Origin of the sequence: Nonomuraea sp. WAC 01424, assembly GCF_003947315.1 — a bacterium.
GTDB classification, from domain to species: domain Bacteria; phylum Actinomycetota; class Actinomycetes; order Streptosporangiales; family Streptosporangiaceae; genus Nonomuraea; species Nonomuraea spiralis.
The window spans coordinates 1-81,527 of record NZ_QHHZ01000030.1; the positions used below are offsets into that span (position 1 = coordinate 1).

The following is an 81,527-nucleotide window of genomic DNA, read 5'->3' on the forward strand; positions in this document are numbered from 1 at the left end:
CTGGGCACGCATCAGCCAACGCATCCTCGCGCTCAACGCCGCGATCTGGCACAACTGGAACACCGGCGCACCCGTGAAACGGTCCCTGGCTGCCTACGACCACTGACCCATATTCACATCAGCGATCTAGCCCGCTGCGGGTAAGTTGGGCCGGGTGCCGACCGCCGCGACCCCCGAGACGACCATGCCCGGCGCGCCCTCCAGGCTCGCCTGGCTCGACGCGCTGCGCGGCATCGGCGCGCTCGCGGTGGTGGCCGAGCACCTGCTGCCGTGGTTCCTGCCCGCGCTGCGGCCCTTCTGGTTCAGCCTCGGCGTCTACGGCATCCTGGTGTTCTTCCTGGTCAGCGGGTACATCATCCCGACCTCCCTGGAACGCCACGGCGACGTGCGGGCCTTTTGGACCAGCCGCTTCTTCCGCCTCTACCCGCTCTACCTGGCCGTGATCGCGCTGGTCCTGGCCGCGTCCTGGTGGGTGCCGGTGCGCGAGGGCGTGCCGCGCGACGGGAGCGCGGTCGCGGCGCACGCGACCATGCTGCTCGACGTCGTGAGCGTGGGCGGTGTGGCCGACACGATGTGGACGCTGTCGTACGAGATGGTGTTCTACCTCCTGGCCACCGCGCTGTTCATGATCAAGGCGCACGAGCGCAGCGGGCTGGTCTCCGTGTTGTTCGCCGGGGCGTCCGTCGTGGTCGGGCTGGTGGTGTCGGGCGCGGTGCTGCGCGGCGGATGGCTCGCGTACGTGTCGTGCGCGGTGTTCGCGGCCGGGCTGGCCTGCGTGGTCGGCGGCTGGTTCCGCAGGACCGCCGCGTGCGTGCTCGGCCTGATGGCGCTGGCGCTGCTGCTGCTCAGCAGCCGGGTGCCGTGGCTGGGCGCGGCCGTGGTCGCGGTGATGTTCGCGGGCACGGCGATCCACCGGTGGGAGCGCGGGCGCGGCGGGCTGTGGCCGGTCGCGGTGACCGCGGCGCTGGTGGCCGTGGCTCCCCTCTGGGCGATCGAGAGCGGCTGGTGGTGGGTCGAGCCCGACGTGTGGCTGACCACGATCGCGCTGGCGGCGGCGACGTTCGCGGGCGCGATGGCGTTGCGCGGGCGGCGGCTGCCCGCCGTGCTCACCTGGCTGGGGCTGATCAGTTACTCGCTCTACCTGGTGCACCATCCGCTGCTGAAGTACTTCGTGGAGGTCACGGGCGACCTGCGGTGGTCGCCGCTGCCGTACCAGCTCGTGATGGCCGCGCTGGCCCTGGTGCTGATCCTCGGGATCAGCGCCCTCGCCTACCACTACGTCGAACGCCCGATGCAGACGCTCGGCCGGCGCCTGTCCCGGCGCGGCGCGGGAGTGGGCGCCCAGGGCGCCGGACACGACGGGGTCCTCGATGGCGGCCTGGCCGGGGCGGTCTCCAGCACGGGCGACGGATCGGGGCACAGCGCGTAGGTCTGCACGATCTGGTCATCGGGCTCGTATCGCCAGCTCGTGAAGCGCAAGATGGTGTGCGGGTCATCGGCACGGACCCCGCTGAGCCGGGACCGCCGCGGTCGCCGGCGAGTGAGAGAAGGGCCGAGGTCATGCCGGGTGCGCTGGTGCTCATGGGGTCGGGGGAGACGAGCCCGACCATGGTCGAGGTCCACCGGGCGGTCGCGCGCGGACTGCGTCCCGGAGCCCACGCCGTGCTGCTCGACACCCCCTACGCCTTCCAGGAGAACGCCGCCGACATCTCCGCCCGTGCCCGCCGCTACTTCGCCCGCAGCGTCGGCCTGGAGGTCGAGGTGGCCACCGGCGTCACGGGAGCCGACTGGGTGTTCTCAGGGCCCGGCAGCCCCACGTACGCGCTGGACCGGTGGGCCGCCTCGGGCGTGGCCGGCGACCTGCGCGCCCGCGTACGTTCCCGGCAGGGGGTGACGGTGCTCGCCTCGGCCGCCGCCTGCACCGCGGGCCTGGCCACCGTGCCCGTGTACGAGATCTACAAGGTCGGCGCCGAACCCCACTGGCGCGAGGGCGTCGACCTGCTGGAGACGCTGGGCCTGCGGGCCGTGCTGATCCCGCACTACGACAACGCCGAGGGCGGCACCCACGACACCCGCTACTGCTACCTGGGCGAGCGGCGGTTGGCCCGGATGGAGCGGGAGCTGCCGCCGGACACCGCCGTCCTGGGGCTCGACGAGCACACCGCGCTGATCGTCGACCTGGAGTCCGAGGAGGTGCGCGTGGCGGGGCGCGGCGGCCTGACCGTACGGCGTCCGGGCTCGGTGACCGTCCTGCCCGCGGGCACCCGTACCTCCCTGGCCGCGGTCCGCGACCTGGCCGAGGGCGGGACGCCCGGAGCCGTCCCGCCGCCGCCGGACGTGGCCGGGCCCCCGGAGGACGCGGTCACGCTGGAGGAGACGATCCGGTCGTGCGAGGAGCTGTTCAAGGCCGCCGTGGCCGGGCCGGACCTGGTGGCGGCGGCGCAGCTCGTGCTCGGCCTGGAAGCCGAGATCGTCAAGTGGGCGGCCGACACCGAGGAGGACTCCGGCGGGGTCGACCAGGCCCGGGAGCTGATGCGGCTGCTGATCGCCCGGCTGGGCGAGGCCGCCGCCACCGCCCCCCTGCGCCCCCTGGTCGAACCGCTCCTCGACCTGCGCGCCGAACTGCGCGGATCTGGACGGTACGAGACGGCGGACGCGTTACGGGCGGCGATGGCGCGCGGCGGCGTCCTCGTGGAGGACACCCCGGACGGCCCCCGCTGGAGCCTGACTCCCTAGACGACCTGCTTGGCGGGGCGGCGCGGGTAAAGACACGGTAATGTGCTCTCGTCACTCGACGTGCTCGCCCGGCTACACTTGGCTCGCTGTGTCGTGCGTGCGAGACTCGGACCCATGGAAGGCGATGAGGCGATGACTGCGTTGCCCGATGACGGCTGGTTGGTCGAGCATCCGCCTCCCCAGCGTGCGAGGCTGGTGCCGTTGCCGTCCAACCTGGATGACTACACCGTCGAGGACTGGTTGAAGCTGCCTGTCACCGGGGAGCGGATCGAGTTGATCGACGGGAGTTTCGTGGTGAGTCCCATGCCCGGCTACGACCATGCGATCGCGGCCAAGCGCCTGGTCCGCATCCTTGACGACGCGTGTCCCGAAGACTGTGAAGTCGTCGAGACGGGCAACCTCCAGGTGGGTGAGGACGGCCTGATCCCTGACATCGTGGTCGGCCATGCCGAAGCGATGCTGGCCGGAGCCGTCAAACTGGAGGCGATCGACGTGTTCTGCGTCGTCGAGATCGTCAGCCCGGGCAGGGGCAGTCACCGGCGCGACTACGACATCAAGCCGCCCAAATACGCTGCCAGCGGCATTCCGGTCTTCATGCGGGTCGAGCTCCTGGGCGACGACACGCCGCGTGTCGAGGTCTTCAATCTCGGCAGGCAGGGCTACGAACTGGTGGCCGAGGCCAAGGCGGGAGACCTGCTGGAGATCGCCGAGCCCTTCCCTGTGGCCTTCGATCCGGCGGTCCTGGCTGGGCGCCGCCGAGTGTCCTAGAAGGTGCGGGCGACGCGGCGGGCGTCTTCGTCGGCCTGCTTGCGCTCGGTGTCGTACGAGCCGGTGAGCGTGGGGTGGTGGCGGATCTCCTGGACGTCGCCGATGCCCGTCCAGCGCAGCCAGTCGTTGAAGAAGGTCGACTGGAAGTCGCTGCCGAACTCCGGGCCGAGACCCGGCCCCCACACCGCGCTGGTGTAGACGACGGCGGCGCGCTTGCCGGTCAGCAGGGGCCGGTAGCCCGTCTCCGGGTGCACGTCGAAGATCATCGCCGGCTGGCTGACGACGTCGACGAACTGCTTGAGCTTGTACGGCACGCTCGCGTTCCACATGGGCACGCTGAACAGGTAGCGGTCGTAGGAGTCGAACCGCTCGAACGTCCTGATGGCCGCGGCCCACGCTTCGGCCTCCTCGCCCTCGGGCGTTCCGCCGCCGAACACCGTCATCTTGGCGCGGGCGGCGGCGGGGCCGAACTCGGGCAGGGTGCCGTCCCAGAGGTCGAACCTGTCGACGGTGTGGGTGGGGTGGGTGGCGACGTACTCCTCGACGAACGTCTCGGCGATGGCGGTCGAGATGGATTCCGTGCCGCGGGGAGAGGCGGAGATGTGCAGCAACCTGGACATGGCGCGAGCCTTTCTGGACTGTGGTCCGTTTGACGTTGCCAACGATACGGACTGCGGTCCACTTGGTCAAGGTCGCGCGAGGGTGCGGTGGGGCGCGGTGGGGCGTGCGGGACTCCGGGGCGATGGTGAGGTCGGCGACTGTGCCGCCGGGCGCGGATTGTGGCGCACGGCGGGGTTCAGTCAATACGTCAGCGGCGGGGCGGATCGATGCGGGTGCCGTCCAGGGTGAAGATCATGAGGCGGGAGAGGTCCACCGCGACCTTCGCGGCGTCGCCCGCGCGCCACATCGGCCGGCTCCCCAGCCGGACGATCAGGTCGGAGCGGCGGTGGAAGCCGCTGCCCACGTTCTGGCCGACCTGCTCCTGCTCCTCCCGCTCCTCGTTCCGCTGGGAGAAGAGGCGGCGCACCATCCCGGTCAGTCCGCCTGCGCCGTTGCGCTCGCCGTTCATGCGGGCGCGCGGGTCCGGCGGCTCGGGCACCGGTACGGCCGGCATGCCGCACTCCAGGTAGGCCAGCCACTCGTGCCCGTGGTACTCCAGCGCCCGTACCCGCCCGTAGAACGACGGCCCCTCGTACGACTCCGGCACCGGCGCCAGCCCGTCCGGACGCATGCCGACCAGCACCTGCCCGCCCGTGTGCTGAGAGATCGCGTACGCCCTGGGATCGCTCCAGGGCATCGTGAGCCGGTGCGGGCCGAAGTCGAGCATGACATACTGGTTCTGCGGCGTTCTGACACCGGCCGCCAACAGGTTCAACTGCTGAGAGTTGAGGAAGGCCGCCACGAACGCCGTCGCTGGATCGTTGTAAATCTGGGCCGGAGTGCCGACGTCCTGAAGGACGCCGCGATTCAAGATCGCGATCCGGTCGGCCAGGGTGAGCGCCTCGACCTGGTCGTGCGTGACGTAGATCGTGGTCACCCCGAGTGACCTGACCAGGGCGCTGATCTCCATGCGGAGTTCGGTGCGCATGCCGGCGTCGAGGTTCGACAGCGGCTCGTCCATGAGGAAGAGCTTCGGCTGCCGGACGATCGCCCGGCCCATCGCCACGCGCTGCCGCTGGCCGCCCGACAGTGTGCCGGGGCGGCGGTCGAGCGTCTCGTCGATGTGCAGCACCTTGGACAGCTCGGTGACGCGGTCGCGCACCATCGCCGGGTCCGACTTGGCGATCTCCAGGGGGAAGGCGATGTTCCCGCGTACGGTCCGGTGCGGGTAGAGCGCACCGTTCTGGAACACCATGGCCACGTCGCGGTCGCGCGGTGGCAGGTGGTTGGCGAGCTGGCCGTCCAGCCAGAGATCACCTTCGGTGATCTCCTCCAGGCCGGCGATCATCCGCAACAACGTGGACTTGCCGCAACCGGAAGGCCCGAGGAGGACGAGGAACTCGCCATCCTCGGCCTGAAGGCTCAGCCGGTCGACTGCCAGGTAGTCGCCCGGATACACCTTGGTCACTTTGTCGAGAACGACCGAGCTCATGGGCCCACACCTTGCACGCGTGTCACCTGTGACGAGGCTGATTGATGAGGTAGTACATCGCGCCTTAACGCCGCATGTCCACCCTTGACATAAAGAATCTCTCCCGCAGGTGTTTCGGCCGGGGGTTTTAGGCGGCCGAATACCCAGAAATCCGGATACGAGGTGCATGGAAGGGCTTGCGTAAACTTGCGGCAAGGGCTTTCATGGTGCGGGAACTCGGGGGGAAATCCATGAACAAGTGGTGGCGTGACGCCGTGATCTACCAGGTCTACGTGCGCAGCTTCGCCGACGGCAACGGCGACGGCGTAGGCGACCTGATCGGCGTCCGCGATCGCCTGCCGTACTTGGTGGAGCTCGGGGTGGACGCCGTCTGGCTGACGCCCTTCTACACCTCTCCGATGGCCGACTTCGGCTACGACGTGGCCGACTACCGGGACGTCGACCCGCTGTTCGGCTCCCTGGCCGACGCCAAGGCGCTCATCGACGAGGCGCACGGCCATGGCCTGCGCGTCATCGTGGACGTCGTACCGAACCACACCTCCTCGGCGCACGCGTGGTTCCAGGCCGCGCTGCGCGGCGAGCGACGCGATCGTTACATCTTCCGCGACCAGCCCAACGACTGGGAGTCCATCTTCGGCGGCCCCGCCTGGACCCAGGTCGAGGACGGGCAGTGGTACCTGCACCTGTTCGACCCCGCCCAGCCGGACCTCAACTGGGACGACCACGAGGTGCACGGCGAGTTCGAGTCGATCCTGCGGTTCTGGCTCGACCTGGGCGTGGACGGCTTCCGCGTCGACGTGGCGCACGGCATGGTCAAACCGCGCGACCTGCCCGACATCGGCCATCCGAACCAGACCAGGATGATCGGCCGGGAGCCGGTGCCGTACTTCGACAACGACGGCGTGCACGAGATCCACCGGGCGTGGCGGCGCGTGCTCGACTCCTACCCCGGCGAGCGCATCGGCGTGGCCGAGGCGTGGGCGCCCACCGCCGAACGCCTGGCCATGTACGTACGGCCCGACGAGCTCCACCAGGCCTTCAACTTCCACTACCTGTTCACTCCGTGGGACGCCGCCGCGCTGCGCGAGGTGATCGACTCCTCGCTCGCCACAGCCGGGTCGGTGGGCGCGCCCACCACCTGGGTGTTGTCGAACCACGACGTCAAGCGGCACGTCACCCGCTACGGCAGCCTGGCCAGAGCCCGCGCCGCCGCGCTGCTGACGCTCGCGCTCCCCGGCTCGGCCTACGTCTACCAGGGCGAGGAGCTGGGCCTTCCCGAGGTGCTCGACCTGCCGGATGAGGTGTGCCAGGACCCGCAGCGGCTGCGCGACCCCGACAGCGGGCGCGACGGCTGCCGCGTGCCGCTGCCCTGGACCCGCGAGCTCGGCTGGCGCGACCCGTGGTTGCCGATCCCGGCGAGCTGGGCCGACCTCAGCGTCCAGGCCCAGGACGGCGCCACGGGCTCGACCCTGGAGCTCTACCGCGCCGCGCTGCGCCTGCGCCGCACCCTGGAAGGCGACCTGGTCTGGCACGACTCGCCCGAGGGCACGCTGGTCTTCTCCCGCGGCGACGTGCTGTGCACCGTCAACCTGACCGGCGCGCCCGTCGACTTCGGCGTCGAGGGAGAGCCGCTGCTCGCCTCGGATGTCCCCGGAGCAGCCGATTCGGCCGCGTGGTGGAAAGTAAAGTGTGTTCCATGAACGGTCACGCTCGCCTAGCCGACATCGCCGCCCAGGCCGGGGTGAGTGAGGCCACGGTCAGCCGGGTGCTCAACGGCAAACCCGGGGTCTCGGCCGGCACCCGCCAGGCGGTGATGGCGGCCCTCGACCTCATGGGCTACGAGCGGCCGCCCCGGCTCCGGCAGCGCAGCAACGGGCTCATCGGGCTGGTGACGCCCGAGCTGGACAACCCGATCTTCCCCGCGTTCGCGCAGGCCATCGAGAAGGCGCTGACCCAGCACGGCTACACGCCCGTGTTGTGCACCCAGCTCCCCGGCGGCGCGCCCGAGGACGAGTTCACCGAGCTGCTGGTCGACCGTGGCGTGAGCGGTATCGTCTTCGTCTCCGGCCTGCACGCCGACACCACCGCCCGGATGGACCGCTACACCCGCCTGACCGACCGCGGCCTGCCGATCGTGCTGGTCGACGGCTACAGCGAGCACATCGACGCGCCCTTCATCTCGCCCGACGACCGCCTCGCGGCCCGGCTGGCCGTGCAGCACCTGGTCGACCTCGGCCATGAACGCGTCGGGCTCGCGCTCGGGCCGCGCAGGTTCGTCCCGGTGATCAGGAAGATCGAGGGTTACAAGCAGGCCATGGCCCACCTGCTCGGCGCCACCGACGTGGATGACCTGATCTCCCACTCGCTGTTCTCGGTCGAGGGCGGGCAGGCGGCCGCCGCGCAGCTCCTCGCCCGCGGGTGCACGGGCATCGTGTGCGCGAGCGACCTCATGGCGCTGGGCGCGATCCGGGCGTGCCGGCAGAAGGGGCTGGCGGTGCCGGGCGACGTGTCGGTGGTCGGGTTCGACGACTCGCCGCTGATCGCGTTCACCGACCCGCCGCTGACCACCGTGCGCAAGCCGATCGGGGCGATGGCGTCCGCCGCCGTGCAGACGCTGCTGGAGGAGATCAACGGCGCGCCGGCCAAGCACGTCGAGCTGATCTTCCAGCCGGAGCTCGTCGTCCGCGGCTCCACGGGCTCCGGGCCGCTGGTGAACCGCTGATCCGCCGGTTCGTCCTCGAAGGGTTGATCGAACGTTGATGCGCGACGTGCTGGTCCTCGGCGGCGCCGGGGTGGACACCACGGTGTACGTGCCGACGTTGCCGCTGCCGTACCGGGACACCTACCACGTGCCTCCCGTCGTCGACCGCATCGGCAACACGGGAGCCGGGGTCGCCCTCGGCTGCCGTGCGCTGGGCCTCGACGTGGCGTTCGCCGACCTCATCGGCGACGACCCGCAGGGCGCGCTGATCAGGCACGCGCTGCGCGATGTCGACTGCAGGTGGGGGACGGCCGAGGCGGGCACGCGGCGCAGCGTCCTGCTCGTCGGGCCCGACGGGCGCCGTACGTCCCTCCACGACCCCAAGGTCACCCCGGGGGAGCGCCTGCCCCGTGAGCTGTACGCCGGCCTGCGCGCCAGGCACGTCCACATCTCGATCATGGACTTCTGCCGCCACGTCTACCCGGACCTCGACGGCGTACCCATCTCCACCGACCTGCACGACTGGGACGGCGTCGCCGACTACCAGAAGGACTTCGCCTACCGCTCCGACCTGGTCTTCCTCTCGGCCACCGCCCTGCCGGACCCGGCTGCCACGATGCGCGGCATCCTGGACAGGGGGCGTGCCCACACGGTCGTCTGCACCCGGGGCGCGGACGGCTGCCTCGTCCTGACCCGCGACTCGCCGGCCGTACAGGCCTTTCCCGCCGTACCTCTGCCCGGGGCGGTGGCCGACAGCAACGGCGCGGGCGACGCCTTCGTCTCCGGCTTCCTGTACGGCACCTTGAACGGATACCCGCTGCCCGAACGCGTCAGACTGGGCGCCATCGCCGGTGCCCACGCCTGCACGGTCGAGGGCACCCACGAATCCCCCATCCCAGAAGACCTCCTCCTCACCCGGGCATCCGGGCAGCCTTGGTGAGCGTCTGGCCGTACGGGGTGGGCCGCGGTTCACCGAACGACACCGGCCATCTGCTCGCCACGGGAGAGGTGGGGGCCGGGGGCCGCCTCCGTCCCCGCGCTTTGGTGGGGCCAGAGGCCGAAGCCCGGACCTGCACGCCGAAGCTCGGGCCATATGCCACTGTCCGATCCTTGTGTCGCGCTTGGCCGTGCACCGTAGCTCGGGTCCTGCGCCGAACGCCCGGCCGGGCACCGGAGCTCGGGCCGAACCTTGAGCCGGGGCCTGTACCGAACACGGGCCCCAGCCTTGAACGTCGGGCCCAGCCTTGAACGTCGGGCCCAGCCTTGAACGTCGGGCCCAGCCTTGAACGTCGGGCGCGGCCTTGGACGTCGGCCCCGGCCTTGAACGTCAGGCCCTGTGGCGAAGGCGGGGCCGCGTGTTGAAACTCGGGCCGGATGGCGAACACCGACTCGCGGTCCGCCCACAACCTGGTTCGAGGTCCATAACCCGAGACGTGGCCCACATCCTGGGACGTGGTCGAACGGCCAGCCTGTGCGCCGGGCCCTAGGCGATGGGTGTTACGGCCTGTGCCTGGGGGCCGGCGGTCGTCAGCCGCAGGGGAACGTGGCCTCGTCCACCTGGCCGGTGCTCCACACTGCCCTGAAGGCGCTCGACGTGCTGCCATGGCAGGTGTAGATGGCCGTGACGATCCCGACGCCGTTGCCCCCGCTGAAGACCTGCGTGCCGTTACGGAAGATCTTGACGAACAGCTGGTGATCCTCGGTCTCGGGGACACACTCGCCCTGGGCGATCACCCGTGCGGGCGCCGCGGTCGTGAACGTCAGGTCATGAACGGCGAACCCGCACTTGACCCCCACCGCCGAGCCCGCGGCCTGAGCAGGTACCCCTTGACCGGCGACGACCAGCCCCATCGCCCCGGCAGCGGCCAGCACAAGAGCCGCCGCACGGCGCCGCCCAGCACCTGATCGACGTTCTGACATAAGCATTCCTTCCATCGTGCGAACCGGAACCGACACCTCGCCGGCGCCACCTGGAAGGCGTTCCAAATCGTTCCACCCCGCGCCGAGCCCCGCCCCACGCACGAACGCACACCACCCTGAGCCCAGAAGCCCCAGCCCAGCACCCACAGCCCAGAACCACAGCACTCAGCCACCCACCACCCGTGCAGCCCCGCCCCCTGGACACCGGCCCGTCATGAGCACTACTCCGCTTGGGCACTGGCCCGGCTCGGGCGCCGACACAGCTTGGGTACTCAGCTAGAGCACGGACCCGTAAAGCACGGACCCGGCTTGAGTGTCGGCTTAGCTTGCGGCACTGGCTGGGGTCGGCACCGGCAACGGCCTCCACGCCGGTCGAGGCACAGCTCCAGCACGGGCCCGCCTGCGGCCACGGCATGACACCGGTTCACGCCCAGGCCCGCGCCCCAGGCCCCCGTCCCTCAGCCCAAGCCCAAGCCCAAGCCGGGACCCAAGCTCATGCCCAGGCCGGGCATGGCCCTGTGCGGCTCGGCGCGGCCTCGGGTACGGCCCTGGGGCGACCGCTTGGCGTGACAGCGTCTCCGAACACCTGTACAGACTCGGGCAAAGGCCCCTTCTTTGCCTCAACCCATGCAGCGAGCGGTCAGCTCACCTCCTTGCGGATCACCCGGATGCTCCCCGCCACCAGAGGAGCGACGATCCACACCGTCGCCGACACCGCAAGCCGGGCGGCGTCACCTCCGGTGAGCTGCCCGTTCAGCAGCGGATCGGTGGTGTGGTTCAGGTCGAGCCATCCGGCCGCAGTCGCCCCCGTGTCCCCGAGTTGTGCGACGGCGCTCCACACCACCGAGTTCGACAGGCAGATCACGATCGCGGCCGGAGCGTTCAGCAGCAACATGCCCATGCCCAGCCCCTCCGCCGCGGTGAGCGCCGTCGTGACGGCCAGCCCCAGAACGGCTCCCGGCGAGACCTCCCAAACGGCAGGAACGTCGCGGACCGCACTCGCCACCGCCGTCACGGGAAGCGCCACCAGCAGCGCGACCAGCGGCGCTGCCAAGGCCACGACCAGCGGCGGAAGGCACTTGGCCACCAGTACGCGACCACGCCGAGGCTCCAGCGCGAACGTGGTCAACGCCGTACGCTGACTCCACTCGCCGGTCATCGTGAGGATCGCGAGCACGGGCAGCAAGGTTCCGTACCCGAGCCCGGCCGTGCCCGCCAGGAGGCTCAGGTGCGGCTCCGCAGCCGTGGCGCGCCCCGCGATCGCCACGACGGACAACGTGAGCATGATCGCGGCGATGGCCCGCCCACTCCGCGTGTCGACGAGCTTGCGCGACTCCACGATCAGCACCCTGCGAAAGGGAACGGCACTCATCCCCGCCCCCCATCCGCGGAGCCGGCCGTCGCCCGCCCACTCCGCGTGGCAGCGGCCGTCGCCTGCCCACTGCCTCCAGCACTGTCCGTGGCGAGACCTCGGCGTGCGGCGGTGCCCGTGGTGTGAGCTCGGTCCGCGGCGGTGGTCAGGGTCAGGAAGGTCTGTTCCAGGCTTCCGTGCCGGGCGAGCTCGGCGATCGTGCCCTGGGCCAGCACCTGGCCGTGGCCGATCACCACGATGTGGTCGGCGACCAGTTCCACCTCGTGCAGCAGGTGGGAGCTGAGCAGCACCGCGCACCCCGCCCCGGCCAGCTCACGCAGCAGGCCGCGCAGCCACTGGATGCCCTGGGGATCGAGCCCGTTGGCGGGCTCGTCGAGCACGAGCACCTCGGGACGTCCGAGCAGCGCATGGCCGATGCCGAGCCGCTGCCGCATCCCCAGCGAGTACCGGCCGACGACCCGCTTGCTCTCCTTGCCGGTCAGGCCGACCAGGTCGAGCACCTCGGCGACGCGCGACCTGGGCAGGCCGAGCATGATCGCGCCGAGTGTCAGGACCTCGCGCCCGGTGCGGCCGGGATGCTGGGCGGTGGCGTCGAGCAGCGTGCCGACGCGGAACGCCGGGCGGTCCAGCTCGGCGTAGGGCCGGCCCAGCACGGTGGCCGAACCCGACGTCGGCCGCGACAGCCCTGCCAGGACGCGCAGCGCCGTCGACTTGCCCGCCCCGTTGGGGCCGAGGAACCCGGTGACGCTCCCGGCAGCAACGGTGAAGGACACGTCATCGAGCGCCTTCACGTCTTTGTAGACCTTGGTGAGATGGCTGAATTCGATCACGGGTCAAGTCCATCGGTCACCTGGGCGGCCCGGCATCGGATCGGCGGCCACACCGATGGCGACCCAGGTCTACAAGGCTGTCGACCCTGGTCGATATGGTCGCCTTTGTGCGATTCCCTAAGGTGGGAGCCGTGCATGACCTCATCGAGCATCCACCGGACAGGGCGGGGCCCGCGCTGCGTTACCTGGTCGCCGCCGTGCCGGTGCTGCTCAGTGGCCTGCTGCTGATCGCGCGTACCGACCCGCCGCCGACGCCGCTGCTGATCGACCTGGGCATCGGGGTGCTCGCGCTGCCCCTCCTGCGGTTGCGGCACCGCCTGCCGTGGCAGCTCGCGCTGGTCACCGCTGGGCTGACCGCGGTCTCGCTCGCCGCCGTGGGGGTCGCCGCGGTCGCGTACGCGTCCCTGTGTGTACGCGGACGATGGCGGCAGGTGGCACCGGTCGCGGTCGTGTTCTGGCTGAGCCAGGTGGTGTACTCCCGCTGGCAGGGCACGGTGGCGTACATGGTCCTGTACGGCGCCGTCACCGCCCTCGCCATCGGCGCGCTGACCGCCTTCGCGCTGTACGTGCGCGGGCGCCGCGAGCTGGCCGCCGCCCGCCGGGCCGCCGAACTGGCCGAGCAGCGTCAGCGGGTACGGCAGGCCAGGCTGGGCGAACGCCTGAAGATCGCCCAGGAGATGCACGACGTGCTGGCCCATCGGATCTCGCTGCTGGCGATGCTCGCCGGCGGGCTGGCCCACCGCAGGGACCTGCCGGCCGAGGAGACGCGGGAGGTCGCGCTCGCGATCCAGGAGAACGCGCACCAGTCGCTCACCGAACTGCGCGCCGTGCTGGGCACGCTCCGCCATGACGGCGACGGCACCGAGCCGCCCCAGCCGACCCTCGCCCACCTGGACGCGCTGTTCGAGGAGGTACGCGCCGCCGGGCAGCGCGTAGAGGTGGACGACACCATCGACGGACGCGAACGACTGCCCGCACGGACGGGACGGCACGCGTACCGCATCGTGCAAGAGGCGCTGACCAACGCGCGCAAGCACGCGCCCGGCACGCGCGTGACGGCCGAACTCACCGGACGGCCGGGCGACGGGCTGCGCATCCGGGTGAGCAACCCCGCCCCCTACGGGACGTCGCCGGGCCCGGGCGGCCGGCTGGGCCTGGCCGGCCTGGCCGAACGCACCTGGATGGCCGGCGGCGCGATCAGTCACGGGCTTCATGACGGGCGCTTCGTGCTCGACGCCCGCCTGCCGTGGGAGGCCTGACATGATCCGCGTCGTGATCGTGGACGACGACCCGATGGTACGCACCGGCCTGCGGCTCATCCTCGGCGGCGAACCCGACCTGGACCTCGTCGGCGAGGCCGGGGACGGGCGTGAGGCCATGCGGGTGATTCGCGAGCTGCGCCCGGATGTGGTGCTGATGGACATCAGGATGCCCGTCCAGGACGGGCTGGTGACCACGGAGCTGCTGCTGTCCAGGCCGGACCCGCCACGGGTGCTGGTGCTCACCACCTTCGACGCCGACGACATGGTGCTGCGCGCGCTGCGGCTGGGCGCCGGCGGGTTCCTGCTCAAGGACACGCCCCCGGCGAAGATGATCGAGGCGGTGCGCGCCGTCGCGAACGGCGAGCCGGTGCTCTCGCCGAGCGTCACACACCAGGTAATCGCTGCGGCCACCGGCGGGCACGACCCGGACGCGCGACGGGACCTGGCCCGCCTCACCGAACGCGAGCGCGAGGTCGCGATCGAGCTGGCCCGCGGCAGCTCGAACGCCGAGATCGCCGAACGCCTCTACGTGAGCGTGGCCACCGTCAAGGCGAACATCACCCGCATCTTCGCCAAACTGGGCACGGACAACCGGGTTCTCGTCGCCATGAAGGTGCGCGATGCCGGATTGCTGTGAAGTCCCGCTAGATTTCAAGACAAAAGCCATTGATTGTGAGGGAAGAGTGTCGGACGAACGCGGCCCGCAGGCCACGAGTCGAAGAGCGCGGCCCTTTGGGCGCATGTTCGCGCTGGCCATAGTGGTCCTCCTCGTGGATCAGGCGTCGAAGTTCTGGGCGGTCTCGGCGCTCTCCGACGGCACGGAGATCACCGTGATCCCGCGGCTGCTCCAACTGCGGCTGCTGCTGAACCCCGGTGCCGCGTTCTCGATGGGCGAGGGTGTGACCTGGGTGTTCACCCTGGCGGCGGCCGCGGCGGTCGCCGGCATCCTCTACGCCGCGCGTCGGCTGCGCTCGGCGGTCTGGGCCGTCGTGCTGGGCGCGCTGCTCGGCGGGGCCACCTCCCATCTGCTCGACCGCCTCTTCCGTCCGCCCGCCTTCGCCCAGGGGCATGTGGTGGACTTCATCGACTACGGCGGGCTGTTCGTCGGCAACGTCGCCGACATCGCCCTCACCGGCGGGTGTGCCGTCCTGTTCCTGCTCAGCATCCGCGGCATCCCTCTCGGAGACACCCCCGACGAGGGACGCCCTGCCTCAGCGGAGAACCCTGCCTGACCGGTGTGGGGTGCCCGGCTTCCCTGAGCGGCGTCGTCATGGTCGAGGGGCGACGTGCCAGATCGTGTTCCCGGCGTCGTCGGCGACCAATAAACGGCCGTTCTTGCCCGTGATCACGCCTACCGGCCGGCCGTACGTGGTGCTCTCGTCCGGGGCGGGCTTGAAGCCGGTGAGGAAGTCCTGGGGCTTGCCGCTGGGCATGCCGTCCTTGAAGGGCACGTAGACCACCTTGTAGCCCACAGGATCGCCCCGGTTCCATGAGCCGTGTTCGGTGATGAAGGCTCCTCCGCGGTAGCGCTCGGGGAACGCGGGGCTCTCGGCGAAGGCCAGGCCGAGAGGAGCCGTGTGGGCGCCCAGGGCGTAGTCGGGCCGCAGGGCACGGGCCACCAGGTCGGGGCGCTGCGGCTGGACCCGGTCGTCGACGTGGCGCCCCCAATAACTCCAGGGCCAGCCGTAGAAGTCGCCGGGGCGTACGCGCGTGAGGTAGTCGGGGGAGGCGTCGTCGCCCAGGAGGTCGCGTTCGTTGACGACTGTCCAGAGCGTCTTGGAGTGGGGTTCGATGCCCAGACCGTTGGGGTTTCTGAGGCCGGAGGCCAGGGTGCGTTCTCCGCTGCCGTCGGGGTTGATCTCCAGGACGGCGGCTCGTCGTCGCTCTGCCTCCATTCCGTACTCGCCCACGTTGCTGGACGAGCCGACCGTGACGTAGAGCTTGGTGCCGTCCGCGGAGGCGAAGAGGTTGCGGGTCCAGTGGTTGTTGTAGCCGCCGGCCGGCAGGTCGAGGATCTTCTTCCCAGTGCCGGTGACGCGGGTTTCGCCCAGCTTGTACGGAAAACGCCAGACGCCGTCCGTGCCGGCGACGTAGAAGGCCGCCTCGGTGCCGTTCGCGGCCGACGGGCTCAGCGCGTACGGCGGTGACGCGGCCAGCAAGGCCATTCCGAACGGCTGGTTGAGGTTCTCCAGGAACACGCTGCGGAAGTCGGCCACGCCGTCACCGTCGGTGTCGCGCAGCAGCGTGATCCGGTTGGCGCTGCGTTCGGTGGTCGAGCCGTCGTTGCGGCGCAGCCAGTAGAACAACTGCATGATCGGGGACCCGGGATCCTTGGGCAGGGTGGCCGACTCGGCCACGAGCACGTCGCCGTTGGGCAGCTCGTAGAGCCAGCGCGGATGCTCCAGCTCGCCGGCGAACCGGGTGACCGCGAACCCGTCGGGCCCGGTCGGCGCCCTGCCGGAGGGCCAGCCGACGACGTCGGGGGCGTTGACCTTGGGAATGGGGAACGTCTCACGCTCCCCGAGCTGGGGTTCTGCGCCCAGCTGTGTGGCAGTCTGCGGAGCGCCGCCCCGGTTCACGGCGTAGACGGCGCCGGCCGCCGCGAGGGCCACCAGGAGCAGGAGCACGAGCAAAGCCCGGAGCAGGATCCGGGGGCCTGCGCGGCGCGGCGTGGTCGCGGGCGCGGTCAGATCGGAGGTCGTAGACACCGGCTGGTCTCCCCGTGAACGGTTGACGATTGTCGGATGAGTGGATGGCACGCGAGAAGGGCAGCCAAGAATCGCTCTCCTCTCGGATAAGCTGTCCCGAGTTAACGGCCGTTAGATTTCTAACATGTGTTAAGCGCGAGGTCAACGTTGGTGCTCACCCGTCACAAGATCCTGGAAGCCGGGCTGGAGGTCCTCGAGAAGGACGGCGCCCACGGAATCAGCATGCGTAAGCTGGCCAAACGTCTCGATGTGACGGCGACGGCGATCTACCACTACTTCGACGGACGCGAGTCCCTGCTCGAAGCCATCGTCGACGAGGTGTGCAGCAAGATCGTCTCGCAGGCTCCCCGTGAAGGTGGATGGAAGGAACAGCTCCGCGGGCTCATGATCTCCATGGTCAGTCAGTCGCTGGAGCACCCCCGGGCCTCGGTCTGGTCCATCACCACCTATGCGCGGCGCGCGCCGGTGATGAGCCTCCAGGAGGCCATCTTCGGAATCCTGCTGGAGGCGGGATTCCCCCCTGACCGGGCCGATCACGTGAAGGGGGCGGTGCTGCGCGTGTGCGTCGGGCACCTCGTCCTGCACGAGGCCGCGGCCAGGGACTGGACCGAGCTTCCCGCCGACAGGTATCCGCACTTCCACGCGGTCGAGGCCGCTCGGCTGCAGGCCGACCAGGTCGAACACTTCAAGTTCGCGCTGGACGCGGTGCTCGCCGGATTGCCAGAACCGAACCAGGGTGACGACCCTACTGCCTGACCGTCTGCGAAGCCCCGGCTCGTCGCGGAGCGTGACCGTCCCTGCGCTCTCGGATATCACTCCGGTGGCTCCGCGCGGGTTAACGGGTGTTAGAGTTCTGCTCGGCTCCGCGTCCAGCCGGGCGGAGTCAGGGGGCGGAAGGGGGCATGGCGATGGCCGGGGGGTTCCCGTCGGGGTGGGACACGCCAGGTGGTTCGGGGCGCGGGCGCGGGGTAAGGCACCCGTTGGCGCGGACGCCGCCCAGGAACGCCTTCGAGGTGCAGCGTGACCGAGAGCAGCAGCGGATTAACGACCGCCGAGCACAAGGCCCAGGTGCGCAAGGCGGCGACGGCCAGCGTGGTCGGCACCGCCATCGAGTGGTACGACTTCTTCCTCTACAACACCGCCGCCGCCGTGGTCTTCGCCGAGGTCTTCTTCCCGAAGTCCACGCCGTACGCGGGGACGCTGGCGGCCTTCGCGACCAACGCCGTGGGATTCGCGGCCCGGCCGGTGGGTGCGGCGATCTTCGGTCACTGGGGCGACCGCATCGGCAGGAAGGCGACGCTTATCGTCACCCTGCTGACGATGGGCGTGGCCAGCGCGCTCATCGGCGTGCTGCCGGGCACGGAGAGCATCGGCATCGCCGCGCCGATCATCCTGGTGGTCCTGCGCATCCTGCAGGGCATCGCGGTGGGCGGCGAGTGGAGCGGGTCGGTGTTGCTTTCGATGGAGTGGGGCGACCAGCGCCGGCGCGGGCTGATGGCGAGCTGGCCGCAGGTGGGCGTGCCCATCGGGCTGATCCTCGGCACCGGCGCGATGTCGCTGCTGGCCGCCACGACCGGCGACACGTTCAAGGACTGGGGCTGGCGGGTGCCGTTCCTGGCCAGTCTGGTGCTGGTGGCGGTCGGGCTGTGGGTGCGGCTGAAGGTGCTGGAGACCCCGATGTTCGCGCGGGTGCTGGAACGGCGGCAGGTGGCGCGGCTCCCGGTCGTCGAGGTGCTGCGCAAGCACCCGAAGGAAGTGGTGCTCAGCGCGTTGCTGCGGGTGTCGGAGCAGATGCCGTTCTATCTCTACACGACGTTCGCGATCACGTACGTCACCCAGCAGCTCGGCCTGCCCCGGACGGTCGCGCTGTCAGCCGTGACGTGCGCGGCGGCGGTGGAGCTCGTCGCGATCCCGTTCTTCGGGCACCTCAGCGACCGCGTCGGGCGCAGGCTCGTCTACGCGGTCGGCGCCGCGCTGCTGGCGGTGGTGGCGTTCCCGTACTTCGCCCTGCTCAACACCGGCATCGTGCTCGTGGTCTTCCTCACGATCATGATCACTCAGATCCAGCACGCCATGGAGTACGGCCCGCAGGCCTCGCTCATCGCCGAGAGCTTCCCGACCCCGCTCCGGTACGGCGGTGCGGGCCTCGGGTATCAGCTCGCCTCGATCATCGCCGGCGGTCCGGCGCCGTTGATCGCGACGTGGCTGCTGCACGACTACGGCTGGCAGGCCATCGCGATCTTCATGGTCGGCGCAGCGGTGGTCGGGTTCGTGGCCACGCTCGCCCTGCCGGACCGCTCCAAGATCGATATTTCGCTGCATTCCGCCTACAAGACGACCTGATCGCCATTTCTCGTGTCTTTCATGATTTGATAGCACCATTGAGCCGGTCTGAACGACAGGAGATGGGTAAGCCGTGAGCGTCGTGGTGTGCGGTGAGGCGATGCTGCTGATGCTGGCCGAACCCGGCATCCCGCTGGAGCGGGCCACCGTCTTTCGCCGCTCGATCGCCGGCGCGGAGTCGAACGTGGCCGCCGGCCTGGCCAGGCTCGGCCACGACGTGCGCTGGCTGGGCCGAGTGGGGGCCGACCCCGCGGGCAGGGCGGTCCTGTCCATGCTCCGGGCCGAAGGCGTCGACACCCGGCACGCCGTCGTCGACCCGGATGCGCCGACGGGGCTGCTGGTTCGTGACAGTCACCCCTTCCGGGCCATCGACGTGCAGTATCACCGTGCGGGATCGGCCGCCTCGAGACTGACCCCCGACGAGGTAGCGCCTGAGATGGTGAGCGGTGCGAAGATCGTCCACGTGACGGGGATCACCCCGATGTTGTCCGATTCCGCGCATCAAGCGACCTTGCGACTGCTGGAGCTGGCCGGACAGGCCGGGGCGCTGGTCTCCATCGACCCGAACGTCCGCCTCAAGCTGGGCACGCCCGGGGCGTGGCGCGAGCGGGTCGTGCCGCTGCTGGCCAGGGCGGATGTGGTGCTGGCCGGGGAGGACGAGCTTGACCTGCTCCAGGTGGACCCCGCTGCGCTTCCCGGGCTGACCGTGGTCAAGCACCGCGACAAGTCGGCCACATGCGCGGGATTGCGACAGGAGGCGTTCCCGGTGCCGGTGACCGATCCCGTGGGGGCGGGGGACGGGTTCGCCGCCGGGTTCCTGTCGGGGATGTTGCGGGGTGAGCCGTACGAGGTGTGCCTGCGTGAGGGGGCTGGCGTGGCGGCGCTCGTCGTCCAGTGCGCGGCCGACACCGACGGGCTGCCGGACCGGGCGGGCCTGGACCGCGCGCTGGCCGCCTTCACCGAGCCCACCGAGACAGTCCATCGATAGCGGGCCATCAGCCAGAGATGTCATGCCGCCATGAGCGAAACCGCCGCAGACGGTCGCCGGTAACCACGAATCTGTCGAAGTCGGTCCACGACGAAACGCGAGCCCGCTGGAGGCGGTTTGTCACGCGGAGTGAGTCTGCCCATGTCGGCTGCCTTTGCCTTGATGAGCGAGCGCGTCGAAGGCGGGCCGGCGAGGAGCGAAGAGCTCGGCGGAGGCCGTCGGATCGAAGAGTGCGCACGTGGAAGACGAGCCAACGATAAGCCTGCATACCCGATGAAAGCGGCCCGTTGGAAGTGGATGCATGGGGAAGATGGTTCGTCGGCGAGTCGGCCGGCCCGGTTGAGGAGGTCCGTTCGGAGAGGCATGCGGAGACGGTTCGCCGCCGCTGGCGGGCCCGTTCGCGGGTGAATCCGAGGCGAAGCCGTTCGGTGATGAGACAAGACCGCAGAAAGGAAGTCATGTACCGCTGGGAGATCGTCCAGGCCGTCACGCAGCAGCGTGTGTTCGGCATCGTCAGGGCAGCCGCGCCCCCGGCGGCGCTGGCGGCGGCCGAGGTCGTGCTGGACGCCGGGCTGCACGCCGTCGAGGTCGCGCTCACCACGCCCCGCGCCCTCAGCGCCGTGGCCAGGCTCACCGAGCAGCGGCCCGACGCCCTGGTCGGCGCCGGGACGGTGCTCGACGCGGCCGCCGCCAGGGCCGCCGTGGAGGCTGGCGCCCGCTTCCTGGTCTCGCCCAGCCTGCACCCCGAGGTGATCCGCGCCGGACACCGTTACGGCGTGCCGGTCTTCCCCGGCGTGGCCACTCCGACCGAGATCGTACGAGCCCTGGAGGAGGGTGCGGACGCGGTCAAGATCTTCCCGGCCTCGGCCGTGTCACCGTCCTGGCTGCGGGACGTGCGGGCGGCGCTGCCGCAGGCGCCGGCGATCCCCACCGGCGGCGTGAGCGTCGAGGACGCGCCCGAGTGGATCGCGGCCGGTGCCGTGGCCTGCGGCATGGGCTCCGCGCTGACCTCGGGCGGGCCACGTGCCGCGGGTGAACGGGTGGCCGCGTTGTTGGCCGGGCTGGCGCGGGCCCGATGAGCGTGGAGGCGCTGCGGGGCCTGCACGGGCAGGTCGTCGACGCGGTCGGCAGGTCGCTCGCGGCGGGGGAGATCCGGGCCGGCCAGGTGCTGCGCCTGGAGGACGTCCAGGAGCGGTACGGGGTGTCCAGGACCGTCGCGCGCGAGGCCGTCCGCGTGCTGGAGTCGAAGCGGGTGGTCACCAGCCGCCCTCGTGTCGGCGTCACCGTACGGCCGATGAGCGCCTGGAATCTTTATGATCCCCAGGTGATCCGCTGGCGGCTGGCCTCGCCCGGACGTGAGGCCCAGCTGCGTGAGCTGGCCGAGCTGCGCGCCGCCGTCGAGCCCGCCGCCGCCGCGCTGGCCGCGGCCAGGCAGGATCCCCGTGTCCGGGACGAGCTGGCCGCCCACGCCCGTGCCATGGACACCGCGGCGCGGGCAGGTGACCACCGGGCCTACGTCACGGCCGACGCCGCCTTCCACCGGGTGTTGCTGACCGCGTCGGGCAACGGCATGTTCGCGCAGCTCGCCGAGGTGACCGAGGTGCTGCTCGAAGCCAGGCGGGAGCTGCTGCTCCTGCCCGAACGCCTGGAGACCACTGCCATCGGACGCCATCACGAGATCGCCGAGGCGGTCGCCGCAGGGCGCCCGGACGAAGCCGCGCAGGCCGCCGCGGACATCGTCGGACGCGCCCGTGCCGAGGTCGAGCAGATCCTGGAAGACAGCCGGGTCCGCGTCACGGAGGTTCCCCGATGAGCGTCGCCGTCCACGTCGGGCCCGAACCGGTGCCCGTGCTGATCGACGCCGTACGGCGATCGGGCGGCAGCGTCGTGCCCCTGGAGGAGGCCGAGGCGATCGTCTACTACGGGCGCGGCGGCCCCGAGGAGCTGCGATCCATGATCCACGACGGCATCCGCTGGGTGCAGTTGCCCGCGGCGGGCGTCGAGCGGTACGCCGAGGCCGGGGTGATCACCGACGAGCCGGTCTTCACCGCCGCAACCGGCTCCTACGGCGTACCCGTCGCCGAGCACGCGCTGGCGCTCATGCTGGCTGCGGCCCGCAACCTGCCGCAGCTGGCGAGGGCCAGGGAGTGGGGGCGGAACGCGTCGAGGGAGTTCGCCGGCTCGACGGTCGCGATCATCGGCAGCGGGGGCATCGGCCGGGCGCTCATCAGGATGCTGGAGCCGTTCGGCTGTCAGGTGGTCGCGGTCACCGACAGCGGCCGGGCGCCCGGTGCGCAGCGCATCCTTCCGCGTGCCCGGTATCGGGAGGCGCTGCCGGAGGCCGCGTACGTCGTCCTCGCGGCGGCCACCACGCCGAGTACCAGGGGCATGATGGGCGCCCACGAGTTCGACCTGATGCGTACGGACGCCTGGCTGGTCAACATCGCCCGAGGTGCGCTTGTCGTCACCGACGACCTGGTGGCTGCCTTGCGTACGGGCCGGATCGGTGGTGCGGCGCTGGACGTCACCGATCCTGAGCCGCTGCCGCCGGGGCATCCGCTGTGGCACATGGACAACGTCCTGATCACCCCGCACACCGCGAACCCGCCGTCGTCCTACTGGCGTGGCCTGGCCGAACGGGTGGCCGCGAACGTACGCCACTTCGGCGATGGCGCCCCGTTGGAAGGTGTGGTCTCACCGGAGCAGGGGTTCTGATCGGTGGGGCGGGCGATGGCGGTGACGTTCGCCCCGGCGATGGGGGTGGCCGTGGAGCACGTGGCGGTGGTGGACGGGTGGTGAGGTTCGGCCTCGGCGGTGTAGTACGGGTGGCGGTGTAGCACGGGTGGTGACATTCGGCCCCGGCGGTGGAGCACGGGGGCGATGCTGCATAGGTGGTGACGTTCGACCCCGGGCGGTGGTGCACGGATGGGGGTGGTGCATGGGTGAGGGGGGAGTCTCGGGTGGTGGGAGGTGTTAGCCCAGGGCCAGGCGGGCGCCGGGGCTCAGGTCTGAGTCGTGTACTTCGAGTCCGGCCGGTTCGATGCTTCTCGGCAGGTCGAACACCAGTGTGCCCGTGAAGGACTGGCTGGGGGCGATGCGGGTCGAGGTGATCTCCGCGCCGCCCTTGTCCAGGAGCTTGTTCCCGCCGTGCAGTGCCTCGTCCTTGTCGATCAGCTTCTGCTGGCCAGGGTAGAGGACGCGGGCCTCCTGGCCGACGTTGTTCACCTTGACCATGACCTGGCAACTGCGGTGGGTGGCTGACTTTGCGGCTTTGGGGCACTTTGTGTTGGTTACCGCGAACGTCAGCGTCCCGTCCTTCACCGGGCCTTCCTCGCCGATCGCGGATGAGCGGAAGATCCAGGCCAGCGTGGCCAGCACCACCACGAGGAGCACGATCGCGATCACCAGCGCGGTCACGCAGCCGGTGAAGGTGCTGCGCCTGCGGCGCGGTGGGACGTACCCGGGCAGGGGGCCCTGGCCCGTCGTGTGCGGGGGCAGCGGGCCCTGACCGGTGGTCTGGTGATGGGAGAGCGGGCTCTGACCGGTTGCCTGGTGGTGGGGGAGCGGGATGTTCCCGGTCCTGTCCACGGGGGGCGGCATCAGCGGCGGGCGCGGCCCGGGGTGCTCGGCCGGGGCGGGCATCTGCGGCGCGCGCGGCCCTGGGCGCTCGGCGGGTGCGGGCATGGGCGGGCGCGGGCCGGTGCTCTCGGCCGCGGAGGGCGCCTGCGGCGGGCGTGCTCCCGTGTGCTCGGGCGCGGACGGCATCGGCGGCATCTGCGCCTGGTGCGGCCGTTCGGCGGAGGGGGGCATGGGGGTGCGTGAGCCCGCGTGGTCGGCTGCCGATGGTGGCGGTGCCTGGTGTGGCCGTTCGGCCGACGGGGGCATCGGGGGGCGGGGGCCCGTGCGTTCGGCGGGTGGGGGCATCGGCGGGCGCTGGGCCGTGTGGTCCACCGGGGAGGGCATGGGCGGGCGGGGGCCGGTGCGTTCGGCCGGGGGCGTCATGTGGTGCAGCGGCGGGAACTCCGACGGGTTCCACGCGTTGGTCAGGTGCTTGCTGGCGGCGAGTTGCGCCGCGGGCTCGTCGGCCGCCCCCACCAGCTCCAGCAGGAGCTGCTTGGCCGCCGGGCGGCGTGCCGGGTCGGGGTGGATGGCCGCGGCGACCAGCCGGTCCAGCGGCGCGGGCAGCCCGCGCAGGTCCGGCGGCGCGGTACGGGCCCGCGCCGCCATCACGTACGCGTCCCCCTCACCGAACGGGTGCCCGCCGAGCCCCGCGTATGCGATCAGCGACCCCCAGGCGAACACGTCGCCGGCCGGGCTCGTGTGCCCCTCGAAGACCTGCTCGGGAGCGATCCACCCGGGCGTGCCCATCACCATGCCGGCGTTCGTGTGCCGGGACGCGACGTGCGTGGAACGCGCCAGGCCGAAGTCGATCACCCGCGGCCCGGCCAGCGTCAGCATGACGTTGGCCGGCTTGAGGTCGCGGTGGACCAGCCCCGCGGCGTGGATGGCGGTCAGCGCCGCCGCCACGCCCACGGCCGCCGAGTGCAGCACGGACGGCGGCAGCGCGCCGTGCTCGATCAGCTGGTTCTCCAGCGAGATGCCGTCGATGTACTCGGTGACCAGGTAGAGAACCCCGCGGTCCTCGCCGTGGTCGAGCACCCGCGCGGTGCAGAACGAGGCCACCTTGCGCGCGTTGGACACCTCTTCGTGGAAGCGCGCCCGGTAGACCGGGTCGGCCGTGAAGTCGCGCCTGATGGCCTTGAGCGCGACCTTGACCCTGTCTGCGCCCCTGGCGAGGTAGACGGTGCCCATGCCCCCCGAGCCGAGCCTGCTGACCAACTCGTAGGGGCCGATTTCCGGCGGATCCTCAGGCTTCAGCGGAGTGCCTGCCGAGCGCCCCACGGTCGCCGTCCTCTCGCCGTCGTCATCCCGTCGCAAACCGAACCGTTTCCTCCGCCGGTACGCAATTTTCCACCCCAGACTCTAACGGAGAAGCCGCGGCCCGGTGGCGACGAAGACCGTTCAGCTCTGGGCCGGACGCCGCTTCAGCGGCCGCATCGTCACCCGCAGACGGGCGGCGTTGAGTGTCTGGGGCAGCGGGCGGTGCGGCGACAGCGGCCGGCCGGACGCCTTCGGGCGGGCCGAGGCCAGGATGCCGCCCAGGAAGGCGGTGCCGACGGCGAGCATGAGGTGCACGCCGTCGCAGCGTGGCAGGGCCCACCATTCGTCGGCGGCGGTGCCGTCGAGCCAGATCTCGGGGGCGAAGGAGTCGGCGTAGGGCAGGCGCGCGCTGCGCTGGTGCGGGGCGAACGGGAGGAGCACGTGGGTGCCGGCGGGCACCGGGACGCCGTACCAGTAGGTCTCCTCGGTGCTGATCCGGGACAGGGCCGGGACCGGCGGCCACAGGCGCAGGCCCTCGCGCAGGCAGGCGCGCAGGTAGTCGGAGTCGGCGCGGGCGCACTTGCGCTGGGCGGGGTAGGTGGCCAGCAGCGCGAGGGTGCGCATGAGGCTCGCGGCGGTCACGCTGAAGCCCATGAGCCAGAAAGCGGCCTGCCGCAGGCCGCGTGCCTGCGGGCCGCTGGTCCGGGCGAGCAGTCCGGCGAGGGTGCCGGGCTCGGCGCGGCGCAGGTGGTCGAGGATGCGGGCGTCGTAGCGGCCGGACAGGATCTCCTGGCGGCGTCTGGCGCGGCCCCTGCCCGCCCGCCTGACCTGGGCGAGCAGTGTGCTCAGCTCCTCGTCGCCGGCCGCGCCGGCGCCGTAGACGCATCGCCGCGCCACCCGCTGCCAGCACGCCTCCAGCCGGGCGTAGTCGACGACGCCGTCGGTCAGCGCCGCCGCCTCCTCCCGCGCCACCTCGGTGAACGCCGGTCGCAGTACGTCGCAGGGCAGCCCGGCGGCCCGCTCGCGCACGGCGGGGACGAAGGCGGGCTCGGACAACACGCGTTCGGCGTCCCGCTGGGACAACACCACCAGGGCCGTGCGGCGCGGGCCGCGGACCAGCACGGGACGGCCGCCGTACCGGATCTGCAGGCCGGTCAGCAGGGAGCGGGAGCGCAGCAGGTCGAGTCCGGGCGTCGCGTGCGGCGTGCCCGGGGGCAGCAGGGCGGCGGTCAGGCGCAGGCTCTCCAGCACGGTGGCCCTGGGCAGGCCTCTAGGCACGCGTGCCCTCTCCGGGGCCGGTCGGCGCCCGCGTGCCCGGGGTCGTCCGAGCCTGACCTCGGCGGGCCGCAGGCGCCGCCTCGGTGGCCGGGACGGCGGCCGGAGCGGGAAGGAAGTCCATGGGCTCATGCGATCGCCCGTCCGCCGGTCGCGCAAGCGGGGGTCTCGGTGGGCGGAACGTTTTCGGGCCGCGCCTTATGGAGCGTTCCAAGGGCCGGAACGCCTCAGGCCGCCACGAGCGCGGCCGTGATCGCCTGGGCGGCGCCGCGTACCGTGAGGCCGAGCCGGGCCAGCGGCGCCGATGTGGCCGGGGCCGCCACCCCCACCGACATGCACACGCCGCCGCCGGGGCCGAAGACCGGGGCGGCCACGCACGACACGCCCTCGGTGTACTCCTCCTGCGCGTACGCCACGCCGAACCGGCGGACCTGGGCCAGTTCCCGCTCCAGCGCGGCCTGGCCGGTGATCGTACGGCGGGTCAGGCGTTCGAAGCCGCCGCGGCCGAGCAGTTCCTCGCGCAGCCCGGGGTCGAAGGCCAGCAGCGCCTTGCCGGTCGCCGTGCAGTGCAGCGGCGCGAGGTCCGTGCCGTCGGAGCGGGAGCGTACGCGGTCGTGGTCGTACAGGCGCTCGACGTAGCGGGCCTCCAGTCCGGCGGGCACGGCGAGGTTGACCGTCTGCCGGGTGGTCTCCTGAAGGCACAGCAGGTACGGCAGCACCACCCGCCGCGAGCCCGGGATGCGGCCGCGGGCGATGCCAGCCATCGTCTCCAGCTGCCTGCCCGGCAGGTAGCCGGTGCCCACGCGGCGGACCAGTTCGCGCGCGCACAGTACGCCGAGGATCCGGTGGGCGGTCGACTTGGGCAGGCCCGTGCTCCGGCAGAGCTGGGCCAGGCTGACCGGCCGGGGCGCCGCGCTCAGCGCGAGAAGGATGTCGATGCCCCGCTCCAGGCTCCCCGGCGTCGTCACCGGACGCGCGAGGTCTTCCTTACGGGCCGTTTCCAGCGGCATGGTGGTCCCTTTCGCTCTCCGAGGAGCGGATGGGGCTTCCCGGGGCTGCGGCTTGACAACCCTTGCCCTACCCCGCCGCCGCGCGTCCGAATACCCGGTTCGGCGCGGGCTGATGATCTCCGCGTACACGGAAACGGCCACTTCAGCGGGGTTTTTGCGCATATATCCGGAATTGTGGGCGCAAGTGCCCGCTCGCCACCGTCCACCCCCGCCGGCACGGGTGGAGCGTCACCACCGAGGGAACGTGTGCCTGGGTGCGACACCCGTCCACGAGGACCGCCGCACGCGGTCGCCGACCGCCGAGGACGGGAAGGCCAGGGGCGCGAACGCGAAGGCCAGGGACGAAGGCGCGAAGCCCGTCGTCCCCGGCCGGTCTTCGGGGTTATCGGCGCAGGGCGGCCGCGTCGGCGGCGAGCTTCTCCACGCGGGCCCAGTCGCCCGTGGCCAGGGCGTCGGCGGGGGTGAGCCAGCTTCCGCCCACGCAGCCCACATTGGGCAGCGCCAGGTAGTCGGCGGCACTCTCGGCCCGGATGCCGCCGGTCGGGCAGAAACGTACGTCCGGCAGCGGCCCGGCCAGCGACTTCAGGTACGGCACGCCGCCCGCCGCCTCGGCCGGGAAGAACTTCAGCTCCTTGATCCCCCGCTCGGCCAGCGCCATCACCTCCGAAACGGTGGCGGCCCCCGGCAGGTACGGCACCCCGCTCGCCTCCAGCGCCTCGACCAGCGACAACGTCGTGCCCGGCGACACCAGGAACCGGGACCCGGCCGCCACGGCCGCCGAGATGTCAGCCGTGGTACGGATCGTGCCCGCGCCGACGGTGGCCCCCGGCACCTCCGAGGCGATCCGCTCGATCGCGCCGAGCGCGGCCGGCGTGCGCAGCGTCACCTCGATGACGGGCAGCCCGCCCGCGACCAGCGCCTCGGCCATCGGCACGGCGGTCGCCACGTCGTCGATCACCACGACGGGGATCACGGGGGCCAGGTCGAGCAAGCTCATAAGAGTCTTCTCCTCATCGGCCGGGGTTCACGGCCGATCTAGTGATGATCAGGTTGTGCGTCAGCCCACGAGCTCGGTGGTGGCCCGCTGGCGCAGCCAGGCGGCCGCGCCGGTGAGCGCCGGCTGGGGCGCGACGATCAGGGTGGTGGCGATGGCCTCCAGGTAGCGGGGCATGTCGGGGTTGCCGACGAACCGGGCACGGAAGCCGCTGGCCCGTACGCGTTCCACGATACGGGGCAGCACGCCGCCGCCCAGATAGACCCCGCCCCTGGCGCCCAGGGTGAGCGCGACGTTCCCGGCGAAGCCGCCCAGCATCTCGCAGAACACCTCGACGGTCTCCGCGCAGAGCGAGTCGTCCAGCCGGGCCACGATGTCGGAGGCGGTCAGGTCGGGCGCGGCCACGCCGTTGACCTGGGCCAGCGCCCGGTGCAGGCGTACGAGGCCGGGGCCGGACAGCAGGTGCTCGGCCACCACGTGCGTCAGGCCCCCGGCCTGCAGCACCCGTACGATCTCCTGCTCGCGCCGGTCGATCACCGGCACCGTGACGTGCCCGCCCTCGCCCGGGATCGGCGTCCAGCCCCGGTCGGTGGGCACGAGCCCGCCCACACCGAGCCCGGTCCCCGGCCCCAGCACCGCCTTGACGCCGTGGGAGGGTTCGGGCCCGCCCAGGGAGACCAGGTCGCCGCCCTCCAGGTGGGGCAGCGACACGGCCAGCGCCTCGAAGTCGTTGAGCAGCACCGCGTACGGGATGCCCAGGTCGCGTACGGACCCGGCCCACGCCGAGTTCGTCAGCCGGTAGCGGTCGCCGTCGATCGGCCCGGCCAGCGCGAGGCAGGCCGCGCCCGGTCGCGCCCCGCCCGCGTGCTCGGCGAGGTAGGCGTCCACGGCGTCGGGCAGGGTGGCGTAGGCGGAGCCGGCCAGCACCGCGACGTTCGAGGGCCGGGCCTGCGGCGAGGTGACCAGCCCGAACCGGGCGTTGGTCCCCCCGATGTCGGCGACCAGCCAGGGAAGGTCAAAGGCACTCATCGCACACCTCCGGTGCTCCGGGCGAGGCCAAGATCGCACGCCGTCACCGGAAGAATGCCACGAACCCTCACCGGGGCAGTCCGGTGGCCCGGCTGCCCACCGGCGTGCCAGTCTCCAGGTGGGAGGCGCCCGCCTCGGTGGGGAAGCCCAGCCCGGGACCGTGGTGGGGCGACTCGGCGCCGCTCACCCCGAAGATCCCGGCGCCCTGCTCGGCGTGCCCGGCCATGCGGCGGAACGCGGCGAACAGCTCACGTCCCGTGCCGACCCACTCCGCGTCGCTCAGCGGCCGGCCCTCGGGCGTGCGGCGGCCCAGCTCCTCGGCGGGCACCAGCAGCTCCAGCGTCCCGGCGGCCGAGTCGAGCCTGATCACGTCGCCGTCGCGGACGAGCGCGATCGGCCCGCCGTCGGCGGCCTCGGGGGACAGGTGGATGGCCGCGGGCACCTTGCCCGAGGCGCCCGACATGCGGCCGTCGGTGACGATCGCCACCCGCTGCCCGCGGTCGAGCAGCACGGACAGCGGCGGCGTGAGCTTGTGCAGCTCGGGCATGCCGTTGGCGCTGGGGCCCTGGTAGCGGATGACGGCCACGAAGTCCTGGCCGTCGAGTTCACCGGCCTCGAAGGCGCGCAGCAGGTCGAGCTGGTCGTCGAAGACCTTGGCCGGGGCCTCGATCACCAGGTGCTCGGCCTTGACCGCCGACACCTTGCTCACGGCCCGGCCGAGGTTGCCCTCGAGCATGTGGATGCCGCCGTCGGCCGAGAACTGCTCGGCGACCGGGCGCAGCACGCCGAGGTCGGAGCTGCCGCCCGTGACCGGCGCCCAGGTCAGCGTGCCGTCCGTCAGCGTCGGCGCCTCGCGGTAGCGGTCCAGGCCGGGCCCGGCGACGGTCAGCACGTCGCCGTGCAGCAGGCCCTCGTCCAGCAGGTCGCCGATGAGCACCTGCATGCCGCCGGCGTCGCGGAAGTGGTTCACGTCCGCCTGGCCGTTGGGGTAGATCTTGGTCAGCGACGGCACGACGCGCGACAGGCAGGCCAGGTCGTCCCAGGTCAGCACGAGGCCCGCGGCGGCGGCCATGGCGACCAGGTGCAGCGTGTGGTTGGTGGAGCCGCCGGTGGCCAGCAGCGCGACGCACGCGTTCACGATCGACTTCTCGTCGACCAGCTCGCCGATCGGCGTGTACTCCGGACCGTGCGCGGTGATCTCCACGGCGCGGCGGCCGGTCGCCTCGGTGAGGGCGTGGCGCAGCTCGGTGTGCGGGTTGACGAAGGTCGAGCCGGGCAGGTGCAGGCCCATGACCTCCATCAGCGCCTGGTTGGAGTTGGCGGTGCCGTAGAAGGTGCAGGTGCCGGGGGAGTGGTAGGACTCGGCCTCGGCGTCCAGCAGCTCGGCCCGTCCGACCTTGCCCTCGGCGAAGAGCTGCCGGGTACGCGCCTTGACCTTGTTCGGCAGTCCGGACGTCATCGGCCCGGCCGGGACGAAGATCGCCGGCAGGTGCCCGAAGTGCAGCGCGCCGATGAACAGGCCCGGCACGATCTTGTCGCAGACGCCCAGCAGCAGCGTCGCGTCGAACATGTCGTGTGACAGCGCGACGGCGGTCGCCATGGCGATCACGTCGCGGCTGTAGAGGGACAGCTCCATGCCGGCGCGGCCCTGCGTGATGCCGTCGCACATCGCGGGCACACCGCCGGCGACCTGCGCCACGCCGCCCGCCCTGCGCACCGCCGCCTTCAGCTCCGGCGGGTAGGTCTCGTACGGCTGGTGGGCGGAGAGCATGTCGTTGTAGCTGGTCACGATGGCCACGCCGGGCTTGGCCGAGCCGCGCAGCGACGGCTTGTCCTCCTCGGGCGCGGCCGCGAAGCCGTGCGCCAGGTTCGCGCAGCCCAGGTGGGCCCGCGCCGGTCCCTTGGCCCGCGCCGCCTCGCCGTCGCGCCGGATCCGCGCCAGATAGGCGGTACGGCTGGCCGCGCTGCGCTCGGCGATCCGATCGGTGATCTCCTGGATGACGGAATTCACAGGTCTTCCTCCTCGTGCCAGGCGCGACCGCTGCGGCCGAGCAGTTCGTGTGCCCCGGCGGGGCCGGTGGTGCCCGCGGGGTAGGGCTCGGGCAGGTCGGCGGAGGACTCCCATGCCGCCAGGATCGGATCGATCCAGCGCCAGGCCGCCTCCACCTCGTCACGCCGCATGAACAGCGTCGGGTTGCCCGCCAGTACGTCGGTCAGCAGCCGCTCGTACGCCTCCGGCACCCGCGCCGTGAACGTCTTGCCGAAGCTCAGCGACAGCGGCACCGGCTTCAGCGTCACCTCGCCCGCGCCCGGCTCCTTGGCCATGATGTGCAGTTCGATGCCCTCCTCGGGCTGCAGCCGCAGCACCAGGCGGTTCGGCGTGCCGCCGGGGAAGATGGAGTGCGGCACGTCCTTGAACTGCACCACGATCTCCGACCGCCGGTACGGCATGCGCTTGCCGGTCCGCAGGTAGAACGGCACTCCCGCCCATCGCCAGTTCTTGATCTCCGCGCGGATCGCGGTGAACGTCTCCACCCGCCGCGAAGCCTCGGTCGTCGGCGTGGAGGCGGGCTCGTCCAGGTAGGACGGCATGCCGTCGGCCTCAATGTACTGGCCGCGCACGGTGAAACGGTCCACTTCGGTCCCGACGATCGGCCGCAGCGACTGCAGCACCTTGACCTTCTCGTCGCGGATGGACTCGCGGTCGTTGCGGGCCGGCGGCTCCATCGCGGTCAGCGTGAGGAGCTGGAGCAGGTGGTTCTGCACCATGTCGCGCAGCGCGCCCGCGTGGTCGTAGTAGCCGCGCCGGCCCGGCGTGCCGACGGTCTCGGCGGCGGTGATCTGGACGTGGTCGATCCACAACGAGTTCCAGATCGGTTCGAGGAAGGCGTTGGCGAAGCGCAGCACCAGCAGGTTCTGCACCGTCTCCTTGCCCAGGTAGTGGTCGATGCGGAAGATCTGGCGCTCGTCGAAGATGGCGCCGACCTCGTCGTTGATCCGCTGCGCGCTGGGCAGGTCGCGGCCGAGCGGCTTCTCCAGCACCACCCGCGAGAGCGGCGTGACCAGGCCGGCCTCCTCCAGCTCGCGGCAGAAGGGGCCGAACGTCATCGGCGGGCTGGCCAGGTAGAACACCCGGTCGCGCTGCTCGTGACCGGCCAGCAGCCTGGTCAGCGCGCCCCAGCCGGACTTGTCCTCGCCGCCGACGTCCACCGACACGTGGTGCAGGCGGCCGAGGAAGCGCTGCCACATGGCGGGGTCGTCAACGGGGACCTGGTCGCGTACCTCGGCGTCCACCTTGCCGCGGAAGTCGGCGTCGGTCAGCCCGCCCCGGGACATGGCGATGACGCGCGTCTCCGGGGACAGCCGGCCGTCCCTGTCGCTGTGGTAGAGCGCCGGGATCAGCTTGCGCATGGACAGGTCGCCGGTGCCGCCGAAGACGACGAGATCTGCGGTATGGGCGGGGCCGGCAGTCGAGAGGGGGGACAAAACGAAGCTCCGTTGATCTACCAAGAAGGACAGAACGGACACTAACGAGAGTTCGGGTCGTACACAAGCGGAGTTTTGGCATACGAGATAAAAAAGTCTTCACTTTCCATTACCGAAGCCCATGTGGTTCACTTGGCCGATGCCTCGACGTACCGCCGCGACCCTCGCCACGAGTGGCGAGGTGCTCCGCCTCATCCGCACGGGCGAGGCCGTCACGCGCGCCGACCTCGGCCGGGTGACCGGCCTGTCGCGCCCGGCGGTGCAGTTGCGCGTCGGCGAGCTGCTCGAACGCGGCCTGGTCGTCGAGCGCACCGACGCCCCCTCCACCGGCGGCCGCCCGCCGGTCCGGCTGGAGTTCAACTCCGGCGGCGGCGTCGTCCTGGTGGCCGCGCTCGGCGCGAGCCGCACCAGGGTCGCGGTCTGCGACCTGGCCGGGCGCGAGCTGGCCGGCCAGGACTTCTTCATCGACGTCGAGCTGGCCCCCGACGCCGTGCTCCCGCTGCTCATGGACACCTGGGACGACCTGCTCGGCGACCGCCCCCGCTCCCTGATCAGGGGTGTGGGCATGGGCGTGCCCGCCACGGTCGAGTTCGCCCAGGGCCGTACGGAGAGCGCCAGGGTGATGGCCTCCTGGACCGGCGTGGTCATCCCGCCCGTCATCCGCGAGCGTTTCCCCGTACCGGTGCTCGTGGACAACGACGTCAACGTGCTGGCCATCGGCGAGCACCGCGGCGCCTACCCCGACCTCGACGACCTGATGTTCGTGAAGGTCTCCACCCGGATCGGCGCGGGCGTGATCGCCGGCGGCGAGATCCTGCGCGGCGCGATGGGCGCGGCCGGCGAGATCGGCCACATCCCGGTGCTCGACGGCGGCGGCGTGTTGTGCCGCTGCGGCAACACCGACTGCGTCGACTCCGTCGCCAGCGGCACCGCGCTGCTGCGCGACCTGCGCGAGGCGGGTAAGGACGTCAGGACCATCGCCGACGTGACCGCGCTGGTACGCGCCGGCGACGCCGAGACGATGGCCACGGTCCGCACGGCCGGCCGCAGGATCGGCGAGGTGCTGGCCGGGGCGGTCAACATCCTCAACCCGTCGGTCGTGGTGCTCGGCGGCGACGTGGCCGAGGCGTTCGGCCCGCTGGTGTCGAGCATCCGCGAGGTCGTCTACCGCCGCTCGACCGCCCTGGCGACCCGGCGGCTGCGCATCGAGCCGAGCCGGCTCGGCGCGGGGGCGGGCATCAACGGCTGCGCGGTCATGGTGCTCGACCACGTGCTCTCGCCCGAGGCGGTGGATGAGACGATGACGGTCTCGACGCTGCGCCGCGAGCGCGGCCTGGCCGCCTCCAGCTAGAGGTCCCAGCGGGGCTCGGCGCTCTCCCGCACCACCCCGTCCGCGCCGAAGACCAGGTGACGGTCCAGGTCGTCGGCGAACCAGCGGTCGTGCGTGACCGCCAGCACCGTCCCCTCGAAGCCGTCCAGGCCCTCCTGGAGTGCCTGCGCGCTGGCCAGGTCGAGGTTGTCGGTCGGCTCGTCGAGCAGCAGCAGCGTCGCCCCGGACAACTCCAGCAGCAGGATCTGCAGCCGGGCCTGCTGGCCGCCGGACAACGTCTCGAACCTCTGGCCGCCGGCCGGCGCCAGCTCGTAGCGGGCCAGCGCCGCCATGGCCTCGTTCCTGGTCAGTGCGTACGTCTGCGTCACCAGTTCGGCGATCGGCCGTCCGTGCAGGTCGGGCCGCAGGTGGGTCTGGGCGAAGTGGCCGGGGACGACGCGGGCGCCCAGCCGCGCCACGCCGGTGTGCGCGACCGGCTCACCGGCCAGCAGGCGCAGGAAGTGGCTCTTGCCGGTGCCGTTCAGGCCGAGCACGCCGACCCGCTCGCCGTAGGCGAGCTGCGCGGAGAAGGGTCGTACCAGCCCGGTCAGTTCCAGGTCCTCGCACGTCACGGCCCGTTTCCCGGTACGCCCCCCGCGCAGCCGCATCCGGACGTTCTGCTCCTTCGGCGCGCGGCTCGGCGGCCCCTCGCGCTCGAACCGCTCCAGCCTGGAGACCGCCGACCGGTACGCGCCCGCCAGCGCGTCGTTGTTGGCCGAGCGCTGCCGCAGCACGTGCACGAGCCGGCGCAGCCTGGCCCGCTCGTCCTCCCAGCGCCGCCGCCGTTCCTCCAGCCGCTCGCCGCGCCGCCTGCGGGCCTCGGCGTAACCGGCGAAGCCGCCGCCGTGCACCCACACCTCGCGCCCCTCCACGGTGACCACGCGGTCGGCCGCCTCGGCCAGCAGCCGCCGGTCGTGCGAGACCAGCAGCACGGTCTTGGCCGACCCCCTGACCGCCCGTTCCAACCATTGCTTGGCCGGCACGTCCAGGTAGTTGTCCGGCTCGTCGAGCAGCAGGATCTCGTCCGGGCCGCGCAGCAGCGCCGCCAGCATCAGCCGCTTCTGCTCCCCGCCGGACAACGTCGCCAGGCTGCGGGCCGCGACCCGCTCGTACGGCAGCCCGAGCGCCTCGGTCGCGCACGCGTCCCACACGACCTCCAGCTCGTAGCCGCCCGCGTCGGCGAAGTCGGAGACGGCCTGGGCGTAGGCGAGCTGCCGCGGCTCGTCGTCGCACGCCCTGATCTCCGACTCGGCGCGGTCCAGCTCGGCGGCGGCCTCCCGCACCCGTGCGGGCGCGACGCCCAGCAGCAGGTCACGCACCCTCCCCGTGCCCAGGAACTGCCGCATCACCCCGACGCCGCCGCCGGTGGAGATCCGCCCGTCGTCGGGCCGCAGATCGCCCGCGATCAGCCGCAACAGCGTCGTCTTGCCCGCGCCGTTGGGGCCGACGAGCGCCGCCTTGGCGCCCTCGCCCACCTTGAACGACGCCTCCAGCAACAACGGCCGCCCGTCGGGCAGCAGGTACGTCACGCCGCTCACCTCGATATGACCCATGTTCCATTACTAGACCATCGATCCGGTTCGCGTACAACGTATTATCCGTGTCGTGGACAACGTATGGGTGCGCCCCCGCAAGGACGCCAAGCCCAGGCTGACGCTCGACCGGATCGTCGCCGAGGCGCTCGCGCTGCTCGGCGAGGAGGGCGTGGGCAAGCTGACCATGCGCCACCTGGCCGAACGCCTCGACACCGGCTCGACCACCCTCTACTGGCACGTCCGTACCAAGGAGGACGTCCTGGACCTGGCGCTCGACGCCGTCTTCGGCGAGGTCCCGCTCCCCGCGGACCGCGACGACTGGCGGACGGCCGCGCGCGACCTGATGCGCGGCTGGCGCGCCGCCCTGCTGCGCCACCCCTGGTCGGCCACCATCCTCGACCGCCCGCTCATGGGCCCCAACGCCCTGGACCGTACCGAGTTCCTCTATCGGACGTTGTCCGGGGCGGGCCTCGACGGCCCTCGGGCCGCCTACAGCCTGTCCAACTACGTCATGGGCTCGGTCATCATGCAGGTCACCTGGCAGCGCCGCGACGGGCTCGCCGCCGGGGCGTTCCTGCGCGAGCGGGCCGCCCGCTACCCGGCGCTGGCCGAGCACGGCCTCGGCCACGACTGGGACGCCACCTTCGACACCGGCCTCGCCTACCTCCTGCACGGAATGGCCCACGAGACCGGCCACCCCTGACCAGCCGAAAGACCGGCCCCGGTTGCCGGGGCCGGTCTTTTCGGGGCCGGTCTTTCGGGGGCGGTCAGAAGTCGGCGCGCGCCTGGCGGGGCAGCAGCAGCCCGGCCGCGAACGTCAGGGCGATCATCCCGGCCGCCACCCACAGTGCCGCCTCCGCGCCGCCGGACCCGAAGGAGACCGACCCCAGCAGGGCGACTCCCAGCGCCGCGCCGACCTGCTGCAACGCGGTGAGCGCACCCGAGGCCGACCCGGTCTCGCCCGGCTTGACGGCGGCCATCACGATCCCGAAGTAGGGGCTCATGATCAGTCCGCTGCCCAGTCCGGTGACCGCCAGCGCGGGCGCGAGCTGCCACGGCGTGACGCCGGGCCCGGCGATCGCGATGACGAGCAGCACGCCGGTCGCCATGACGACCGCGCCCGACAGCAGCACGCGCCGGCCGTACCGGGCCGTGGCCTGTGCGATGCCCATGCCCGCGATCATGCCGAGCGACGAGGGCACCCCGGTCAGGGCCGACTTGAGCGGGGAGAAGCCGAGCTCGAGCTGGGTGTAGAGCCCGACCACGAACAGGATCCCCGCGAAGGCCGCGAAGTAGACCGTACCGGTCGCCATCCCGGCCACGAACGCCCGCTTGGCGAACAGGCTCGGCGCCACCAGCGGGTCGCCGCCGCGCGCGGCCTTCCTGCGCTCGTAGGCGCCGAAGATCACGAATACCGCGCCGGAGGCGGCCAGCATCGCGTACGTCCAGGCGGGCCAGCCGTACTCGCCGCCCTGCACGAGCGGGAAGACGGCCAGCACGGTGCCGAGGGAGGCCAGCGCCGCGCCGGGCAGGTCGAGTCGTACGCCGCCGGCCGGACGGTTCCGCGGCAGGAGGCGCAGGGCGGCGAGCGCGGTCCCGACGCCGATCGGCAGGTTGATCAGGAAGATCAGCCGCCAGTCGAAACTGGTCAGCACGCCCGCCAGGATCGGCCCGCCCACCGCCGACAACCCCATGACCGGCCCGAACAGCCCGAACGCCGTCTGCAACTCCTTGGGCGGGAACATCTCCTTCATCAGCCCCATGCCCTGCGGGATCATCGCCGCCCCGAACAACCCCTGCACGACCCGGGCCGCGATCACGGTCTCCGGCGAGAACGCGACCGCGCACAACAACGAGCCGATCGTGAACCCGGTGATCCCGATGAGGAACATGCGCCTGCGCCCGACGATGTCGCCGAGCCGCCCGCCGGTCAGCAGCCCCGCCGTCATGGCCAGCGTGTACGCCGCCCCGAGCCACTGGATGAGCGACGTGCCGCCGCCGAGGTCGGACCGCATGGTGGGCCCGGCGACGGTGGTGACGGTGGCGTCGAGGAGTTCCATGACGGACCCGGCGAGGACGACCGCGAGCGCGGCCCAGCGGCGACGGTACGGCTGCTCGGCGGGCGACGTGTCCGCGGGACGGATGTCGAGGGCGGTCATCTCTGGCCTCCAGAATCGGAACGGTTTGCTCTGTTCCACAATAACAGAACGGAACGCTTCATTCCACACTGAGGTCCGGGAGATGCCCAGCCGGTGAAAGGGTGCGCGCCCTCGGGGGGCGGAGGGATGTGGCGACGTCGAGAGGGCGGCTCGAAAGCTGCGCTACAGGGGCACTTCGGCAGGCGTGGCCCGGGGGGCTTGTCGCGGGGAGAGGCGAGGTGCGGTCGCGCGCATGGGAGCTGCCGCCCGGTCGGGTGCGTAGGGCGTGGTCGGGCGGGAGTGGCGGGTCAGCGGCGGGGGGCGTGGGTTTTGGAGGGGTGGCGGCCTGGGGGCGTGCCGTGCGGGTGGGTGGGGGTGTTCGTCGGTGCGGAGGTGTTCGGCGGAGCCGTCGTGGGACGCGGGGTGGAGCCGCGCGAAGGAGAGGGCGACGGCGGGTTGGCGGGGGAGGTGGCGGCGGTGCCGGGGGTGGACGAGCCCGGTCGGCGCGTCTCCCGTTCGGCGCCCGGCCGGACCGCGGCGGGCTTGGAATCGGACGCGGAGGGCCCTGTGCCGGCCACGGTACGGCTCGTGCCGGTCGCCGTGGGTCTCGTGCCGGTCGCGGTCCGGCCCGTACGGGTCCTGGCGGGGTCAGGGACGCCGGAGGAGGTGACGGCGGCCGGCTCCGACGACTTCGCCACGACGGGACCGGAGTCGACGGCCGCCGGATTCGGCTCGCTGGACGTCCACCGCCCCCCGTGCGGCCAGTCCACGGGATCGAGGCCGGGCGAGTTGAACGCGTCGCCCATCAACGCCCCCGCCGTGGCCAGCATGAGCGTGCCCGCCAGCACCCCGGCGGTCATCAGCGCACGCCCGCGCCGCGCGTTCGCCCCGGGCTTGGGGGAGGCGGGCGTGGCCGTTGCTCGATGGGATCCGCTCACGCCCTCCGATGGTAGTGACCTGTGGGCGTGGGTCGGCCAACAGTAAACGCCTGACCGGAAAACACGCAGTCAATCGTGATCAACACCCGCACAGCAGGCCGCGCAACGCCGTCTCCAGGCACAGGCCCGAGCGGGCGGGGACCGGCCACGGGAAGCGCACCAGCGAGTCGTCCACGCGCACGGTCGCGCCGTACCGGTCGAGCTCCCACAACCACACCTCGCCGGGGTCCTCGCCGAGTTGCCTGGCCACGCCCGCGGTGAGCTGCGGCCGGTGGGACTCGTTGACGTGCGCGACAACCCGTTCGGCCGTCTCGGTCAGCGGGTCGGGGGTCGCGCCGAGGTAGTCGTCGGCGTCGAGCATGCCCGACTCCTGGCCGGTCAGGTAGACGACCTGGGCCACGTCCAGGCGCAGCAGGCGGGGGGCGTCCGGCCGGCCGTACCGCTCCAAAGCCTCGAACAGGCCCTCGTCGGCGCACTGCGCCGCCACCGCCACCGCCGCCGAGCGGGCCTGCGACTCCGGTACGGCCTCCGCCCAGCCCTGCACCTCGATCATCGCCCGCGGGTGCGTCACCGTGCCGAGCCGGCGCATGGCGGTCAGGTTCACCGCGACCACCGCGTCCTCGCGCAGTCCGTGCAGCGGCTCGCCGGGGTGCACCAGCAACACTGGACGGCCGCCCTCGTCCACGCCACCACGGGCGGGGGAGTGGCCGCCGTCCACCGTGAGCTTGGCCAGCGTCGAGGTCGAGGCGAGAGTACGGATCCGCTCGGCGAGGGGCAACATTGAGATCACATCCACTGGTAGGTTAGCCTTACCTAAGTAAGGATTACCTAACCACACCGAGGTGAACGTGCGCTACACCGGCCCGAAGGTGCGACTGTCGCGTCGCGCGGGCGTCCCGCTGACCAGGAAAGCCGTCCGCTACTTCGAGCAGCGCCCCTACCCGCCGGGCGAGCACGGGCGCAAGACCAACAGCCGCACCACCGGCGACTACGGGCTGCGGCTGCTGGAGAAGCAGAAGCTGCGCTGGTACTACGACGTGTCGGAGCGGCAGCTGCGCCGCTACTGGGACCTGGCGGTGCGCAAGCCGGGCGCCTCGGGCGCCGAGCTGGTCACGATCCTGGAGACCCGCCTCGCCTCCCTGGTGCTGCGGGCCGGCTTCGCCCCGTCGATCTACGCGGCCCGGCAGTACATCAGCCACGGCCACATCGCCGTGGACGGCCGCAAGGTGGACATCCCCAGCTACCTGGTCAAGCCTGGCCAGATCATCACCGTACGGGAGCGTTCGCGGCGTATGCAGCCCTTCGTGGCCGCCGCCGAGGGTGTGCACGCCGACGAACGCCTCGCGCCCTACCTGTCGGCCGACCTCGCCGACCTGCGTTTCACCCTCGTCTCCAGGCCCGAGCGCGAGCAGATCGCCGTCCCCGTGGACGAGCAGCTCGTGGTGGAGTTCTACTCGCGCTAGCCGCGACCGGACCTCGCACTTCGCCATGACCGCCGGTCACGGCCCCGGCGGCCGTGACCGGCGAGTGGCGCGAGGTCAGCCGGAGACGCCCTGCCGGCGTAGCTCGGCGACCTCGCGGCGCAGGGCGCTCAGCTCGTCCAGGATGCGCTGGGTGTGTACGGTGTTGTCCTGCTCCAGCGCGGCCCGTTCCTCGGCCGACTCCTCGTCCATGGCGCTCACCACGACCGCCATGAACAGGTTCAGCACGACGAACGTACACACCAGGATGAAGATGGTGAAGAAGATCCAGGCGGTGGGGTGGGCGGTCATGACCTCGCGGGCGATGTTGCCCCAGTCGTCGCCCGTCATCGTCTGGTAGAGGGTGAACAGCGAGGTCGGCAGGCTGCCGAAGCGTTCGGGGGAGGCGCCGCCGTACAGCTTGGTGGCCATGACGGCGGCGACGTACAACACCAGGGAGAGCAGCAGCACGATCGAGCTCATCCCGGGCAGCGCGCGCAGCAGCGCCGAGACCACCCGCCGCAGGCTCGGCACCACCGACAGCAGGCGCAGGGCCCGCAGGATGCGCAGCGAGCGCAGCACCGACAGTCCGCCCGTCGCCGGGACCAGGGCGATGCCCACGATCGCGGTGTCGAACAGGTTCCACGGGTCGCGGACGAACGCCGAGCGCTCGACGTAGATCTTGGCCGCCAGTTCGGCCACGAAGATGTAGAGGGCGATGTGGTCGATCGCGACGAGCACGTGGCCGAACTCGCCGACGACGGCGGGGACGGTCTCCAGGCCGAGGGTGGCCGCGTTGACCAGGATGACGCCGACGATGAAGCGCTGGAAACGCCGGTCGGCGAGGAGGGCATGGACGCGTTCACGCACGGGGGCAGGCTCCTAATGATCGGTCATGTGCCGTTCCATGATGCAGCAACATGATCAAGGAGTTGCCTGTGGTATAAATCCCACCTGATAGTCACAGGGGCGAGGGGGCGCAAGGGGCATGTCGTATCCGAACTACGGTCCGTCCTATTACGGACCGCCGCCCCAGACCCACCCCAACGGCACCACCATCCTCGTGCTCGGCATCCTGAGCCTGGTCGTCTGCGGCATCCTCGGTCCCTTCGCCTGGTCGATGGGCAACAAGGCGCTCAAGGAGATCGACGGCAGCGGCTACCCCTACGACAACCGCAGCGCGGTGCAGGCCGGCCGGATCTGCGGCATGATCGCCACGATCATGCTAATCATCGGAGCCGGGTTCATGGTCCTCGGCCTCGGGGCCGGCATCCTGTCGGCCATCTTCTCCAGCAACTAGCGGCCGTACGCAGTAGCCGCCGATGCCCGACTCCAGCAGGTCGAAGGCCGCCGCGGCCTGAGCCTCCAGGTCGGGCGCGATCGTCTCCCAGCCCTCGCCGGCCAGCATCCGGGTCACCGCGTGGCCGGTGAGCACCCTGGTCGTGTTGAGGATCTGCGTGGCCACGACCTGCGGCGTCAGGTCGTCGGGGTCGGCGTCGAGCTCGTCGGCCAGCACCTCGGCCAGCGCCCGCTCCCGCGCGACGTGGAGCTCGCGCAGCTTGGCGACCAGTGACGGGCTCTCGTTCACGATGCGGGCGAAGATGTCGCCGCCCGCGTTGAGCCCGTAGCGCCAGTGGCGTGACTCCACGGCCTCCATGAAGTCGCGGCGGAAGGCCCGCACGACGCTCTCGCCGGGCCGCCGCCCCCGCACCACCTGCTGCGGCAGGTCGGTCACCAGCTCCTGCCGGTCGGCGAACAGGTCTTCCTTCGTCGGGAAGTAGTTGAAGACCGTGTTGACCGACACGTCGGCGGCCCGCGCGATCTCCGCCACGGTCACGTTGTCGAACCCGCGCGTCATGAACAGCCCCATCGCCATGTCCGCGATGCGCTGCCTGGTCTCGCGCTTCTTGCGCTCCCGCAGCCCCTCTTCCATGCGGCCCATGATACCCAACTTGCAGTGACACCAAAATTGTGTTTACCCTAATTTTGGAGGCGATCACATGATGAGAACCGCAGGTCTGACCAAGACCTTCGAAGGCGGCGTGGAGGCCGTCAAAGGCGTGGACATCTCCGTGGAGGCCGGCGAGATCGTCGGCTTCCTCGGGCCCAACGGCGCCGGCAAGAGCACGACCATGCGCATGCTGACGACCCTGCTGCGCCCCACGTCGGGCACCGCCACCGTGGCGGGCCACGACCTGCTGGGCGACCCGCGGGAGGTGCGCCGCCGCATCGGCTACGTCTCGCAGGGCGGCGGCGTCAACCTGATGGCGCCGCTCGCCGACGACCTGGAGCTTCAGGGCATGCTGTACGGGCTGAGCCGCCCCGCGGCCAGATCCCGCTACCACGAGGTCCTGGCCCGGCTCGACCTGGCTGGGCTGGAGGAACGCGTGGGCGGCGCGCTGTCGGGCGGCCAGCGCCGCCGCTTCGACATCGCCTTCGCCCTGCTGCACGACCCGCGCCTGCTCTTCCTGGACGAGCCGACCACCGGCCTCGACCCGCAGAGCCGGGCCAACCTGTGGGAGCACATCCGCTCCCTGCGCGACGAGCACGGCGTGACGATCTTCCTGACCACCCACTACCTGGACGAGGCCGACGCCCTGTGCGACCGGCTGCTGATCATCGACGACGGCCGGATCGTGGCCGAGGGCACGCCCGCGCAGCTCAAAGCCGGCCGCACGCTCGACGAGGCGTTCCTCGACATCACCGGCAGGTCGCTGCGCGAGGAGGCGGGCGTCTGATGCTGCGCGACACCTGGGTGCTGGCCCGCCATTCGCTGCGCGCCACCCTGCGGCAGAAGTTCGGCATCGTCTTCGGCGCCGTCCAGCCGCTGCTGTTCCTGGTGCTGTTCGGGCCGATCTTCACCACGTTCGGCACGTGGGAGGTGCTGGTGCCGGGCCTGATCATCCAGCTCGGCCTGATGAGCATGGGACTGGCCGGGTTCGGGGTGGTCTTCGACAGGCGCTTCGGCGTGCTGGAGCGGCTGCGTGTCACCCCGGCCAGCCGCCTGGCGCTGCTGCTCGGGCGGGTGCTCGACGACGCCGTGACGATGGCCGTCCAGACGCTGATGCTGCTCGCCGCCGGGTTCGCGTTCGGGCTGCGGGTGCCGGCCGCCGGGCTCGCGGCCGGGTTCGTGCTGGTCGTGGTGCTGGGGGCGAGCCTGGCCGCGCTGTCGTACGCCGTCGCGCTGACCATGAACGAGCAGCTCTTCGCCCCCGTGATGTCGACGGTGGTGATCCCGCTGGTGTTGTTGTCGGGTTCGTTCCTGCCGATGTCGATGGCGCCCGGCTGGCTGGACGCCCTGTCCCGCCTCAGCCCCTTCAGGTACGTGCTGGAGGCGCTGCGCGACCTGTTCGCCGGCCACTACGCCACGGGCACGGTCGGGCTCGGCGTGGCCGTGACGGTCGTCTTCGCCGCGTTCTCCCTGGCCGTCGGGACCCGCGTGTTCAACCGGGCGACCGCGTGAGCGGGCCGCGCCGCGGCGGCCCGCCCGCCCGCGGCTAGGACGCGTTCCTGGCCCGCCGGTGCAGCGCGGCCAGGATGCCGGCCGGGTCCACCGTCCCGTAGCCGTAGTCGTAGTCGAAGCCCACCTCGCTGCGGTCCTCGGCGGTGCGCCGCAGCAGCGCGCGCAACTGCGCCGGCGACAACTTGGCGGCCGGCCACCGGGTACGCACCGCGGCCACCAGCCCGGCCGCCACCGGCGTGGCCGCCGAGGTGCCCGTGTCCGGCTCGCCCTCCCCGAACGCCCGCGACCCCGAGAAATGCGTGTACGCGCAGACGTCGGGTTTGCGCGCGGTCAGCCGGCCGGGCCCCTGCGAGGAGTAGCCCACCCGCTCGCCGTTGACGTCGACCGCGCCGATCGACAGAGCCTTGGGATGGGAGTTGGCGCCCCCGATGGGCCGGTTGGGGAAGGCGCACCGGCCGTCGGGGCACTCCTTGCCGCAGTTGCCCGCCGCGAACAACACGTCCGCGCCCGCCCGGTCGAGACTGGCCACCACCAGGTTGAACGGGTGGGCCGCGTTGTCGGAGTAGTTGCCGGGATGCCCCACGGGGAAGTCCCACTCCGGGGAGAACGACCCCCACGAGTTGCTCACCACCAGCGCCCTGGAGGCGGCCGGCTGGGCCTCCAGCACCGTGCGCAGGTGGGTGAAGGCGGCCACGGCGTCCGACAGCAGCCCGTCCAGCGCCGAGCCGACCAGCCGGGCCGACAGCAGCACGGGGATGTCGATCAGGGACGCCTGCGGCGCGGCGATGAGCGCGTCGAAGGCGCACATCGTCCCGTGGTCGACCTCGAACTGGCCGGCCCGGCCCGTCACGCCGGAGGGGTTCCAGCTGCGCTCGGCGTCCATCGTGACGCCGCGGCCGAGCTGCCTGGCCACGTGGGCGGCGTTGACGCCGGTGTCGAGCACGGCCAGCGCCACCCCGGAGCCGTCGAGCCCTTCCGCGTGCAGCCCGGCGATGTTGAGCAGGCGTTCGACGTCGTGCCAGTCGCCCACCGGCCGATCGCCGCCGCAGGTCAGGCTCGACTCGATCACCGGGTCGGCGAACACGCCGACGACGTCGGGCCGCAGCGTGAGCAGCAGCGTGACCCGCGAGGTCAGGTCGTCGTCGGAGATCGTGCCGCGGACGAGCACGGAGGCGTCCTCGGCGGCGAGTGAGAAGTCGAGGGGCTGATGGAGGGAGAGCGGATCGCCGCCGGCCACGGGGACCGGCCTCGGCACGGCGACCGGTGTGAAGGCCGTGTCGAGTTCGACGCCGGGCAGACCGTCGGCGACGTCGGCCGTGGTGGCGACCTGGCCGGGGTCGGCGACGGCCGCGACCAGATCGGGGGAGGGGCGAAGCTGGATCAGGACCCGCATATGTCACCACCGAAGGTGTGGGGAGAAAAACGAACCTTCCAACATTCCTGCATCCGTCAGGGCTCGTCCAGTGCATTGCGGGGGTTGTGACCTGCGATAACACCTCAAAACTGGCGAAGCGGACCAATATTGTTTCCGGGGCGTCAGACTTCCTTGTCTTCGGTCTGTTCACTACGGTGATGCACCATGACGCTCCAGGCGCAGACGCCGGTTTCCGACGGGGAAAGACAACACTGGCTGGCGGTCCGGCCGAGGCTCGTCCTCGCCAGTGCCTTCATGCTCTTCCTCGAACTGGCGCTCATCCGGTGGACAGGCTCGAACATCGTTCATCTGAGCTATTTCACGAATTTTGTTCTGCTGGGTTCTTTCCTCGGAATCGGGCTCGGATTCCTGCGCGTGGGACGCTCGCGCCGCCAGCCCTATTACTCGCCGGTCGTGCTGCTCGTCCTGGTGGCCGTCGTCCTGGCCTTCCCGGTGACCGTCGACCGCAACACCGAGGGCGTCCTGTACTGGACGAGCCTGTCCACCGTCGGGCCGCCCGCCTGGCTCATCCTGCCGGTGATCTTCATCGCCGCGGCGGCGGTGCTCATGGGGCCCGCCGAGCTGGTCGGACGCTGCTTCCCCGAGCTGCCGCGCCTGGAGGCCTACCGCTACGACCTGATCGGCAGCCTCAGCGGCATCGCCGCGTTCACGGCGCTGTCGTTCCTGTCGGCGCCGCCGGTGTTCTGGGGCCTGGTCGCGGCCCTGTGCTACGGCCTGCTGCTGGTGCCCCGGCCCCGCACGCTCTACGTGGGCCTGGTGACCGTGCCCTCGCTCCTGGTCGTCGGCCTGCTGCTGTCCGAGACGCTGACGGCGGGCGCCCTCTGGTCGCCCTACTACAAGGTGACCTACAAGGCGATGCAGATGCTCGGCGTGCCGGTCACCGACATCGCCGTCAACGGCATCCCGCACCAGCAGGCCGTGCCCGCCTACGCCCGGCTGCAGTGGGAACGCCAGTACGGGCTGCCGTACGAGCGCACCACCAGGCCGCCCAAGGACGTGCTGATCGTGGGCGCGGGCAGCGGCACCGACGTGGCCATCGCGCTGTCCAAGGGCGCCCAGCACGTCGACGCCGTCGAGATCGACCCCAAGCTGCGCGAGCTGGGCGGCTCGGTGCACCCCGACAAGCCCTACTCCGACCCGCGCGTCACCACCCACATCACCGACGGCCGCGCCTTCCTGGAACGCAGCGGCGACCGCTACGACCTGATCCTGTTCGCCCTGCCCGACTCGCTCACCCTCGTGTCGGGGGCCAGCTCGCTGCGCCTGGAGAGCTACCTGTTCACCGAGGAGGCCATGAAGGCCGCCCGTGACCACCTGCGGCCCGGCGGCACGTTCTCGATGTACAACTACTACCGGGAGAGCTGGCTGGTCGACCGCCTGGCCTCGACCATGCAGGCGGCCTTCGGCCACAAGCCCTGCGTCGACGTGGTCAGCACCGCGGGCCAGCAGGCCGTCATCACCGCGGGTCTGAGCGCCTCGGCCCAGCGCTGCGCGAGCGAGTGGCCCGGCGCCGCCGCCGGCACCCCGGCCCCCGCCGACGACGACCGTCCCTTCCTCTACCTGAAGGACCGGACGATCCCGCCGATCTACATCATCACCCTCGGCCTGATCCTCATCGTCAGCCTGCTGGCCGTGCGCGTCGTCGCGGGCCCGTACGCGCGCATGCGCCCCTACACCGACCTGTTCCTGCTCGGAGTGGCGTTCCTGCTGCTGGAGACCAAGAGCGTGACGGGGTTCGCGCTGCTGTTCGGCACCACGTGGGTGGTCAACGCGATCGTCTTCGCCGGGGTGCTGGTCGCCGTGCCGGGGGCGGTCGAGGTGACCCGCCGGTTCCGTACGCCGCCGCTGCCCGTCATGTACGGCGTGCTGCTGGCCGGCCTGCTGCTGGCCTGGCTCGTGCCGAACGCGTGGCTGCTGTCGCTGCCGGTGCCCCTGCGTGCGGTGGCGGCGGTGACGGTGGCGTTCCTGCCGATCTTCGCCGCGAACGTGGTCTTCGCCAAACGTTTCTCCGACACCGCCGACGCCACCACGTCCTTCGGCGCCAACCTGCTCGGCGCGATGGTCGGCGGCTGCCTGGAATACCTGGCGCTGGTGATCGGCTACAAGGGCCTGCTCATCGTCGCCGCGCTGCTCTACCTGGGCGCGCTCGCGTTCATGCCGCGGAAATCCGCGCTCGTGTGACAAATGGAAATGACTTTCGGCGGACTTCTGTAATGCCTTGACCGATGGTCAGGATGAATTGTCGGCGACGCGGGTTGATTTGTCGTCGCGGGCGAGGTGAGCTAGAGGCGTCGTCGAATCCGGAAAATGATCGAACGTTATTCAGAAAGGAGGGTGCCGCGATCGGGGGTCACATCCGGTAACCCACGAGAAAAGGTGACAGTCATGGCGACAGCAGGGGCAGCCAGGATCGACGTCGAGCGCGTACTGGAGCAGGAGCGCGAGCCCGTGCCCCCCGGCCGGGCGGAGCAGGTCGCCGGAGCGCTCCCGGCCGGAGTGTTCTTCACGCAGGCCGAGCCCGTCGGCGGCGGGCCGGGCCGCGAGCCCGACGCGCGGTGGGAGCTCACCTCCGCCTGGCGCCACAAGGGACGGTTCGCCTCGGGAACGGCCGCCGTCCACCTCGCCGCGGGACACCGCGCCCTCGTCCAGCCCATGATCTTCGCGGACGGCTTCGGCCACGGGCCGAGCGACCTGGCCGGGTTGTGGAACCGGCTCGACGCGCCCTACCCGCCGCACGGCGACCGCCTGCTCAGCAGGCTCCTCGCCCAGGGGATCGACGTCGTGCTGCTCGGCTTCGCCGCCCGCCACACCCACATCCAGGCCAACGCCGGGGTCGCGGCGAGATGCGTGCACCGCGCGATCTCCGAGCGGCTCGGCGCCGCGCCGCTGATCGTCGGCGGCCTCGGCGCGGGCGGGCTGGTGACCCGCTACGCGCTGGCGGAGATGGAACGCCGCCGCGAGGACCACCAGACCATGACCTACCTGTCCTACGACTGCCCGCACAACGGCGCCTGGATCCCGCTGATCCTGCAACAACTGGCCTACTTCGCCGAACAGCTCGCGCCGGCCGCCCCCGGCCGCCCGGGACAGGCGGACCTGATCAGGAGCCCGGCCGCCCAGCAACTGCTGTGGGGCTGGGTCGGCGACGGGCGCTACTCAGGGCCGGTCGCCACCGCCAGCCCGCTGCGCCTGGAGTTCATCGGGGACCTGCGCGCCGCCGGCTGGTTCCCCGCCCGGCCGCGCAAGCTCGGGGTGTCGAACGGCGCCGCCGACGGCACCGGAAGGAACGTTCCGCCCGACGCCCTGGCCTTCGAGTGGAGCGCCCTGGACGGGCTGGCCGGCGCCACCGTGCGCACCCAGCCCGATCTCGGGACCAACCGGCGCCTGGGCGGCATGAGAGCCGTGCCCATGTGGGCGAGCACCAGCTACACCAGCGACGTCGCGCCCTTCGACGGGGCGCCCGGCGGCACGCTGGCCTCCTACGGCATGGTCGCCGACGCGTTCGGCGCGCAGATCGCGGGCCGGTTCCGGTCGGCGTGCTTCGTCCCCTCCGTGAGCGCCGTCGCGCTCCAGTACGACCCCGTGGACTGGACCGTGGACCTCTACACCGACATCACCGCCCTGTCGCCGGAGCAGAGCGAGCTGGACGACTACCAGTGCGACTCCGACAACTCCGAGCACGGCACCGTCACCGGCACGCTCGCCGACTGGATCCTCACCCACCTGTCGAAGTGACCCGGCCCGGCGGACCGCCGGTCGGGACCACTCAGCGGGACCGTCAGAGGCCGCACAGCTCCGACAGGGACTTGGCGCCGCCCTTCTGGGTGTTGCGGGTCGGGGTCTCCGTCGGCGTACCGGCAGCCTGCGTCTGGCTGCGCGTGGCGGACGGCGAGGCCGTCGGGGAGCTCGAGGTGCCAGGGGAGGCGGTCACGTTGGCGGTCTGGGCCTGGCGCGAGGAACGGTCGGAGTCGGCGATGGCCTTCCTCGTGGCTACCCGGATCTTGGCCCAGTCGGGCCGGCCCGAGTAGAACTCCGGCGGCACGAACTGCAAGCTGGTGATCTTGGCGTCCTTGACCTTGAGCGCCAGGTCCGCCAGCGGCTTGACCAGCGGACGCGGGATGTTCGTCTGGGCCAGCCGCTTGGCCGCACCCGCGATCTTGTTGAAGTTCGTCAGGATCACGCCGGGCGTGGCCTGCTGGGCGAAGGCGCCGATGACGCAGCGCTGGCGGCCCATGCGGGAGAAGTCGTCGCTGTCGACGCGGGAGCGGCCGTACCACAGGGCCTGCTCGCCCGACAGCTTGCGGTAGCCCGCCTTGATCGTGCCGGCGGTGCCGAAGTGGCCGCCCCACTTGACGTCCTGCTCGACCCGGATCTTCAGGCCGCCGATGGCGTCGACGAGGGCCGCGAAGCCGTACATGTTGATCAGGGCGTAGTAGTCGATCTTGAGGTTCAGGGTGTAGCCGATGGCGTCCATCAGGGCCCGCGGGCCGCGGTTCTTGCCGCCCATGAGCTGCGGGTTGTCGTTGGCGTACTGCCAGACCTCGTTGAGCAGGCCGCCGTTGGGCAGCTCGGCCATGTAGCCGTTGGGGAAGTGCTTGTGCAGCGGCGAGGACGGCGGGAAGCGTACGTGCTGCAGGTTGCGCGGGAGGCTGAACAGGACCGTGTTGCCGGTCCTGGTGTCCACGCTGGCCACCGTCATGCTGTCGGTGCGCACGCCGACGCGGTTGCCCGCCGCGTCGCCGCCGACCAGCAGGAAGTTCACCCGGGTCTTGCCGTCCCAGGGGTCTTCGGGGTTCTTGACCTGGACGGGGTTCTCCGGGTCCGGCTGCGACGGGAAGATCGCGTTGACCGCCTCCCGGCCGGCCAGGACGTTGTTGGCCGCCAGCGCGAACGGCGACATGACGGCCACGCACAACACGCCCACGGCGATCCCGGTGACCACCTGGCCCTGCTGGTTCAGCCTGTTGGGACCCAGCGTCACGTACGAGGTGACGATCACGGCGAACCAGGCCAGCGCGCACGAGGCCGTGATGATGATGACCGTCAGCAGCGCGCCGTCCTCGGTGAGCGCCGTCACGTTCTCCGCGCTCCGCGTCAGGCCGAAGGCCAGGGCCGCGAGCAGCAGCACCGCGTACACGCCGATCATGATCAGCCCGGTACGGCGGCGCCCGGCCCGCAGATGCGCGGCGCCGGGCACGAGGGCGGACAGGGCCGTCCAGCCGAGGATCGAGGCGGTCGTCAGTGGTCTGGCGAAGCGCGGCGCGGCGGACGAGCCCTTGCGCGGACGTGGAGAACGCCGTTTGGCCCCTCCGGGCACGGGGTCCGCCCCATCGCGCTTGCTCACACCGGCTCCTTCACATGCCTACCAGGCAAAAAATGACGTTAGCCCCATGTCGGGCACAAGATTGCCAGGATTCTAGCCCCCATACCTGGACATCCGAGACAACTCTTCAACATGAGATGAACGCCACGTGTCCCTCAGGAGGTCGTTGAGGAGGGCGCCATCCACGTATTGCACTGGTATGTCTTGTCTCTCTCCCAGCCCTGGCGGAACCAGCGATTGTTGTTGGCCGGAGTTCCGTGGTCGCGCGGATAGCCGGGATAGTCGCCCACCTGCGCGTAGAACCAGAACAGTCGCGAGCGCATCGACGACGAGACCGGGTAGGTGGAGGCGACCGAGCGCATCCACATGCCGCCGAGGCAGGTGGCCTGAAGCTCCAGCTTGCGGCTCAGCCCCAGCTTGCCGCTCTGGCTGGAGGAGGCCAGCGTGCCCTGCCACCAGGAGTCCATCACGCCGCTGATGTTCTGGACGTGGTGGCCGTACTCGTGGGCCATCATGCTGATGATGCCGCCGTGCCAGGAGATGATCTGGCCGTAGCCGCGCGCGTTCCCGTTGCCCTTGGCCATGGCCGAGGTGGAGCCGTAGATCGTGTTGTTGCGCGGGCAGTAGTACGGCACCATGCTCCCGGCCGACGGGTAGTCGCCGCACGCGCCCCGGCCGCGCCCGGCCGCGATGGCGTAGCCCGGCGGGCTGAACGCGATGCCCTGCCGTTGCAGGATCGGCCCCCACGCCTTGTCCATGCACCGGCCGGTCTTCAGGATCAGCGCCTTGAGCTGGCTGTGGCTGAAGACGTTGGCGTTCCCGGCCCGGCAGTTCAGCCGGGGGAGCGTGCCCGCCCTGTAGAGGGTGTTGTTCTTCAGGCTGGTGTTGAGCGTGACCTGCTTGGGCGGCGTGACCGTCTCCTGCGTGGGCCGCTGCGTGGGCCGCTCACTGGGCTGCCGCGTCGGCTGCTCGGTGGGCTGCTCAGTGGGTTGCTCGGTGGTGGGTTCATCGGACGGCTCCCGCGTGGGAACGTCCCGCGTCGGCTCGTGCGTGGGGAACGGGTCCTCGGTCCGCGACTCGTACGACGGGATCGCCATCGGCGTGGTCGTGTCCGTCCGCGAGGCCGACTTGAGCATCGCGGCCCCGATGACGATCAGCACGAACAGCGCGGCCAGCGAGCCGAACACGGTCCCGAGGACGCCGGCGACCCCCATGCCGGACTTCTTCCTCGGCTGCTGCGGCCACTGCCGCGTCGGCATGGGCGGCTGCGGCGGCGGCTGCGGCGGGGGAGGCGGCGGCTGGTAGTGCTGCCCGTACGGGGGCTGCGGATACTGGGGGCCGGGCGGCGGGTAACCCTGCTGCGGGGCCGGGTAGCCCTGCGGGGGCGCCGCGGGCGGCGGCGCGTAGGGCTGGGAGCCGTGCGGCGGGTAAGGCTGAGAGCCGGGCGGCGGGTAAGGCTGAGAGCCGGGCGGCGGGTAAGGCTGAGAGCCGGGCGGCGGCCCCTGAGGCGGCCCCTGGGGTGGACGCTGCGGCGGCGGCGGAGCCTGCGGGTAGGGGTGACCACCCTGTGGTTGCGGCTGCCGGTGGCCCGGCGGCGGCCAGGGCAACGAGGGAGGCCGTTGTGGCTGCCCTGGCCCTTGTGGTGGGGGTGGATATTGCCCGTTTGCTGTCACCGTGTCTCCCCGTTACCCCGTTTGTCTGCAATGCACGGCTTTGCGGCAGACCCCAAAGGATCTTTGCCAAATTTGGGGCAAAAGCATACTGATTTATCACCCGTCACGGATGTAGCGGTACTCGGTCACGCTCTGAAATCAATCGAGGTGATCTCCGCTATCTCCCGGTCCCGGAGCGGGGCGGTGTCCTAGCTTCTTTGGCATGAACCTCCAGCAGCTCCGCTATGTGGTCGCGACTGCGGAGCACCGCACCATGACCGACGCGGCCAGGTCGCTCTACATCGCGCAGCCTGCGCTGTCCCGCGCGATCCGCGATCTCGAGCGGGAGCTCGGCATGACGCTCTTCGCCCGCTCGGGCCGCGGCGTGGTGGTCACCGCGCAGGGCCGCCGCGTGGTCAAGCTGGCGAGGGAGGCACTCGACGCCGTGCACGAGATCGAGGGCCTGGCCAACCACGCCGGCGTCACGGAGGCCGAGCTGCGCATCGCCTCCACCCCGAGTCTCGAACCCGGACTCGCGGGGCGGCTGCTCCCTGCCTACGCGGCCGAGCACCCAGGTGTACGCGTGCACATCGTCCGCTGCGACGGCCGTGACGGCGTCGTCAGCGCCATCCGGGATCAGCGGGCCGACCTCGGGCTCACCGATCTGCCCGTGCCCACCGACCTCATCACCCACCCGCTCGAACGCCAGGAGATCGTGCTGATCTCCCCGCCCGGGCTGACCCTGCCCAACCCCGTCCCCATGGGCAAGCTGCACGGCATGCGCCTGGCCCTGCCCGCCCGCGGCAGCGCGCGGCGCAGGGAGCTCGACGCCATGTTCGGCAAGTACGCCGTCACCCCGGTCGTCGTCCTGGAGACCGACGAGCGCAACGGCTGGCTCAGCGCCGTCCGCGCCGGACAGGCCTCACTGCTGTGGTACCGCGGCATGGCCGACCAGGCCGCCAGGGCCGGCCTGGTGGTGCGCTCGCTCGAACCCGCCGTGCGGCGCGTCATCGCCGTCGTGCACGCCCGGCGCCGCCTGCCCCTCATCGCCCAGGACTTCCTGTCCACCGCGGAGAAGGGCACGGCCGCCTGACCAGGAACGTTCCATGATCCCCCGTCGTCCCCGTCCCCACCGCAGCCCGCCCGGCGCCCCCAATGCGTCGCGCGGGCCGAGCACCCCGGAGGCGCCCGCCTAGCGGGACACCGGAAGGCGGACCACGGCGCGCAGGCCCGGCGCCGCGTCCGCGAGCACCACCGTCCCCCCGTGGGCGCGCACGGTCTCCCGTACGATCGCCAGCCCCAGCCCGGCCCCGCCCTCGTCCCTGCTGCGGCCGGAGTCCAGCCGGGTGAACCGGTTGAACACCCGCTCCCGATCCTGCTCGGGGATGCCGGGCCCGTCGTCGGTCACCGTCAGCACCCCGTCGGCGGTCAGCGCCACCTCGACCTTCGAGGAGGTGTGCCGGACGGCGTTGTCCATCAGGTTCGTCAGCACCCGGCTCAGGTCGAGGGCGTCCCCGCGCACGACCACGGGGTCGCACGCGGTCAGCCGGGCCTCGCCGTAGCGTTCGGTGACCTGGCGTACCACCTCGTCCAGGTTGACCGGCTCGTCGCGGGCTGGCACGCCGCCGCGCTCGTCCAGGCGGGCCAGCGCGAGCAGGTCCTCGGCCAGCCTGGACAGCCGCAGGGCGTCCTCCAGCACGCCCTCGGCGGTCTCCGTCCAGTCCTGGCCCTCCGGATGGCCGAGCGCCACCTCCAGCTGGAGCCGGATGCTGGCCAGCGGGCTGCGCAGCTCGTGGGCGGCGTCGGAGACCAGCGCGCGCTGGCGCTGCTCGGCCTCCTCCAGCCTGGCCAGCATGCCGTTGAGCGTGGTGGCCAGGGCGTGGACCTCGTCGCGCGACTGCGGCACCGGCAGCCGCCGGGACCTGGCCGTGTGCGTGATGTCGGCCGCGACCCGGCGCAGCGAGGAGATCGGCCGCAGCGTCCTGCCGATCATGAGCCAGCTCGCCACCGCCAGCAGCACGACCAGCGCGGGCGTGCCGACCAGCAGGACCCGGCCGGCGACGCCCAGACTGGTCTGGATCTCCCCGATCGGCCTGGCCGCCAGCACCGTCTGCCCGTGGTCGGCGCTGAGCACGACCACACGCAGCGGCCCCGGGATCGCGTACGGCCGCCCGTCCAGGAACGCCGCCCGCCCGTCCCGCAGCACCCTGGCCCTGGCCGCCGCGTCCAGCAGCGGTACGAGCCTGTCGGTGCCGTACGTGACGTGCGTGATCCGCCCGCTGCGGTCGAGCACCTGGACGATCGTGCCGTCGTGCGTGGTGATCGGGCTGGACAGCGTCCCGGCGTCGGCCGCCACGCGTACGTTCTGGGCCTGCTGCCTCGTGGACTCGTCGACGGTGTCGATCAGCGCCCGGTCGAGGACCGACAACAACACCGAGGCCGACAGCGCCAGGGCCAGCGCCAGCACGGCCGCGGCCGCCGCCGTCAGCCGGAACCGCAGCCCCTGCCGCCGCCACCACGCCAGCGGGGTGTCAGCCACCGTCGCCCGCCAGCCGGTAGCCCGCGCCGCGCACGGTCTGCAGCGCGTTCCTGCCGAACGGGGCGTCGACCTTGCGCCGCAGGTAGCCGACGTAGACCTCGACCACGTTCGGGTCGGTGTCGAAGGTGTCCCACACGTGTTCCAGGATCTCCGACTTCGACACCACCTCGTCCCGGCGGCGCATCAGGAACTCCAGCAGCGCGAACTCCCTCGGCGTCAGCTCCACCGGCCGCTCGCCCCGCTGCACCTTGCGCCGGGCCGGGTCGAGGGTCAGGTCGCCGGCCGCCAGCACCGACGGCCGCCGCCCGGCGTCGCGCCGCAGCAGGGCCCGGAGCCTGGCCACCAGCACCACGTACGAGAAGGGCTTGGTCAGGTAGTCGTCGGCGCCGAGGTCGAGGCCGTCGGCCATGTCGTACTCACCGTCCTTGGCCGACAGCATGAGGATCGGCACCCAGTTCTCCTCCGCGCGCAACTGCTTGCACACGTTGTAGCCCGACAACCTCGGCAACATGATGTCCAGCACGACGACGTCGTAGTCGCCCTGCCGGGCCGCGTGCAGCCCCTCCTCGCCGTCGTGGGCGAGGTCCACGGCGAAGCCCTCGGCCTGCAGCCCGCGCTGGAGCGCCGCCGCCATCCGCCGCTCGTCCTCGACGACCAGTACTCTCATGTGCTGATTCTCCCGTCCCTGACCTGAGACGCCGCTGAGAAGGCTGAGAGGCGTCTCAGACAGTCTCAGGCCCGCCACAGGATGCATGACGCAGGCTCTGGTCATCGACATACCGTTAAGGAGTGAGATGCGCAGAGGCACGTTCGTGAGGTGGGGAGTGCCGATCGCGGCGGCGGCCATGATCGGCGGCGCGATCGGAGCCGGCCCGGTCATCGCCGCGGTGAGCGGCGAGCCCGTCCTGCCCGAGCGTTCGGCCCAGCAGTTGCTGGCCGACGCCGTGGCGGCGACGAGCGACAAGGGCGGCCTGCCGCCCATGTCCGGCACGGTGCAGCAGACGGCTTCGCTCGGCCTGCCGGCACTGCCCCAGACCGGGGGTGAGTCGCCGCTCAGCCTGCTGTCCGGCTCGCACGAGATCAAGGTCTGGTACGGCGGCGCCGACAGGTTCAGGGTGGCCATGCCGAGCCAGTTGAGCGAGACCAACCTGATCGTCAACGGCGACCACGGCTGGTACTGGCAGAGTGCCACCAACACCGCGACGAAGCTGACGGTCAAGCCCGGCACGAGCCTGGAGCACCAGCGGCCCACCCCGCCGCCGGTCCAGCTCACGCCGGCGCAGGCGGCCCAGCGGCTGCTGGCCACGGCCGGCAAGGACACCGCGGTCCGTGTGATCAACACCGCCGAGGTGGCCGGACGCCCGGTCTACCAGCTCGTCCTGGCGCCCAAGGACGAGGGCTCGCTGGTGCAGGAGGTGCGCCTGGCCCTCGACGGCGAGACGTACGTCCCGCTCCAGGTCCAGGTCTACGCCAAGGGCTCGGCCGAGCCGGCGTTCCAGGTCGGTTTCACCCAGGTGACGTTCACGCCCCCGGCGCCTGAGAACTTCGACTTCACCCCGCCCGCGGGCGCCAAGGTGGAGGAGAAGGACCTCAGCGAGCTGGGCGGCGCCGAGCAGGCCGAGAAGCACGCCGAGCAGGCCGAGAAGGTCGCGGCGCGGGCCAGGGTCGTCGGCGACGGCTGGACGACCGTGGCGGTCGTGCCGTTCAAGCCGGAGGACCTCAAGGCCGGCGGCGGCTCGCCGTCCACCGGCGGCGGCTCGCCGTCCACCGGCGGCGGCTCGCCGTCCACCGGCGGCGGCTCGCAGGCCGGCGTGGGCGCGCTGGCCGACACCGTGCTCAAGGCGGCCACCCCGGTGAGCGGCACGTGGGGCTCGGGCCGGCTGATCAGGACCAAGCTCGTCACCGTCCTGCTGACCGACGACGGCCGTCTGCTGGTCGGCGCGGTCACCCCGGAGGAGATCACCCAGGCGGCGGGCGTCAAGTGACCGCAGTCGCGCAGGAAGCGGGGGCGCCCTTCGGGGCGGCCCCGCCCTCCGGGGAGCACGCCATCGTCACGCGCGGCCTGACCAAGCGCTTCCGCGGCGGCCAGGTGGCCGTGGACGCGCTCGACCTGACCGTGCCGCGCGGCTCGGTCTACGGCTTCCTCGGGCCCAACGGCTCGGGCAAGACCACGACCATCCGCATGATGCTGGGCCTGATCGCGCCGACCGAGGGCGAGTACTCCCTGCTCGGGCTGCCGTTGCCGCGGGCGCTGCCGCGGGTGGGGGCGGTGGTGGAGGGACCGGCGTTCTACCCGTACCTGTCGGGGGAGGCGAACCTGATGCGCTTCGACGCCGCCGACCCCACCTCCGTACGCGCCACCGCCCGTACGCGGATCGCCGACGCGCTCGACCGGGTGGGCCTGTCGGCCGCGGCCGGCAAGCGCTACCGCAACTACTCGCTCGGCATGCGCCAGCGTCTGGCCATCGCCGGCGCCCTGCTCGGCCCGCGCGAACTGCTCATCCTGGACGAGCCGACCAACGGGCTCGACCCGCAGGGCACCCGCGAGGTACGCGCGCTGGTCAAGGACATCGCCGCCGGCGGCACCACCGTCTTCGTCTCCTCGCACCTGCTGGCCGAGGTCGAGCAGATGTGCACACATGCCGCGATCATGCGTACCGGCCGGCTGGTCGCCGAGGGCACGATCGCCTCGCTGAACGGCGGCCTGGCCACGCGGGTCAGGGTCGAGACGCCCGACGTGGCCGACGCCGCCCGGGTGCTCGGCACGCTGGGCCTGGCCGACGTGCGGCCCGGCGGCGCCGACGTGACCGCCGAGCTCGGTGGCCACGCGCCGGAGCGGATCAACGCCGCGCTGGTCGGCGCGGGGGTCGCCGTACGCGGGCTGGCCGTGCTGCGGCCCAGCCTGGAGGACGTGTTCGTCGGACTGACGGGGGAGGGCTTCGATGTCGACGGCTGAAACCTCGACGCCGCACACCGGAACACGCGACACCGGAAAACGCGACACCGGCACAAGCGACAGCGGGGGGCGTACGCCCGGGCTGGTGCCCGTGACCGAGACGCTGCGCACCGCCGAACGCCGCCCGCCGGACCCGGACCGTGGCGGGCCGCAGCCGGACGCGGCCGGGACCGGGCACGCGAGCGGGGACGCGCGTGGGGCCGGGCGGGCGAGGTGGGCGTTCTGGCGGTTGCTGGGCTCTGAGCTGGGCCTGACGTTCCGCCGCCCGCGCAACCTGATCATGCTGGCCGTCCTCGCCTGCGTGCCGGCCGTCATCGGCATCGCCCTGCGCGCGTTCGGGGGCGGCGATGACGACGGGATGAGCGGGTTCGTGCAGCGGATGGCGGGCAACAGCCTCATGCTGACGTTCGTCTCGTTCTCGGTGCTCGTGCTGCTGCTGATGCCGGTCGCCGTCAGCGTCGTCGCGGGCGACTCGGTGGCCGGGGAGGCGGGCGGCGGCACGCTGCGCTACCTGCTGGCCGCCCCCGCGGGACGCACCCGCCTGCTGGCCGTCAAATACCTCAACGCGGTCGTCTACGCCTACGCCGTCACGGCCGTGGTGGCGCTGTCGGCGCTGGTGACCGGGCTGATCCTGTTCCCGGCCGGCCCGGTGACGCTGCTGTCGGGCACGACGATCTCGATGGGCGAGGGCCTGCTGCGCATCCTCATCGCCGTTGGCTACGTCGGGGCGGGCATGGCGGCGCTGGACCGCGTCGCGCTGGCGTTGTCGACGTTCACGGAGGTGTCCATCGGGGCCGTGGCCGCCACGCTCGTGCTGGTGATCGTCAGCCAGGTGTTGCGGGCCTTCCCCGAGCTGAGCGCGGTGACGCCGTACCTGCTGCCGACCAGGTTCACGAACTTCGACGCGGTGCTGCGCAGCCCGATCGACCTGTCGGCACTGTGGGACGGGCTGCTGGCCTTCGGCGCCTACATCGTGTTGTTCTGCTCGATCGCGTGGGCGCGCTTCTCCGGCAAGGACATCACGTCCTGACGGGAGGCGCACCCCCGGCCGGGCGAGTGGCCCGGCCGGGGATGCCGCGTCGCCGGGGTCAGGCCGTACGGCGGCGCAGGCCCAGGGCCCCGACCACGACGCCGATGATCCCGACGACCAGTCCGGCGCCGCCCAGCAGGCGGGCCGTGCCGTCGGAGACGGACTCGGCCGCCGCGACCGGCGCGACCGACGGGCCCGTGGCGGCGACCGGCGCGGCCGACGCACCGGCCGCGCCGTGCTCGTCGGTGCCGGAGGCGGGGACGAGCTTCAACGTGGGTACGGGGTGCTCGGCCTCGGTGCCATCCGACTTGGGCGCGTCGGCCCACTCGACCACCTCACCGCCCGAGTACGTCTGCTTCGTCGGGAACGTCAGCGAGTCCACGTCCTTGGGCAACTGGCCCATGGACACCTCGAACTCCTGGAACTCGCCCGGGTTGATCTTGCCGCCCGACCACACGACCGTGGTGACGGCCTCCTCCAGGTCGCCGTACTCGGTCTTGACCGGCTTGGGCAGCTTGCCCTCGGTGACCTTGACGTCCCAGCCGGGCACGGGCTTCACCGACACGAACGCCAGCGGATGGTCGGTGGGGAAGCTGACCTGGACCTTGGTGGTCGAGGCGTTGTCGCGCTCGTTGGGCACCCGGAACGCGACCTTGGTGAACCCGCCCTGCTCGGCGGTGCCGGGGGTGATGCTGACGTGGGCCAGCGCGGGCAGGGCCAGGCCGGCGGTGAGAGCGGTGGCGGCGGCGAGCACGGTCGCCGCACGGCGGATGAAGGACATGACGGATCTCCACTTCAGGATGACGGGGGTCTTACGGGTGTCAGCAGGTCAGGCGGGAAGTGGAGGACCACGCCTGGCCACCCGGTGCCGGAACCCCGGCGCGAGGGGGACCACCCTGGTGTGCACGACCGGCACGCCCGGCCGTACGGCGGGAACGACCCCGAGCAGCGGCGGCATGAGCCGCAGGCCCAGCCGGCGCAGCAGCGACCACAGCGCGACCTCGCCGCGCGACAGCCACCAGCCGGTCATCAGGGTCGCCACGAGGTGGGCGAGCAGCATGCCCGCGTTGACGGCCAGGCCCTGGCCGTGGCCGTGCTCGAAGACGTAGGAGGAGGCGCTGCCGCCCGCGAACAACTCGTGCAGGCCGAACTGCGCCGCCCCGAGCACGATGTTGATCGTCGCGGCCGAACGTTCCCTGCCGGACAGCGCCAGCCCCAGACCGGAGACCGCCACGAGGCCCAGCGCCGCCGCCAGCGGCTCCGGCCGCCCGCCGCCGCCCACCACGTGGGCGAGCGCAGCGAGGGTCACGCAGACGGCGGAGAAGGCGGCCGTCCGCGCGAGCCGGAGGGGAAGTCGCGCACGCATGTGTGCCACATGGTCTCACGGGGCACCGTCGCACGAGACCCCTAGTTCCAAGCGAGCCAATGCCTGGTCCAAAAATGGCATTTGTCGCTAGGGTCGTGCCGAGCACGTTGACATTTGAGGTGAGAAACGTTGCGGCACTTAGCGGGATTGCTCATCGGCGTCGTGGTCACGGCGGCCGTCCTAGGGGGTGGCGGATGGGCTGTGCAGCAGGCCCTCACCGCCGCGGCGACGACCCCGCCGCCCGACCCTCAGAAGTTGTGGATCGCCCTCGGTTCCATGGCCGCCGTCGGCCTGGTCGTCGGCCTCGTGGTGGCGGGCCGGATCTCGCCGCTGGCCACGTTCGTGCCCTCGATGGTGTTGCTGGCCTGGACGGTCGTCTACGCGCTCGACACGGCCAGGGCGCTGTCCCTGATCCCGGCCGAGGCGTCGGTGAACCAGATCGTCAGGGATGCCGGCGCGGGCGACAAGTTCCTGCTCACGACGGGTGTGCTGGCGCTGCCCGGCGTGGTCCTGTTCATCCCCGTGCTGATGCCCTCGCGCTGGTCGCGCCCGCACGACGACGATGACGACGACTACGAGAGCACGCCGGAGGGCAGCTACTACTGACTGCCGGTGTAGAGCCGGGTCACGACGTCCTCGATGGTGGCCTGGTCCGGCGCCGTGGCCATGAGCTCGGTCAGCGTCCCGTCGAAGGTGAGCCGGCCGTGGTCGATCAGCATGATCCGGCGGCACAGGCGCTCGATGTCGCCGAGATCGTGCGTGGTCAGCAGCACGGTCGTGCCGCGTTCGGCGTTCTGCCGCTGGAGGAAGCCGCGGATGCTGGCCTTGCTGACCACGTCGAGGCCGATCGTCGGCTCGTCGAGCACCAGCACGTCGGGCGCGTGCAGCAGCGCCGCCACCAGGTCGCCGCGCATGCGCTGGCCCAGGCTGAGCTGGCGCACCGGCGTGCCCAGGAAGGCGCCCAGGTCGAGGGTCTCGGTCAGCTCGGCCAGCCGGACCCGGAAGGTTCCACGATCTACTTTGTAAAGGTGCCGGATCAGTTCGAAGCTGTCCTTGAGCGGCAGGTCCCACCACAGGGTCGTCCGCTGCCCGAACACCACGCCGATCCGCCGGGCCAGCGTGGTGCGCCGGCGCGAGGGGTCGAGCCCGGCCACCCGTACCGAGCCGGAGGTGGGGGTGAGGATGCCGCACAACATCTTGATCGTGGTGGACTTGCCCGCGCCGTTGGGCCCGAGGTAGCCGACGAACTCGCCCTCCGGCACGCTGAACGACAGGTCGCGCACGGCGTGCACGACGGTTCGCCTGACCTTGAACGAGCGTCCCGCCCGCAGCAGCTCGATCATCCCTAACTCCCCGTGGATCGGTAGTGCCTGATTCCCTGACGCCAGGCCAGCCCGGCCGCCAGGGCGAGGACCAGCGCGGCGGCCGGTCCGAGGAAGCGCATGAAGCCGGGCGTGCCGAACGGGTCGTCCCGGCCCAGGACGTACAGGCCGGGCTGCCAGTTGACGAAGGCCAGGGGCAGCGCGTACGTGACGCCGCGGACCAGGTCGCGGGCGTAGATGCTGAGGGGGTACTGGCTGAGCTGGTGGGTGCCGTAGGTGAAGGCGTTGACCACCTCCGGCGCGTCGGTCAGTGCGAACTGCACGGCGCCGGCGAGTGTCCACAGGGCCGTGAAGATGACGATGCCGGTGGCGACCATGACCGGGATCATCCAGGCCCGCCGCCAGTCGACGCCGAGCACGGCCACGGCGTAGGCGAGGACGGCGACGGCCTGCGCGATGCGGCCGAGCCTGGTGGGGACGAAGCGGTCGGTGGCGATCTGGATCCAGGCGGCCGCCGGGCGGACGAGGAAGGTGTCGAGCGTACCGGCCTTGATGTGCTGGCTGACGCGGTCGAGGTTGCCGACGAAGGTGTCGCAGACGGAGAAGGAGACGCTGGCCGCGCCGTACAGGAACAGGACCTCCTCGCGGGTGAAGCCGGCCAGGGTGGTGGTGTTGGCGAAGACGACGAGGATGGCCGCGAGGTCCATCGCGCCGGTGACCACGCCGAACACGACCATCAGGGCGAAGGAGGCGCGGTAGGCGGCGGCGGCGCGGGTCCAGGTCCAGGCCAGCAGGAAGTACGTCCTAACCACCCTGGATCACCACCTTGTGGCGGACGGCGCGGGTGGCGAGCAGGCCGAGCGCGAACAACGTCGCCGCCCAGAACGCCTGGAGGGCGAGCGTCTGCCCGATGGGGGCCTTGCCGAGGTAGAGGTCGGTGGGCGCCTGGACCATGGCGGCCCAGGGCAGGGCCCTGACCACCTCGCCCAACTGGCCGGGGAACAGGTGGAGGGGGAGCATCATCCCGCTGAGGAAGGTCGTCAGGACCAGGGACACGACGGCCACACCGCGGTCGTCGGCGAGCCAGCAGACCGACAGGGCGACGAGGTAGCGCCAGCCGAAGCTGATCAGCACGCCGATGAGGAAGCCGGCCAGGACCGCCGCCCACTGCGCGGGGGAGGCGGGCGTGGTGACGCCGAACAGGGCCGCGCCGAGCAGCAGCGGCGGGATGCCGCGCACCAGGAACAGGTACGCGGCCCGGCCCAGGTCCTCGGCGAGCGACCAGAGCTGGAGCGAGGCGGGGCGGACGAGGTCGAGCGCGATGTCGCCGCTGCGGATGCGTTCGGGGATGGCCAGGCCGCCGCCGAACAACATCATCGGGCCGATGAAGGCCTGGGTGACGAAGCAGAAGGTGACGGCGTCGGTGACGTCGTAGCCGGCCAGGCCGGGGCGGGCCTGCCACAGGGCGATGAGGACGTAGGCGCGCAGGATGCCGAACACGCTGTTGGTGAACGCGCCGGCGAGCGCGGCCCAGACGTAGACGGCGTGTTTGCGGAAGCCGTACCGGACGAGCCGGGCGTAGAGGGGAATGGTGGGGCACCTCCGTTCAGTGAGGACACGGTGACCGGCCGTGTCCGGACCCGTGCGCGGGTCTGCCGACGGAGTCTGGAATTATCCGCTGCGGGGTCAGCGGTCCGCAACGCGATAAACGAAGCGCAGGCCCGACCAGGTGGCGTCGATCGCGGCGACCTTGTTGTCGACCAGTCCGGCGCCCAGGCCGTAGGCGCGTACGACGCCGTCCGACAGGTCGGTGGGGATCCTGGCGGCGCGTTTGGGCCAGCAGACCCACAGGCCGCCGTTCCGGACGAGTGTGGCCTTGGCCTGGGGGAACGTACTGTGGAGGGTGGCCGTGTCGGGGCAGAAGAGCAGGATCACGTCGTACGGGCCGCCGCCCGGCTCGCGGTGCACGTCCGCGCCGGGTTCGCCGAGGTCGAGGGTGGCGGGGGCGCCGAGGGCCAGAACCTGGTGTCCCGGCTTGACGCCGAGTTTGCGGGGGAGCGGCGTCCCCGAATATCCCGCCATATTCCCTACCGTCCCACATAGCCGAAATATCCGCGTAAGGGATGAGATCCTTACTGGCCGGTAGAACGAGGTCGTTACGGGAAGAATGGGGGTGGAGGACCGTGATGCACATCGACATGGACGTGTCGCCCGACTACCCCTTGAGCTGGCAGGCCAGGGCCCTGACCTCGGTCATGCGCGGCACGTTGAAACCGGCCTCCACAGTGTTGATGCGCCACCCGCTGGCCCTGGTCGGCGCCGCCCGCCTGGGCGAGCTGGCCCGCCTGATGCCGCTGCGCCTCCCCGACCACGCCGTCGTCGTACCGGCCGGTCTGACGGGCTGCGGCGGCGAGTGGATCCGTGCCGGTGAAGGGCTGGACGAGCACAAGGCGCTGCTGTACTTCCATGGCGGCGGCTACTTCTCGTGCTCGCCGCGTACCCACCGGCCCATCACCTGGCGGCTGTCGGTCGTGGCCCGCCGGCCGGTCCTCGCGCTGGACTACCGGCAGGGGCCGGTGAACCCGCTGGCCGACTCCCTGGCCGACGCGCTGGACGCGTACGAATGCCTGATGCGGCGCGGGCACGCGCCCGAGGACATCATCATCGCCGGGGACTCGGCGGGCGGCCATCTGACGCTGGCCACGCTGCTGGCGCTGCGCGACCGCGGCCTGCGGCCGCCGGCCGCGGCGATCTGCCTGTGGCCGTGGGCGGACCTGACCGACATCCCGCGCCGGGCCAACCGCTGGCAGGACCCGATGTTGCCGGCGAGCCGGGTGCGCTGGCTGGCCCGCCACTGGACCTGCGGGCTCGACCCGCGGGACCCGCTCGTCTCGCCCGTGCTCGGCGACTTCACCGGCCTGCCGCCGCTGATGATCGTCACCGGCTCCACGGAGGTGCTGCGGGACGAGGCCCGTCAGGTGGCCGAGCGGGCGCGCCTCGCGGGGGTGCCGGTCCGGTACGAGGAGTGGCGGCGGATGCCGCACGCCTTCCCGATCCTGGCCGACGTCCTGCCGGAGGCGCGGCTGGCCTTCCGGCACATGGCGGCGTTCCTTGAGGCGGTGGAGGCCCGTGCAGCGGCTCGCGGGGATACGGCGGCGGCCTGACTGGGGCGGGTATGTCGGGGTAGTTTGTGCTGATATATCGCGGCTTGGGGTTGCGCGCTCAGGGGAACGTCCAGGCGTTGCGGTGGCCCCGCCCGTCAATCCCGCTGTAAGGTTAGGTATACCTAACTAACATATGGGGGCTGAAGTGATGGCTGACAAGCCCAGGGATCATCATCGAGGCGTCGTCCTGCGGACCGAGCGGCTCTCCCCGCACATGATCCGCATCGTGGTCGGCGGCGACGGCCTGCGCGACTTCGCCTGTCGCGGCCTCACCGACCATTACGTGAAGCTCGTCTTCCCGCACGAGGGCGTGGACTACCCCGAGCCGTTCAGCGTCAAGCACGTACGCGAGACCATGCCGCGCGAGTTCTGGCCGCGCCTGCGCACCTACACCGTACGCGCCTGGGACCCCGACGCCCTTGAGCTGACCCTCGACTTCGTCCACCACGGCGACAAGGGCCTGGCCGGGCCCTGGGCCGCGGCGGCCAGGCCGGGCGACGTCGTGCTCATGCTGGGCCCCGGCGGCGGCTACGCGCCCGACCCTGAGGCGGGCTGGCACCTGATGGTGGGCGACGAGAGCGCCCTGCCGGCGATCGCCGCCTCCCTGGAGGCACTGCCCGACAACGCCCTGGCCCACGTCCTGATGGAGGTGGACGGCCCCGAGGACGAGCAGAAGCTCGGCACCGCGGCCGACGCGCGGATCACGTGGGTGTACCGGGGCGCCCGTCCCGTCGGCCAGGCGCTGGTCGAGGCGGTGCGCGCGCTGGAGTTCCCGGAGGGGGACGTGCAGGCGTTCGTGCACGGCGAGGCCGGCTTCGTCAAGGAACTGCGCCGCCACCTGCGGCTGGAGCGGGGCATCCCGATGGACCGGCTGTCCATCTCCGGCTACTGGCGGATCGGCGCGGACGACGAGGCCTGGCGGGCGGTCAAGAACGACTGGAACCGCGAGGTCGACGTCGCCGAGGCCCGCGCGCTGGCCTCCTGACCCTCCAACCACAAAAAGCCGCTTCAGAACGTTCCATCACAGCTCTTACTAACCCTCCGGGCACGAACTCCTCACCTTCGATACCCCTTACGCAAGACGTGCGGAAAGGGCCCCCGGATGCCGCCACAGTGTGCTTTGCCGTGTCCCGGACAGGAGAGGCGAGGCCCGGATGGCGCGTGGTGCGAGCGGCATGCCGCCTGGCGTGCGACCGCTGACGGTGGGCGACCCGGTCGTCATCGGCCGGCACCTCCTCCTCGGCCGCCTCGGGTCGGGCGGGATGGGAGTGGTGTACCTGGCCGAACACCCACGAGGGGGCCTGGTCGCGCTCAAGACGCCGCAGGCGGTGCATCTCAACGATGCCACGTTGCGGGCGCGTTTCGCCGAGGAAGTGGCTTTCTCCCGCAGATTGGTGCCCTTCTGCACGGCTGCCGTGGTCGAGGACGGCACCGACGAGGATCGCCCGTACCTGGTCACCGAGTACCTCCCGGGCCCCGCGCTCTCGCAGGTGGTCATGGCCGGCGGGCCGCTCACGCCCGACCTCGCCTACGGCGTCGCACTCGGGGTGGCCGCCGCGCTCGTCGCGGTGCACGAGGCCGGTCTGGTGCACCGCGACCTCAAGCCCGGCAACGTGTTGCTGTCGGCCAAGGGGCCCCGCGTCATCGACTTCGGCATCGCCCGCGCCGTGGACACCCTGGCCGCCCACACCCAGGCCGGGCAGGTCATGGGCAGCCCCGGCTGGGTCGCGCCAGAACGGCTGACCGGCGGCCCGGACCTGCCGGCCTCGGACGTGTTCGCCTGGGGCTGCCTGGTGGCCTTCGCCGCGAGCGGGCACCACCCGTTCGGCGGCGGCGAGGCCGACGTGCTGACCCGGCGCATCCTGTTCGACCCGCCGCGCCTCGACGGCGTGCCCGCCCTGCTGCGCCCGGCCGTGGAGGCCGCGCTGGCCAAGGACCCCGCCTCCCGTCCCCGGGCGGCCGACCTGCTGCGGGCGCTGCTGGCCGCGGGCGGCGTGGGCGATCCGTGGGACCTGCGCCAGGCGGTCGCCGACGTGCTGGACGGGAGCTGGACGGAGGTGCCGTACCCGGCGGGCGGCGGCCGACCCGCCACCCCGGCCGGGGAGCCGTCCGGGCCCAGGCACGGGAGCAGGCGCGGGAGCAGGGCCAAGGCCGGTGCGCACCTGGCGCACGCCGGTTTCGCCGCCCTGGCCACGGTCTCCATCGCGGCCGTCACCGTGATCGCGGCCTTGGGCGGGGACGCCCTCAGCCAGGGTGGCGGTTCGCTGCCGCCCGCAGAGCCCGCGATCGTACGTCCGCACGTCAGCGGCCATTCCACCGCGCGTCCCACGGTGACCCCGGCCGGCGACCGGCCGCCCGCGCACGTGGCGCACCCGGCGAGCGCGCCCACGGCGACGGCGTCCGTCACGCGCGCCCGTACGCCGGCCGGCCGCTTCACCTTCCTCGACCCGGGCCCCGACCGGCGGCGTGACGACCCCCGCCCCTCCAGCACCTCCGGGCCCGGCAACCCGGGTGGCGAGGAGCCCGGCCCGTGCGCGCGCCCTGCCGGTCGGCGCCGCGGCGGCGACCGGCAGGGCGGCCGCGACTGCCCCCGGCCCACGGGATCGATCAGTACGATCCCCCAGGACGGCCCCGGCGAGTCGCCCGAGCCCACCGTCCCGTCCCCTTCCATGCCCACGGTCACCGGAACGTCGTGACCGGGCATGCCTCATGATCGAGGTGAGCGGGGGACGCGCGTCGCCTCCCCCGCACCCGAGAGCGAGGCCGTTCATGAGCTACTACGACATAGAGGGCAATCCCATCAGCCCTGCGCGGGCGCAGGAGCTGCTGGCCGACCGCGCGGGGCGTACGATCGGCGACGACCGAGTCGGCACCGCCGCCGGAACGTTCCGCGTCCGCACCCTGCACCTGGTGCTCGACCAGGCCGACGGCGGGACGGTGCCGCTGCTGTTCGAGTCGACCGTGCGCCTGGCGCCGCCGGGCGCGGGTCCCCGGGCCGGGGGCCAGGAGGTGCTGAGCCTCCACTGGTCCACCAGGCAGCAGGCCGAGGACGCGCACGCCCAGCTCGTCCGCGACATCACCGAGCAGCAGGACCTGCCGTCGTGGGCCCGCGAGGGCGCCTGACGCGCGACCGACGTGAAAAGGGGCCGCGCCGGGCTGGGGGAGCCGGCGCGGCCCTTCGCCGGGGGAACCATCCCATGCCCTGGAGGTGGCCGGCGAGATCGGGGGATCAGTGGTGGAACTGCTCCTCTTCGGTGGAGCCCTTGAGCGCGGTCGTCGAGGAGTCGGGCGCGACGGCCGTGCTGACCAGGTCGAAGTAGCCGGTGCCGACCTCGCGCTGGTGCCGGGTCGCGGTGTAGCCGCGGGACTCGGCGGCGAACTCGGCCTCCTGGAGCTCGACGTACGCCGTCATGCCGTCGGCGGCGTACCCCTGGGCGAGGTCGAACATCGAGTAGTTCAGCGAGTGGAACCCGGCCAGCGTGATGAACTGGAACTTGTACCCCATGTGGCCCAGTTCGCGCTGGAACTTGGCGATCGTGGAGTCGTCCAGGTGCTTCTTCCAGTTGAACGACGGTGAGCAGTTGTAGGCCAGCATCTGGTCCGGGTAGCGGGACTTGATCGCCTCGGCGAACTCGCGGGCGACGTCCAGGTCGGGCGTGCCGGTCTCCATCCACAGCAGGTCGGAGTACGGGGCGTAGGCCAGGCCGCGGGCGATGCAGGAGTCCACGCCGTTGCGTACCCGGTAGAAGCCCTCGGCGGTGCGGTCGCCGGTGGTGAAGGCCTGGTCGCGCGGGTCCACGTCACTGGTCAGGAGCGTCGCGGCCTGTGCGTCGGTCCGCGCGACGATCAGTGAGGGGACGCCGCACACGTCGGCGGCCAGCCGCGCGGCGTTGAGCGTCTTGATGTGCTGGCCGGTCGGGATCAGCACCTTGCCGCCCAGGTGGCCGCACTTCTTCTCGGAGGCGAGCTGGTCCTCCCAGTGCACGCCCGCGGCGCCGGCCGCGATCATGCCCTTCATCAGCTCGAACGCGTTCAGCACGCCGCCGAACCCGGCCTCGGCGTCGGCCACGATCGGCGCGAGCCAGTGCGGCGCGTCCGCCACGCCCTCCGACCAGGTGATCTGGTCGGCGCGCAGCAGCGCGTTGTTGATGCGGCGCACGACGGCGGGCACGGAGTTGGCCGGGTAGAGGCTCTGGTCCGGGTACGTCTGGCCGCCGAGGTTGGCGTCCGCGGCCACCTGCCAGCCGGACAGGTAGATCGCCTTCAGTCCGGCCTTCACCTGCTGGACCGCCTGGTTACCGGTCAGCGCGCCGAGGGCGTGGACGTAGTCCTCGGTCCGTAGCAGGTCCCACAGGCGCTGCGCGCCGAGGCGGGCCAGCGTGTGCTCCTCCTGGACGCTGCCCCGCAACCGGATCACGTCCTCGGCGCCGTAGGTGCGCTCGACGCCCTCCCAGCGAGGGTCGTTGTCCCATTCGTCCTGCAGCTGCTCAGCAGCTCCCTTGAGGCGATCGTTCATCGTTCGCTCCTTTGTCGTCCCCTGGGGCTCACGCCGATCATCTGCCCTGAGACCCGGCGTCAATAGAGGCTCCAGGAGAGAAGAACGCTCGAAGTTTCCGTCACGTGTATTACCGACGGGTATTCAGATGAGAAGAAATCCCGAGTTTTCCCGTTGGACTAGACCAATCCCAGCAGTGAACGGAAGGCGGCAGCCGTGCCCCCGCCCGGTAGGCCCTGAACGTCCAAAGACTAGAAAATAGGCCGAATTTCTGTCTAAGATGCCTGCATGGCGTCCCTGCTAGGCGAAGAACCGCTGTCTTTGACGCAGGAGCTCGATCTGATCGCGTTCGGCCAGCGCCTTCGCCACCTGCGTAAACAGCGCGGCCTCACCCTGTCGGACCTGGGCTCGCGTGTCAGCAGGGCGCCCAGTCAGCTGTCGCTGCTGGAGAACGGCAAGCGCGAGCCCAAACTCTCGCTGCTCAAGTCCCTGGCGACCGCGCTGGGCGTCCCCGTCGAGGAGCTGCTGCGCCGCCAACCGCCCAACCGGCGGGCCCAGCTTGAGATCGCGCTCGAAGAGGCACAGCGAGACCCCATCTACGCCGGGCTCGGCCTGCCCCGGCTCAAGGTCTCCGCGCGCGTGCCCAACGACGTGCTCGAACACCTGCTCGGCCTCTACGGCGAGCTGCGCGCCCGGCAGGCGCGCGGCACCGCCACGCCCGAGGAGGCCAGGGCCGCCAACGCCGAGCTGCGGCGCAGGCAGCGCGAGGTGGGCAACTACTTCCCCGACATCGAGAAGGCCGCCGCCGAGGCCCTCGACACCGTCGGCTACCGCACCGGGGCCCTGTCCCAGAGCATGATCCAGGGCCTGGTCACACACTTCGGCTACACCGTCCACACCGCCCAGGACCTGCCGCGTTCGGTGCGTTCCATCACCGACCTGCGCAACCGGCGCATCTACGTCAAGCACGAGCAGCTCGGCATGCACACCCCGCGCACGATCCTGCTCCAGACGCTCGGGCACCTCGCGCTCGGCCACGGCAAGCCGCGCGACTTCGCCGACTTCCTGCGCCAGCGCACCGAGGCCAACTACTTCGCCGCCGCCGTGCTCGTGCCCGAGCGGGCCGACGCGCTCTACCTCCAGGAGGCCAAGGCCGCGCGGGCGTTGTCGGTGGAGGACCTGCGCGACGTGTTCGCGGTCTCGTACGAGATGGCCGCCCACCGCTTCACCAACCTCGCCACCCATCACCTGGGCCTCGTCTGCCACTTCGTGCGCAACGACGCCGGGGGCACCATCTACAAGGCGTACGAGAACGACGGCATCGTCTTCCCCGCCGACGAGCAGGGGGCCATCGAGGGGCAGCGGATGTGCCTGCAGTGGTCGGGGCGGCAGGTGTTCGCCTCGCCCGACCGTTTCTCGGTGTTCTACCAGTATTCCGACTCGCCCACCGGCACCTATTTCTGCGTGGCCCACGTCGATCCGTCGCGGGAACGGGACTTCGCGATCACGCTGGGGGTGCCGTACCGGGAGTCGCGCTGGTTTCGGGGGCGGGAGACCACCAACCGCACCAAATCCGGCTGCCCCAGCGGCGACTGCTGCCGCCGTCCGCCCGCTGAGCTGGCCGAACGCTGGGAGGGGTACGCCTGGCCCTCCGCGCGCGCCAACTCGCACATCCTGGCCGCCCTGCCGCCCGGGTCGTTCCCGGGTGTGGACGAGGCCGACGTCTATACCTTCCTGGAGCGCCACGCGACCACCGCATAAGCTGATATGTGGGGGGAACGGGGGAGGTGTCGCACATGCTGCCTGATGTGCGGAAATGGTGGCATCGCCGAACCTCGTGCGCCGCGGACTGGCCGCTGTCCGACCTGCTGGCGGCCAAGGGGGACACCACGGTGAGTGTGGTGCTCCCGGCCCGCGACGAGCGCGAGACCGTGGGCGAGATCGTCCAGGTGATCCGGCGCGAGCTCGACGGCGTCGTGGACGAGATCGTGGTCATCGATTCATGCTCGGAGGACGACACCGCGCGCGTCGCGGCACAAGCCGGCGCCGCCGTGCACGCACAGACAGACATCCTGCCCGAACTCGCGCCGATGGAGGGCAAGGGCGAGGCACTGTGGAAGTCGCTGGCGGTCACCTCCGGCGACGTGGTGGCCTTCGCCGACGCCGACATCAGGCACTTCCGTGCCTCACTCGTCGCCGGGCTGCTCGACCCGATGCTCACCGACCCCACGGTCGTCTACGCCAAGGGCTGCTACGACCGTCCGCTGAACGGCGCCCCGACCGGCGGGGGCCGCGTCACCGAACTGGTCGCCCGCCCACTGATCAACCTGCACTGGCCCGAACTGGCCGGTTTCATGCAACCGCTCGCCGGCGAGTACGCCGGCCGCCGCTCGGCCCTGGAACGCGTGCCGTTCCTCACCGGGTACGGGGTGGAGCTCGGGCTGCTCATCGACCTGCTGGACCTGGCCGGGCTCGACGCCCTGGCCCAGGTGGACCTGGGGTCGCGCGAGCACGCTCCGCAGTCGACGGAGGCGCTCGGCGGGATGGCGGCCCAGATCATGCTGGCCGCCTGGTCCCGGCTGCAACGCCAGGGCAAGATCGAGTCCCGGCATGTGCCTTCGATGGAGCTGGCCCAGTTCCGCCGCTGCGAGGGCGGTCACGACATACTGACCCGCCAGGTGGGCATCGACGAACGCCCACCCATGCTCACCCTGACCACACCCACCTGACCGGCTCGAGGGAGCACCTCGGGGCCTCGACCCGCCTGGCCGGCTCGTGCGAGCCGTCCCAGGGTGGAGCGGCGCCCGAGTCCGTTCGTGGATTCCTACTTGAGGGCGGCCGCCACGAAGCTGCTGAGCTGGTCGCGGATGGCGTCGTGGTCGTCGGCGTCGTCGCCGAGGATGATCCGTCCGAGCTGCGGCATCATCGACGGGAACAGGGCCAGCCCGGTCAGCATGAACAGCGTGCGCGCCGTCGCCTTGGACGGCTCCTCGCCACTCCCCTCCGCCAGCGAGGCCGCCTTGCGCGCACAACGCTCCACCCGGGCCTCCTGGCCGGGCAGCAGCTCCTGGCCCCGGTAGTTGAGCGCCTCCCACATCAGCAGCCGCACCAGGTCGGGGTGCCGCCGGTAGTAGTCGGTCAGCCGGGCCACGTAGTCGACGGGATCGGCGCCGGGCAGGGCGATCTGCGACGTCAGGTCGTCGAGCGCCTCGTTGATGACGGCGTCGAACAACTTCTCCTTGTTGCCGAAATGCCCGTAGATGCGCTCTTTGTTGACGCCCGCGCGCTCGGCGATGCGATCCACGCGCGCACCCGCCACGCCGTACGCGGCGAACTCCTCGCGGGCGGCCTCCAGCAGTGCGGCCCGGGTGGCGGCGGTCGAGACCTTGGTTGACATGCCTCCATCATGCCACGAACAACTGGTTGGTTGTAATCCAACTAAATAGTTGACGCCCAACTGGTTGGTTGGCTACCGTCCTCTGCCATGGCACTCACGCTTCCTCGTACGGCAGCCGCCCCCGCGGCCCGTACCGACTACGCCCGCTTCGGCCGCACCCTGTTGGCGTTCACCCTCACCGCGGTCCTGTGCAGCGGTCAGCTGTACATCGTGATCCCCCTGCTGCACGACATGGCCACCGGCTGGCACGCCTCGCCCGGCGACCTGACCTGGCTCGTCACCGCGTTCGGCGTCGGCTACGGCCTGGGCTTCCTGGTGTTCGGCCCGCTGTCGGACCGCTACGGACGCCGTCGCCTGCTGATGATCGGCCTGCCTCTTGCCGCCTTGACCAGCGCGTTGGTGGCGTTGAGCCCGAACCCCGAGGTGGCCCTCGCGTTGCGCGCCCTGCAGGGGGTGGCCGTGGCGATGTTCCCGCCCGCCGGCATGGCCTACCTCGTCGAACGGCTTGAGCCGCGGCGCCGGGTGGTCGCCATCGCCGCGGTGACCGGGGCGTTCCTCGCCTCGGCCGTGTTGTTGCAAGTCGCTGCTCAGGTGCTGGTCGAGTCGATCGGCTGGCGGGGGTTGTTCCTGCTGTCGGCCGCCGGTTTCGCCCTGGCCTGGCTCGGCCTGCGCGCCGTCATGCTGCCCGACCTGCCGCGCCAGGCGAGCGGATCGTTGTTGTCGGCCTACCGCGCGGTGCCCGGCCTGCTGTTCGACCAGGTGCTCGTGCTGCGCTATCTCGCCACGGTCGTGCTGATGGCCGGGTTTGTCGCCGTCTACACCGGTTTGCAGATCTACGGCGGCACGTCCCCCGCCGACCTGCTCACGCTGCGCGCCTCCGGGTTGCCCTCGATCGTGCTGATGCCCGTGCTCATGCCGTGGCTGGCCCGGATCCCCACCACGGCCAGGGCCGCCTCGTTCCTGGCCGTGGGCGCGCTCGCCCTCGCCGCTGTCGCCCTCACCGGAGCCGCCTCCCTCGGCCTGGTGCTCCTGCTGGCCGTCTACGTCGCCGCCATCACCGGCGGCCTCCCCAGCATGAACGAGGCCATCTCCGCCCAGGCCGGACCCGCCCGCGGTACGGCCCTGGCCCTGTTCTCCTTCGCCCTCGCCGTCGGCGGCAGCGTCGGCCCGCAACTGGCGGCCGTGTTCGGCGGGTTCACCCCGCTGGTGTACGCCCTGGCGATCGGCATGGGCCTGGCGTCCCTGGCCGTCCTCGCCTCGACCCGCCGCGCCACCACGCCCACTCCCTGATGCCCCACCCGGGGCGGTCAGCGGAGTGTGACCAGGCCGCCGAGGGACAGGTCGGGACGCTCGACCCGTACGTCGGGCAACAACCAGGACGTGTCCAGAGCCACCGTGTCGTTGAGGGCCCTGCCCAGCGGGTTGAGCGCGTTGAGCAGGGGGTCGCAGCCGGTGTTCATGGAGTGGGCGAGCGAGCACAACCACATCGCGACGTCGTCGGTCTGGCCGTTGAGGTTGAACCTGGCCCTGAAGGTCGCGCTCGCGGGGTCGTAGGCGTTGTTCGCGTTGTTCAGGGCGAGCGGCGCCGCGTCGAGGAACGTACCGATGGATTCGCGCTGGCGTACCAGCAGGTCGGTGATGTGGGCCAGATCGCGGGTGTTGGCGGTGATCTCGCCTCGGTTGTCCTCGACGAAGTCCGCCACCTGCGTGAGCGTGGAGGACAACTCCTTCAGCACCGCCCGCAGCTCCTCGCGTTCGCCGTTGAGCTGGGCCGACACGCCCGCCAGGTCCTTCATGAACGCCCGGACGCGGGCGTCGTCACGGGCCATCGCACCCGTGACGGTCGCGAGGTCGCGGACCGTCCGGGCCAGGTCGTCGCCGTCGCCCGCCAGCGCGGAGGCCGCGTCGGACAGGCCGCGGACGGTGGCGCCCACGGTCTCGCCCTGCCCGCCGAACGTGCTCGCCGACACCCGCAGCAGCCGCGCCAGCGCACCACGCTCGGCGGCGGGCGCGTCCGCACCGTCGGATGCGGACCGCCGGGGAGGGGCGAGGGCGGTGGCGAGCTGGTCGTAGCCGCGTAACGCCTCGTCGATCTCGACCGCCGAGCGGGTACGGCGCAGCGTCCCGCCGTCCGGGAGCGCCGGGCCTCCCCGGTACGGCGGCGTGAGCTGCAGGAACCGGTCGGCGATCAACGACCGGGCGACGACGACCGCCTGGGCGTCGGCCGGGATCTTCCGCCCGGCGTCGACGGCCAGCTCCACCAGGACTTCGCCGCCCTCCGGCCGGACCGAGGTCACCCGGCCGACCCGCACCCCGAGCACCCGTACGTCCGAGCCTGGGTACAACCCCACGGCGGCGTCGAAGGAGGCGTGGAGACGGGTGGTGGCGACCGGCCTGAACAGCAGATACGCGCCCGCCAGCACGAGGACGGCGAGGAGTGCGGCGAGCCGGCGGTTCATCGGCCTTCCCGAGGAGAAGGTGGGCGTACGGTGACCGAAACCTTACCGTGAGTTGCCGAACTCCCGCACCTTCCGGCCGCGTTCTACCAACCGGTAACGTGTTACCAACGGTAACGCTTGACGAATGGCCAGGGAGTGGACGCGATGACCGGCTTCTGTCCGGAGCTCAGTGACGACGTGATCGAGGTGCGCGACTGGGTGCACGCGTTCGCCCGCGACGTGATCCGCCCGGCGGGCGCGGAATGGGACGAACGCGAGGAAACGCCCTGGCCCATCCTCCAGGAGGCCGCCAAGGTCGGCCTGTACTCGCTGGACTTCTTCGCCACCCAATGGTTCGAACAGAGCGGCCTGGCCCTGCCGGTGGCGTTCGAGGAGATCTTCTGGGGGGACGCCGGCATCGGCCTGTCCATCGTCGGCACCGGCCTGGCCGCCGCCGCGCTGTCCGCGAACGGCACGCCCGAGCAGATGGGGGAGTGGCTGCCCCAGATGTTCGGCACGGAGAACGACGTCAAGCTCGGCGCCTTCTGTGCCTCCGAGCCCGACGCCGGCTCCGACATCGGCGCGATCCGCACGCGCGCCGTCCACGACAACGGCGACTGGGTGCTGAACGGCGTCAAGACCTGGGCCACGAACGGCGGCATCGCCGACGTCCACGTGGTCGTGGCCTCCGTGGACCCGTCTCTGGGCACGCGCGGCCAGGCGTCGTTCGTCATCCCGCCCGGCACGCCCGGCCTGTCCATGGGGCAGAAGTTCCGCAAGCACGGCATCCGCGCCTCGCACACCGCCGAGGTGGTCCTGGAGGACGTACGCGTGCCGGGCTCGTGCCTGCTGGGCGGCAAGGAGAAGCTGGAGGCCCGCCTGGCCAGGGTCCGCAACGGCGAACGCGCCGGCGAGCAGGCCGCGATGCGCACGTTCGAGACCACCCGCCCGTCGGTCGCCGCCATGGCGGTGGGCATCGCCCGCGCGGGCTTCGAGTACGCCAGGGACTACGCGCGCGAACGCGAGCAGTTCGGCCGCAAGATCGGCGACAACCAGGCCATCGCGTTCCTGCTCGCCGACATGGCCACCCGCGTCGACGTCGCCCGCCTGCTGACCTGGCGGGCCGCCTGGATGGCCCGGAACGGCCGGCCGTTCGAGCAGGCCGAGGGCTCGATGTCGAAGCTGGTGGCGGGCGAGACGGCGGTGTGGGTGACCGAACAGGCGATCCAGATCCTCGGCGGAGCCGGATACACCAGGGAGCACCCCGTCGAACGTTTCCACCGGGACGCCAAGATTTATACGATTTTCGAGGGCACGAGCGAGATCCAGCGACTGATCATCGGCCGCGCCGTCACCGGCCTCCCGGTCCGCTGACGTCCTGAAGGGACCGGTTCGCCGGAGCCGCAGAGCCGGCGGGCCCGCGCGATCGTCAGCGCGGGCACGCCGCTCCGATGCCGTTGTCGCGAACCGGGAACGGTTTCCCGGGCCGCGGGCGGGCGGTTATCTGACGAGCTGAAAGATGAACGGCGCGACCAGGCCGATCAGGGCGAGGGCCTCGGTGAGGACGAAGCCGAGGAAGATGTTCTGGCGGATCAGGGGATACGCCTCCGGCTGGCGGGCGATGGCCTGCACGCCCTGACCGAAGATGATGCCGACGCCGATGCCGGGACCGATTGCAGCGAGACCGTAACCAATGGCGGTGATGTTGCCGGATACTTCAGCGAGTACTTGCATTGCGCCGCCTTTCTGGAAACCGATGAAGCTGGGAAACCGCGGTTACTCGTATTCCAGCCGGTGAATGCGGCGAAAGAAATACTTGATTGCTCCAATTTGTACGTCAATTGCTCGTTGATCAACGCACTGGACAAATCGATCAAGATGCTCTCCTCTTCCCGGGGCGGGGAACTCCCGTATCGACGCCTGTGGCGATTTCCGGGACGCGGGCGGCCGACGCCAGGGGTGAAGAACGTCCACTGCCGGTGTCGTTCGGCGCGGATGGTGGCCTGCTGGGCTTCGAGGTGACGCCGGCGTTCGTCCATCAGGGTGGCGGCTTCCGTGAAGGAATGATTGACGGCCTGGATGCGGCGGCGAAGTGTCGCGGCGGAGTCTTCCCGGGCGGCCTTTACCCGGTCCTTTTCCATGAGGGCCGCAAAGGTGACGCGTGCCACCGATATCGCGGAAATCGGTATGGTGACCCAGCTCAGGGCGGTGGTGGTGCCGATTGTCGCGTAATTCACCGCGACCAGCGCGCCGATGCCGCCGGCGCCGCTGACCGCGATGCCTGCGAAGATCACCCAGAGGGTTCGGCCGTTCATGTGTCCATTGCGGCGCCGTTACAGGCGGGGTATGGACAAGACTGTTACGGCAGCTGTAGATCGTTACTTGAGGCGGCTGATGTCGGCGGTCACGTGACCGATGCCGCTGTGATCTCGTTCCATCGCCGATGGCAGGCTGCGGCCACCGCGTCAGGATTCGTCGTCACAAACGATCATGATGCTGGTGGCCGTTCTCATGCTCGCAGGCACCCCAGCGATCAGCGCCTAGCAGATCCCGATCTACAGCTGCCGCAACAGCCATCAGCGCCGACGAAGCACCCGACAGATCTGTCTTGGGAAAGCCTCGACTGTCTGATCATGATTGGCGACATAATGATCTTATGGACCTCGACGCGGCAGTGAGCGAGCTCGGCGACCTGTGCGTGAAGCATTTGGGCGATCACGTCGGGAGGCAGCTGGCGGCGTTGGCCAAACCCGCAGCCGCTCTTCTTCCTGTTATGGGCGGAGGTTGGCCTGGGCGGTCCCAACTCGGCGGCTCGGCGGTGCTCGACCCCGGCACCTCCTGGCCCCACTACGAGAACTATCCGCTCAGCCTGCTCGCCGTGATCGACACGGAACAGCTCGGCCCCTGGGTCGGTGCACAACTTCCGGTTCGCCCCGGGCTGCTCAACTTCTTCTTCCTGCAGATCGACGATCCGGACTACCAGGACATGCAGCCATTTCGGGAGGCCCTTCCGGGATTGGGCAACCCGCTGACCTGCCGGATCGTTCCTGCAGACCCCGCTCGCGCCAGCGAAGTGCAGGCGCCACCACTCGCCACGACCTTCTCTTCGATCGCCTTGAGCCCGGTGACCAGGATCACGCTCCCGGACTTCACGGACGACCCTGTGCTCTTCGGCCTGGATCTGGGGCCCCACGCCGCCGAGGGCATCTACGGGGCGTTCCAGGGTTTGTTCATCGACCAAAGGTTCGGTCAGGCCTGGGCCGACTACACAGCCCGACAGCCACTGTCCGGCCATCAAGCCTTCGGCTGGCCCAAACTGGGGGCTGGCTCATGCTTGCAGACCAGCCTGCGTCCCAAGGAGGAATTCACCCACATACTCGAGCTTGCGGGCACTCATGAATTCGAGTGGGGCGACGGCGGATCGCTGCACTTCGTAAGCCCCTCACGCGCGCTTCAACACGGTGATTTTTCCCACGTAGTGGCTGACGCCTCCGGCTGGTAAAGATCAGATTCAGTTACGGCAGCTGTAGATCGGGATCTGCTAGGCGCTGATCGCTGGGGTGCCTGCGAGCATGAGAACGGCCACCAGCATCATGATCGTTTGTGACGACGAATCCTGACGCGGTGGCCGCAGAGCTCACCGTAGCGCACGAGCGCTGGCCCGCCTTCTTCACGGAGCTGATGGACCGGGTAGCGGACTGTTTCCCGCGCAGAGAAACCCGGCTGACCTGCCGCGACACGATCGAGGCGCTGCTCACGGTCGAGGGGACGGCCAACTGCTGGACCCTGAGCGAGGCGATCGGGCATCGCGGCCCGCACCGGCTGCAGCACTTCCTGTCCCGGGCCAGGTGGGACGAGCACGCCGTCCGAGCCAAGGCCGCGGCCTGGGCCATCGAGCGTCTCGGCACCGAGGACGTGGTGCTGGTGGCCGACGAGACCGGCGATGAGAAGTCCTCCACCGATGCCGTGGGCGCCGCCCGCCAGTACTCCGGTGCGCTGGGCGGGGTCGGGTTGTGCCAGGTGGCGGTGCATCTGACCTACGCCACCCGGGCCGGGCACACCCTGATCGACCACCGGCTCTTCCTGCCCAGCGCCTGGGCCGCGGATGAGGAGCGACGCGAGCTGACCGGGGTCCCCGAGGAGCTGTCATTCGCCACCAAACCGCAGCTCGCGGTCGAGATGCTCGCCCAGCTACACGCGGACGGCGTCACTCGCGCCTGGGTGGCCACCGATGAGGTGTACGGCGGACGCGAGACACGTACCGCGATCCGCGCCCTGGGCTACAGCTATGTGATCGCCGTCAAGTCTGACCATCGGATACGGACCGCGGCAGCCACTTCGACCGTGACCGACCTGGTCAAACGCGTGCCGACCAGGTCCTGGCAGCGGCTGCGTACCGGCAGCGGAACCAAGGGCGAACGCCACTACGACTGGGCGATGATCAAGGTGCTCTGCGACGACACCTCCGACGACCACGAGACCGGACACGGCACGCTGCTGGTTCGCCGGCACCGCTACACCGGCACGGTGTCGTTCTATCGGTGCTGGTCAGCCGCCCGAGTGCCGCTGCATGTGCTGGTCGATGTGGTGTGCCGCCGGTGGCGGATCGAGGAAGACTTCCAGGCTGCCAAGGGCCTGACCGGGCTGGATCAGGGCCAGGTCACCACCTGGAGGTCCTGGCATCGCTGGTGCCTGATCAGCATGATCTCCTACGTGCTGCTGGCCGTCATCGCCAGCAGCGAACGCCACCACAACACCACGCCCATCCCTGCCGATCTGGTCCCGGTGAGCTGTCGTGAACTGCTGAAACTCCTACGCATCCTCATCTTGGCCCGTCCCAGACAGGACCTCGATCCCGAACACGCCCTGCACTGGTCGCTCTGGCGACGACGCCATCAACACCGGGCCGCAGCCTGCCATCGGCGATGGAACGAGATCACAGCGGCATCGGTCACGTGACCGCCGACATCAGCCGCCTCAAGTAACGATCTACAGCTGCCGTAACTGTGCGCCCGCCGTTCGTGACGACGGGCGCACAAGTCATTGGGGGTAGCGGGTCAGCCGGTTGTTCTGCCGTCGATGGTGGCCTTGGTGGTGGTCGTGGGGGCGGTGCGGGTCTTGGCGGCAGCCGGGCGGGCGGTGTCGGGGCCCGGGAGGTCGCGGCTGTAGGCGTACACGACGGCCGCCGTGGCGATCGCGCCGGTGTTCAGCGCGAGTGCCTTGTCGTTGATGTTGGCGACGGTGTCGCACGCCTGGTGGTAGCAGGGGTCGTACGGCTGTCCGGCGGTGCCGCCGAAGATCGCGGCCTCCTCGGGCGTCTTGATGCCCTCCGCGCCGGTGAACACCCCGCCCGAGGGGATCCCGGCCTCGATGAACGGGCCGTAGTCGGAGCGGCCGTCGAAGTCGGTGCCGTTGTGTCCCTGGTGGAGGAGGTCGAAGTACTTCTCGTAGAGCTTCTCGATCTCGTCGGATCCGGGCGGGCCGCCGCGGGCGCCGACGCCGTCGGAGTCGTCGCCGTCGTAGATCTTGAAGGCGTAGTTGGTGGAGCCGAGCATGTCGTAGTCGAGGAAGAGCTTGATCTTGGAGAGCTCGGCGGCGGGCAGGGTGTCCACGTAGTGGATGGAGCCGAGCAGGCCCAGTTCCTCGGCGCTCCACCAGGCGAAGCGCAGCCGGTTGCGGGTCGGGATCTTGCCCAAGGCCTCGGCGACGGCGAGCGTGGCGGCGGTGCCGGAGCCGTCGTCGTTGATGCCCGGCCCGGCCGGTACGGAGTCGAGGTGGGCGCCGGACATGACCACCTTGTTCGGGTCGCCCCACTTGGAGTCGGCGATGACGTTGTACGTCGTGCGGATGTCGCTGATCGTGTCGGTCTTCAGGTGCACCACGCCGCCGGTCGCGGCCAGTTCCTGGCCGACGGCGAAGCTGGTGCCCACCACGGGGATGGTGACCGGGGTGCCGAGGTTGCCGAGCAGCGTCGCGGTACGTCCCGGCTGCCCCTCGTTGAAGATGACGGCAGCCACGGCCCCGGCCGCCTTGGCGTTCTGCGCCTTGACCACGAAGTCGCAGGTGCCGCGCTGCAGCAGCGCGATGTTGCCCGGCGTGAACCCGGCGAAGTCGGCGGCCTCGCACCCGGAGTTGGACGTACTGGGTGTCGGCCCGGGAGGAAGGACGAGGTCGACGCTCTGCAGCGTCGCGGTGACCTCGCCGGGCCCGGAGTACGTCATGGTGTCGAACTCGCCCACGGAGGAGCCGTCGGGCGGGGTCGGGGTGAAGACCCGCGGGTTGGGCGAGACGCGCTCCATCAGCGCGGTCGACTTCTCCTCGAAGTAGGCGATGTCGAACGGCTGGAGGGTGACGTTGTAGCCGGCCTTCTTGAGCTTGCCGACGACGTAGTCGCGCGAGGCCAGGTGGCCGCTGGTGCCGGCGGCGCGGTTGCCGTGGTTGGCGTCGGCGATGTTCTGCAACGCCTGTAGGTGTTTCTTCACCGCCGGTGCGGTGACGGAGTCGATCAGCTTCCTCTCGGCCGGGCCAGGCGCGGGTTCCGCCTGGGCCGCGGCCGGTAGGAGAGCCAGGGGCAGGGACAGTGCCGCGGCCGTCGCGAGGACGCGGAAGGTGCCTCTGCGCAGGGTGATGCGCATACGAGCTCCTCGAACTGAGATGAACAGATGTTTTCCCCGATTCAGCGGCCCAGGAGAATACATAAGCCGACAAATCCACCCAGGGGAAGAATGAGGGTCGTCCGATACCGGACAAAAGCGCGCCGGGTACGGGCCCGTTACCAGCCCAGTTCGTCGCAGCCCTGATGGTCGACCGGCTCGACCTGCAGCGTGGCGTGGGAGATGTGGTGGCGCTGCCGCAGCAGTTCCCTGGCCCGGTCCAGGACGGCGTGGTTGTCGCCGGGCTCTTCGGTGACCAGGTGCGCGGTGGCCACGTTCATGCCGGAGGTGAGGGTCCACAGGTGCAGGTCGTGCACGTTCCGTACGCCCTCGATGGCGGCCAGGTCGGCGGCCACGGCGGCGGCGTCGACGCCCTCGGGCACGTGCTGGCCCAGGACGGCGAACACCTGGCGGCCGAGGGAGATCGCGCGGACGGCGACGAAGATCCCGATGGCCAGG

74 protein-coding genes and 1 pseudogene are annotated in these 81,527 nt (G+C 71.2%); 38 read left to right on the forward strand and 37 right to left on the reverse strand.

The window, feature by feature from the left end; translation table 11 throughout:
• Positions 1 to 154: 154 nt before the first annotated feature.
• From DMB42_RS50185 to DMB42_RS50195, 3 genes are all read left to right on the forward strand, one after another.
• Complete coding sequence (locus DMB42_RS50185) at positions 155 to 1,429, forward strand: acyltransferase (protein ID WP_260478405.1); 1,275 nt, start codon at positions 155 to 157, stop codon at positions 1,427 to 1,429.
• Between the two features lie 131 nt (positions 1,430 to 1,560).
• Positions 1,561 to 2,736 carry a hypothetical protein gene (locus tag DMB42_RS50190; protein WP_125648591.1) on the forward strand — a complete coding sequence of 392 codons (1,176 nt, stop codon included), beginning with the start codon at positions 1,561 to 1,563 and terminating at the stop codon, positions 2,734 to 2,736.
• Positions 2,737 to 2,850: 114 nt separating this feature from the next.
• Positions 2,851 to 3,504 carry a Uma2 family endonuclease gene (locus tag DMB42_RS50195; RefSeq protein ID WP_125648594.1) on the forward strand — a complete coding sequence of 218 codons (654 nt, stop codon included), beginning with the start codon at positions 2,851 to 2,853 and terminating at the stop codon, positions 3,502 to 3,504.
• Here DMB42_RS50195 and DMB42_RS50200 read toward each other — a convergent pair.
• Entirely contained in the window at positions 3,501 to 4,124 is a 624-nt protein-coding gene (locus tag DMB42_RS50200; protein WP_125648597.1) for an FMN-dependent NADH-azoreductase, read from the reverse strand. The two genes, DMB42_RS50195 and DMB42_RS50200, sit on opposite strands and share 4 nt — an antisense overlap.
• Positions 4,125 to 4,312: 188 nt before the next feature.
• Positions 4,313 to 5,596: an ABC transporter ATP-binding protein gene (locus DMB42_RS50205; protein WP_125648600.1), complete on the reverse strand. Its 1,284-nt coding sequence runs from the start codon at positions 5,594 to 5,596 to the stop codon at positions 4,313 to 4,315.
• A 230-nt stretch (positions 5,597 to 5,826) separates the two neighbouring features.
• Between DMB42_RS50205 and DMB42_RS50210 the strand changes: the two genes are divergently transcribed.
• From DMB42_RS50210 to DMB42_RS50220, 3 genes are read left to right on the forward strand one after another with little or no spacing between them, the layout of a single operon-like run.
• Complete coding sequence (locus DMB42_RS50210; RefSeq protein ID WP_260478406.1) at positions 5,827 to 7,296, forward strand: glycoside hydrolase family 13 protein; 1,470 nt, start codon at positions 5,827 to 5,829, stop codon at positions 7,294 to 7,296.
• Entirely contained in the window at positions 7,293 to 8,318 is a 1,026-nt protein-coding gene (locus DMB42_RS50215) for a LacI family DNA-binding transcriptional regulator (RefSeq protein ID WP_125648606.1), read from the forward strand. Before DMB42_RS50210 ends, DMB42_RS50215 begins: the two co-directional genes overlap by 4 nt.
• Before the next feature lie 37 nt (positions 8,319 to 8,355).
• The gene (locus tag DMB42_RS50220) at positions 8,356 to 9,237 is read left to right on the forward strand and encodes a carbohydrate kinase family protein (protein WP_125648609.1); all 882 of its coding nucleotides are present in this window, start codon (positions 8,356 to 8,358) and stop codon (positions 9,235 to 9,237) included.
• A gap of 587 nt (positions 9,238 to 9,824) precedes the next feature.
• On the opposite strand, the gene DMB42_RS50225 is transcribed toward DMB42_RS50220, so the two are convergent.
• The 3 genes from DMB42_RS50225 to DMB42_RS50235 all read right to left on the reverse strand — a co-directional run bounded on the left by DMB42_RS50225 (position 9,825) and on the right by DMB42_RS50235 (position 12,419).
• A complete protein-coding gene (locus DMB42_RS50225) occupies positions 9,825 to 10,217 on the reverse strand; it encodes a hypothetical protein (RefSeq protein WP_125648612.1) in 393 nt (130 codons plus the stop codon).
• Positions 10,218 to 10,857: 640 nt separating this feature from the next.
• Entirely contained in the window at positions 10,858 to 11,589 is a 732-nt protein-coding gene (locus DMB42_RS50230) for an ABC transporter permease (RefSeq protein WP_125648615.1), read from the reverse strand.
• On the reverse strand, positions 11,586 to 12,419 hold the full coding sequence (locus tag DMB42_RS50235; RefSeq protein WP_125648618.1) for an ABC transporter ATP-binding protein: 834 nt from the start codon (positions 12,417 to 12,419) through the stop codon (positions 11,586 to 11,588). Before DMB42_RS50235 ends, DMB42_RS50230 begins: the two co-directional genes overlap by 4 nt.
• Before the next feature lie 131 nt (positions 12,420 to 12,550).
• Between DMB42_RS50235 and DMB42_RS50240 the strand changes: the two genes are divergently transcribed.
• From DMB42_RS50240 to DMB42_RS50250, 3 genes are all read left to right on the forward strand, one after another.
• The gene (locus DMB42_RS50240; protein WP_185845294.1) at positions 12,551 to 13,678 is read left to right on the forward strand and encodes a sensor histidine kinase; all 1,128 of its coding nucleotides are present in this window, start codon (positions 12,551 to 12,553) and stop codon (positions 13,676 to 13,678) included.
• A gap of 1 nt (position 13,679) precedes the next feature.
• Positions 13,680 to 14,318 carry a response regulator transcription factor gene (locus DMB42_RS50245; protein WP_125648624.1) on the forward strand — a complete coding sequence of 213 codons (639 nt, stop codon included), beginning with the start codon at positions 13,680 to 13,682 and terminating at the stop codon, positions 14,316 to 14,318.
• A gap of 103 nt (positions 14,319 to 14,421) precedes the next feature.
• Positions 14,422 to 14,913 carry a signal peptidase II gene (locus DMB42_RS50250; RefSeq protein WP_125648627.1) on the forward strand — a complete coding sequence of 164 codons (492 nt, stop codon included), beginning with the start codon at positions 14,422 to 14,424 and terminating at the stop codon, positions 14,911 to 14,913.
• Positions 14,914 to 14,949: 36 nt separating this feature from the next.
• On the opposite strand, the gene DMB42_RS50255 is transcribed toward DMB42_RS50250, so the two are convergent.
• The gene (locus DMB42_RS50255) at positions 14,950 to 16,389 is read right to left on the reverse strand and encodes a sorbosone dehydrogenase family protein (protein WP_221762728.1); all 1,440 of its coding nucleotides are present in this window, start codon (positions 16,387 to 16,389) and stop codon (positions 14,950 to 14,952) included.
• 150 nt (positions 16,390 to 16,539) lie between these two features.
• Between DMB42_RS50255 and DMB42_RS50260 the strand changes: the two genes are divergently transcribed.
• The 6 genes from DMB42_RS50260 to DMB42_RS50285 all read left to right on the forward strand — a co-directional run bounded on the left by DMB42_RS50260 (position 16,540) and on the right by DMB42_RS50285 (position 22,435).
• Entirely contained in the window at positions 16,540 to 17,145 is a 606-nt protein-coding gene (locus DMB42_RS50260) for a TetR/AcrR family transcriptional regulator (RefSeq protein WP_260478411.1), read from the forward strand.
• 264 nt (positions 17,146 to 17,409) lie between these two features.
• Positions 17,410 to 18,732, forward strand: a complete 1,323-nt coding sequence (locus tag DMB42_RS50265; RefSeq protein ID WP_125648633.1) for an MFS transporter — start codon at positions 17,410 to 17,412, stop codon at positions 18,730 to 18,732.
• Positions 18,733 to 18,805: 73 nt separating this feature from the next.
• The gene (locus DMB42_RS50270) at positions 18,806 to 19,720 is read left to right on the forward strand and encodes a sugar kinase (RefSeq protein ID WP_125648635.1); all 915 of its coding nucleotides are present in this window, start codon (positions 18,806 to 18,808) and stop codon (positions 19,718 to 19,720) included.
• A 458-nt stretch (positions 19,721 to 20,178) separates the two neighbouring features.
• Positions 20,179 to 20,799: a bifunctional 4-hydroxy-2-oxoglutarate aldolase/2-dehydro-3-deoxy-phosphogluconate aldolase gene (locus DMB42_RS50275; protein WP_125648638.1), complete on the forward strand. Its 621-nt coding sequence runs from the start codon at positions 20,179 to 20,181 to the stop codon at positions 20,797 to 20,799.
• Positions 20,796 to 21,533: a FadR/GntR family transcriptional regulator gene (locus DMB42_RS50280; protein ID WP_125648641.1), complete on the forward strand. Its 738-nt coding sequence runs from the start codon at positions 20,796 to 20,798 to the stop codon at positions 21,531 to 21,533. Before DMB42_RS50275 ends, DMB42_RS50280 begins: the two co-directional genes overlap by 4 nt.
• Positions 21,530 to 22,435, forward strand: a complete 906-nt coding sequence (locus DMB42_RS50285; RefSeq protein ID WP_125648644.1) for a D-isomer specific 2-hydroxyacid dehydrogenase family protein — start codon at positions 21,530 to 21,532, stop codon at positions 22,433 to 22,435. The genes DMB42_RS50280 and DMB42_RS50285 overlap by 4 nt, the downstream gene beginning before the upstream one ends.
• Before the next feature lie 258 nt (positions 22,436 to 22,693).
• On the opposite strand, the gene DMB42_RS50290 is transcribed toward DMB42_RS50285, so the two are convergent.
• From DMB42_RS50290 to zwf, 7 genes are all read right to left on the reverse strand, one after another.
• Positions 22,694 to 24,622, reverse strand: a complete 1,929-nt coding sequence (locus DMB42_RS50290) for a serine/threonine-protein kinase (RefSeq protein WP_125648647.1) — start codon at positions 24,620 to 24,622, stop codon at positions 22,694 to 22,696.
• A gap of 120 nt (positions 24,623 to 24,742) precedes the next feature.
• Complete coding sequence (locus DMB42_RS50295; protein WP_125648650.1) at positions 24,743 to 25,879, reverse strand: cytochrome P450; 1,137 nt, start codon at positions 25,877 to 25,879, stop codon at positions 24,743 to 24,745.
• A gap of 224 nt (positions 25,880 to 26,103) precedes the next feature.
• The gene (locus tag DMB42_RS50300) at positions 26,104 to 26,886 is read right to left on the reverse strand and encodes an IclR family transcriptional regulator (protein ID WP_185845296.1); all 783 of its coding nucleotides are present in this window, start codon (positions 26,884 to 26,886) and stop codon (positions 26,104 to 26,106) included.
• 382 nt (positions 26,887 to 27,268) lie between these two features.
• Complete coding sequence (gene eda / locus DMB42_RS50305) at positions 27,269 to 27,883, reverse strand: bifunctional 4-hydroxy-2-oxoglutarate aldolase/2-dehydro-3-deoxy-phosphogluconate aldolase (protein ID WP_125648656.1); 615 nt, start codon at positions 27,881 to 27,883, stop codon at positions 27,269 to 27,271.
• A 60-nt stretch (positions 27,884 to 27,943) separates the two neighbouring features.
• The gene (locus DMB42_RS50310; RefSeq protein ID WP_125648659.1) at positions 27,944 to 28,909 is read right to left on the reverse strand and encodes a glucokinase; all 966 of its coding nucleotides are present in this window, start codon (positions 28,907 to 28,909) and stop codon (positions 27,944 to 27,946) included.
• 67 nt (positions 28,910 to 28,976) lie between these two features.
• Positions 28,977 to 30,920: a phosphogluconate dehydratase gene (gene edd / locus DMB42_RS50315; RefSeq protein ID WP_125648662.1), complete on the reverse strand. Its 1,944-nt coding sequence runs from the start codon at positions 30,918 to 30,920 to the stop codon at positions 28,977 to 28,979.
• A complete protein-coding gene (gene zwf, locus DMB42_RS50320; RefSeq protein ID WP_125648665.1) occupies positions 30,917 to 32,395 on the reverse strand; it encodes a glucose-6-phosphate dehydrogenase in 1,479 nt (492 codons plus the stop codon). Before zwf ends, edd begins: the two co-directional genes overlap by 4 nt.
• Positions 32,396 to 32,534: 139 nt before the next feature.
• On the opposite strand from zwf, the gene DMB42_RS50325 reads away from it, so the two are divergent.
• On the forward strand, positions 32,535 to 33,746 hold the full coding sequence (locus tag DMB42_RS50325) for an ROK family transcriptional regulator (protein ID WP_125648668.1): 1,212 nt from the start codon (positions 32,535 to 32,537) through the stop codon (positions 33,744 to 33,746).
• Here the strand turns inward: DMB42_RS50325 and DMB42_RS50330 are convergent.
• Positions 33,743 to 35,317 (reverse strand): ABC-F family ATP-binding cassette domain-containing protein, encoded by a 1,575-nt coding sequence (locus DMB42_RS50330; protein WP_125648671.1) that lies wholly within the window; start codon positions 35,315 to 35,317, stop codon positions 33,743 to 33,745. The two genes, DMB42_RS50325 and DMB42_RS50330, sit on opposite strands and share 4 nt — an antisense overlap.
• Positions 35,318 to 35,369: 52 nt before the next feature.
• Between DMB42_RS50330 and DMB42_RS50335 the strand changes: the two genes are divergently transcribed.
• Positions 35,370 to 36,002, forward strand: a complete 633-nt coding sequence (locus DMB42_RS50335) for a TetR/AcrR family transcriptional regulator (RefSeq protein WP_125648674.1) — start codon at positions 35,370 to 35,372, stop codon at positions 36,000 to 36,002.
• Between the two features lie 64 nt (positions 36,003 to 36,066).
• Here DMB42_RS50335 and DMB42_RS50340 read toward each other — a convergent pair whose 3' ends face one another.
• The 3 genes from DMB42_RS50340 to DMB42_RS50350 form a co-directional block, all read right to left on the reverse strand.
• Positions 36,067 to 37,458 (reverse strand): MFS transporter, encoded by a 1,392-nt coding sequence (locus tag DMB42_RS50340; protein ID WP_125648677.1) that lies wholly within the window; start codon positions 37,456 to 37,458, stop codon positions 36,067 to 36,069.
• A gap of 287 nt (positions 37,459 to 37,745) precedes the next feature.
• Positions 37,746 to 38,375: a hypothetical protein gene (locus DMB42_RS50345; protein ID WP_125648680.1), complete on the reverse strand. Its 630-nt coding sequence runs from the start codon at positions 38,373 to 38,375 to the stop codon at positions 37,746 to 37,748.
• A 79-nt stretch (positions 38,376 to 38,454) separates the two neighbouring features.
• Positions 38,455 to 39,156 (reverse strand): DUF2470 domain-containing protein, encoded by a 702-nt coding sequence (locus DMB42_RS50350; protein WP_125648683.1) that lies wholly within the window; start codon positions 39,154 to 39,156, stop codon positions 38,455 to 38,457.
• 67 nt (positions 39,157 to 39,223) lie between these two features.
• On the opposite strand from DMB42_RS50350, the gene rpsD reads away from it, so the two are divergent.
• Positions 39,224 to 39,838 (forward strand): 30S ribosomal protein S4, encoded by a 615-nt coding sequence (gene rpsD, locus DMB42_RS50355; protein WP_125648796.1) that lies wholly within the window; start codon positions 39,224 to 39,226, stop codon positions 39,836 to 39,838.
• Between the two features lie 75 nt (positions 39,839 to 39,913).
• Here the strand turns inward: rpsD and DMB42_RS50360 are convergent, their stop codons facing one another.
• Positions 39,914 to 40,705, reverse strand: coding sequence for an ion transporter (locus tag DMB42_RS50360; protein WP_125648686.1), 792 nt, complete (start codon positions 40,703 to 40,705; stop codon positions 39,914 to 39,916).
• Between the two features lie 118 nt (positions 40,706 to 40,823).
• On the opposite strand from DMB42_RS50360, the gene DMB42_RS50365 reads away from it, so the two are divergent.
• The gene (locus DMB42_RS50365) at positions 40,824 to 41,135 is read left to right on the forward strand and encodes a DUF4190 domain-containing protein (RefSeq protein WP_125648689.1); all 312 of its coding nucleotides are present in this window, start codon (positions 40,824 to 40,826) and stop codon (positions 41,133 to 41,135) included.
• On the opposite strand, the gene DMB42_RS50370 is transcribed toward DMB42_RS50365, so the two are convergent.
• The gene (locus DMB42_RS50370; RefSeq protein WP_125648692.1) at positions 41,061 to 41,768 is read right to left on the reverse strand and encodes a TetR/AcrR family transcriptional regulator; all 708 of its coding nucleotides are present in this window, start codon (positions 41,766 to 41,768) and stop codon (positions 41,061 to 41,063) included. The genes DMB42_RS50365 and DMB42_RS50370 overlap by 75 nt on opposite strands.
• Before the next feature lie 67 nt (positions 41,769 to 41,835).
• Between DMB42_RS50370 and DMB42_RS50375 the strand changes: the two genes are divergently transcribed.
• Together DMB42_RS50375 and DMB42_RS50380 are read left to right on the forward strand one after the other, a co-directional pair.
• The gene (locus tag DMB42_RS50375) at positions 41,836 to 42,573 is read left to right on the forward strand and encodes an ABC transporter ATP-binding protein (RefSeq protein ID WP_125648695.1); all 738 of its coding nucleotides are present in this window, start codon (positions 41,836 to 41,838) and stop codon (positions 42,571 to 42,573) included.
• Positions 42,573 to 43,298: an ABC transporter permease gene (locus DMB42_RS50380; RefSeq protein WP_125648698.1), complete on the forward strand. Its 726-nt coding sequence runs from the start codon at positions 42,573 to 42,575 to the stop codon at positions 43,296 to 43,298. Before DMB42_RS50375 ends, DMB42_RS50380 begins: the two co-directional genes overlap by 1 nt.
• A gap of 34 nt (positions 43,299 to 43,332) precedes the next feature.
• Here the strand turns inward: DMB42_RS50380 and DMB42_RS50385 are convergent, their stop codons facing one another.
• Positions 43,333 to 44,691: a S8 family serine peptidase gene (locus DMB42_RS50385; RefSeq protein ID WP_125648701.1), complete on the reverse strand. Its 1,359-nt coding sequence runs from the start codon at positions 44,689 to 44,691 to the stop codon at positions 43,333 to 43,335.
• Positions 44,692 to 44,877: 186 nt separating this feature from the next.
• On the opposite strand from DMB42_RS50385, the gene DMB42_RS50390 reads away from it, so the two are divergent.
• Both DMB42_RS50390 and DMB42_RS50395 read left to right on the forward strand, forming a co-directional pair.
• Positions 44,878 to 46,914, forward strand: a complete 2,037-nt coding sequence (locus DMB42_RS50390; protein WP_125648704.1) for a spermidine synthase — start codon at positions 44,878 to 44,880, stop codon at positions 46,912 to 46,914.
• 204 nt (positions 46,915 to 47,118) lie between these two features.
• Positions 47,119 to 48,468 (forward strand): hypothetical protein, encoded by a 1,350-nt coding sequence (locus DMB42_RS50395; protein ID WP_125648706.1) that lies wholly within the window; start codon positions 47,119 to 47,121, stop codon positions 48,466 to 48,468.
• A 43-nt stretch (positions 48,469 to 48,511) separates the two neighbouring features.
• Here DMB42_RS50395 and DMB42_RS50400 read toward each other — a convergent pair whose 3' ends face one another.
• Together DMB42_RS50400 and DMB42_RS50405 are read right to left on the reverse strand one after the other, a co-directional pair.
• Positions 48,512 to 50,077: an LCP family protein gene (locus DMB42_RS50400; RefSeq protein WP_260478408.1), complete on the reverse strand. Its 1,566-nt coding sequence runs from the start codon at positions 50,075 to 50,077 to the stop codon at positions 48,512 to 48,514.
• 134 nt (positions 50,078 to 50,211) lie between these two features.
• On the reverse strand, positions 50,212 to 51,270 hold the full coding sequence (locus tag DMB42_RS50405) for a neutral zinc metallopeptidase (protein ID WP_260478409.1): 1,059 nt from the start codon (positions 51,268 to 51,270) through the stop codon (positions 50,212 to 50,214).
• 661 nt (positions 51,271 to 51,931) lie between these two features.
• On the opposite strand from DMB42_RS50405, the gene DMB42_RS50410 reads away from it, so the two are divergent.
• On the forward strand, positions 51,932 to 52,801 hold the full coding sequence (locus tag DMB42_RS50410) for a LysR family transcriptional regulator (RefSeq protein ID WP_125648713.1): 870 nt from the start codon (positions 51,932 to 51,934) through the stop codon (positions 52,799 to 52,801).
• Between the two features lie 99 nt (positions 52,802 to 52,900).
• On the opposite strand, the gene DMB42_RS50415 is transcribed toward DMB42_RS50410, so the two are convergent.
• Positions 52,901 to 54,247 carry a cell wall metabolism sensor histidine kinase WalK gene (locus tag DMB42_RS50415; RefSeq protein WP_125648716.1) on the reverse strand — a complete coding sequence of 449 codons (1,347 nt, stop codon included), beginning with the start codon at positions 54,245 to 54,247 and terminating at the stop codon, positions 52,901 to 52,903.
• Entirely contained in the window at positions 54,240 to 54,914 is a 675-nt protein-coding gene (locus DMB42_RS50420) for a response regulator transcription factor (protein ID WP_125648719.1), read from the reverse strand. Before DMB42_RS50420 ends, DMB42_RS50415 begins: the two co-directional genes overlap by 8 nt.
• Positions 54,915 to 55,041: 127 nt before the next feature.
• Here DMB42_RS50420 and DMB42_RS50425 point away from each other — a divergent pair, with 127 nt between their 5' ends.
• From DMB42_RS50425 to DMB42_RS50435, 3 genes are read left to right on the forward strand one after another with little or no spacing between them, the layout of a single operon-like run.
• A complete protein-coding gene (locus DMB42_RS50425; protein WP_125648722.1) occupies positions 55,042 to 56,232 on the forward strand; it encodes a DUF2092 domain-containing protein in 1,191 nt (396 codons plus the stop codon).
• The gene (locus DMB42_RS50430; protein WP_125648725.1) at positions 56,229 to 57,203 is read left to right on the forward strand and encodes an ABC transporter ATP-binding protein; all 975 of its coding nucleotides are present in this window, start codon (positions 56,229 to 56,231) and stop codon (positions 57,201 to 57,203) included. The genes DMB42_RS50425 and DMB42_RS50430 overlap by 4 nt, the downstream gene beginning before the upstream one ends.
• The gene (locus DMB42_RS50435; protein WP_125648728.1) at positions 57,190 to 58,233 is read left to right on the forward strand and encodes an ABC transporter permease; all 1,044 of its coding nucleotides are present in this window, start codon (positions 57,190 to 57,192) and stop codon (positions 58,231 to 58,233) included. Before DMB42_RS50430 ends, DMB42_RS50435 begins: the two co-directional genes overlap by 14 nt.
• A 58-nt stretch (positions 58,234 to 58,291) precedes the next feature.
• Here DMB42_RS50435 and DMB42_RS50440 read toward each other — a convergent pair whose 3' ends face one another.
• Complete coding sequence (locus tag DMB42_RS50440) at positions 58,292 to 59,014, reverse strand: YcnI family protein (protein WP_125648731.1); 723 nt, start codon at positions 59,012 to 59,014, stop codon at positions 58,292 to 58,294.
• A gap of 48 nt (positions 59,015 to 59,062) precedes the next feature.
• Complete coding sequence (locus DMB42_RS50445) at positions 59,063 to 59,599, reverse strand: MFS transporter (RefSeq protein WP_125648734.1); 537 nt, start codon at positions 59,597 to 59,599, stop codon at positions 59,063 to 59,065.
• Positions 59,600 to 59,728: 129 nt separating this feature from the next.
• Here DMB42_RS50445 and DMB42_RS50450 point away from each other — a divergent pair, with 129 nt between their 5' ends.
• Positions 59,729 to 60,205, forward strand: a complete 477-nt coding sequence (locus DMB42_RS50450) for a hypothetical protein (RefSeq protein WP_125648737.1) — start codon at positions 59,729 to 59,731, stop codon at positions 60,203 to 60,205.
• Here the strand turns inward: DMB42_RS50450 and DMB42_RS50455 are convergent.
• The 4 genes from DMB42_RS50455 to DMB42_RS50470 form a co-directional block, all read right to left on the reverse strand.
• Entirely contained in the window at positions 60,199 to 60,942 is a 744-nt protein-coding gene (locus tag DMB42_RS50455; protein ID WP_125648739.1) for an ATP-binding cassette domain-containing protein, read from the reverse strand. The genes DMB42_RS50450 and DMB42_RS50455 overlap by 7 nt on opposite strands.
• Positions 60,943 to 60,944: 2 nt before the next feature.
• Positions 60,945 to 61,733 (reverse strand): ABC transporter permease, encoded by a 789-nt coding sequence (locus tag DMB42_RS50460; protein WP_125648742.1) that lies wholly within the window; start codon positions 61,731 to 61,733, stop codon positions 60,945 to 60,947.
• On the reverse strand, positions 61,726 to 62,421 hold the full coding sequence (locus DMB42_RS50465) for an ABC-2 family transporter protein (protein ID WP_260478410.1): 696 nt from the start codon (positions 62,419 to 62,421) through the stop codon (positions 61,726 to 61,728). Before DMB42_RS50465 ends, DMB42_RS50460 begins: the two co-directional genes overlap by 8 nt.
• Positions 62,422 to 62,607: 186 nt before the next feature.
• Entirely contained in the window at positions 62,608 to 63,003 is a 396-nt protein-coding gene (locus tag DMB42_RS50470; protein WP_125648748.1) for a DUF3052 domain-containing protein, read from the reverse strand.
• A gap of 104 nt (positions 63,004 to 63,107) precedes the next feature.
• On the opposite strand from DMB42_RS50470, the gene DMB42_RS50475 reads away from it, so the two are divergent.
• The 4 genes from DMB42_RS50475 (at position 63,108) to DMB42_RS50490 (ending at position 67,208) form a co-directional block, all read left to right on the forward strand.
• Positions 63,108 to 64,085 (forward strand): alpha/beta hydrolase, encoded by a 978-nt coding sequence (locus DMB42_RS50475; protein WP_185845297.1) that lies wholly within the window; start codon positions 63,108 to 63,110, stop codon positions 64,083 to 64,085.
• A 148-nt stretch (positions 64,086 to 64,233) separates the two neighbouring features.
• The gene (locus DMB42_RS50480; RefSeq protein WP_125648751.1) at positions 64,234 to 65,070 is read left to right on the forward strand and encodes a siderophore-interacting protein; all 837 of its coding nucleotides are present in this window, start codon (positions 64,234 to 64,236) and stop codon (positions 65,068 to 65,070) included.
• A gap of 202 nt (positions 65,071 to 65,272) precedes the next feature.
• Complete coding sequence (locus DMB42_RS50485; RefSeq protein WP_185845298.1) at positions 65,273 to 66,781, forward strand: serine/threonine-protein kinase; 1,509 nt, start codon at positions 65,273 to 65,275, stop codon at positions 66,779 to 66,781.
• Between the two features lie 73 nt (positions 66,782 to 66,854).
• A complete protein-coding gene (locus DMB42_RS50490; protein WP_125648756.1) occupies positions 66,855 to 67,208 on the forward strand; it encodes a hypothetical protein in 354 nt (117 codons plus the stop codon).
• A gap of 106 nt (positions 67,209 to 67,314) precedes the next feature.
• Here the strand turns inward: DMB42_RS50490 and aceA are convergent, their stop codons facing one another.
• Positions 67,315 to 68,601, reverse strand: coding sequence for an isocitrate lyase (gene aceA / locus DMB42_RS50495; protein WP_125648759.1), 1,287 nt, complete (start codon positions 68,599 to 68,601; stop codon positions 67,315 to 67,317).
• A gap of 267 nt (positions 68,602 to 68,868) precedes the next feature.
• On the opposite strand from aceA, the gene DMB42_RS50500 reads away from it, so the two are divergent.
• Together DMB42_RS50500 and DMB42_RS50505 are read left to right on the forward strand one after the other, a co-directional pair.
• Complete coding sequence (locus tag DMB42_RS50500; protein WP_396986369.1) at positions 68,869 to 70,341, forward strand: helix-turn-helix domain-containing protein; 1,473 nt, start codon at positions 68,869 to 68,871, stop codon at positions 70,339 to 70,341.
• A 35-nt stretch (positions 70,342 to 70,376) separates the two neighbouring features.
• Positions 70,377 to 71,309, forward strand: a complete 933-nt coding sequence (locus tag DMB42_RS50505; RefSeq protein ID WP_125648763.1) for a glucosyl-3-phosphoglycerate synthase — start codon at positions 70,377 to 70,379, stop codon at positions 71,307 to 71,309.
• Between the two features lie 95 nt (positions 71,310 to 71,404).
• Here the strand turns inward: DMB42_RS50505 and DMB42_RS50510 are convergent, their stop codons facing one another.
• Positions 71,405 to 71,977: a TetR/AcrR family transcriptional regulator gene (locus tag DMB42_RS50510; protein ID WP_125648766.1), complete on the reverse strand. Its 573-nt coding sequence runs from the start codon at positions 71,975 to 71,977 to the stop codon at positions 71,405 to 71,407.
• Between the two features lie 87 nt (positions 71,978 to 72,064).
• Here DMB42_RS50510 and DMB42_RS50515 point away from each other — a divergent pair, with 87 nt between their 5' ends.
• Entirely contained in the window at positions 72,065 to 73,267 is a 1,203-nt protein-coding gene (locus DMB42_RS50515) for an MFS transporter (RefSeq protein WP_125648769.1), read from the forward strand.
• 17 nt (positions 73,268 to 73,284) lie between these two features.
• Here the strand turns inward: DMB42_RS50515 and DMB42_RS50520 are convergent, their stop codons facing one another.
• On the reverse strand, positions 73,285 to 74,436 hold the full coding sequence (locus DMB42_RS50520; RefSeq protein ID WP_125648772.1) for an MCE family protein: 1,152 nt from the start codon (positions 74,434 to 74,436) through the stop codon (positions 73,285 to 73,287).
• Between the two features lie 144 nt (positions 74,437 to 74,580).
• Here DMB42_RS50520 and DMB42_RS50525 point away from each other — a divergent pair, with 144 nt between their 5' ends.
• Positions 74,581 to 75,789: an acyl-CoA dehydrogenase family protein gene (locus DMB42_RS50525; protein WP_125648775.1), complete on the forward strand. Its 1,209-nt coding sequence runs from the start codon at positions 74,581 to 74,583 to the stop codon at positions 75,787 to 75,789.
• A gap of 126 nt (positions 75,790 to 75,915) precedes the next feature.
• Here DMB42_RS50525 and atpE read toward each other — a convergent pair whose 3' ends face one another.
• Positions 75,916 to 76,089, reverse strand: a complete 174-nt coding sequence (gene atpE / locus DMB42_RS50530; protein WP_260478412.1) for an ATP synthase F0 subunit C — start codon at positions 76,087 to 76,089, stop codon at positions 75,916 to 75,918.
• The gene (locus DMB42_RS55815) at positions 76,008 to 76,730 is read right to left on the reverse strand and encodes a hypothetical protein (protein WP_260478413.1); all 723 of its coding nucleotides are present in this window, start codon (positions 76,728 to 76,730) and stop codon (positions 76,008 to 76,010) included. The genes atpE and DMB42_RS55815 overlap by 82 nt, the downstream gene beginning before the upstream one ends.
• Before the next feature lie 341 nt (positions 76,731 to 77,071).
• Between DMB42_RS55815 and DMB42_RS50535 the strand changes: the two genes are divergently transcribed.
• Positions 77,072 to 77,917, forward strand: coding sequence for a DUF1963 domain-containing protein (locus DMB42_RS50535; protein ID WP_125648781.1), 846 nt, complete (start codon positions 77,072 to 77,074; stop codon positions 77,915 to 77,917).
• 101 nt (positions 77,918 to 78,018) lie between these two features.
• Positions 78,019 to 79,374: an IS701 family transposase gene (locus DMB42_RS50540; protein ID WP_125648784.1), complete on the forward strand. Its 1,356-nt coding sequence runs from the start codon at positions 78,019 to 78,021 to the stop codon at positions 79,372 to 79,374.
• A gap of 98 nt (positions 79,375 to 79,472) precedes the next feature.
• Here DMB42_RS50540 and DMB42_RS50545 read toward each other — a convergent pair whose 3' ends face one another.
• Together DMB42_RS50545 and DMB42_RS50550 are read right to left on the reverse strand one after the other, a co-directional pair.
• On the reverse strand, positions 79,473 to 81,050 hold the full coding sequence (locus tag DMB42_RS50545) for a M28 family metallopeptidase (RefSeq protein WP_125648787.1): 1,578 nt from the start codon (positions 81,048 to 81,050) through the stop codon (positions 79,473 to 79,475).
• Positions 81,051 to 81,187: 137 nt separating this feature from the next.
• Positions 81,188 to 81,527 (reverse strand): annotated as a pseudogene (locus tag DMB42_RS50550) (cation diffusion facilitator family transporter); the annotation flags it as partial.

Bases quoted from the DNA above. Each gene is read 5' to 3' on its own strand.
- DMB42_RS50190 (WP_125648591.1), top strand. From the start codon at position 1,561: ATGCCGGGTGCGCTGGTGCTCATGGGGTCGGGGGAGACGAGCCCGACC.
- DMB42_RS50195 (WP_125648594.1), top strand. From the start codon at position 2,851: ATGGAAGGCGATGAGGCGATGACTGCGTTGCCCGATGACGGCTGGTTG.
- DMB42_RS50200 (WP_125648597.1), bottom strand. From the start codon at position 4,124: ATGTCCAGGTTGCTGCACATCTCCGCCTCTCCCCGCGGCACGGAATCC.
- DMB42_RS50205 (WP_125648600.1), bottom strand. From the start codon at position 5,596: ATGAGCTCGGTCGTTCTCGACAAAGTGACCAAGGTGTATCCGGGCGAC.
- DMB42_RS50210 (WP_260478406.1), top strand. From the start codon at position 5,827: ATGAACAAGTGGTGGCGTGACGCCGTGATCTACCAGGTCTACGTGCGC.
- DMB42_RS50215 (WP_125648606.1), top strand. From the start codon at position 7,293: ATGAACGGTCACGCTCGCCTAGCCGACATCGCCGCCCAGGCCGGGGTG.
- DMB42_RS50220 (WP_125648609.1), top strand. From the start codon at position 8,356: ATGCGCGACGTGCTGGTCCTCGGCGGCGCCGGGGTGGACACCACGGTG.
- DMB42_RS50225 (WP_125648612.1), bottom strand. From the start codon at position 10,217: ATGTCAGAACGTCGATCAGGTGCTGGGCGGCGCCGTGCGGCGGCTCTT.
- DMB42_RS50230 (WP_125648615.1), bottom strand. From the start codon at position 11,589: ATGAGTGCCGTTCCCTTTCGCAGGGTGCTGATCGTGGAGTCGCGCAAG.
- DMB42_RS50245 (WP_125648624.1), top strand. From the start codon at position 13,680: ATGATCCGCGTCGTGATCGTGGACGACGACCCGATGGTACGCACCGGC.
- DMB42_RS50250 (WP_125648627.1), top strand. From the start codon at position 14,422: ATGTTCGCGCTGGCCATAGTGGTCCTCCTCGTGGATCAGGCGTCGAAG.
- DMB42_RS50275 (WP_125648638.1), top strand. From the start codon at position 20,179: ATGTACCGCTGGGAGATCGTCCAGGCCGTCACGCAGCAGCGTGTGTTC.
- DMB42_RS50280 (WP_125648641.1), top strand. From the start codon at position 20,796: ATGAGCGTGGAGGCGCTGCGGGGCCTGCACGGGCAGGTCGTCGACGCG.
- DMB42_RS50285 (WP_125648644.1), top strand. From the start codon at position 21,530: ATGAGCGTCGCCGTCCACGTCGGGCCCGAACCGGTGCCCGTGCTGATC.
- DMB42_RS50300 (WP_185845296.1), bottom strand. From the start codon at position 26,886: ATGCCGCTGGAAACGGCCCGTAAGGAAGACCTCGCGCGTCCGGTGACG.
- eda (WP_125648656.1), bottom strand. From the start codon at position 27,883: ATGAGCTTGCTCGACCTGGCCCCCGTGATCCCCGTCGTGGTGATCGAC.
- DMB42_RS50310 (WP_125648659.1), bottom strand. From the start codon at position 28,909: ATGAGTGCCTTTGACCTTCCCTGGCTGGTCGCCGACATCGGGGGGACC.
- DMB42_RS50325 (WP_125648668.1), top strand. From the start codon at position 32,535: ATGCCTCGACGTACCGCCGCGACCCTCGCCACGAGTGGCGAGGTGCTC.
- DMB42_RS50330 (WP_125648671.1), bottom strand. From the start codon at position 35,317: ATGGGTCATATCGAGGTGAGCGGCGTGACGTACCTGCTGCCCGACGGG.
- DMB42_RS50340 (WP_125648677.1), bottom strand. From the start codon at position 37,458: ATGACCGCCCTCGACATCCGTCCCGCGGACACGTCGCCCGCCGAGCAG.
- DMB42_RS50350 (WP_125648683.1), bottom strand. From the start codon at position 39,156: ATGTTGCCCCTCGCCGAGCGGATCCGTACTCTCGCCTCGACCTCGACG.
- DMB42_RS50365 (WP_125648689.1), top strand. From the start codon at position 40,824: ATGTCGTATCCGAACTACGGTCCGTCCTATTACGGACCGCCGCCCCAG.
- DMB42_RS50370 (WP_125648692.1), bottom strand. From the start codon at position 41,768: ATGGAAGAGGGGCTGCGGGAGCGCAAGAAGCGCGAGACCAGGCAGCGC.
- DMB42_RS50375 (WP_125648695.1), top strand. From the start codon at position 41,836: ATGATGAGAACCGCAGGTCTGACCAAGACCTTCGAAGGCGGCGTGGAG.
- DMB42_RS50380 (WP_125648698.1), top strand. From the start codon at position 42,573: ATGCTGCGCGACACCTGGGTGCTGGCCCGCCATTCGCTGCGCGCCACC.
- DMB42_RS50385 (WP_125648701.1), bottom strand. From the start codon at position 44,691: ATGCGGGTCCTGATCCAGCTTCGCCCCTCCCCCGATCTGGTCGCGGCC.
- DMB42_RS50390 (WP_125648704.1), top strand. From the start codon at position 44,878: ATGACGCTCCAGGCGCAGACGCCGGTTTCCGACGGGGAAAGACAACAC.
- DMB42_RS50395 (WP_125648706.1), top strand. From the start codon at position 47,119: ATGGCGACAGCAGGGGCAGCCAGGATCGACGTCGAGCGCGTACTGGAG.
- DMB42_RS50405 (WP_260478409.1), bottom strand. From the start codon at position 51,270: ATGGGGGTCGCCGGCGTCCTCGGGACCGTGTTCGGCTCGCTGGCCGCG.
- DMB42_RS50410 (WP_125648713.1), top strand. From the start codon at position 51,932: ATGAACCTCCAGCAGCTCCGCTATGTGGTCGCGACTGCGGAGCACCGC.
- DMB42_RS50420 (WP_125648719.1), bottom strand. From the start codon at position 54,914: ATGAGAGTACTGGTCGTCGAGGACGAGCGGCGGATGGCGGCGGCGCTC.
- DMB42_RS50425 (WP_125648722.1), top strand. From the start codon at position 55,042: ATGCGCAGAGGCACGTTCGTGAGGTGGGGAGTGCCGATCGCGGCGGCG.
- DMB42_RS50435 (WP_125648728.1), top strand. From the start codon at position 57,190: ATGTCGACGGCTGAAACCTCGACGCCGCACACCGGAACACGCGACACC.
- DMB42_RS50440 (WP_125648731.1), bottom strand. From the start codon at position 59,014: ATGTCCTTCATCCGCCGTGCGGCGACCGTGCTCGCCGCCGCCACCGCT.
- DMB42_RS50445 (WP_125648734.1), bottom strand. From the start codon at position 59,599: ATGCGTGCGCGACTTCCCCTCCGGCTCGCGCGGACGGCCGCCTTCTCC.
- DMB42_RS50455 (WP_125648739.1), bottom strand. From the start codon at position 60,942: ATGATCGAGCTGCTGCGGGCGGGACGCTCGTTCAAGGTCAGGCGAACC.
- DMB42_RS50470 (WP_125648748.1), bottom strand. From the start codon at position 63,003: ATGGCGGGATATTCGGGGACGCCGCTCCCCCGCAAACTCGGCGTCAAG.
- DMB42_RS50475 (WP_185845297.1), top strand. From the start codon at position 63,108: ATGCACATCGACATGGACGTGTCGCCCGACTACCCCTTGAGCTGGCAG.
- DMB42_RS50480 (WP_125648751.1), top strand. From the start codon at position 64,234: ATGGCTGACAAGCCCAGGGATCATCATCGAGGCGTCGTCCTGCGGACC.
- DMB42_RS50490 (WP_125648756.1), top strand. From the start codon at position 66,855: ATGAGCTACTACGACATAGAGGGCAATCCCATCAGCCCTGCGCGGGCG.
- aceA (WP_125648759.1), bottom strand. From the start codon at position 68,601: ATGAACGATCGCCTCAAGGGAGCTGCTGAGCAGCTGCAGGACGAATGG.
- DMB42_RS50500 (WP_396986369.1), top strand. From the start codon at position 68,869: ATGGCGTCCCTGCTAGGCGAAGAACCGCTGTCTTTGACGCAGGAGCTC.
- DMB42_RS50505 (WP_125648763.1), top strand. From the start codon at position 70,377: ATGCTGCCTGATGTGCGGAAATGGTGGCATCGCCGAACCTCGTGCGCC.
- DMB42_RS50510 (WP_125648766.1), bottom strand. From the start codon at position 71,977: ATGTCAACCAAGGTCTCGACCGCCGCCACCCGGGCCGCACTGCTGGAG.
- DMB42_RS50515 (WP_125648769.1), top strand. From the start codon at position 72,065: ATGGCACTCACGCTTCCTCGTACGGCAGCCGCCCCCGCGGCCCGTACC.
- DMB42_RS50520 (WP_125648772.1), bottom strand. From the start codon at position 74,436: ATGAACCGCCGGCTCGCCGCACTCCTCGCCGTCCTCGTGCTGGCGGGC.
- DMB42_RS50525 (WP_125648775.1), top strand. From the start codon at position 74,581: ATGACCGGCTTCTGTCCGGAGCTCAGTGACGACGTGATCGAGGTGCGC.
- DMB42_RS55815 (WP_260478413.1), bottom strand. From the start codon at position 76,730: ATGAACGGCCGAACCCTCTGGGTGATCTTCGCAGGCATCGCGGTCAGC.
- DMB42_RS50535 (WP_125648781.1), top strand. From the start codon at position 77,072: ATGGACCTCGACGCGGCAGTGAGCGAGCTCGGCGACCTGTGCGTGAAG.
- DMB42_RS50545 (WP_125648787.1), bottom strand. From the start codon at position 81,050: ATGCGCATCACCCTGCGCAGAGGCACCTTCCGCGTCCTCGCGACGGCC.